The sequence below is a fragment of the Paenibacillus oryziterrae genome, from assembly GCF_042610485.1.
Lineage (GTDB): Bacteria > Bacillota > Bacilli > Paenibacillales > Paenibacillaceae > Paenibacillus_AQ.
In genome coordinates, this window is record NZ_JBGJZO010000007.1 from 57672 (window position 1) to 173014 (window position 115343).

Below are 115343 nucleotides of genomic sequence, written 5' to 3' on the forward strand. Positions count from 1 at the left end.
CGTCCTCACGCCCAAAAGAGCACGTTGACATCCCGCTTCGCATCTGTCATAATTCGTATGATAAATGAATAGCGCCTTTAATTCAGTCCCGTGAGGCTGGCAAGGTAACGTGAATCGAGGTTCGCGACTCTAAGAAGGGTATCCGTATGTGTACGGATGATCTTTTTATGCGCGCGCACGCCTCTGTGAACTAAGTGATTTCACTCCTTGCCTGTTTCGGGCAAGGAGTTTTTTGTTATCCGGGAACTGGTAGGCGAACAAGCTGGAGGCTGACGGGAATATGGAGACAGACAAGAACCTTTTAGAGAAAACAATCATTATGGATGAAACGGCGATTCGCCGGGCGCTCTCACGGATTGCACATGAGATTCTGGAGAAAAACAAAGGAATTGAGAACTGCCTGCTCGTTGGCATCCGCACAAGAGGCGTATATCTGGCCCAAAGAATTGCCGAACGTATTAAGGAGATTGAAGGCGTCGAAATTCCTTACGGCGAGCTTGACATCACGCATTACCGGGACGACCGCGAGGGAGGCGGTAGTGGAGATGAAGCAGTAGTCAAGAGCAATCTTACCATCACTTCAGGCGCAAGCGGCATTCATGACAAGAAAGTGATTTTGTTCGATGATGTGCTGTACACCGGACGCACGATCCGGGCGGCAATGGATGCGCTGATGGATTGTGGCCGGCCGCGAATGATCCAGCTGGCTGTTCTGGCGGATCGCGGACACCGCGAGCTTCCGATCCGGCCGGATTATATCGGCAAGAACGTCCCAACCTCCAAACATGAAGAAATTGAAGTATCACTTACGGAATATGACGGCAAGGATGAAGTGTACATTATTTCGAACCGGGAGGAACGATAACAATGACAATAGCAACCAAGGTGAGAAGACGCAGTCTGCTGGGAATCAAGGAACTGAGCGGAACGGAGATTGCGGAGCTGCTGGAGAGAACGGCCTACTGGGACAAGCAGCCGCAGAAGCTGACTCCGGTGCTGGAATCAAAGTTCGTGTCGAATATGTTCTTTGAGAACAGCACGCGCACCCGGTTCTCGTTTGAAATGGCGGAGAAACGCCTTGGTGCACAGGTGCTGAATTTCACATCGGCCGCCTCCAGTGTGGAGAAAGGGGAGTCCATCTACGACACCGTCCGCACCTTGGAATCTATGGGGATTGATGCTGGAGTGATCCGGCTGAAGCCTGCAGGCGTGCTGCAGCAGCTGGCCGAGAAGGTATCGGTACCGCTCATCAATGCAGGCGACGGAAATAATGAGCACCCGACACAGGCGCTGCTGGATCTGTACACGATGATTCAAACCTTCGGAAGCTTGAAGGATCTGACCGTGTCGATTACCGGAGACATTATGCACAGCCGCGTAGCCCGCTCGAATCTGTGGGCTTTGACCAAGATGGGGGCGAAAGTGCAGTTCTGCGCACCGGAGAATATGAAGGCTCCTGAACTGATGGAGTACGCTCCATATGTTTCTATAGAAGAAGCAATGAAGGCTGATGTTGTGATGATGCTCCGAGTACAGCTCGAGCGGCATGCGGTGGGAATGCTGCAATCGGCAGAGGAATATAGACGGCAGTTCGGGCTTACGGAAGAACGTGCTTCGAAGCTTGCTCCCGGCACGATCATTATGCATCCTGCACCGGTTAACCGGAATGTTGAAATCGATGACTGTGTGGTGGAAAGTGCCAAGTCGAGAATTTTTCCTCAGATGTCGAACGGGGTTCCGGTACGGATGGCAGTCATCGAAAGAGCCTTATTATAAACGAAGTATACAAAATACATTAATAAATATACACAAACATGAATTTTTATTATATAATAACGACAGAGCCTGCTTGAGATTGCGCGGGCAAAAGGAGAAATCATGACGGTGATTATTAAGAATGCCAGCATTATTAATAAAGAAGGCGCCCTGGAGCTGAAGACAGTAGTGCTCAAGGACGGAATGATTTCTGCAATAATAGACGGTCCGGAAGAGTCCGGCACAGCGGAAGAGATCATTGATGCTGAAGGCAAGCTGCTGATTCCTGGACTGATTGATATGCATGTGCATCTGCGCGAGCCGGGTTTCGAGCATAAAGAGACGGTAGAAACCGGAAGCCGCTCGGCGGCAAAAGGCGGGTTCACCACGATTGCCTGTATGCCGAACACACGGCCAGTAACGGATTCGCCCGAGGTTGTGCAATTCGTGAAAGATAAAGCCCGGGAAGCCGGACTGGTCAAGGTTCTGCCTTATGCAGCCATCACGAAAGGTGAGCTCGGACGCGAACTTACAGATTTCAATGCTTTGAAAGAAGCGGGTGCGATTGGATTTACGGATGACGGAGTCGGCGTACAAAGCGCACAGATGATGAAGGATGCGATGAACATTGCGGCACAGCTGGATATGCCGGTCATTGCACACTGTGAGGATAACTCGCTGGTCGAGGGCGCTTGCGTAGCTGAAGGAACATTTGCTGCCAAGCATGGCCTGAAGGGGATTCCGAATGAATCGGAAGCCATCCATGTCGGACGGGATATTCTGCTCGCGGAAGCGACAGGCGTTCATTACCATGTATGCCATGTGAGCACAGAGCAATCGGTGAGGTTGATCCGCCAAGCGAAAGCAATCGGCATTAAGGTGACCGCAGAGGTATGCCCGCATCATCTGCTGCTGTCGGAAGAAGATATTCCGGGACTCGATGCCAATTGGAAAATGAACCCGCCGCTGCGTTCGCGCCGCGACGTGGAAGCTTGTATTGAAGCTCTGTTGGACGGCACGCTCGATATGATCGTGACGGACCACGCACCACACAGCGAAGAAGAGAAAGCCAAAGGAATGCAGCTCGCACCTTTTGGCATCGTCGGTTTTGAAACGGCCTTCCCGCTGCTGTATACGGCTTTTGTTGCAACCGGCAAATGGGACTTAGCCCTGCTGGTGCAGCGGATGACCGCTGATCCGGCCCGGGTATTCCGCTTGAATACCGGAGTTTTGGAAGCAGGTGCTCCTGCGGATTTAACGCTGATTGATCTGGATTCGGAGAAAGAAGTAGACCCTGCCACATTTGCCAGCAAGGGGCATAACACACCATTTACCGGATGGAAGCTGAAAGGCTGGCCGGTAAAGACTTGGGTGGACGGTAAGATCGTATGGAATGAACAATAATGGCGGACTGCTGAAACAGACGCTTTAGACTACAGAAACAAGAAGGAGTGGAAGGGAATGCAGGCGAGATTGCTGCTACAGGACGGAACGCTGTTTACAGGTACCGCATTTGGCGCGGAGGGTGAAAAGACGGGCGAGGTTGTATTTAATACAGGGATCACTGGATATCAGGAGGTGCTGTCGGACCCTTCTTACTGCGGACAAATCGTTACTATGACTTACCCGCTGATCGGTAACTACGGCATTACCCGGGATGATTTCGAGTCGGTACGTCCTTTCGTGCATGGCTTTGTTGTCCGCCGCCATGAGACAGTGCCCAGCAACTGGCGCGCTGAATACAGTGTAGACGATCTGCTGAAGGAATACGGAATTCCTGGTATCAGCGAGATTGATACGCGGATGCTGACCCGCATTATCCGCCACTACGGCACAATGAAAGCCATCCTGACCACTTCGAACAAACGTGTGGAAGAGCTTATGGAAATGATGGGCGACACGACGATTGAAGAGCTGCGCAATCAGGTGGCACGTACTTCGACTGCCAGCTCGTACAGCAGTCCCGGCAGCAAGGAACGGATTGTGCTTGTGGATTACGGCGCTAAAACCGGTATCCTGCGCGAACTGAACAGCCGCGGCTGTGATGTGGTTGTTGTACCGCATGATGTGACTGCTGATGAAATCCGCCGTCTGAACCCGGATGGAATCCAGCTTTCAAACGGTCCTGGGGACCCTAAAGATGTACCATACGCTGTGAAGACGATCTCCGAGCTGCTCGGTGAATATCCGATCTTCGGAATCTGCCTGGGCCACCAGTTGTTTGCACTGGCGTGCGGTGCGGATACGGAGAAGCTCAAGTTCGGTCACAGAGGGGGCAACCATCCCGTGAAGGAACTGGAAAGTGGACGCTGCTTCATTACCTCTCAGAACCATGGTTACACGGTGAATGAGGAATCCGTAGTGAACACAGAGCTTGAAGTAACGCATATTAACAATAATGACAAGACCGTTGAAGGTCTGAAACATACACGCTATCCGGCATTTTCCGTACAATACCATCCGGAAGCGGCACCGGGGCCGCATGACAGCAGCTACCTGTTTGACCGCTTCCTGCAAATGATCAAGGATCATAAAGCCAAGACTCCCGCAGGTTCGCGCCAGGCGCAGCTTGCGGCTAACGCCAGAATCACGGCGCCCAAATCCGCACCTCAGCTTGAAGCCGTGAAAGGAGCTCTATAACATGCCTAAGAATAATAAAATGAAAAAAATTCTGGTGATCGGCTCCGGGCCGATCGTCATCGGTCAGGCTGCCGAGTTCGACTATGCCGGAACCCAGGCCTGCCAGGCCTTGAAAGAAGAAGGCGTTGAGGTTGTGCTGATTAACAGCAACCCTGCGACCATTATGACCGATACCAATATGGCCGACAAAGTCTACATCGAGCCAATTACACTTGAATTTGTTACCGCGATTATCCGCCAGGAGCGTCCAGACGGCTTGCTGCCGACACTGGGGGGACAGACAGGACTTAATATGGCGGTTGAACTGGCCCGGGCAGGTGTACTGGAGAAAGAGAACGTTAAGCTTCTCGGTACGCAGCTGGAATCCATCGAGAAAGCCGAGGACCGTGACCTCTTCCGCGAGCTGATGCGTGAGCTGGAGCAGCCGGTGCCGGAGAGTATTATTATTACGACCATAGAAGATGCGGTCACTTTTGCCAGAGAAATCGGATATCCTCTGATCGTACGTCCTGCCTATACCCTGGGTGGTACAGGCGGCGGAATCTGCGACAATGAGGAAGAACTGCGTGAAACGGTGAAAGCCGGTATCCGCTACAGCCCGATCGGCCAATGTCTGGTAGAGAAGAGCATCGCCGGCATGAAGGAAGTCGAATACGAGGTTATGCGTGACGCGAATGACAACTGTATCGTAGTCTGCAACATGGAGAACTTTGATCCAGTCGGCGTACATACCGGGGATAGTATTGTTGTGGCTCCGAGCCAGACACTGTCCGACCGTGAGTACCAGATGCTGCGCAGCGCTTCCCTGAAAATCATCCGTGCACTTAATATCGAAGGCGGCTGCAACGTGCAATTCGCGCTCGATCCGCAAAGCTACCAATATTATGTGATTGAGGTTAACCCGCGTGTTAGCCGTTCCTCGGCTCTTGCTTCCAAGGCTACCGGTTATCCGATTGCGAAAATGGCTGCGAAGATCGCCCTAGGCTATACGCTGGACGAGATCGTTAATCCGGTTACCGGACAGACCTATGCTTGCTTCGAGCCTACACTGGACTATATTGTTAGCAAAATCCCGCGCTGGCCTTTTGATAAATTCACTCAGGCGAACCGCAAGCTGGGCACGCAGATGAAGGCGACTGGAGAGGTAATGGCTATCGGCCGTACCTTCGAGGAATCGATCCATAAAGCGGTTCGTTCCCTGGAAATCGGTGTACACCGCTTCCGTCTTCCGGGTGCAGAGTTATTGGAGGACAGCGTGCTTCGCTACCGTCTGGCTAAAGCTGATGACGAGCGCCTGTTCCTGATCGCTGAAGCTTTCCGCCGTGGCTATGAACTGCAGGAAATTCAGGATATCACGAATGTGGACTGGTGGTTCCTGTCCAAGATCGAAGGACTGGTAAGCTTCGAGAATGTGATCCGTGGAGAAGAAACCCTGTCTTACGAGACGCTGTATCAAGCGAAACGCAAAGGCTTCACCGACCGTGCAATTGCAGAGATTCGTGCCGAAGGCAATGCTGCGGCTGCGCTAACAACTGAAGCTGAGGTTCGGGCCTTCCGTCTACAGCAGGGCTTGACCCCTGTCTTCAAAATGGTTGATACCTGCGCCGCTGAATTTGAGGCTTCGACCCCATATTACTACTCGACTTATGAGACGGAGAATGAGGTTATCCACTCCGATAAGCAGAAAGTCATCGTGCTTGGTTCCGGTCCGATCCGTATCGGCCAGGGTATTGAGTTCGACTACTCTACAGTGCATGCCGTATGGGCCATCCAAAAGGCCGGATATGAAGCGGTTATTATCAACAACAATCCGGAGACCGTATCAACGGATTTCAATACATCGGACCGTCTGTACTTTGAACCGCTGTTCTTCGAGGATGTCATGAATGTCATCGCCCAGGAGAACCCGATCGGAGTTATCGTACAGTTTGGCGGACAGACAGCTATTAACCTTGCGGCACCACTGAGCGCTGCAGGTGTCAATATCCTTGGTACCAGCTTGGAAAGTATTGACGAAGCCGAGAACCGCAAGAAATTTGAAGCTCTGCTAAGCCGTCTGAATGTGGCACAGCCTAAGGGCAAGACGGTTACAACGGTTGATGCCGCAGTGGAAACTGCACAGTCACTAGGATATCCGGTGCTTGTACGTCCTTCCTATGTCCTTGGCGGACGCGCAATGGAGATTGTATACAATGACGCGGAGCTGCTCAGCTACATGGTGGAAGCGGTCAAAGTGAACCCGGAACATCCGGTGCTGATCGACCGTTACATGCTGGGTAAAGAGGTTGAGGTGGATGCGATTTGTGACGGGGATACCGTTGTGATTCCAGGCATCATGGAGCACGTTGAACGCGCAGGTGTTCACTCCGGCGACTCCATCGCCGTATACCCGCCGCAATATCTGGATGAAGGCCTGAAACAGAAAATTTCGGAAATTACGATCAAGATCGCCAAGGAACTGAAGACGATCGGGCTCGTGAACATCCAGTTTGTCATTTATCAGAATGAAGTGTACGTCATTGAAGTGAATCCGCGCTCCTCGCGTACGGTTCCTTTCCTGAGCAAGGTGACTGGCATTCCAATGGCACATCTGGCGACCAAGATCATTCTTGGCAGTAAGCTTGCAGATGACGGTTATCAGGAAGGACTGTGGCCGGAAAGCGATCAGGTATCTGTAAAAGTACCGGTATTCTCTTTTGCCAAACTGCGCAGAGTAGAGCCGACACTGGGACCTGAAATGAAGTCTACCGGTGAAGTGATGGGACGCGATAAACTGTACGCCAAAGCGCTGTATAAAGGTCTTATCGGAGCGGGAATGAAGATTCCGGCAACCGGAGCCATTATCGTAACGGTCGCTGACAAGGACAAAGCAGAGGCTGTGGAGCTGATGAAAGGCTTCCATGCTATGGGCTACAAAATTATCGCTACAGGCGGTACGGCTACTGCGCTTGAGGCAGCCGGCTTGAACGTAATGAATGTTAACAAGCTTGACGAAGGAGAGCCAACCATCCTGGATCTAATCCGCAGCGGACAGGCGAACTTTGTCTTCAATACACTGACTAAAGGTAAAACACCGGAGCGAGACGGATTCCGCATCCGCCGTGAAGCGGTAGAGAATGGTGTGGTCTGCATGACCTCGCTCGATACGGTAACGGCGCTGCTGAGAATGCTGCAGACCATTAACTTCTCATCACAAGCGATGCCGGCTTTCGTCGGACAATAAAGCCTGCTTGCAGTCTGTATGGAGCAAGAGGCACAGGAACGGTTTGCGGCTATCCGCAGACCGTTCCGCTGCGCCCGGGGTCAAAAAATAAAAGTGCGGTTCGCTGCACGGGTAGGAGCAACGGTAATGTTAAATGCTGAGGGAATGCAAAAGGAGCAGGGATCAGGCCTTTCGGCAGAGTACGCTGAAATGGCACAACGGCTAATGGTGGCTTTGGATTATCCGGATGCTGCAGGGGCAAAACTTCTGATTGAGAAGCTCGAAGGAATTCCGTGTTATATGAAAGTCGGCATGCAGCTCTTTTACACGGCAGGACCGGAGTTTATCAAAGAGCTGAAAGCGCATGGATACTCTGTTTTCCTAGATGTCAAAATGCATGATATTCCGAACACCGTAAAGGGCGGGGCGGCGAGCCTTACAGCGCTTGGAGTGGACATGTTCAATGTCCATGCGGCAGGTGGGACCGCAATGATGCGTGCGGCACGGGAGGGGGCACTCTCAGCGGTTCAGGCCAACCCAGCAATTACCAAGCCGCTGATTATTGCAGTTACCCAGTTAACCAGCACCAGCCTTGAAGTCATGAATGGTGAGATTGGAATTGCGGGAAGTGTCGCAGATACCGTTGTACGTTATGCCAAGCTTGCTGCTGAAGCGGAACTTGACGGAGTTGTAGCATCCCCACAGGAATCAGCGCTGATATCCGCAGCTTGCGGTGCGGCATTCCGTACCGTTACTCCAGGCATCCGGCCGGCGGGTTCTTCGCAGGATGACCAGTCACGGGTGATGACTCCAGGACAGGCCATCACACAAGGCAGCCACTACCTGGTAGTGGGACGTCCGATTACTGCAGCAGCTGATCCGCGTCAGGCAGTACTAAACATACTTAAGGAGATGATTCAGGCATGAGCGTATTATTGAACAAGAGTGAACAAATAGCAGCCTATTTATTGAATATTGGTGCAGTGGCACTTCGTCCGCAGGAGCCTTTTACATGGACTTCAGGTATAAAGTCTCCGATCTATTGCGATAATCGCCTTACCTTGTCTTATCCGGAGGTCCGTAACTATATTGCCGATGCGTTTGCCGAGCTGATTAAGAGCCAGTACCCGGATGCTGAAGTTATTGCTGGAACGGCTACAGCGGGAATCCCACATGCGGCGTGGGTTGCTGACAAGCTGAATCTGCCTATGGCATACATACGTGACAAGGCTAAGGGACATGGCAAACAGAATCAGATCGAAGGACTTATCGCACCAGGCCAAAAAACAATCGTCATTGAAGATTTAATCTCGACCGGAGGCAGCTCGATCAAAGCGGCCCAAGCCGTGAAAGAAGCGGGCGGTGAGCCGCTGGCTGTTCTGGCGATTTTCAACTACGAGCTCGATCGTGCCACTGGGGCTTTCGATGAAGCAGGGGTTCCGCTGTACAGCTTGTCCAATTACAGCACGCTTATCGATGTAGCATTGAGCCAAGGCAAGATTGCCTCCGGTGATGTTGAACTGCTTCAGTCCTGGCGTAAAAACCCGGCAGCTTTTGGAATTTAGGTTACCCGAAGCATATGCAGCCAATTGACGGTTATTAATAGTTAAGTCCCCTTGCAATAAAGTGCAGGGGGCTTTTTTGCGTCTATAGGGTTATTTCGCTGTTCTTCTTTTTTTATAAATAGTCAATTCTTCAGTTAATTAATGGGAATTCCATGAAGAAATCGTAGTTTAACTTTAAACGCCCTGTAACTTACCCTCGCCGGAAAACGTTTATAATACAAATAAAGGAATTTTCTTTGCTATTTTCAAGGCTATGAACCTAATATAATCGGGAGGGTACATCTATGATTCCAAAATCCAACAAGCGCAATCTGCGGCGGTGGCTGAGTCTGGGGATAAGTATTGCAATATTGCTTCCGCTTGCCTCTGAAGGCTGGAATACAGCTTGGGCTGAACCCGCAACCACACCGGAGCAGAGAGTGCTTCGTATCGGCACCTTGTGGAGCGGAGAGGACGATACGTATTTTCGCCAGCAGTTTACAGATCTGTATGAGCTGAAGCATCCTGAGATCAAGCTGGAGATCATCCCGGCGATTGATCAGAATCAGACCCGGTTCAGCAGCAATCCCGGACAATATCCTGCAGTCACTCCAGACTATGTGGAGAGCATTCGCGGACTTATGAGTGGTAATAAGCCGGTCGATGTCATTGTTGGAGACAACACGCTTATCAAGAGCCTTATCGGACGCAATTTATTGAAGCCGCTGCAGCCCCTCATTGACCGCGATCATTATGATATCAGCACACTCGCGCCAACCATGCTGGATGGTGTCCGTGAGCTTGGTGGCGGCAGTCTGTTTGCTCTGGCGCCCACCTTTTCATCCACAGCACTCTATTATAACAAAGGAATTTTTGATGCTGCTGGTGTAACGTATCCGAAGGATGGAATGACATGGGATGAGATGTTTGCCCTTGCCGCCAAGGTCACGAAAGTATCCAAGAAGAAGGAAAGCCGTGTATACGGTTTTTCAATGAGCCGCTATTATGGTGATTCGTTCTGGGATATGCAATCCTACATCACCCCGCTTCAGTTAACCATGTACGATAATAAAGGCAATGCAATGACTGTGAACAACTCAGCGTGGAACAAGGTCTGGACGACCTACAGCAATCTGGTTAAAAAACAGACCATTCCGGGACTGGATGGCTCCGAATTCATGTGGACAGAGGATACGCCATACAGTCCGATTCAGGGAGATCTGTTCCTTAACGGCAAAGCTGCTATGGTAGTTGCGGAATATGGATACATCAATGAACTGGTTACCGTCCGGGACAATGCTGCTAAGATCAAGAATTATAAGCCTGTGGAATGGGGCGTTGTTACCGTTCCTTCTCATGTTGAAAAACCGGGGGTTGCAACGGGAACTTGGCTTGGTAATATGATGGCGATCAGCAATACAGCGGTCAATTCTGAAGATGCCTGGGATCTTATCAAGTTCGTCAACAGCAATGAAGTAGCTAAGATCAAGGCCCATAACAGTTATGAGCTTACTTCGCGTAAAGACTATCTGGTCTCAAAAGCGCCAAGTGTGAACCTGGCTCCTTTCTATACCATGAAGCCGTTGCCTGCCAGTGATCCGCAAATGGACCGTCTTATTGGTCAGAAACCAGGAATCGTTCAAATCAGTGATGCCGGACGCCAGCTGTTCGTGGAAGTAGTTAAAGGCAGGATGACTGTTTCCGCTGCTCTTAAAGCATGGGAACAGAAAGGCAATACAATGCTGGCAAAGCTGCGTAAAGATCCAGCGGCATATTTTAATTTAGAGGATGGCTGGATTAAGAAAAGCGCTGTGAAAAACTAAATCGACTTATCGTTAAATGAATAGTGGCATGAAGATGCGGGATTTCACATAAACTTGGAGATATCAGGTTTTTAGTGGAGTCCCGCATATTTTATGGTGTTCTATGGGCATGCTATATCCAGAACAGATTTGATCCATGCGACTAAAGGAGAAGACATCATGAACTGGATATATTTCGCGAAACTGTTCAGAACAAAATTTCAGGCCGGATGTCTGGCCAAACGACTCGAGCAGGACGGATGGATTTACGGTTATCAGGATCCTCGTTTTGTGGAGATTTACCGCTCACGCAAAGGACGGTATGGTGTGCGTTTTCTCCCCTGATAATTTTTTTACTAATCCTTCCTTGACTTTATGGCCTTATGTAATGTATATTATTTATTGTCGCTGTTTGAATATGATTACTGACGCGGGGTGGAGCAGCCCGGTAGCTCGTCGGGCTCATAACCCGAAGGCCGCAGGTTCAAATCCTGCCCCCGCAACCAATTTATTCACAAACAGCCATCATAAATAACGGATACTTTACATCCGGGCCCTTAGCTCAGTTGGTTAGAGCGGTCGGCTCATAACCGATTGGTCGGGGGTTCGAGTCCCTCAGGGCCCACTTATTAAAAACCCTTACCCTGTAAGGGTTTTTNATTCACAAACAGCCATCATAAATAACGGATACTTTACATCCGGGCCCTTAGCTCAGTTGGTTAGAGCGGTCGGCTCATAACCGATTGGTCGGGGGTTCGAGTCCCTCAGGGCCCACTTATTAAAAACCCTTACCCTGTAAGGGTTTTTTGCTGTCTTGGGGCTTGCTGAAGCGATCAGAAGAGAGTGGGGAAAGGTCGTTTTTTTCTTCTTGCTAACGGATTTGCTAACGGAGGCTTTTATTTTATAGGTTCAAGCTGCTTTACTGCGAATTTATTGAGTTCATTTTCAATTCTGTCAACGGCTTCTTCCTGCATAATTGGAAGAAGGTGAGAGTATCTCTCATTGAACATTAACGGAGTCATTCCCAGTCGTTAGGCTGCTAACTTCAGATTATTCCAATGCCAGTAAGAATGAAGTATGTGTATGTCGCTGAACATGGAATCGGATCTTCCTAACACCAGCTTTGCGAATAAGCACTATATCTTTCCTGTAGATCATCAATCACCGTTCTGGATTACGTTTAATTCTCTATTGTCAAAGTCGATATCTTTCCAGAACTGCATTTCTTTCTGCTCGTTTGCACTTACCTTGCTCCGCATAGATACTTTACTCATGATATCTTCAGCAAGTAACCCCTATTCAGTATATGCAAGCCGGAGGGCACGTTTCAGCAGACTGTGAATGTTCTTCACGTAATCCTTGGAATACTTTTTACGGAGTTCAGCATAGAAGCTCTTGATCGTCCTCGGAGTAAGCGCCTGCAATTTTACTTTGCCTAGCGCTGAGCTAGGGGGTTATTTGTCGTGAACATTGAAAAAATATAAATTCGAAAGTGATTTTTTTGTCGTTTATTGTATTTATTTGTCTTAATGGTGTGGTACAATTGAACTAATTTATATTAATAAACAACAAAAATAAGGACAAAAGGAGGATTGAAATAGTATTAATCGACATTTTTTTCAATTAGAATGTGTCTTGAGAAAAAATGATTGGAGCATCAAGCATGATTCAAAGACGGTACGTAATAAGCGATGAAGAGTGGGATCAAAAGGGCATATTTCTACCCTATAAAACAGGTCAAAATTAAGTGAAAGAACCATGTTTAACTTGAGCATTGATTCTACATCGGTCAAAGCCCATCAACATAGTGCCGGCGCTAAAAAACGTTGAAGGACACGAAATGAATCAGCACATCGGCGTCAGTCGTGGCGGAAAAACAACCAAACTTCATACCGTCGTCGTTAGATTAGAAAATCCGCTCGTTTTTCTTTCTGACGGGTGGTCAAGTCTACGATTCCGTTCCAGCGATCGATTACTTCATAAGCTTGGTATTACAGGAAGTCATAATCAGAACAAAGAGCGACACTTAGTGGAGTGCTTTTTCAATAAAATCAAACATTTTCGCCACGTGACCACTGTTTCGACAAGTTGGCTAAGTCATTTTTGGCGTTTGTATACGTAGCTGCCATTTTCAAATTACTCAATGAAAAGTTTTCAGACACGCCCTAATTTAATGTGATTATAGATTATTTTTATACTCCTAAGGAGACAGATGCCAAATGGGAAATGAATTCTACAACCTATTGCGAAATATGAGCCGTGAAGAAGAGAGTAGATCGAAAGTTCTTATTCATGGAATAAGACAAATACTCGATGATAGGAAAGAAGAACACTGGTTGAGAGCATTCTTTCGAAAGAAGAAACATATAGAACCGAAAACCTGGAATTTACCAAAGTGAAACTTTCTCTTGTCTATGTGTTTTCAATAAACAAAGTCAAAAGGTGAGTGCGTAATGAACAAAATATTTATGAAGGAAGAATTTATTAGCGACAGGCTGGATATGAGGTCATTCTCTTCAACCCGTTGCAGGCCCAGCGAGCAAGAAGAACCGAATTACGTAAAGTCAAAACGGACGCATCAGATGCCTGGTATTTAGCAGATCTATACTGCCAGGAAGAGAACTGGTCTGTCCATCCTGGACGAAAACAAGTTATGAGGGCGTATTCATAGATTTATATTCCAAAACGTCCTTGAATTTGCTAGAAGATTGGCTACACATGGTGAAAGCGGCCACCCAGGCTTCAAAAAACTGGTGGTATACGCCGGAATTGATCCAAGTGTCTTCAGTTCAGGAAAGTTTGTGGCCACTCATAACAAGATCACGAAACGAGGATCCAAACCACTAGGATGAGCGATGTATTTAGCGGTAACATGCGGCTAGCGAGGAGAATTATACCCTCGACTCAGGAGTATTACGACAGAAAAAAGAGTGAAGGAAAGCCTCATAAAATAGCTGTGATCGCTTGCGCCAACAAGTTACTCCATCACGTATACGCTATGCTTAAGAAAGGGCAACCCTACACTTTTTAGTTTTAAATGGGAAGGAGTGAAAATCAAAAGTATTGAGGTTTGTAAATGCCCCCCCCTGTTATGAGTGGCGGGGCAATTTATATGTATCGATATAACGCTATTATTCGAATAGACTTAAAAGATAGAAAAAAAGAACCACTACAATAACAAGAACTATTAAGATAATAACACCGCATCCTCTGAACCCCAAACCGCTTGTTAACATGTGTTCTGCCTTATCTTGCCCGTGTTTATCTCCTGTCCCCTTAGATATAAAGTAAACAGCTATCCACCCTACAATTAATATAATAAATATAGCCACGACAATCCTCCAAAAGTTTTATTGTTATTATATCTAGCAATAGCAATAATCTATTTGGGAGTATCAAAATTCATAGTAAGAAGTGGAATCATATCTACAGCAATCCGAAAATATGGGTAAAAACCCTGCTAATTAACTGCTTACAAGTGCCACATGATGGTTAGAGAGGTCGGTGCATAACCGATTGGTCGGGGGGTACGTCTATCTGTAATTAACGATTGCAGGATGTTTCTCTAAAAAAATTTGAATGGACTGTATTAACTTCAAATAGTATCCTTCAGAATCCGGGCTTGTCTCCAAGTCTTCGATGTCATCTAAAAAACATCCCGGCGTTTGCTTTTACAAGAAATAAGTATTTATCTCTTTTTAGCTCTTTTAGATATTTTTCAAGTTTAGTATCCTTGGGGGCAGATATATAAGGAAGATCAGTTGCGATTTTTTCGATTTTTTTAGCTGTAGCCAAGCCTTCATTTAGATCGGCAGACCGCTCCATCTCAAGCATTGCAGTCCGAAGCTCATCGATTGAGCTCCTTACGGCCGCAAGAGCAGTGATTTCACTTTTAGTTGTTGTTAACTTCTGGCGTACCTGAGGATCTTCCACTAGTTGGAGTGACTTTTCATAAACGGCTTCTGCACTTTTCAAATCGCCATTGTTGTAATGCTGATCGGCCTGGATTTTTAATTCGGACGCCTGTGTCTCTTTGGAAGGACTGCAAGCACTCAGTAAATTTACAACGAACAGAAAGATAAAGAATTTTTTCATAATAGACTCCATCTTGATTCCTCATCGGTTGAGGGTTTTGCTATGAAGGTTATAAACGTTAAAAAAATACCGCAGAAGCCATTTCACAAACTTTTGCGGTACTCTCGAATATCAACGATTAAGTTAAGTATTGAATAATCCCCAGGACTACCATAATTCCGAATAAAACAAACGTCGCGTAGTTGCTGATTTCGATAAAGAGCAGCGTTTTACGCGGAAGCTTCTGGCGAACTTCGGGTCTTCTTATATGGCGATGTCTTTTAATTGAAACGTATAGCAAAAACACTAGAAATACAATAATGACTACGGTTTGCATTCTGTTCCCCCATCAATTTTTAATTTGATTCTACTAAATGAGCGGAATGAACACAATGTTATTATTCATGCTTCAGCGCACGGGGTGCTTCTCGTTCTGAGACTCCATGACAGCCAGTAGCTGCCCTTGGAAGATACGCCGCTGAATTTGGTCGACCCGCTGCACTGCGAGCTCAGTAGGTACCCGAAATTCGCTGGAGAGGAAGGCTGCTGCTTCGCCTCGAAGCTCCGGCAGGTTTCTTGATGATATCATGGAGTAAGGCATGGTCGCATAGAGGATGAACCGGTCGGCTTCATCTTCTTCGGCTTGGCTGTATTGTGCCGGCATCAGATGATTTGGACCTGCGTGCCGCAGCAAGTGGCAAAGCTCATGCAGAAACTCCAGACGCTGCATTTCAGGTGGAAGCCGCTTGTCCAGAAACATGCTGTACCTGCCAGCCGAAGCCTCGATTCCTTTGGTTCCTGTATCCAAATAATGAAGCTCGATATTCATGGCATCCGCTAGATAACCAATGGATATTTGAGACGGTTCAGCAACACCAATTCTAGAAAAAAGGTCTTCGGTCCATTTCTCCAAGGTCGTCATTTGATAATATGATTTCATCCAATCACCTCATTATCCCGAACAAATGTTCTTGTTATATAAGGATAATGCAATTCAAGTCGAATATCAAGTGTTGCTTCTATTCTTTGCCATTCTGCCCATACGGCATAGACTATCGTCACATATTCTGTGCTGTAGTCATTACTAAAGGGGAGGTTTATTATTATGGTGAATGAAAGCTACGGTGGAAATATGGGTCCTGCCAACATGGGTCCTGCTTATATGGGTCCGAATATGGGTCCTGCTAATGTGGGTCCAGCTTATATGGCTCCCAATATGGGCCCTACTAACGTGGGTCCTGCCCATGATTGTCCAGTAGCACCGGTGGTTAATCCTTGGGCAACTTCCACAAATGCGATTCTGGTACTCTTCATCCTGCTGGTCATTATCTTAAAAGCCTGTATATTCTAAAAAAAGCGTAAAGCGGCTCCTGCCGGGCACTAACCGGACAGGAGCCGCTTATATGTATGGACTCATTTGAACAAAAACTCTACGCGTGTGCCGTCCGGAAGGTCCTCCAGCTGATTGCCGATCCAGCTTCCTGCCCCCCGGTTGTCACTTGGACGCACGTATGCGATATCTGCTCCTTCGCCGCCCTCCTGACACATCGCCATAGGCCACTCATCGCGGTCATAGCCTTTTTTGGTAGGGATACCCTTTAGGGATAGGCTGCGGTTCTCCTCCGCACCGTCGCGGTCGATCGTACATATTGCTGCTTCTCCATTATTGATGGCATCCTGGATATGTTCTGCTGTCTTTGGATAACGGTCCTGCGGGAAGACAAGCTGTACAACCTCTGAATCGGCAGGGGATAGATCATTTGAGACCGGAGTATCATCTTTGAACCAATACGTGAATGCGGCGAGCAGCAGAAGGATAATGAGGCTTCCTAGTAATTTACGTGCTTTCAATGTATGCTTCCTCCTTAATATGCTAGAATCAGTATAGCTTATATAGAGCGGCTCTGCATGGGCTGTTGCTGAATTTGCTCTCCTGAAAAGATACATCAAAGTTAAGACACAAATGAGATAGTCTACATAAAAGTAAAGGTGGCTGTAAGGATGTCTGAACAGGAAACGCCTTATATTCACAGGATGATTTCACAAGGGAACAAATTGTTGCCTGGCTTGCCAAAATTGGAGTGCCCAGCGAAGAACGTGCGGATTTCATGATTATTACTAAAGAAACGGGTGAGTTTGCCGGAGAGGTTGTACTTAACGACGTAGACCTTATAAATCGCAGCGCCAATACCCGTATTGCGCTAGACGGGGCTCGTTTTACAGGTAAAGGCTATGGTTCGGAGGCAATGCTACATATGCTCAGGTACGGTTTTAATACCATGCACCTGCACCGGATTCACCTGGGGGTCTGTGCTTTTAATCCGCGGGCTATTCATGTATATAAGAAATTGGGCTTCCGTCAGGAGGGAATCGAGCGGGATGCCCTGTATCAGGATGGGGAATTCCACGACATGATTACGATGTCCATGCTGGAAGATGAATTTCGTGCGTTGTACGAGAGCGTGTAGAACCTATAAAGCGTGTAGTGAATGCGATCCGGATAGAAAAAAACCAGTCGGTCCAATAAGCCCCGGCTGGTTTTTGCACTGGAATAAACCATTTATGTATGACTCTAGATCTGTTCGCGATAACTGAGTTTATTGGCTGTTTTCTCGTCTCGGATTGCTGTTCGAAGCACATCTTTAACGGTTTGGGGATCACGGATCTTGCGGAAGTTCAGCTGTGGTGATGAAGTGTCTTCGGAAAAAACAGTCAATGTTCCGATCCGGAGAATCCGGTCCATAACGCTCTGCTGTACTGCCAGATCACGGACCCGCAGAAGCTCCACCTCTTCGAATTTCTTGGCAATAAGACCTGTCTTTACTCTGATTCTCTGGCTGGTTATTGTGTAGGTAGTCGTATTCAGGCCAATAATTCCTTTAAGCCGGTCAGATATTCCTGCAGGCTTGCCTTCCCATAAGACCACTTCATGGCTGGGAGATTCATGGACAGCAGACAGATGTGACGCTTGAGGAGCAGCATGATCGGTCGGTGCTCCGCACTCTCCGCAGAATTTAGCATCCTGCTCGTACTTAGCGCCGCAGCTTGTGCAATAAGACATGAGGCATCTTCCTTTCCAGTAACAGATGAATTCATTATAATATAACAGGCACAGGCAGTCATTACCTGAACTCTCAAAAAATTTACAATTATTTCATTTGCACTTTACAATAATCGACATTATGCTTTAGTAGGAGGGATAGAGATGAAAAAGTTGTTAATGGCAGGCCTGATTCTGACAGTGGCCCTGCTTGGCGCGTGCAGTAATAATGAACCGAAACTAGAAACAAAAGAAGATATCAAGGCGTATGTGCAGGATTTCTATAATCAATTCTCTGATATTGAGCAGGAAAGTGATTCTTCCAAGGAAGATTTCGATGCAGCAATGACTTCCTTCTCGTCCGGTGATGTTTCAGACAAAGAGTTCTCGAAGGCTGTTGATGCTTTTCAGGACACTGCAGATAAATTGGCGGACAAGGTTGAAGATGTGAAGATCTCTTCGAAGCTCCCTGACGATATTCAGAAGCTGTTGGAGGATTCCAAGGTTGCTTTTCTAAGTGCATACCAATTAAAGGAACAAGCATCCCAAAGCGCCGTTTCAGCAGAAGTGACAGCAGACCAGTTCAAAGCAATGACTGATAATGCTGATCTTGCCATGCTGTTCGGGATTTCCAAGCTGAATGAAGCCAGAGTTGCGACAGGGCTCATCGATGCCGATGCGGCAGTAGATATTAGTGAATTAACGAAACAATAATAAACGTGTTTAGGCAAAATAGACTTTAGGACAAAGGCTCCACATTGTGGGGCTATTTGTTTGTCATTTTTTCCTGGTTGATAATTTATGGGGAATCTAAGTATAATACGTACATATGTTCTTGTTTATTTGGAGAGTATTCATAAGTGAGGAGGAAATATTATGGGCAAGAAGCTGGAAGGGAACGGACTATGGGAGAGCTGCCGGATGATGCTTCCGGAGCATAAGAACCGGATCATATTTGAGGAGAGGGAAACTCTGCGCCGCGAGAAGCCGGTACTGGATGAGCAGGAGAGAGAGGAGATGGAGCGGACGCTCGTCTTGTCGCTGCGCAATCATGTCCGGGTGAGTGTAGTCTTGTTTGATCCTTTTGAGGATGTGGTTCTGAGCGGATTTATCACCTCCATCCATGCCCACTCCCGGGAGATTAAGCTGCAGTGGGCGGAGGAATGGAAGTGGATTAATCTCGACAGTATCAGCAGGGTATATACCTGCTAATGATGGGCCGCAGCGGGGGCCAAGGAGACCTCAGCTATTCAGTGGAGTCTGCTCCGGTACTTTTCTCGTATGCGATTAAGGTTAAGGAGTTATTTCCGGTCAGCCGGGCAATAGCTGCTTCGGCATCGCGGATAATCTCAACAGCTTCATTCTTGCCGTTAAGCGGTGCGATGGTGTAGCTGTCACTATGAACATCCATGGAGTTATCCCACCTTTCCCTGGTATTATCCGCATTCTATGATCGCCACATGCATCCAAAATATGGTATGGTGTGGTAAAGGCGACAAGGAGATGGATGTTCATGTACGGTGATGAATTCAGACGCAATCTGAGCGGTACGGATGTAGACGCGGCAAAGGCTAGGCTTGAAGCGGAGCAGCAAAGATTGCAGTCGGGCAATCGGCTGGGATTCCTCAGCGAGTCCATTGATTTGCTCATTGCCGTAGGTGCGGTGGGAATAATTGTATTCCTGTTAACCTGGCTGTAGACAGTTCGTTTAAGATTAAATGAGGAATGTGTAAGCCATGCTTGTAGAAGTATGGCTTTTTTGTTGTTCACAAAGAAGCTACCCCAAGTGCACAGGCAGGCTAAGTCTAATTTAGTCGGCTGCCGGATGACCGGAGTACAAGCAAAGCCGCAAAGGATAGCATTGGCTATACCAGGGGGTGATTTCATGCTGACATTGGAACAGGTCATAGGGAAATCGGCAGCGAAACTGAAGAAACTGCATCCTGCCGTATTGGCTGGTGCTCAAGCCTTGATCCGGCAGAGTCATGCTAAGGGGGTACCGATTGCCATCACTCAGGGCATGCGGACCATTGTTGAACAGAATGCCTTGTACGCGCAGGGAAGAAGTAAACCGGGAACAATCATTACGAATGCCCGCGGCGGTGCCAGTTATCATAATTATGGATTGGCAATAGATTTTGCGCTTCTGCTGCCCGGAGGTGAAACTTATTCGTGGGATACGAGCCGGGATGGAGATAAGGATAAATTGAAGGATTGGCAAGAGGTAGTGAAGCTGGCCAAACCTCTTGGATTTGAGTGGGGCGGGGATTGGACATCCTTCAAAGATTTTTCCCATTTACAGATGAGTTTTGGACTGACGACATCACAGCTTAAAGGAGGCGCCCGTCCATCGGCACAGCAGGTGAAGGAAGCATTAAGCCGGATCAACGGAGGTGACGATGAGGTGAATAAGGAAGTTAAGGTTGCCATCACTTTAAACGGTAAAAAGCTTACTGAAGGCATTCTGGATGACGGCACGACCTATGTCCCGGTAAGAGTTCTTGCAGAGGCACTCGGAGCCAAGGTTACGTATGATCCAGGCAGTAAAACAGTGGATATCGAGATTCTGCATAAATGAGTAGCAGGCAGGGGAAATTATCAGCGATAACATCAAAAGGAGGCATAACCACTTGAATAAGCTGATAACAAGCCTTGCTTGCACTACTGTTTTGTCCATGAGTTTAATGGGGGTAGGCTTCGCATCCAATGCATCCGGAACTGCAGGAATGGGCGGAACCACTCAAGGAAGAACAGGAACGATGGATGGATCCGTCACCAATTATGGTACAGGGAACTATTCAAATCGTGACGGCAATTTGCTGAACCGCGCTGAGGATACCGTGAACCGCGGTGTAGGCACCATGGAACGGGGCGTTAACCGGATGACCGGTACTGGAACCACTGGAACCACCGGAACTAATGGCAACGCCAGCATCATGAACGACAAGTACCGCTCATACAACAACGGTGCAACCTCTCCAATCTCTAACGACAGAGTAACGGGCAGATACCGTGCAACCAGCACCACCACAAATGCAACCAACGATAACGACAACAACTCCAACTGGGGCTGGTTAGGTTTGGTTGGGCTGCTGGGTCTTGCTGGCATGAGAAGCAGAAGCAATGCTGGCGATCGCCGTTAATCTGCACAAGACGAGCAACCCGCTAAGGCTTCGGCTAATGCGGGTTTCTTTTTTGATGAGAACGCATCAAATATGTGAAAAAGAAGGATTGCACATTTTAAGAACACGTGATATGATATTACTTGTCGCGTTATTACTTATAACGCCGCAACTTATAACATGCCGGGGTGGCGGAACAGGCAGACGCACAGGACTTAAAATCCTGCGAAGGGTGACCTTCGTACGGGTTCGACCCCCGTCCTCGGCATACCAGAAGAAAGAGCACATCTTAAACGATGTGCTCTTTCTTTGTATCAACCAAAGGGCAAGCCAGAGCGAAGACGAATTAGTCAAGCGAATGATGTGCATTGATTGACCATATGCGATAAGAAACGATATAATTTCTTTAGTGTGCAAAAAAATTTCGCAAAGATTGGAGGGAGCGCAAATTAAGCTAAAAGAAATTGCAAAAAAGGCAAACGTGTCAATTAGTACGGTGTCTAGGATCATCAATAATCAGGGCAATTTTAGTGAAGAAACCCGCAGAAAAGTATTGGAAATTGCCAATGAACATTTGAAACCGGGTGTCGCCCCTCCAAAGTTCGCAGGCATAACCCATAATATCGTTATAGTCGTTCCGGGCAATAATGACTTCTTCGATAATGACCCGTCTACCTCAGCTGACTTGAATCATCTAAAGGACGAATTTGAAGCCCATGGTCATCAGGTTCATATTGCGAAACATGGTGCGGACGCGCATTCCTCTCCGGTATATAAGCTTTTGGATGAGGAAAAGGTGGATGCGGCCATCATATTTGACCCCTTTGTCAATGAGCAATTGTTTGAGGAGTTTGAGAGACTGGGAATCCCGTACTTGCTTACGAATGGTAGAACCTATAAGGCCAATTACAACTATATTGACTACGATAACCGTAAAGGCGCTTATGAGGTGATCCGGTATCTCCATGAATTGGGACATCAGAAAATCGGAATTCTTGCAGGGCCCAAAAATCATCTGGTCAATTTAAACCGGCTGGACGGATGCAAGGACGCTTTTCGTGATTTCAAAATGCCATGGTCTGACGCGAATGTCCTCATGGGTGCATTTGATCCTGCCCATGGATATGAGGCAGTGAAGCAGCTACTCCGTATAGAGCCGAGTATAACGGCAATTTTCACGTTCAACGACATTATTGCCTTTGGAGCCATGAAGGGTTTAGCAGAGATGAACATCCGTATCCCGCAGGATATTTCCTTGATTGGGTTTGATGATTTAAAGCTATCGGAGTTTATGGTTCCACCCTTAACTACCGTCCGGAGATTCAGATATGATATCAGCTCTATTATTGTAAAAGTATTGACGGAATTGATTACCAACAAGAATATTGCAGAGGTTCACATCAGCCTAAAAACAGAGCTAATCGAGCGGGAATCATGCGCAAGACTGGTAAATACGAAGTAGAGACACGTTGCGATCGATCCCTAATAGCCATCCTTTGACTCCAATCAGAGGATGGCTTTTTGGCGTTTCAAACTATAATCGGATTGTTATTAAAGAGGTGTTATCAGAACATTGGGTTGACGACGCGAAGGGAAGTAGAATATACTGAAGGCGCAAATATTTGCGCAAATATTTGTGTAAACATTTTATTCATATGGGAGGGATGATTGTTGAAAGTTGATTTTACCAAGCCATTATTGAAAGCGTTTACCACAATGTTGTCATTTGCCTTGCTGACAGGTGGTTCATTGGCGGTGTCTATGCCTCATGAAGCATCAGCGGCTGTCGGTCCGGTCACCGTGAATCTGACGGAAACGCAGGAGGCCTTTAAGAACCCCTTAAAGGGATTCAGGCCTACACGGTTCATGAATGATGCCGGGTTCTCGAACCAGGAATACGGGACTGTGTTCAAGCACTATATCAAATATACGGATTTGGAGAATGCGGCGTCGGATTCCGTTCAGAAGATCAAGGATTGGAGTAATACAGCCTGGGCAGGGATTGAAAGCCAGAATAAAAAGGTGATTCCTCGTGTGTTCATCGTGTATCCGAACGGAGGAGAGTATTGGCCTGAAGGCGTTCCCCATGGAGATGTGACGACGCAATGGACGTCGGATATATTAAAAAATCGGCTGACAGCTTTCATCCAGAAGCTTGGCCAAGCTTGGGATAATGATCCAAGAGTAGCTTATGTAGAGCTCGGACTTTGGGGCAATTGGGGAGAGCATCATGTATGGCCGGATAAGCTTGCTGACGGGACGGACCGGATGCCGCTCAGCTTCCAGACAGCGTTAGGGAACGCAGCGGCGCAAGCTTTTCAAAACAAGAAGGTTCAAGTCCGGTATCCCGATACATTCCAGAATTACAAATTTGGATTCCTGTGGGATTCCTTTGCATTAATTGATGATCTGGCCGGAGGAGAAGGCATAGTTGCAAGAAATTCATGGAGAACACAAGTCAACGGCGGCGAAGTAGCGTATGACTGGGGACAGAAGGCGATCCAGCCCGGTGATTCGCCGGACGACACCTTAAGCGATCCGAACCATCGGAACTACGTCATCGATTGGATTAAAAAGACGCATACAACCAGCCTCGGTTGGATTGATCTGTACGATGCCGGGAATTCTACCGTTTCGCAGGGTGCCGCGCTCATGCAAAAGGAATTCGGATACCGGTTCGTCATCAATCAGGCGACTTTCTCCGGCAGTGTACAGCCCGGCGGGTCTATGAACGTAGCCTTTCAAGTCGTGAACAAAGGGTCGGCGCCATTCTATTATAATTGGCCTGTGGAAGCCAGCTTGCTGAGAAGCGACCGTACCGTGGCCTGGAAGGGTATTTTTAGCGGTGTAGACATTCGCAATTGGATGCCGGGTGACGATTGGAACAGCCAGACACGCCAATACAATCAAGCGCCGGCTGTTCAACAAGTTTCCGGCACATTCACTGTTCCCTCCAATTTGACAGCGGGAACCTACACTTTGGCACTTTCCATTCTTGATCCATACGGTTATAAGCCAAGCGCCAGATTTGCCAACACCAACTATTATGCCGGTGGCAGAACACCCCTCGGCAAAGTGGGGATCGGTATGGACCCTGCCAATCAGACTATCTCGCCTTTCGACAGTCTGAAGCCGGACAATACGCTGTCCTACAGTCTGACCCAAACGCCGTATGACGGCGGGTACAGCGGCGGAGGAAGCGCGGATACCCAGGCGCCGAGCGTTCCGGGGAATCTGGCTGTAAGCGGAAAGACTTCGAGCAGCGTCAGTCTGACATGGTTGGCTTCTACCGACAACGTGGGTGTGACCGGTTATGATATTTACCGCGGCAGCACTCTGGCAGGCTCAGTGGCCGCCACTTCCTTTACGGATACGGGATTAAGTGCGAATACGAGCTACAGCTACACGGTCAAAGCGAAGGATGCATCCGGGAATGTATCGGCCTCTAGCAGCTCCGTTAGTGCGACCACCAACGCTTCCGGAGGCGGTACTTTGACGTCATACGAAGCGGAGGCAACAAACAACACGCTGACCGGAGCAGCCGCAGTTTCCGCAAGTGCTTCATCTTCGGGCGGTGCGAAGGTAGGGTATGTAGGGAACAATGACGGCACCTTGCAATTCAACGGAATCAATGTATCTGCAGCGGGAACTTATTCAATGACAATATCCTACCTCAGCGGTGAAGCTCGCTCCGCACAGGTGCGTGTCAACGGAGGATCGCCTTCCACGATCAGTCTGCCAAGTACAGGAGGCTGGACAACGGTAGGCACCGTACAGACTCAGGTCCAGCTGAATGCGGGCAATAACACGATCCATTTCTCGAATCCGACGGGATGGGCGCCGGATTTCGACCGTATCCAGATTAGCGGAGGTAGTGCCGGGGATACGCAAGCGCCGACTGCTCCAGCGAATTTGAGCGTATCCGGCAAAACATCAAGCAGCATAAGCCTGACATGGAGCGCTGCAAGTGACAATGTCGGTGTTACGCAGTATGTGGTCTACAGAAACGGGAATGAAGCGGGCACGACTGCTGCGACCAGCTTTACGGATAGCGGCTTAAGCGCAAGCACGGCCTACACGTATACCGTCAAGGCAAGGGATGCGGCGGGCAACCTGTCGGCAGCCAGCGCAGCGGCTAGTGCAACGACCAATGCCGGAAGCGGAACTAGCAGCCTGCTTCTGGATAACTTCGACAACTCGCCGGCCTGGCCGGGAACGAACGATCTGGGGCTTTGGGCAGGCGCCAACAGTTTTGTAAACAATGCAGGTGTCATTGAGTCCGGCGCTATTAAACTTCAGTACAACAACAACGGATGGTTTGGCTCTATGGTTAGCCAGAACATCGGGAGTTACTCGAAGCTGGTGATTCGTCTCAAAGGCGCAAGCGGAGGCGAACAGAATCATATCCAGCTTACGATCGGCGGAGTGACTCAAACACTCGCGGCCTTCAGCGGAGATACGATAACAACCGGCTACAAGGATATTGCCATTGATCTTGTGGCAAAAGGGGTGAACCGCACCAGCCCCGGACAGCTGGAAATGTCATTCTGGCATGGAGGCAACAGTTCCGTCTGGATCGATGAGATTCGTTTCGAATAATCCAGTTTTATAACGTCGGGCATCGACTCTCTGTTATAGAGGGTCGATGCCCGGCTTTTTGGGTTTATGGAAGCAGGAGTGGTTCGACACGCCCATTCTAGCAAGGGTGTTCTTGTTTTTCGGAGACTCATGCGGAGCGTCCGCTAAAGCATAACAAAAAAAGAAGCTGCCCCAAAGCCTCATGGCTAGGGACAGCTTCTCCATATATCTGGATGTTTAATGATGTGTTGCCGCAAAGGATTCCCGGAAAAGTTTCATATCCACAACGGCACCTTCTTTAAGTCTGGATTCCTCGGCGGCGAAAGCCATGAGGTGACTTTCCAGAGAGGCTTCTGCTGAAGTCAGGGTATCCGCAAATCGTTCATTTCGGAGGTCGGACAGGAATTGCCGCATGATCCCATCGTCGCCTCCTTGATGCCCGCCATTACCATCGGGGGTATGGAAGATGGTCTGTGCGCCTGAAGAAAATTCGAACAGGTCGATAGTGCCACTTAGCAAATCACCGCGAATCTCCCCTTGGGTCCCCATGATCTGGACGGTACGATTGATGTCGCGCGTGAACCCGCACATGCTGAACATAACGGTAACCCCATTTACAAATTCCATATTTACCGTTTGATGGTCCACAACATTATTATCCGTCCGGTAGACACATTTGCCGTAGGGGCCATCGGTTATAGCTTTCATTCGATTTTTTTCCGTAGGAGGATCTGTTATGAGTGCGGCAAAGTGATTTAATTCAGGGTCCTGCATATAGAAGCGCAAAGCTGAATAGGGACAAGTATGTTCCACCTCACATCCGTCCGTACACCGGGCGGTTGAACCAGCAGGTGCATTATCTAGGCGAAAGTGGCTTAAAGAACCAAAGGAACTAACCTTACTGCAATCTGCATCGACCATCCAGCGGATGAGGTCCATGTCGTGACAGGATTTGGCCAATATCATGGGACTTGAAAGCACATCATTCCGCCAATTACCTCTGACAAAGCTGTGCGCATAATGGAGGTAACCAACGTTTTCGTTATGCTGAATGGACATAACCTTTCCGATCCAACCATCGTTAAGGAGCTGCTTCATTTTTTGCCAAAAAGGGGCGTATCTCGAGACATGACAGATGGAGAGTAGGCGCCCTTCTTCGCGTGCGACTTTTTCCATTTCAATGCATTCCATCGGGTTGTTGGACATTGGTTTCTCAAGGAGTACATGATACCCCTTCTTAAGAGCGGCAATCGTAGGCTCATAATGCATCTGATCTTGTGTACAGATGAGAAGTGCATCACATAGCTTAGGCCCATTCAGTAGATCTTCCCATGTTGTGTAGATTTGCCCCGGGGACAGGTTCAATGCTTCCGCAAATCTCGTTCTTCTCTCTTCATTCGGTTCGGCAACCGCCACCACCTCTGCCTCATGCGGGAACTTCTGAACATAAGGCATATAGGATAAGAAACCTCTCGCGCCTGCTCCTATTACAGCTAACTTAATTGTTTTCATACAATGATCTCCTTGAGGTATGGATTCAGATTTTTCTATACCATGGCAACCGGGAAAGAGGCGTTTGAACTTCGACCTGGAGGGGTCCTTCGACAACACTTCCGTCATCCCCCAACCATCGGCCTGCTGGAAACTGTATCGTTCGCGTCACTTGTCCCTTATTCAGGACAGGGGCTACCAGAATGGATTCACCAACCATGAATTGATCCTGAACCGCATGATAGCCTTGGCGAGGGTACACGAATTCCAGACTGCGCAGGATTGGGAGTCCATTCTCCGCAGCTTGGCTGGCGAGATCAGAGAGCAGAGGGCCTAACTCACGCCGTATCTGCACAGCGTCCATACACCAGGACAATTCATCCCCATTCAGAACCCGCCATGGCGCCATGGAGAATTGCATCACGGGAAATAAAGCCGAGCATTGAACATAGCGGACAAACAGTTCAGAATCAAAGCGGAAATCCGGTGAATTAATGTCGCCATCCATCCCTCCGCCAACCATATCCGGACAGTTAAAGGCATACCCCATTAGGCCCTGAGCGATAGCGTTCGGGATCAGTCCTCCCAGTCCAGTCGCAGCATCCCAGGAGTGCGTTTTATCGCGCTGCCGCTGGATGAGACCCTGTCCCCCGAGTTTCCAGCACATGCGGAGTTCGCTTAAACCGTATCCGATTCCGAGCCGGGCATAGGATTCACAATCTTCCATAGGACGGACAGGACGTGACCATGCAACTTCTTGTGTAATGTCATTCATCAGCTCCGGCAAAAGCGGTTCTCCGGCATCAAGCTTAAATCCGTCAACCCCGTAATCTTCAATCAGCCGGTCTAATTGTTGCTTGAACCATTCCGATCCTTCCGTGCTTGTATAGTCAACAACCGCACTATACCCGTTCCACCATCTTCTTAGGACAGGAGTTCCATCAGCGTGCTTCATTAAGATCCCGTGGTCACGTAATTTCCGGAAAGTGATGCTGTCGGGACTTACATACGGGCATACCCAAAGCATAATTTTAAATCCTAGTTCGTGTAAGGAATGTATCATTCCGGCGGGATCAGGGAATCTATGCTTATCAAAATCCCAGGTTCCATAGTCCTGCATCCAATTATCGTCAATGATTAACACACCCGGGGGCATCCCATTCGCAAGAATGGATCTCGCGTAATTGAGGAGCTTCTCCTGTGTCGGTTCGTAAAACATTTCAACCCAAGTACAGTATTGCGGTGCCGTAAAAGCTAGTTTATCGGGCATAACGCCAGAGGGAGGGAAATGGGTGTTACACGCATGCCGGTAAGCACCTTGAAGGGTTTCGTATCCTTCTTCAATCTTTATGATCTGTTTGTGATCGATGGTAAGGTCACTCTCATTAAATGAAAAGGTGAACGGCTCTTCACTCCAAATATACCTTCCCAGATTAGAAAGTAATAAGGGGGAGGCTTGATTATCATCCGTCAAACGTAAATCGCGAGTATGTGGATGATCGCCAAACGGCATTAAATGCCCCTCGTTTATAACACCACCCCACCAGAACTCCTCAGGTTTTTTGTGCAATACAGTGATCGTCATCGCAGACACTCCTAATCCAAATAATGAAATAATTTGCGCAATTATTTACTAATATTATGGGGTAATCCATACCCCAATGCAAACCTTTTTTATCTTAATAATTAGGCATGTGATCTTTAAAATGAGGCATTTAAAGGGATTATAGAATTGGATTACAATGAAAATGTAAAGAGGCAAGGTGTTTCGTAATCAACATTTACGCAAATATTTTGCCTAAACAATTCATTAGGGGGATGTCAAATGAAGAATAGAAACAAATTTTCATTCTTGTTTGTAGTTGTTCTCATGGTTTTTGCTCTTGTGTCATCTGCATGCAGCAACAACTCTAACAACGCAAACAACGCAGCAGACAAGAGTCCGGACAGCAATGCCGGAGCAGCAACTGAGAAGCCCCAAAAGGACGTAACGCTTACTTATTCCATATGGGATAAAATTCAGCAGCCGGCGATGGAAGCTATTGCGAAGGAGTTCACGGCAGAGAATCCGCATATCAAGGTTAAGGTCGAAGTTATTCCATGGGGTGATTATTGGACTAAGATGTCCGCTGCTGCCCCGGCAGGAACGCTGCCTGATGTATTCTGGATGCACGGAGGTCAATTTGTTAAATACGCAACAGGTAAATTTATTGAACCGATCACAAGCAAAGTACAGGCTGGAGAGATCGATCTGAATAATTATGCCGCAGACCTCGCTTCTATATATACGCTGAACGGAGAGAACTACGGTATACCTAAGGATTTCGATACGATCGGTTTGGCGTACAATAAGGAGCTGTTCGATCAAGCCGGTATACCGTATCCGGATGATACTTGGGATTATGCCAAGCTTGCTGAGGTTGCCAAACAATTGAGCCAGCCTGACAAAGGCATTTATGGCTTCGGGGCGAAGATGGATACGCAAACCGGATATTGGAATGATATTTTGGCTAATGGCGGATCTATCCTGTCCGCTGATATGAGTAAATCGGGATATGATGATCCGGCTTCGATTGAAGCGCTGAAAGCCCGTTATCAAATGACTCTTGATGGCGCTTCTCCGACGCATCAACAAATGACAGATACCGAAGCCACCGAGATGTTCAAGTCCGGAAGATTAGCGATGATCTTCGATGGCTCTTGGCGGATTAGCGATATTGACAGCAGCGAAATTATTAAGGGGAAATGGGATTGGGCCATGCTGCCGAAGGGCAAGGTGAAAAGAGCCAATATCATCAATGGACTCGGCAACGTCATGTCTGCAAGCGGTAAGAACAAAGATGAGGCTTGGCTATTCCTGAAGTTCCTTGGATCTAAGAGAGCGGCGGAAATTACAGCAGAAATGGGTGCGGCAATACCGGCATTTAACGGAACCCAGGATGCTTGGTTGTCTTCGAGAACGTATTTGAATCTTCATATCTTCACGGATCAAGTAAAGGATGCGATTCCGTATCCTAGCGGTTCGCTCGCATATCCGGTGTGGTTCGCGAAAGAGCCTGAGATTATGTCGCAAGCGTGGGGCGGAGCGATCTCCGTTGAGGAAGCAGCGAAGAAGGTTGCTGAGATGATGAATCAAGCCATAGCAGAAACGAAATAAATCTATTGTACAGATTGTAGTAATTCAGGGAACGTTCCTGACGATCAGGAACGTTCCCAATATGTAAGGAGTGATCTCTTTGAATTCCAGGAGCAGATATGTGTGGGCCTATTTCATGATCGCGCCGACTCTCCTAGGCACATTGATTTTCTGGGGTTGGCCGGTTCTCCAATCGATTTTACTAGGGTTCCAGCAATCGGAGAATTTCGGGCTTGTCAATCATTGGGTTGGATTTGATAACTATGTGAAGTTATTCAATGACGAAGAGTTCTGGCAGAATCTGCGCAACACCCTTTATTATGTGGTACTGTTTGTGCCGATTACACTTGCCCTTTCTACTTTTTTTGCTGTGCTGCTGAATTCGAAGATCAAGGGGCTATCCGTGTACCGTGTTATCTTTTTCTTGCCTCAGGTCACGATGCCTGCAGCGGCAGCGATGGTGTGGGTCGTATTGTTCGCTCAAGACTTCGGACTTATCAACAATATCCTGGGAACCCGCATAGCGTGGTTGTCGAATCCCCATTATGCCATGTTCGTGCTCGTGATCGTGGGCGTGTGGGGGGCCATCGGCTTAAATATGCTGCTGATCCTCGCAGGTCTGCAAGGGATACCTAAATCACTTTATGAAGCTGCAGATATTGACGGTGCCAAGAGATTTGGCAAGTTTCGATATATTACCATTCCGATGCTGACGCCGACACTTTTCTTCACGAGTATCATCCTTTTGATTGGAGCCACGCAAATATTCGACTCCATCTATCTGATCATCGGGAAGACCAATGTGGCGCTGCCATCAGTTCGCTCACTCGTTTATGCCTATTACCAGAATACCTTCGTATATTTCAATCCGAATTATGGTGCAGCCATTATCAATGTATTATTGCTGATTAACATCATACTGACAGGAATCCAGTTTGCTCTGCAAAAAAAATGGGTCGTCTACGACTGAGAAGGGAGGATGACAGAAGTGCACATCGCATCGGCGAGGAAAATCAACTCGATTGTTCATATCATTCTAATTATCAGCGCAATAGCTATGCTCATTCCATTTATATGGATGGTGCTGACTTCGCTGAAGACAACGACGGAAGCCACGCAAATTCCAATCCGTTATTTTCCGGAGGCTCCGAGCTTAAGAGGATTTACGGAAGCGATCAAGCAATCGGCCTTCTCACATTACTACATAAATACCATTTTCACAGCGTTCATGAAAACAGTGTTTCCAGTGATATTTAGCTCGATGGCAGCCTATGCCTTTGCGCGGATCCGTTTTCCGGGAAGTACCCTTCTTTTTGCATTGATTATCTCGGTCATGATGGTACCTAATCCTGTATTTTATACGCCGCAATATATGATGATGAGTGACTTGGGATTGGTGAATACAGTTACAGCGCTTTGGATTACCTCGCTCATCAGTCCTTTCGCAACTTTTCTTTTAAGACAATTCTTCCTGACCATATCTAAAGAATTGGAGGAAGCGGCTGTACTGGATGGCTGCAATCCATTTCAAATTTATTGGCATATCATGCTTCCTTTGGTCAAGTCGGCTTTAGTCGCTATTGTAATTATTCAATTACAGTGGTCGTGGAATGAACTGCAATGGCCGCTCATTATTAACAGCTCACCTGAGAAGATGACCTTGTCATCAGGTATTGCGACGCTAGTCTCCATGTTCGGAACGGATTACCCTGTGTTAATGGCAGGTGCCTTCATGGCGGTAGTTCCAATGATCGTCCTCTTTTTTATCTTTCAAAAGCAGTTTATCGAAGGTATAGCATTCAGTGCGCATAAAGGGTAAATCAGATATTTCCATTGTTTCTTCTAAGCTTCACCGGTTATGAAATCAACTCTTCTCAGGTATCCGGACTTATGTAAGTCCGGATAGGCCTGTTGCTGACCTGTCGTTATGATATCGTTCTCACCGATTGATAACAGCGTTAATGAGGAGGCATTCGATGAATCCATTATCCGTGTACAGCTTTAGGAAGGCATCATTCAAAGTGATGCTTATTGTAATCATGTTACTGAGTACGTTCTTGGGGAGTGTTGCAGGCAGAGTGCATGCAGACCCGGAATCTTCGCGCGTGCCCGCTAATCCGTATTTGAGCCCGGCAGTGGATAGTACATTAACCAAGCATGATTTAACCTATGCACCAAGTCCGCTCGACAATCCGCTTAAAGGGTTTGCGCCATTCTATCCCTGGGAGACGGAGACTTCATTCCCCCACAGCTTGGAGTGGGTATATGTCCCGCTGAAAGCGGTGATGAATGGCTCTGATACCTATACTTTTGATGCTGGATTAGAGCCGGCATTGGATGCAATTGCGGCAAGAGGGAATCAGGCGGCGCTTCGAGTATATCTGGAATATCCGGGTAAAGAGGATGCAATACCTGATTTTATTCATCAAAGCGGTGTTGCCATGCGTCATAACGAGACATTTAACCAGGATGAGCCTGACTATGATGATCCGTTAATGGTAACGTATTTGACGAACTTTATTAAAGCTTTCGGTGCCAAATATGATGGAGATCCGCGCATCGGATTTATTCATATGGGCCTCGTTGGATTATGGGGGGAATGGCATACTTACCCTTATGATGAGGATACTGCAGACGGTTTGCCGAACTACATGCCTAATGCTGAAACCATCGGAGATATTTTTACCGCATATGATACCGCTTTTAATCAAACCAAGCTTGAGGTCCGGTATCCCGGCCTGCCAGGCGTTTCGGGATTTAATATTGGATACCATGATGACTCCTTTGGGTACAAGGAAGGCGACCCGCTCCAGAGTGTAACACAACCAGAGAGTATGGGCGGAGCCTATTACTCGTTCCTGACCAAAATGCTGGAAGCGGGTTCAGAGAATAAATGGATAACGCAATCTGTAGGCGGAGAAGTGCGTCCGGAAATTCAGAGCAGCTTCTTCAGCGGTGGTGCTAATGTTGACAGTGCGATGGATGATATTGAACTGACTCATGCCACGTGGATGATTAATCAAGGCGGGATCAGCAACTATGATGCTAACGATGAAACCGTTGCTGCTGGCGTGAGAAAGATGGGCTACGACTTAAATGTGAAGAGTGCTTATTATAATGATGTTGCTCAAGGTGACCCGCTAAAGGTCGGAGTAACCATTCAGAATAATGGTGTTGCTCCCTTCGCATACCCTTGGAAGGTTGAACTGGGAGTTAAGAATTTATCAGGGAAGCTTATTAAAGAGTGGGATACGGCGTGGGATATGACAAAGGTTATGCCATTACAGATCAGGACGTATCCTGAGTGGAATCTCTCCGGAGCTCCACAGTACGTCCCATTTGGCGAACCCTATTATTTTGATACCTCCATTGCTGCTCCGGGCTTGAATGATGGTTATTATTATTTGGTTATGAAGGTCGTTAATCCGTTAGAGGCCATGAGCAATAAAGCGAAAAAGGTAAGATTTGCGAATACGGACCAAGACAGCGAAGGCTGGCTCAATTTAGGGCCCGTGCTGGTAGGGGAGAGTAATTCTACACCACCACCAACTTCACCGCCGCTGCCGCCCAAACGTCTGCTTGTGGATAATTATGATGGTACGCCAGCATGGTCTGGAAGCACTCAAAATGATCTGAATCAATGGACCGGTTCAAGCGGATTTGCAAACGGAGCCGGCGCTGGGGTTACTCAGGACGGCGCACTAGTTCTGCAATATAAGAATATGTCGCGCCTGGAAACAAACGTTGGCCGAAATCTATCAGATACCGGGAAGCTGGTCATTCGGGTCAAAGGAGCCGCTGGCGGAGAAGAGAATCAGATTAGTGTCAGTATTGGCGGCGTAACGAAAACAATCGCTCAGTTCAGTGGTGATACGATAACAACCAGCTACAAAGACTTGGTTATAGATCTGCCTACTAAAGGGGTGGATTTGTCGCAAACGATCTGGAGTGTGGCGATCTCACAAGCTGTCTGGGATACTACGGGCACTATCTATATTGATGAAATTTATTTTACCGACAAGGTTGAATCAGATAGTGATCCCGGCACCGGACCTGGAACTGACCCTGGTTCTGGTTCAGAAATACCGGGGCTCATTGAGGATTTCGAATCCTATGCCAATGATACTGCTCTAGGGCAAGCGTGGACTGAAGCGTGGTCTGATAAGCCCGGATCTGTTACAAGAGCACTGGGCCAATCGAGCGGAAGCAAAGGCCTCAAGCTTTCGGTTGCAACAGCCGATTCGGAGTGGTCGAACATCATCCATTCCATCCCCTCGGCTGCAAAAGATTGGTCACGTTTCGACGGTTTAAGCTTCTGGGTGGACAATACAACAACTGACAATAAGGATTTCAGCCTAAATGTTGCGCTGCAGACGCCTGTTGCCAAAGGCGAGTTCAGTTTAAAAGAAGGAGGGTTAGCACTAACGATTGCTCCTGACGGCAGCTGGCATCCTGCGGCATTCAATGGAAGCTCACTGAATGTTCCTGCTGGATTTAAAGGTGTTGTAAGAATCCCTTGGGATCAATTTGTTCAATCCGCATGGCAGTTTGACGGTGCTCAGCCTGACAGCCCTGCCGCGCTGGATCCAAGCGAAGTAACCGGGCTTCAGTTCGGATACCCGCCCAAAGGGTATATCCATAACGTCATCACGATTGATGACATCATGCTCTATCGCGCAGATAAAATACTCGATGATTTCGAATCCTATACAGATGATGCCGCTTTGCAGAACATCTGGAGAATCGATTGGGAATCCGGAGAACCCTCTGCACGCCGCACGATTGACAATGTGAACTATTCAAATGGCAGTCAAGCGATGAAGTTCTCAGTTTCTCCTCCTGCGGGCAAATCTGCGTCTGACTGGGTCAATATTAAACGTGCAGCGTTTACAGGAACAGATTCGGATTGGTCGGCATTTGACGGACTCACCTTCTGGGTCAATCATACATCTCCAAGCAATAAAAATATGGATCTGAATATAGCGCTTGTTACCGATGCGCCAAAAGGCGAGTTCTCATTAAAACAGGGGGGCGTTGTGAAGTTCTACAATGCAGTTGACGGTTGGAAGACTACCAATCTCGGAGGAGGTTCCCTTTCGATTGCTCCGGGCTACAAAGGAATGGTCCGGATTCCCTGGAGCGCATTTGCCCAATCTGCTTGGCAAGGCTGCGGCGCTTGCGATGCTGCATTCGATAAGAGCAAAGTCCTTCAAATTCAATTCGGCTTTGGCCCTAAAAATCAGACTGACAATGTTCTTAGCATAGACCAGGTTGGAGTGTATGCGTTAGCGGGCAGAACAAGCGGAGGTGGAGCCGGCACGACGACACCTCCTGTTGACCATCCGAGTCCGCCGGCTTGGGCTACAGCGGCTGGAACACATGCTTTGGAGTATCAACAAGCACCGGTGGATAATCCGTTAAAGGGCTTCCTTCCTTTCTATGATGCCTCTGAAGAAGCTTACTTCAAAGCCGGCGACGATTGGCGAGACCGTCCAACCCAGTTGCCATACAGCTTGGAATTCTTCTACTTGCCGCTAAATAAGCTGATGAACAATATGGATGACTTTAATTGGTCTGAACTGGATAAACGGCTTGCTGCAGTAGCAGCAAGAGGTAACCAGGCCGTGTTCAGGGTGTATCTGGATTATCCGAACAAACCTTCAGGAATACCGCAATTCCTGCTGGATGAAGGGCTGACGACTTACAATTATACGGAATACGACAATGGCAAGGATGCCACGAGTGTAGCGCCTGACTATAATGATGAGCGTTTATTGGATGCTTTGGATAATTTCATCAGCGCGCTTGGAACTCGTTATGACGGCGACCCTCGCGTCGGCTCCATCATGATCGGATTAATCGGGTTCTGGGGAGAATGGCATACGTATCCCTATGACGGAAATCTGAAATCGCCGAATCTGATGCCAACCGATGCTAACCTGAAGCGGGTACTTACCTCAATGGACAATGCCTTTAACCAAACGCAGCTTGTATTGAGATATCCAATGGATAACAGTACGCTCAAAACCAAAAACTTCGATGTCGGCTATCATGATGATTCATTTGCGTTCCAGACGCTCCCCCCAAGCCTCGGAGGTCAAGGCTGGCATTTCTGGGGTAGAGTCAATGACGCAGGAGTCACTGAATTCTGGAAAAATAATAGTATGGGCGGAGAGATGAGACCGGAAATTCAAGTGAAGATGTGGAACAATGACCCGCCTAAATACAATGAACCATCGGCGCCGATCGAGGGGGCGCAAGGAGAAGATTACTACACAAGTCTGGAATTAACCCATGCCTCCTGGCTGATTGCTCAGGGAATCTTCCAAACTCCACTGGATGCTGCGCCTTTGGCAAGAGCTACCGAGGGGTCACGCCGGATGGGTTATGAATATTATGTCCCCACCGCCTACCTGGACGCAGCGGACGGTAACCTGAAAGTAGGAGTAGAGCTTGAGAACAAAGGCGTAGCGCCTTTCTACGATAGCTGGAAGGTAGAACTTGCTGCCAAATCAGGAAATGACATGATTAAGATATGGAATCCGGAGTGGGATCTGAAAGACATTCTCCCGAATACGAATGGATTTGATCACAATAAGCTGTTTGAATCTCTAAATAATCCGGAATTAAGTAATGGAAGCTATCAAATATTGATGCGTTATGTCAATCCGCTAGAACAAATTAATGCAGACGCCAAGAAGTTCAGCTTCGCAAATACCGGGCAGAATGGTAGCGGCTGGCTGAATCTGGGTAGCGTGGACGTGTCGAACAGTGCTGCCGAGGCCGCGGTAAGGGTTACGGGTTTAACCGCAAATACGCCCGGACAGGTACAGCTCGCTCCAGGCGCAAGCAAACAGCTTGACGTCACGGTAGCTCCGGCAGATGCCGGCAATAAAAGAGTGGTATGGTCATCTGCAGACCATAAAGTTGCCTATGTTTCTGCCACAGGGTTGGTCACGGCAGTAGGTGCAGGCCAAACCGTTATTACTGCTAAATCTTCTGACGGCAATCTGGAAAAGCAATTTAATGTGACGGTTACATCCAGTTCGAACCCGCCTTCTCCTTCAGGGGGGACATCCACACAACCCGCAACCCCAGCGCTTGATAGCACGGATAACGGAATCAAGCTGGGACAAGATGCGGTGACAAATGTTCAAACTACCAATGAGAATGGTGTAATCGAAACGGCAGCAACTATTGATCCGAAGAAGCTGCAAGATGCTTTCCATGCCCTTCAAACCAATCCAAATGCCCTTAATTCAAATTCGGTTACGATCGAATTGAACAACAACGGCGGTAGCGTAAAGGTCGATATTCCATCCTCTGCTTTTGCAGATGTAGTAAATGGGCTGCCGGAAGCCTCAGTAATTGTGCAGACGGATTTCGGAAGCTACAAGGTTCCTGTCAAAACTTTAGGACTGGCCACGTTAGCGGAACAACTTGGCGTGAGTCCTGAAAATATGACCATAAGTATAAGTGTTGACAGAGTTGCAGGGAGTATGGCAAATCAATTATCTGAACAGGCAAGCCAAGAGGGATTGACAATGCTTACACCTGCATTGGATTACACAATCTCGGCGGGTGCTAACGGACGGTCGATTGAGCTGACGAACTTCGGAAGCACCTATCTCGAAAGAACGGTACTTCTGCCGGGAACCGTTGATCCGGCGAATACTACTGCACTCGTATTTGACCCGAACACAAAGACATTTAGTTTTGTGCCGGCAATACTTGTACGTCATGGTGAAAATACAGAAGCTGTAATCAAGCGGAACGGGAACAGTATTTATACTGTAGTTTCGGGCACGAAGACGTTCTCTGATCTTCAAGGCCATTGGGCCAAACCAGAAGTCGAGCTGCTCGCCTCCAAGCGGATTATTAACGGGGTTTCGCTTAACAGCTTCTCACCAGACCAACCGGTAACCCGCGCAGAGTTCGCGGCGATACTCGTTCGTTCCCTTGGGTTGAGTTCACTGGGTAAAGATGCAGCTTTTAGTGACGTTGCCAAAGGTGACTGGTTCGCAGATGTCATTGCAACCTCGGCTCGTGCGGGACTCGTTACAGGCTACAGTGATGGTTCATTTAAACCAAATGAAGTGATCACCCGCGAGCAAATGGCTGTGATGCTATCCAGAGCTCTGGATTATGTGAACCCATCTGACCAGGTTAAGGATGCAAATGAACAAATCCTCGGGAAATATACGGATAACGGTTCCATTGCTTCTTGGGCCAAACACTCAGTAGCTGAACTACTCGCCGCTCAAATCATCCAGGGCAAATCAGCAACGACAATCGATCCCTTAGCCCATGCGAGCCGGGCAGAAGCTGCTGTAATGCTCAAACGGCTATTGCAGTATGTAGAATTTATTAACTAGGTAGTTGCCACTTTGCGGATCAAAATATGTACCGGCTTAAGAAAAAAGAAACTGACAGGCAAAAAGCAACGAAAGGGAATTTTTGAACTGGAGGAGCGAGAGCGTCCGCCCGAAAGCTTTCTGTAGGAAAGCTCGCATCGTAAGCATAGGCTGTCTCCGGATTTCAACCGCGAACAGCGGTTATAATCAAGAAATCTGGAGACAACAGCGGCCGTAAGTCAAAACATTCACTGTAGTTGCCACATTGCCGATCCAGTATTTCTATTCTTTAGCTGCAGGAGCACATGACGTCACAATTCATGTGCTCCTGTTCTATGTCGGATTGTATTCGCTTTGATAGATTTAGTGTAGACTAGCATTGAGGTTCTTTGGTGAAGGAGGTTGTGCTTTTGATGAAACGTGCTGCCGGTGTGATGGTTGCGTTACTTTTCGTGACTATCATGTACATCATGTACAGCAAATATATCAGTCCTGAAATATCCGGTTCACCGGAATTCCACAATGCCAATGAAGCGAATAAACCAGTGGAGGACGAGCCGGAATCACTGGTAACATTGAAGGTGATTATGCCTGGCGATCTGTCTGCGCGTATGGGGGATTTCGTTGAGAATGAATTAAATGACCGATTAAAGAAAGATCTACATATGAAGCTTGAATTGACATATATTCCATGGTCTAATTATCAGCAAAAGTTGGAGCTGGCCTTATCCACCGGAGAAAATTATGATTTGTTCTGGTATGGCGCACCATTCGTCTCTGTGTACTACACGAAGAATTATATTCAGCCTTTAGATGACCTTCTGAACCAATACGGGCAGGATCTTATCAAACATATTCCCGCAGAGAATTTCGAGCAGAACCGGATCGATGGAAAGCTTTGGGCGATACCGTCTCAGGCTTTTACATCCGCAGGGAAATTCTCGTCCGTGATGGTCCGCCAGGATTTGCTGGAGAAGGTCGGCATGTCAGAAGTTAAGACGATCGCTGATATTGAATTATTTTACGAAAAAATGCACGCTATAGATCCGAGTTATTATGGTTATTTGGAGACGGACCGAGGGCATGAAATGCTGTGGCGCGAATTGACAGACCGAAACTACTCTTCACTGGACGAACGGCTGTTATTTATGGTGGACGAGGATTCCGGGGAGATGCTGAGTTATGTAGAGTCTGATTTGTACAAAAAAGTAGCTCAATTACGCGAGTCATGGGTGGAAAGAGGGATTATTGATAAAAATCTGGTGGGCAATCCGGCAGCGAAAATCGATCAGGAGAATGCAGGGAAACTTCTTTTTCGAGTGGGAGCGGTCTCGAGGGCGATGGAGAACCTGCAGACGGCACGGAATGCCGATCCGGACGCCAGGCTGCGCGAGTATTATTTTGCAAAAGACAAACCTAAGTTTATTACTACCCCAAGCAACGAAGCATTTATGATAGCCGCTGCATCCAAAAATCCTGAACGCGCCATGATGTTTATGAACTGGATTCTGCATAGCAAAGAGAACTACAACTTTATCATCTATGGGGTAGAGGGAAAAGACTATCAACTTGAGAACGGTAAAATTAAGCTATTAACCAATGACCAGCTGATGTATGAGTGGATGTGGCGGAACAAGGATTATTTTATCGCACCTGCCAGTGTAGAGGACGACATCATTAAAGACATGCTTGCGAACGACGAGAACTCCCGTATTTCCAAGCTGTTCGGGTTTCATTTCAACGAGACACCCGTCAAACATGAGATGGCGCAGGTTATGGCGGTTTATAAGGAGAAGTTCGAACCTATCAATTTTGGATTGGCCGGTTATGATGAATATTATGATGATGCTATTACGGCGCTCAAGAAGGCAGGTTATGACATTGTTTTTGCTGAATTGAAAAAGCAGTTCGCTGAATTCAAACTCCAAAAGTCAGAAGCTATGTCTAAAATGGAGAGGGATCGATCATGAGCAGATTCAGCATATTCACAAAACTGATAGCCACTTTATTGATCTTGCTGATCCCGATTCTTTTTCTGTTTGGGGTGTCGAACCGGACAAGTACACGTGTACTGACTGACGAAATCATTAAAGTGAAGCAATATCAGATAGAAACGTTAGCCAATCAATTGGATCAGTTGTTTTTCCGGCTGGATACTTATAAAAAAATGCTCTACGAGAGCACGGATGTACGTAATTTAGCTTATCCTGATTTGCTTGACGACGTCTTGGATAAATATAGAGTTAATCGAACGGTCGCTGAAGAAATTAATCGACTGGCCGGTTATGGGGATTGGAAGGCAGTGATCGCAGTTCTCTACCCCCGCACTGGAATTGTCATCAAAAGCAACTCCAGTTTGAATGCGCTTCCGAAGGAGCTTCCTGCACAGGATACATTCTGGCAATACTATTCCGATCCCAATGAGGATTATTTCATGGAAATATTGTCTTATCCCGAAAATTCAGTGGAGCCAGGCGAGGCGCATATGAGAATTGTGCTTAAATTTGGTTTATCCGCTTTGCGGAGTGCCTTGTCTGAATTTAAAGCGAAGGGTTCGGGAGATCCGTTTCTGTATCATCCGGGAGCGGACCCTATTTATAATTATTCCGTAAATGTTGATCAAATGAACGAAATACTGCCCCGGCTTAGCGGGATAGACAGCTCGATGGAAAGCGGCTATATGCTGATTGAATCTGACAAAACGAGATTTCAAGTACACTATCAGAAGCTGGAATCCCTAGGCTGGTATCTTGTGGATTATGTACCCATCAGTCATATTATGGCGCCCATCAGTCGAAACCAGAACATGTTTTATATGATCAGCGGGATGCTTTTGTTTATGGGGGCTTATCTTGCTTTTGTGATGTATCGAAATATTCAGATTCCATTCCGGAAACTGATCAAGAATATGAATTTGATTGAAAAAGGGATTTATTCTGTGCGAATGACAGACAAGCCCAAAGGCGAGTACCGGTTTATTTATGACAGATTTAACTCTATGGCGTCCCAAATCGAGGAATTGATCGAGGATGTGTATAAAGAACAGCTCCGGTCGAAGGATGCAACGCTGAAGCAGCTCCAGTCGCAGATTAATCCGCATTTTCTGTACAACACGCTTGCTTATATCAAAAGTATGATTGAGCTGAAAGAAGATAAAGCCGCTATTTCGATGACCATGAATTTAAGCAAATATTATCGTTACACGACCAAAACGGGGAGTAAGATGGTACGTCTGAAAGAAGAACTGGATTTGATCCATTTCTATCTGGAGATCCATTGCATGCTGAGAGACGATTTCGAATTTCATATCGAGGTTGATCCGCAGATGGAAGATTTGGAGGTTCCGCGGTTAATCGTTCAGCCGCTTGTCGAGAATGTCATTCTTCATTCGTTTAGCAATCATTCGGATTATGGAGTGATTCGGATTAGATGCTGGAGGGAAGAAGGCATGAACCATGTAGCGGTTGAGGATACAGGCACAGGAATTGATTATTTAGTCATGGAGTCTATTCGAGTGAAGATCTATTCCAATAACGAGGAGTTAGAATCCGGGCTGAAAAATGTCCATCAGCGTCTGCGGTTGATGTACGGCGGCGACTCAGGGTTGCTGATCAGTCAATCGGAATTAGGCGGGCTATGCGTAGAATTGTGTTGGAGCAACCGGGAAGTTGTATCTTGATCTAGGGGGTATAGGGATGTACGAAGTATTGATTGTGGATGATCACACACATTTGGTTGACAGTCTGGCGATTGGACTTCCCTGGGAGCAGATGGGGATCAGCAATGTCTATAAGGCATATTCCGGCGAGGAAGCCCTGGAGCTGCTGAATTACCGTTCCGTTGATATTGTTGTAACGGATATCCAGATGAACGGCATGACCGGACTTGAATTGATCGCCAGAATCAATCAGAAATGGAAAAACACGAAAGCGGTTATTATCACCGGATTTGATGAATTTCAATATGCACAGGAAGCCATTCAACAGCAAGTATGCGATTATCTCTTGAAGCCGGTATCGAACGAGGAATTGGAGCAAACCCTTCGAAATATTATTGATAAGATTACTATAGAAGGTAATGAGCTGCTGGGTCAGCAGAAATTTGTGTACCGTTTCCGGGAGAGCTTACCTAAATTAAGAGAGTTGTTTCTGTTTGATTTAATATCCGGCAAAAATCACCCCATATCTGATCTGAAGGATAAGATTCATCTGTATGGGCTTCCCTTTTCTTTTGAAAATGAGGTCATTCTCTTATGTATGAGAGTGGAGGAGGATTATTCGAATACGGATCTTTATAGTCTCTCATTGATCGAATATGCCATGATTAACATCGTAGAAGAAGTTTTTTCGAATCAATTTAATGTGATGCAATGTAAGGATTCTCATGATTATTTGATCTTTCTGGTTCAAGCCAAACAAGTTGAAGAATCCGGCACAGACAGCTCCGCAATCATAGAGGATTTGGCCAGGCTCTCCCAGCATCAAATTAAATTATATTTGAAATCGAAGGTTTCTATTGTGCTAAGCAATTGGGGAGGTTTCCCGAAAGACATATCGTCCATGTACTACTCTGCTTTATCGGTATATACCGATTATATAGGCTATCAGACAGAAAGTTTTTTTCATGTGAGACAGAAGAAGGAAGCTTTCGAAATTCAGCCGCTTGCCGAGCTATATCGTTCCCAGACTTTAATGGAGTTAATTGATATCGAGCAGTGGGCAGCCTTTGAGGAGAAGCTGATCCGCATATTCGACGAGTTAGAAGGAGCAGGCAGCGGAGCCCGTGAGTACGGTGTTGAAATCTATGTCACGTTGCTGCAAGCCTACTCCTATTACTTGCATAAAAAAGGAAAGCGGATCTTTGAAGTATTTGGAAGGGACATCGAGAAAATGCTGAAAATTGATGCCAGTTGGAGCCTGGAGCCGTTAAAAGATTGGGCATTCAGCAGCTTTGTCCAAATCAAAGCTTACAGTGACAGCCGATTGGACAATATACGGTCTAACTTGATGGAACGGATCCGCCGGTTTATACAAGACAATATCAACGTTATTACACTTCAAGCGGTTGCCGATCATGTGAATTTGCATCCTGTATATATATCCAACTTATTTAAACAGGAAACGGGAGAGAATTTCTCGAACTTTGTGCTTCGCCTGCGAATGGAGAAGGCGGTTCAGCTGTTGAAGCACAAAGATTTGAAGATAAGCCAAGTTGCACATGAAATCGGTTATCAGAAACCGCAGTATTTTATTAAACTGTTTAAAACCCAGTACGGGATGACGCCGCAAGAGTTTAAGAACAGTTTATAAGGCCTTATCATGAGTGAGGCTGTATCTATTTTTGTTGAAAAAGTCCCCTTTTCACTGCGTAGGAGCAGATGAATAGGGGATTTTTTGGGTCTGCACAATTATCTCCGGAGTTAATTACAGTTCCACCCAAGCTACCAGTCCATCCGGCTCGTCCGGATTGATGTTCAGGCGCTCCGCCTGATGGATAGCCACGATCTGCGGAATGAAGATAAAAGGAATGCCCAATGCCGCTGCATCAAGCGGATGTTCTGAAACGATGGCGAGATCAACAATTCCGGTCAATTCACTGGATTCGTGGTCCGCTAGTGCAATGATGGTTGCTCCTCTATCTTTTATATCCTGCAAGAGATTCAACTGGTATTTGGTATCATCTCCGGTGATTGCAGCGATAACAAGTGTGTCGGAACCCACAGTCACCATTGGACCATGACGGACATCAAGAAGGTGGAAGGCATGAGCCTGAACCTTGGCAATCTCGGTCAACGCTATAGCACCTTCAGATGCAAGACCGTACAGTTCTCCATCTGCCAGCAGAATAACTTTATTCCAGTCACCATCGGCAGCCTTGCGGATTTCGCTTTCTGTTGCAGCCATGTAGGCTTCACCCTGAAGAATGGCATTTTTAATTTCCGCAATCACCCGCTCATCATTTCCCAGGAAGGCTGTGAGCATCAGGTTAGCAATATAAAGATTGGTCACGGTACGGGTCTGGCACACACTGTGGTCAAAAGCCCAAGGCAGCTCCAGAGCAAAGTCGGACTTCCTCGAAAGCGGAGAATCCGTTACACAGGAAATAGCCAATACGGGCACATCATGTTCTGCCTTGATCCGTCGAACAGCTTCAACAACTTCGCTGGTACTGCCTGAGCGTGAGGGGGCAATCAGCAGCGTGTTCCGCAGTATAGGCGAATATTGCCGGAAATTCAGCATCAAGTCACCGCCTGCGAGTACACTGGACGGCAAGCCAGCACGCACAACCGCAGAGAATGCAGCTGATTCACTCAAACAATAACTTGAACCACAGCCCACGAATGTAACGGAGTTTATTGAGCATGAATGCACAAATTGTACGATCTCTTCTTTTTTGGCCAGCATATAGTCAAAAGTTAGCTGCAGAGCAGTATATTGCTGCCGGATTTCTTTATAAGTTAAACTCATTGACTGTACAACCTCCCGGAAATAGACGAATTGTTTTCGATATAATCAAATAGTAAATCAAGTAAATGATTTATTCAATCAATATTTTTATATAAAAGATCATTTTTATTGCATTAAATGATTGATTAAATCATATATTGCGATTATCATTAGTATATAAATGATCTATTCAATCATAATCTAATATGAGGAAAGGTGATCCAAGGACGAAATGATTGAAATCTATCACGCACGCATTCTGACACCGGACGGCTGGATTGAAGACGGTAGTCTATTCATTGAGAAGGGTAAAATCAGTGAAATTAGCAGTGAGCCGAGAATACAGAGGCGGGATGGGTCAGAGTGGCACACGATAAATGCCGGAGGAAAAATGCTGCTCCCCGGATTTATCGATATTCACGTTCATGGCGGCGGCGGGTACGATGCTATGCGGGGTAACGTGGATGAGCTGTTTGGGATGTGCCGGTTTCATGCATCTAAGGGAACCACTTCTCTGCTCGCAACGACACTTACCGCGTCGCAAGATGAAATCCTGCAGGCGCTGCAGGCTGTGTCTGCGGCGATGAAGCTGGAGCGGAAGCGAGATGGCGCTAATTTGCTTGGTGTTCATTTGGAGGGTCCCTTTCTGAATGCCGAGAAATGCGGCGCGCAGAATCCTGCGGATCTTCGTGAACCCAGCATGGAAGAGTTCAAGGCGTTCTGGCTGGCATCAGGTGGAGAAATTAAGGTAGTCACCATTGCCCCGGAGCTTGAGCACGCTGAGGCCATGATCAAATATGCGGCAGGGCAAGGCGTGACGGTCTCACTAGGTCACACCAATGCAGATTATGAAACGATGACCCGTGCGGTGGAATGGGGAGCAACCCAGGTAACCCATGTATTCAATGGGATGCGCGGATTCCATCACCGGGAGCCGGGTGCTGCAGGAGCAGCGCTGATGCTTGACCAGCTGGCAGTAGAAGTGATCTGCGATGGTGAACACATCCATCCTGATTTAATCAAGTGGATATTCGCTGTAAAGCCCGCCGGTAAGGTGATTATGATCACGGATAGTATGTGTGCTGCCGGATGTGCGGACGGCGATTATCTATTAGGTAAGCTGCCCGTTGTTATGCACGAAGGAACGGTACACCTCAAGCGAGAAGATGGCGGGATTGGAAGCCTCGCGGGCAGTTCACTGACAATGATTGACGCTCTGAAGAAAGCTTCTGTATTTACGGGAATGGCTATCGCCGATATTGTTCCTGCAATGACCATTCACCCGGCTATTCAAATCGGCTTAGGCTCCAGCAAAGGAACGATTGAGCTTGGGAAGGATGCGGATGTGATTCTGATTGACGAACAATTCCGGGTATGCCAGACCTATGTGCTGGGCGAATTGGTTTATGACGGTGAATAGCAATAACGCCAGGTGAGAGGAGACGGCCAAATCAGTGATTTATACAGCCGGTGTAGACGTAGGGGGCACCAATATTGTATGCGGCCTGATAAATGCTGCCGGGGAAGTCGTAATCAAAGCGAAAGATCCTACTTCCGCCGACAAAGGTCCGCAGGCCATTATCCAAGGCATAGCGGAGAGGATTAGACACTTATGTGCAGAGACAGGTATTGGTACAGATCAGCTAACAGTCATTGGCATGGGGATACCCGGACTGGTAGATCCCGTTCAGGGCATTAGTCTGCGGGCGGTGAATCTACAGTGGACCCATGTTCCCGTAGCAGAAGCTTTAAGGCGAATTCTCGGCATACCGGTTTATATAGACAACGATGTGCGCATGTATGTGTACGGAGAGGCGGCCTGTGGCGCGGGCCGCGGGTTCAATCACGTGTTCGGAATTACCATCGGAACGGGTCTGGCTTCAGCATTTGTAAATCACGGGCAGATGTATCACGGACACCGGTTTATCGCCGGAGAGATTGGGCATGCGCCTATGGATGAGATCGATTCTGTGTGTAATTGCGGGAATACCGGCTGCCTGGAGACCGTTGTCTCTGCTACGGGAATTGCTCGGCAAGCTAGACAGCGGATCTTAAACGGAGAGAGCAGCCTGCTGCGTAATTGGATTCCTGATACTAATCAAATAAACGCAGGCGATGTCTCAAGAGCATGTGAATCAGGAGACAGGATGTCACGCGACATCCTCTCACATACTGGACGAATTCTGGGCAGAGCCTTGTCATGGGTAGTACCGGTCTTATCGCCGGATGTCATTATTATCGGCGGAGGCGGAGCTTTGGCCGGTGATGCGCTTGTAGGCCCTATGCAGCAAGAACTGAACAGACGTCTGCTGCGGGACTACCTTGGCCACTTCACCGTGAAATACGCAGAGCTAAACGATGATGCTGGAATCATTGGCAGCGGCATTTGGGCCTTGCGCCAATTTAATGAACGCAGGGGTCAATAAAATTGTTTTAATTGCACATTTGGGTCAAATGCAAAATCAGAGGTTGATTTACGTGCGGACAGAGCGGAGGGTCGGAGGGATTCTGGAGAAACGGCAGTGGTCGCCTTTAAAGTCCAATTTCAACCTATAAGATCTCTTACAATCAGGAAATGGGACTTTAACAGCGATCGTAAGAACCCTCCGAACCGTAGCGGCCTCATTCACCAAAGGTCAGATGTTGATCAAAATTTATTACTTGGGAGGAATTATTTATGCCGCTTATTTCATCAACTGCCATGCTTCGGCAGGCAAGAGCCAATCATTACGCGATTCCAGCGTTTAACGTGCATACACTTGAAATGCTTCAGGCAGTTGTAGAAGCTGCCTTGGAAGCCCGTTCGCCACTTATTATCCAAACGACCATGGGGACGGTCAAGCATTTGGGTCCGAAGTATCTGGTGTCCGCCGCCAGTGTTGCTGCTGATCAGTCTGGGCTGCCGATCGCGTTGCATCTGGATCACTGTACAGATTTTTCGTTGCTGGTGCAGTGCATTTATGCAGGCTATACCTCCGTTATGATCGATGCTTCCATGCATTCTTTTGAGGAAAATGTAAAGCGCACCTCCAAGGTTATGGAGATTGCAGCGGCAGCGGGAGTCAACGTAGAAGCGGAATTAGGCAAGGTCGGCGGAGTCGAGGATGAGATTGTTGTCGAGGAGCGTGACGCGCTTTTGGCAGATCCTGAGGAATGTAAGCTTTTCGTTGAGAGAACAGGTGTATTCACTTTGGCACCGGCGATTGGAACAGCTCATGGTATTTATAAAGGCGAGCCCAATATTGATTTTGCGAGAATTGAAAGAATCGCAGCTTTGGTTGAGACACCGCTTGTGCTGCATGGCGGTTCAGGCATCCCGGGTGAGCAGGTGAAGCGGGCGGTGCAGCTGGGTATGGCTAAAGTGAATGTAGCTACTGAACTCCGGATTGAGTTCTCCAATGCGATCAAGACAGTATTTAATGATAATACGGAGGAGAATGATCCCCGGAAATATATGATCCCGGCCAAAGATGCGGTTAAGCGTCTGGCTTTGGAGAAGATGGAGCTGTGCGGAAGCTTCGGCAAGGCCGATCAATTAAAATGATTACGACCGTTACACTGAATGCCGCCGTTGATAAGACGTACTATGTGGACAAAATGGTTGCCGGTAAGGTGCACCGCGTCTCCAGAGTGATCAGTGAACCTGGGGGCAAAGGCAATAACGTGGCTAAAGTTGTAAAGCTATTGGGCGGGGAGGTTACAGCCTCAGGGTTTGTTGCCGGCAGCAACGGAGCATTTATTGACCATCGTTTGCAAGAATACGGCATTCTGACTTCATTTGTTTCTGCAAAAGGTGAATCCCGTACTTGCCTTAATATAATTGACGTAAGCAGCAACAGTTCAACGGAATTATTGGAGCAGGGGCCGGAAATCGACCCTATCCATTTAGACAGATTCAAAAAAAGATTGGTTGAGCTCTCCTTGACTTCGAAATATGTTGTGCTCTCCGGGAGCTTGCCTTTGGGCGTTCCGGCCACTACTTATTCAGAACTTATTCATATAGTACAATCTACAAATGCCCGGGTATATCTGGATACCAGCGGGCCGGCGCTTGGCGAAGGATTGCAGGCAAAGCCGCATTTTGTGAAGCCGAATGAGGAAGAACTCGCACAGTGGTCTGGTAAAGAGAAAATGAGCGACGAACAAATCGTTGATGCAGCAGCCAAGCTTGCAGGAAAAGGGATTCGCCAGGTATGTGTTACGTTAGGTGCGCGGGGTACCATAGCTTTTATCGATGGGATCGGCTATCGGGCTATTCCTCCATATGTCGAAGCGGTTAACACAGTCGGATGCGGAGATTCTTTTGTTGCGGGAATGGTATTTGCCGAGGAGCAGGGAGAATCTGCTGCGCAAAGGCTCCGGGTGGCGACTGCTGCCGCTTGTTCAAACGCCTTGTCCAGCAAGGCGGGCCATTTTAACAACGATGTCTATCAGATGTATCTTCATCAAGTGAAGATTGAAGTCCTATGATCTCTTTGATTCTTGCAAAGTTGTCCGGTTTCCTCCAATATTAGTTATTAGGATTAAAGGATAAAGGTTCCCCGGAGGAGAGAGTTATGGATCATTCAAAGACCGGATTACGCAGAACGAAAATCATAGAGTATATAAAGGTGCACGGTAAAATTACGGTTCAGGAGCTCATCCAAGAGTTTGGCTGCTCCGAGGCTACGGCGAGAAGGGATTTGGACTGGCTGGACAAGTCGGGAAAAGTCATCCGCACAATCGGAGGAGCCGTATACGAAGGTAACCTTCGTCAGGAACCCTCAGAGGTATCCTTTAGCGATAAGCAATTCTCTCTGAAAGAAGAAAAAGAGAAAATTGCCCGAATCGCTGCTTCTTTGGTCAAAGAAGGTGATGTGGTATGCCTCACAGGAGGAACAACAACGTATTTTATTGCCAAAGCACTAAAAAAACACCAGCACATTACGATAGTTACGAATGCAGTTAATATTGCCGCCGAGCTTGCTGAAGCGGAGGGAGTTAGGGTAGTCGTTATTGGAGGGGTCATGCGCGCGGGTAGCTACGAATTGATTGGGCCTCTTGCGGAGAGTGTAGTGAAGCAAGTAAATGTGACCAAAATGTTCCTTGGTGTAGATGGGGTGTCCCAGGAGCATGGCTTCACGATGCATTCTGAGCTGGAAGCAAGTATTGCTCAGCAGCTCATCATGCGTTCCAGTGAGGTTTATCCGGTATTCGATGACAGCAAATTGGAAAAATCCGCGTTGTTTACGATTATTCCCTTGGGCAAGGCTACGGGTATTATTACGAATAAACAGCCCGAGTCTTGGCTGGAATCGGCGTGTATCGAGCAGCAAGTCAAGATATACATAGAAGAATGAGACTGGGAATTAATCAAAATTGATAAAACTGTTCTTGTTGCATCAGCAGGTTTTGTGTTGCTTTCCAAAGTTCTTTCTGCATCGCGGAATCTCCCCCAGGAGCTACCGGTTCGATGCTTTTTCCTGTTCCCACGTTGAAGTATCCTCCCGTAACCTCGTGATACTTAGGCTCCACGATTAACCGGGTAATAATATCCGTTCCTCTTCGCGGATCTCCAAGATGCAGTAATTTCAAAATACGTTCGATAACAGAGGCAAATCGGAGTTCGCGTCCGAGTCCGGTCACATTAAATCCGGGATTTAATGCATTCACGCTGACTCCGGTGCCGGCCCATTGCCGGGCTAGTTCGGCGGTGAACATGATATTTAATAATTTGGTTTTGCCATAGATCGGCGATGAGCCGCGGGCAGTAAAGGGCGTGGTGTCAGTTAAATCTCCGGGGAGTCTAAGTACGCCATGGTTACGCGAAGCCTCAGAGGCAACATTGACTACTCTTGCCGCACCTGCGTTCTCCAGAGAAGGCCGCAATGTATGTGTCAGCAGCCACGGTGCCAGATAGTTAACTGCGATCATCTCCGGAAATCCCTCGGAAGTTACTCTTGGTTCGAAGGCATGGATTCCTGCATTGTTCAAAAGAACGTCGATTTTAGGATATGCGGCTGCTATTTCTTGGCCTACGCGCTTAACATCTTTCATTAAGGATAAATCTCCGAAAAAAAAGTCAACTTTCGCTGAAGGACTGCTGTTTTTAATCATTTTTCGAGTGGCATCGGCCCGTTCTCTGCTTCTGGCTGTCAGTACAAGATCAAAACTGCGTTGTGCTAATTCAATGGCAACGAGTTGCCCAAGACCACTCGTTGCACCGGTAATAACAACAATGGGATTAGTAGTCATGATCATTCTCCTTTATGTGATACAATATTTTGTGATATCATCAACATGATTGATATATGTCCACTATATTGATTTAATTGATATATGTCAACTAATTATCTCTTTTGATTAAAGGACAGGTGAAAGTGAATGAATGACAAGAACTACAGCAATGACTCGAGAGAACAATTGGAGATCGCCCTTGGCGAACAGCTTAATGCGCTCATCAGCGCTTCACATGCATTAAATGTCAGAGCTGCAGCGAGGTTTGATTCCTCCTTGCAGCCTGCTGCCTTCCATATTATCCGCTGGCTCTATTCCTATGGGCCGACAAGCGCAGCTGCTCTGGCGGAATCAACCGCAATGGACCGGAGCTCGGTCAGTCGCCTTGTTAAGCAGTTGGAAGCATTGGGGTATGTACGTAGAGATGCATCTCCACTTGATGGCAGGGGTATTCTGCTATCTCTGACGGAGCTTGGCCAACAGAAGATAATTAGTGCTCTACAGGAGAAAGAGTCCGCTTTTTATGAACGGATTGCACATTGGAATGATACCGAGCTTCTCGATTTCATCCATATGCTGAAGCACTTTAATGGGAAAATAATTGACAAATAAACAAATCAAATATATTGTAGATACATTAAGTCTGTGATCAGAAGATACCGTAATCCAGTTCGGTATGCTTAACTAAACGGGAGAGGTGAATTTTTTTAGTTTAATCACGGATATAATATATCTTTAATGTATTTGTAATTTTGCTAGATGAGAGGAGAATCGGTGGAACATCATTTACGAAAAAAACCTGGGGTCATCGTTGCCTCCCTGGTGATCGCCAATTTTCTGGCACAGCTAATGCAGACAATGCTGAATACGGCGCTGCCGCGGATGATGAGTGATCTGGAAATTCAGGAAAACGAGGGACAATGGCTGATCACCATTTATTTTCTTATTACAGGGATAGTGGTGCCTGTTGCAGGTTTCTTGATCGGGAAATTCTCAACGAGGGCATTATTCTTCGCTTCAGGGGGGGCTTTCATTACTGGAACGCTGATCGCTGCCGTTTCTTCTGACTTCGCTATGGTTTTGGCCGGACGTTTGGTTCAGGGGATGGGGGCAGGCTTATTGATGCCGCTGTTCCAGACTACGATTCTGAGAGTGTTCCCGAAGGAGAAGATGGGTACGGCGATGGGGCTGGTAGGTCTGGTGATGGGGCTTGCGCCTGCACTCGGTCCGACGCTGTCGGGATTTGTAGTGGAGCATCAGTCCTGGCGGCTGCTGTTCTACGGGGTTCTACCCGTTGCGCTTGCCAACCTGTTACTAGCTTATATCAGTCTACGGAATGTGGGAGAAAAGAATACTGCGAAGCTGGATCTCAGATCTGTTCTTTATTCATCACTTGGGTTCGCAGGCCTGCTGTACGGATTAAGTCTAGCAGGAGATCAAGGGAAATCCGCTGTGCTCGCAGGGGTGGTCATTTTCGCCGGAGCTGGAATGATAGTCTTGCTCATAAGGCGGCAGCTTAAGCTGGCTGAACCTCTGCTGGATTTCAATTTGTTCCGTTCACGGATGTTCACCTATTCTTCAGTGATTGGGGTGATTCTGTTCTTCGTCGTGATCGGGCTGGAGTTGTTCCTTCCGTTGTATGCCCAGAAGGTACGGGGGCTGACACCGCGGGAATCAGGTCTTATGCTGCTTCCCGGGGCGCTGCTCATGGGTGGTTCCGGTTTGATTTCGGGAAGACTGTATGACCGATTTGGAGTCAGAATGCTAACCCGGGTTTCCTTTTTAAGCATGACGGCTACATTGCTTGTTCTGGCTATCCTGCTAACGCTGCATACTCCGTTTTTGCTGCTTATCCTAATCTTTGCACTATTTATGACTGAGGTCGGATTTATAATGGCCCCGATTACGGCATTTACGATGAGTAGTGTACCTGCGTCCAGACTCGCTCATGCATCACCGATGACGATTACGATCCGATCCTTGGGTGGCTCGACAAGCGGGGCAGTGCTCGTGGCCGTTATGACATCTGTATCTGGATATAGCGGATTAGATTTTCCCGGGAATATGCTGCAGGGAATACGGGTTGTCTTTTGGATACTCGCTGCAATGGCCGGACTGGGATTGGTACTTACCTTTTATCTCAAGGAGCATGCGAAGCTTGACGTCGCCCGAAGATAAAAGCTATCATGGATGAATAAAGTCTTTGATTGGATTGGGGTGAAGTATGTAGCATGAAGTATTCCAAAGCGACGAATTATGCCCTGCATACGATGCTGTTTCTGGTGGCCGCAGCGAAAGATAAGCCTATCGGGGTGCAGCAGCTGGCAGAACGTCAGGATGTATCCCCCACGTATCTGTCTAAAATATTGACCAAGCTGGTGAAGGCGGGACTCATTGAGTCTGCATCCGGTGCGAACGGTGGGTATCGGCTGAAGCAGAGCAAGGAAGATATTTCGTTCCTCGATATTATCCATGCCATTGAAGGCACGGCCTCTTTGTTCGATTGTGCCCTGAACCATCCCAGCGAGTGCCTGATCCAGCGGGAAATGGTAGAAGCGGAGCAGCGGATGGAAGAGTATCTTCGCAGCAAAAAGATCGCTGAGCTTGCTGCCAAAATAACGGAGCGTTAATGAAGTGCCGTTATTTTTACGGTTAATTATAGATATAATAAGTCTTTGAACTCTTTGAATATTTCAACTAAACAGTATGAAAGGGATGAACGAAATGATAAATGAATTATTTAACGAACAGGTATGGGAGAAGGCGTGGAAGGAGGACCCGCTGTCTATGGGCAACAAAATGAAGCGGGCAGGCGTCGATTTCACCCGCAGCTTCGATCATAAGGCTAAAACCTTTAATGAAGAGGTCTTCAGTGATGCCGGGAGACGCCGGAGCGAGCGAATTATCGGCTGGATCGAAGGCCAGGGAGTGGAATTTGACGGCCTCTCCGTGCTGGACGTCGGGGCGGCTTCGGGGGGATTCTCCGTTCCTTTTGCCGAGCGTGGAGCAAGAGTGACAGCCGTGGAACCCAACCTTCCTCTGTTGGAATTGCTTAAAGCCAATACAGAGGCTCTTAACCGGGAGCAGGTACAAGTTGAGATTGTCCCGCAGGCCTTTGAGGACATTGACGTGGCGGGAAAAGGGTGGGAGCAAGCCTTCGATTTGGTCTTTGTGTCCATGTGTCCGACGATTGTGGATTGGGACAGTGTGGAGAGTGTCATTAGCTGCGCGCGTCAATTCTGCTATATCAGTCTTCCGGCAGGAATGGGACAGCACAGCCTGCTGAACGAGGTAATGCCTCTGCTGTCTGAACAGAGAAGCAGTGCTGGAGTTTCGGATATGGCCTATCTGCTGCATTTGCTCTACCTGAAAGGATATGCCTACGAATCCATTGTTACCTTGGAGACGAAGACTACCGAACTCAGCCCGGAAGCTGCTATTGAAGAGGTCATGGGGCAACTGAAGCATCACCATACCGTTGCTGACGAATCTGCCCGGAAGATCGTTACGGAGTATGTGCAGCGCACCTACGGTGACGGACCGGTAACGGTAAGCCAGGGCGGACGTTTTGGTAAAGTGCTGATCCGGCTGAAGGAACAGAATATGTACAGCAGAAAATGATCATTTCGCCTATCGTATCACCGTAATTCAGAAGGCGTGCGGTTCCTCACCTGCTTAAACACCCGATTGAATGTTCTAACGTTCGTAAATCCGCATTCCAAGGCGATGTCTATCATCGTCTTGTTTGTGCTGAGGATCAAAGCTTCTGCATGGTTTACTCTGAGGTTATTCAAATATAGTGTGAAGTTCATCCCTGACATCTCTTTGAAATAACGGGAGAAGTGGAACAGGCTCATGTTCGCATGATTCGCGGCGTCTTCCAGGGTAACGTCGTTCATGAAATTCGCGTCCAGGTAATCAAGAACGTTCTGCAGAATATTCATCCGGATCAACCGGCGTTTGTCCTTTCGGTGGTTAGCCGGTTCGCAGCGGGAATGCCTCAGGATCAGGCCGCTCAACTCAAACAGCTTGCCGGTAAGCAGCATCTCGTAATAGGCGGGTTTTTGCTCCACCTCCGGCAGAAGAGCATTAAGAATAGCGGTGATTTGGCCGAAGTTTTCTTGAGTCATGCTGCTGTCACCGGCTTCATACCCGGCAAGAAAAGGCGAGGTAAGCCGGACATCCTTAGGCCAGCCGCCGGGGCAGCCGATAAGTTGGGGATTAAATATAACCAGCAGAATCGTGGATTCATGCTCTCTGCTGTCATAATAGTGGATGTCGCCGCTGGCGCATACGGCCAGGTCACCCTTTTCCAGAACCCGCGATTCCGAATTAATTCCCATGCGAATGCTTCCATCCAGCACAAAAGCCAGCTCTACATCATTGTGCCAGTGCGCCAGGAAACTGATATTGTGAGCGGTGCCAATTTGAACGGGAAGGTTCAGCCCATACATGCGGTTTTCGTGAAATGCCCTCATTGTTAGAAATATCCTCCTGTCCAAACATTGCTTACAATCTAGCAAAAAATGTCCATAAAAGCAATGGGAATGACGCGCCTTGAAAGCTGCTTTGAACTACAATCAAATCGAGGCACACAAGAATCGGGTGTTGACCCGGAAGTTAAAGGAGAACTGGAAATGGCTAAGAAGGCATTGATCGTATATGGCGGTTGGGATGGGCATCAGCCGAAGGAAGTATCGGAGATATTTGCCGGATTACTGCGGAATGAAGATTTTGAAGTGGAGATTTCGGATACGCTGGACTCTTTTAAAGATGAAGAGAAGTTACTGGAGTTGGATCTCATTATTCCCGTGTGGACCATGGGAGAGATTACCGCAGAACAATTGGCTCCCGTACTCAAAGCTGTCAGCTCCGGAGTGGGGCTTGCCGGCTGTCACGGTGGAATGTGCGATTCGTTCCGAACCAGTGTGGATTGGCAATTTATGACCGGGTCGCAGTGGGTGGCCCACCCCTTTAACGATGGCGTGGAGTATGAGGTGAATATCACTGCTTCCGCCTCTAGCCCGATCACAGAAGGAATCCGGGATTTCAAAGTGAAGTCGGAGCAATATTATCTGCATGTAGATCCAGCTGTCAATGTGCTCGCTACAACTACCTTTTCAATAAGTGAAGGACCTCACTCTGCTAATGGCATTATCACCATGCCGGTGGTTTATACCAAACGGTGGGGCAGCGGCAGAGTGTTTTATAATTCGCTGGGGCATCAGGCCAATATTTTTGATATCCCGGAAGCCTTGGAACTCATGCGCAGAGGTTTTCTCTGGGCGGCTAAATAACAAACGGAGGTCATTCAGATGAGCAAAGTTAAAGTAGGCATTGTCGGCTGCGGGAATATCAGCGGTATTTATATGGAGAATTTGAGCGGTATGTTTAGTGGCACGGAGGTGGTTGCCTGTGCCGATCTGAATGAGGAGCGGGCACGCGAGGCGGCAGACAAGTATGGAATTCCCCATGTGTTGACTACTAGTGAGCTGCTGGCCTCGGATGAAATTGAAATCGTTGTGAATTTGACCACTCCCAAGACCCACTATGAGGTGTGCCGCCAGGCGCTTGAAGCGGGCAAACATGTATACGTGGAGAAACCTTTATCCCTTTCACTGGAGGATGGGGCAACGCTTGTGGCTTTGGCCCGGGAGAAGGGACTATTCATCGGCTGCGCGCCGGATACATTCCTTGGAGCGGGGTTGCAAACCTGCCGTAAGTTGATTGACGACGGATTTATCGGTAAGCCTGTTGCCGCTACAGCTTTTATGGTCTGCCATGGCCACGAAAGCTGGCATCCCGATCCGGAATTCTATTATCAGGCGGGCGGCGGACCGATGTTCGATATGGGTCCATATTATCTGACGGCGCTCGTATCGCTTCTTGGTCCAGCTAAAACAGTATGCGGAATGACGCAAGTGACCTTTCCGCAGCGGACGATTACCAGCGAGAAGAAATTCGGCAACGTCATCGATGTTGAAGTGCCTACACATGTTGCCGGAACCGTACAATTCGAGAGCGGAGCGATTGCCTCAGTCATTACCAGCTTTGATGTCTGGAGCAGCCAACTGCCGCGGATTGAAATTTATGGTTCACAGGGTACTTTGATAGTCCCTGATCCTAATACCTTCGGCGGCAAGGTGCTCCTGCGGCCGGCAGCGGGTGAAGAGTTTATGGAGATTCCTCTGGTGTACAATTATGCCGAGAATAGCCGTGGAATCGGTGTAGCTGATATGGCGGAATGTATCCGTACCGGAGATAAACCGAGAGCAAACGGTGAGCTGGCAAATCATGTGCTGGAGATCATGCACGCATTCCACACCAGCTCGGATACGGGTCGTTACGTAGAGCTTGCGACACTCTGCGAGCAGCCAAGACCGCTGCCTATGGGTTTGATTAAGGGTGAAGTGAAGTAGCGGTATTGCGAAGATAACACATGCTTCTATAAAGGGGATGTTCCATGTGAGCATCTCCTTTTTATTGTTTCAATGAACGCCTTTTACCGATCCGGGGATTTTATAATTGAACAGTTACATCTCTCTATGATAGTCTCAATAAATGGGAAGTGTGGGCATAAATAGCGTATTCTTTTAAACAGAGCTTTGCAACGATGTAATTTCATTTAACCTAAGGGGGGAGTCCGATTAAACATTTTTTGAACAAAATAATACATATGTTTCTGCTAGTAATCCTGACAGGGTCTGTGATTCAGACTGCTGCGCCTTCCGCGAATGCATCCGGTTCACAGACAGTATATTCTTCATTTAATATCAGTATCGATGATCGAAACGTGAATGAACTTGGATACTTCATTACCGATTTTGCAAAAAAGAGGGCTCTGACCGTTACTTATGTGCCCTTAAAAGCCATAGCTGAGGAACTTGGTGCAGCGGTACGCTACACGTCAGCCAAAGCTCCGATAATCGTCACTTATGACGGTCCTGCAGATCACAGAATGACTTTCACGGTTAACAGCAGCAGGGTAACGCTGGATGGAATTACAACAGTGATGGAAGATATGGTTCGGTTCAAAGATGGAGTCGTTCTGGTCCCTCTTAACTTTCTAAAGGAAGGAATAGCTTTTAAGATTGAGAATCCGGGAGAAGCCAATAAGAATGAACCATTGCGACTGAAATCTATGATGGAAGAAGTTGAACAAGATCAGAGTGCACATCACTCATCTATAGAGGAAAAGAAACCCAATAAGGACTGGAAGCCTTTTGGCAGTCGATCGTATTCGGTAAAGCGGTTCTAAGCGGTTTGAAATGGTTCCCATTAACTCACACTCTGATTTTAAATGTACCCTCGACGGTAACTTTTGAAGGCAAAGTCTACAAGGTGCAAATTGCTTTTGGAGAAGGAATGGCAAGACCTGTTGAGATTACTACAGGCAAAGAAATTGTCCTTTCCAATTTATCCGATGATTTTCAACTACAAATAACTATGAAGAATGAGAAGGATAAAGGCATAGATTGGTACACATTGAAAACGGAGTATTTCAGGTATCGGAATATCGACAAGTCACGCGGTTTGACAGGGCAGTTACTGGTCACTGATTATTACGGCGAGCTAACGGATCTGGAGACTGTTTTGAGACAGTTAGGCATCGGGAAGTAATAAACTTGTTCAAGGTCTGTAACCATGGCGAGGAGGGTATTCTTGCCTTATTTCTCATTCTTATTGTTCCTCATGCGGTGTCTTGAGCATGTCGTAATCAAGCGGTGACCGGCAGCACCACCGTGAACGCCGAGCCCACTCCCGGCGTGCTTTCCACGGAGATGCTTCCGCCGCACAGATCAAGAATGCGCCGGACCAGCGGCAAGCCCAGCCCGTTGCCTTCTGCCGAACGGGAACGGTCGCCCTGGTAGAACTTCTCGAAGATATGCTTCTGCACCTCCTCGGACATTCCGGTTCCGGTATCGGCGATCCGTACGGTAACGCCATCGGTGGTTGGCCTTAGCGTGACGGTGATTTCACCGCCGGGATCGGTGAACTTAAAGGCGTTCCCAAGCAGATTGAGCCAGATCTGCATCAGCAGCTCCTCGCTGCCGTGATAGCGGACAGGCGCAAGGTCGATGTCCAGCTCCAGATTCTTTTCACTCCACTTCGGCTCCAGGAACAGCAGGGCGTGGCGGAGCTGCTCGTCGAGGTCAAACTGACTCTGCTCGAGCACAAACTCCTGATTCTCCAGCTTTGAAAGCTTCAGGATGTTGCTGGAGAGCGAGGACAGCTGCTTCGTGCTCTCCATAATCAGGCGGCTGTATTCCCGCCGTTCCTCAAGCGTCAGGTCCTCGCTCTGCATCAGTGCGGCGTATCCTTCAATCGCCGCAATCGGCGTCTTGAATTCATGCGAGACATTCACCACAAAGTCATTCCGCAGTGTCTCAATCCCGCTCAGTTCCTGGGTCATTTTATTGAAATTGGCGGCCATTTCCCCCAGCTCCCGCACCCGGTGGTCTTCATAGCTCAGCTCCACACTGAAGTTACCTTTGGCGACCTCCTTGGCCGCTTCGCTGAGGCTGGTAATAGGAGCCAGTATTTTGCGTCCCGCAAGCGCAGTAATTGCCGTTCCGATTAGGATACTGGTCAGAATAGAAAGTATGAAGATCCAGGGGATGCGGGGATGCTTCATGCCCACAAGGTCCAGCTTCACGACGATGAAGGCCATCAGGGACATCAGTGTAGCTGAGGACAGCATAATCATGAACACCAACATGACCAGCGTGCCCCACAGGTTCCGCGGCTTGCGTCGTTCGCTCACAGGTTCTTCACCGCCTTGTAGCCCAGTCCCCGCACAGTGACGATATCAAAATCAGTGCAATCTTTGAATCGTTCGCGCAGCCGGTTGATATGAACGTCCACTGTGCGCAAATCCGTCTCCGAATCCATACCCCAGATTTCATCCATAAGCTGCTGGCGCGTAAAAATTTTATTCGGATAGGAGAGAAGCTTGTACAGCAGATAGAATTCCTTCTGGGGAAGCTGGGCACTCTCATCACCCTTGAATACCGTAATCGAATCATAATCCAGCGTAAGACTGCCAATCAGCAGCTTCCGCTCCGTGGCAATCTTGGAGCGTCGCAGGAGAGCGCCGACCCGCAGAATCATTTCATTCACGTCGATCGGCTTCACCATATAATCATCAGTTCCGGCCAGGTAGCCCTTTTGTTTGTCGTTGAAGCTTTCCTTCGCCGTTACCATCAGGATTGGCTTGTTATATCCCGTCTCCCGGACTCTCCGGGTGAGCTCATAACCGTCCACGTTCGGCATCATAATGTCCGAGATGATCAGGTCGATGTACTGCGAATCCAGTATATCCAGCGCTTGCTGGCCGTCTTCGGCCATAATTGCGTTGTAGCCGTGTTTGGTGAGGACGGTACACATCAACTGCCGTAATTTATCATTGTCTTCCGCAACAAGTATATTGAACATGAGTTCCCCTCAATCCCTGCATTTTTTCGTCAAACATCCGGCATGATATGATCTCCGGAGATTACTTTCATCCATTATATATCATTAATATAAATTCATTATGAACAGAATCCTAACCCTTCAGCATCTTCGCAGCTGTTGATGTTTAGTTCATATTGCTGTGGTACCATTTGCTTAAATCGTTAGTTTGCTAAGTTTGTTACAGAGATGAGAGGATGAGATTAACCCATGCTGCAATTGAACAATATTACCAAAAGCTACACCACGGGCACCTTCACCCAGACGGCGCTGAACGGCGTCAGCCTGAATTTCAGGGAGAGCGAGTTCGTGGCCATTCTTGGGCCGAGCGGCTCCGGCAAAACGACCTGCCTTAACCTGATTGGCGGGCTCGATCAATACGACAGCGGAGACCTGATCATAAACGGAACTTCCACGAAGAACTTCAAGGACAGCGACTGGGATGCGTACCGCAACAACAGCGTGGGATTTATTTTTCAGAGCTATAACCTGATTTCGCACCTCAGCATTACCGACAATGTCGAAATGGGGATGACCCTCAGCGGAGTATCCGCAGCCGTCAAACGCAAGAAAGCGGTAGAAGTGCTGGAAAAGGTCGGGCTGAAGGAGCATATCCATAAGAAACCGGGCCAGCTGTCCGGAGGACAAATGCAGCGGGTAGCCATCGCACGGGCGCTCGCCAATGATCCCGATATTATTCTAGCCGATGAGCCGACAGGTGCGCTCGATACAGTGACCAGCGGACAGATTATGGAGCTAATCAAGGAGATCGCAAAAGACAAGCTGGTCGTTATGGTCACCCATAATCCGGAGCTGGCGGAAGCGTATGCGGACCGGGTCGTGCAGTTCCGGGACGGGGAGATTATCTCGGACAGCAATCCTCCGGCGGAAGTGCAGAAGACTACTAACTATAAGCTGAAAAAGACAGCGATGAGCTATCTTACCGCTCTTAAACTGTCCGGCCGCAACATCGCCACCAAAAAGTGGAGAACGGCCTTGACTGCTTTTGCCTCCAGTATCGGGATTATCGGCATTGCACTGATCCTGTCGCTCTCGAACGGGTTCGACAAGCAGATCAGCAACTATGAATCTGGTGCATTATCGAACTTCCCGGTGACAATCAATCAGACGGCAGCGAATATTGATTTGTCCAACCGCCCTTCGAACAACGAGGAGAATGGTACTGACAAGCTGACTGAATTCACAAGCGCCGGAGAAATTTATCCTTATGATCCTATGGCAAATACGGTCCTGCATACCAATGTGCTGACCGATGAGTATCTGGACTATCTGAAAGGCATAGATCCGGCTCTGCTGGACGGAACCGCATACAGCCGCAAGGTTAGCATGAATATTCTTAGATCCGATGGGGATACCGCGGTTGCTTTAAACACGAAGAACAGCGGGTTCACTTCTTATCCAAGCCGTCCGGACGGCAGTATGGATAGCTATCTTAAAGATTACTACGATCTGCTTGCCGGAAGCTTTCCTTCGGAGCCGACGGATCTGATCATGGTTGTCGATGAATATAACCGGCTCAGCTTGACGGCGCTTGAGGCGCTGGGCCTGGATTATAAGGCAAAGAGCATCAGCTTCGATGATATTGTCGGCAAAGAGTTCAAGCTGATTCATAACAACGATTTCTATGTGAAGTCAGGAGAGCAGTTCCGCGTGAACGGTGACCCTGCCGACCTCAGCAGTCTGTATGACAACAGCAATGCGGTAACTCTGAAGATTGCCGGAATCATCCGCAAGCAGCAGGATTCCCCGATGTCGACGATGGATGCGGGAATCGCGTATTCCGATACACTGGCTACTGATTTTATCAAGAATGCCAAAGATTCAGAGATTGTCAAGGCACAAGAGAGCAATGACCATGTGAATGTCATCAGTGGTAAAGTGTTCGCCGAGGTGAACGAGACGGCTATGAGAGGCGGCATGGGTCTAGGCATGGGTCTTGGTGCAGTTTCTGCGGCAGATCCGGGCAGTGCAGCCTCCAAAGAAGATACGCTGGCTGCGCTCGGTTCAGTGGGCATTCCCGCTTCCATCTCTCTGTATCCGAAGGACTTTGAATCAAAGGAAGCTATCACCGCATACCTGGATAAGTGGAATGAAGGCCGTCAGGATAAGGATATGATTGTCTACACCGATATGGCGGAGATGGTAACCAACCTGTCGAGTGGGATTATGGACGGAATCACAATCGTGCTAATCGCCTTTGCTTCCATTTCACTTGTGGTTTCCCTAATCATGATCGGAATCATCACATACATCTCGGTGCTTGAAAGAACGAAGGAAATCGGTGTTCTCCGGGCACTGGGTGCACGCAAAAAAGACATTACTCGGGTGTTCAACGCAGAAACCGCCATTATCGGGACGATCTCCGGTCTGCTCGGTATCGGTATCGCCTATCTGCTGACCATTCCTGTGAATATCATCCTGAAAAATATTACAGACCTGTCCAATGTCGCACAGCTCAATCCCCTCCATGCATTCCTGCTCGTGTTAATCAGCGTCCTGCTGACGATGCTTGGCGGCTTCATTCCCGCTAAATTCGCAGCGAAGAAGGACCCGGTGGTCGCTCTGCGGAGCGAGTAACGATATGGCTGGGTGTAAGATTATCTGATAGCTGCATCACAAAAACTCCGGTTCCCGCAATGACTTGCGGAGACCGGAGTTTTGTTGTAGAGGGGCTTCTAAAGAGCCGGAGAATAGACAAGCAAGACCTGATACTTCCCGAGGAATGAGATTCACTCGTCGGTGGGTTCCTTGTCGGTAACGATATCATCCACCTTCCGGACTAGGTGGCATCCTGCTGTTCCAGCCATCTCAAAATCGCTTGGTTTGTTTCTTGCGGCTTTTCTTGCTGGATCCAATGACCGGAATCCAGATTGACCACTTCTACATTGTGCACGAACTTTGTCAGGTTTTCAGACTTTGAAATCGCATCCCGGTCGCCGTAGATCATGAGGGTCGGCTGTTGGATTATTGGGTTCACCTCCGCCAATAAGCGCCAGTTGCGGTCAAGGTTCCTGTACCAATTTATGCTGCCCGTGAACCCTGATGTTTCAAAAGCGGAGACGAAAACGGCCAGCTCGCTGTCGCTCATCAAGGACTCACCGAGCGGTGTTTCTGTTTTGGCGAGATTGATAAACGCCATACCAGGCTGAGGCTCTGTGGGGGGCTCGTTCTTCCGGTACATGTTGCGAAGGAACTGGAACGTATTGTCTTCGAATACGGCGTCTGCGACGCCTGGCTGTCGATTGAAGTGGACGAAATAGAAGTCACCGCCAAGTATTTCTTCCATGAACTCGATCCAGGGTTTTTCTCCGCGCTCTTGGTAAGGCAAGCTCAGATTTATCACTTTGTTTACACGGTTTGGATGCAATAAGGTCAGTCCCCAAACGACCATTGCCCCCCAATCATGACCGACAAAGGTGGCATCTTCGTATCCGTAGTGATCGAGGAGTGCGATGAGATCACCTGATAAGTGTTCAATATCATAGTCTGTTACTTCGGTCGGACGGGATGAGTTGCCGTAACCCCGCTGGTTTGGGACGATGACATGGTAGCCCGCTGCGGCAAGGGCGGCCATCTGATGGCGCCAAGAGAAAGCATGCTCTGGCCAGCCGTGACAGAGGACAATGGGTTTTCCGGCATTTTGTCGGCCTGCTTCGAAGACTTCGAGTTCCACGCCGTTGACTGAAATAAGGGTGGGCTTGGGAAAATCGGTTGGATTAAACATTGAAATCAAAACCTCCTTCTTGTGATACATGAAGTATAATGGAGAAAAGGTGACACCTTAATGTCACCGTTCTGAAATCATGCAGAAAAAAGAGGGCATTATGGACAAAGTGGAGAGACTTATTTCGATTATCATGATATTGCTGAAAAAAGAGGTTGTTTCTACAAAGGAATTCTCACAACTATTCAATGTTTCTAAAAGAACGATCCTTCGCGATATGGAAACCTTGAGCTTATCGAACATCCCGATCTACTCTGTCAATGGGGTTAAAGGCGGCTACGGCATATTGGATGAATACAAGGTAGATAAACGCCTTTTAAGCAGCACCGATTTACAAAATATTTTAACTGCGCTCAGTGGGTTGGAACAAATCCTCCTCACTGAAGAAGTTGAAAGAACGATAAAAAAAATAGAGGCAATGGTTAGTCCATTGTCTCTGAATCGTACCATTCAACTGTCGTTTTATGATTGGGCAGGTCGGTCTGAGATTCTTGAAACCTTAAAGATATGTCAAGAATCCATTTTAAAGAAAAGGCTGGTTTCGTTTGGTTATACAGATAAAGACGGAGCTGTAACGAATAGAAGGGTCGAGCCCTATGAGCTGCATTTTAGCGAATCGAGTTGGTACTTGAAAGGATTCTGTCTACACCGACAGGGATATCGAACATTCAAGTTATCTCGGACCGATCGTATTACTATGGAGGAACGCGCGTTTCATCCTAGAGACGATTGGTCAGAGCAAGGACACGAAGCAAGTTATGCACCGCAATTCGTCACGATTAAGGCCTGGATATCGCCTAGCATAAAAGATCAAATCATCGAAAGGTATGGTCGAGGAAGTATTGAAGACCATAGTTCTGGAAGTTTAATAGCAACCCTTTATGTCCCTCAAAATAGTATGGGGTTTCAATTATTAGCAAGCTTCGGCACGCATCTAAAAGTTGTAGAGCCCAAAACCTATGTTGAAGACTTTCGGAATTATTTATATCAAATGATGGAGAACTATTCCTGATAATGACACAAGATCAGTTCACCATACCATAAGCAAAAAAGGGTGTTTGGGAAGGTCCTGCACGGCCTCCCGGAACACCCATTGTTGTTTCAGTATACGTTAGACTTCAATAATAATCGGCAGAATCATCGGCCGCCGTTTTGTTTTTTCATAGAGGAACTTTCCAAGTGAATTTTTCAGGGTCTGCTTCATAATATTCCACTGGCCCAGATCCGCCTTACTCAATTTGTCCAGCGTTTCCAAGACATACTGATTGATCTCTTCCATAAGCTTGTCAGAATTGCGGATATATACAAACCCCCGGGATATGGTGTCAGGAGTGCCTAGTATACGCCCATCACTCTGGCTTAGAGTGATTACGGTGATCAGAATGCCATCTGCAGAGAGCTGACGGCGGTCACGGAGCACCACATTTCCGATATCGCCGATCCCAAGGCCGTCTACCAGAGTCTGCCCGGCAGGTATCCGGCCCGACTGGCGGACAACTCCCCCGGAAGATTCCACAACCTCCCCGTTCTTCAGGATAAAGATATTCTCTTCCTTAACTCCAACAGCCTCTGCCATGATGCTGTGATGATGAAGCATGCGGTATTCCCCGTGAATAGGGATGAAATATTCCGGTTTCATCAGCGTCAGCATGAGCTTCAACTCCTCCTGACTGCCATGTCCCGATACATGCAGCTCACTGCGTGATCCGTAGATAACCTTGGCACCAAGAATGTACAGATTGTCCACGATCCGTGCAACATTACGCTCATTACCCGGAATCGGATTGGCTGCAATCAGGACGGTATCCCCGGCTCCGATCTCCAGCATGCGATGGCTCGAATTCGCCAAACGGGATAAGGCGGCCATCGGCTCACCCTGACTACCGGTACACAGGATAGCCACGTTCTCCGGTGGAAGCTTAGCGGCATCTGCAGGCTCAATAAGCATACCCTCCGGAATCTGCAAGTATCCCAATTCCTGTGCCACCCCAACCACATTGACCATGCTTCGGCCGAGAAGAGCAAGCTTGCGATGAGTTAGCTCAGCGGCATCAACAATCTGCTGCAGACGATGAACATTGGAAGCGAAGGTGGATACGAATATTCTCCGATCGGCCTTCTGGAAGGCTTCCACCATATGAGCACCAACAACTCTTTCGGAAGGGGTGAAGCCGGAGCGCTCAGCATTCGTGCTCTCCGAGAGCAGAAATTTCACACCTTTTTTGCCGATATCGGCCATTTTGTGAATATCCGGATACTGTCTGTTGACCGGAGTCATATCAAACTTGAAATCACCTGTGTGGACGACTACTCCCTCTGGTGTATCGAATACAATTCCGAGGCAATCAGGGATGCTGTGGTTCGTATTGAAGAAGGTAGTCGTAACAGCCCCCAGTTGCAAAGTCGAATTTGCATCAATGCAGTGCAGGCTAGTCTGCCGCAAAAGTCCGTGCTCTCTTAGCTTGATTTCAATTAATCCCAGCGTCAGCTTGGTGGCATAGACAGGTACATTCAACTGCTTCAGGAAATAGGGGATACCCCCGATGTGATCCTCGTGTCCGTGGGTTACCACCAGCGCGCGCACCTTATCTATATTATTCAATAAATAACTGACATCCGGAATGATCAGGTCGATGCCCAGCAGACTCTCATCTGGAAATTTGGAACCGCAATCAATGGCAATGATATCATCAGCATACTGCAGAATATACATGTTTTTGCCGATTTCATTCACACCGCCGAGAGCGGCAATCCACAGCCTGTCCCCCGTCATGTTCATGGAAATACCCCCTTGTAGAATATCCCCTATATTATGCATACAATCGTAGGTGACTATCCCAATCAGGAGGATGGCAAGACAATTAAACCCCACTCAAGCGAGTGGGGCTGACGTTTAGGCAGTAACAGTTTCCGGTCTCTTGATTTGAAGCGGGGGAGGAATAAGCCAGCCCTTTTTCTTGTTCATGTGAAGAATTTTAAGCCCGATCGCTGCTTTGGTTACATGGTACTTGCCAAAGAGAGCACCGATATCCTCACGGATACATTGAGCCATTACCTGGCTGCATGCGACTAAACCAACTGCGTTGTCTGCGGCAATTTTAGCTGCGATTTCAGGATCGGTGAACCTTGCTCCCGCTGGAATTTCTTCCAGTTTAGCCCCAGGTTTGTTGGGGTAGGCCGCAGCGGATGCTATCCCGTTGTCCTCCAGTAGCTTGTCACATTCACTGATTTCGAGCTTCGCCTGATCGATGAGTGCATCCAGCATTTTTTTTAAGTCGTGGTCGCCGGCATGGTTTGAATAAACCTGATAACAGGCTACCAGACCTTTTGCAGCCATCGAAGTAGACCACACACTAAAGATTTCTCCGTAATGCATCGGTTCGTCTTTTGGGTTCCCACCTAGAATTCCAGTCATTATTGTATGCTCCTTTTGGATTTGTTTTTACCGGATTTAGTATGTCCGGGTAGCGGAGAATCCATGTAGAGCTAACGACAAGAGACCTCACTTTAACTGAAGTGAAGTCTCCCTGATAAACATCCGGCACGGCTATGAAGCATTCAACTCTTCTTAAGCTGGAACTTTGTACCTTCCCGTGGGAAGTGTGAAACGGAGCCGTCGTAACTTTTCAGGCGGACATATTCCTCGGAATACTGTTCCACCCGCCCGACACCTACCTGGGAATACATACCGTCCGCTTCAAGCTGCAAGGCGGATACGAATGACTGTGACAGCGCGGCTGTTAAGAAATCGGCATTTTTTAGTAAGGGATGCGGCAAGTAGGTTCCTCCGTTCTCATTGTCGGAATCATCTGAAAATCTTATGCAATATTCTATCATGTTTTGATGAAATAGAAAGAGGGGCACAAGAAAAACGCTTTGCATAATGGAGGGGGAATATGGCAAAATCAGGGGAGCGGACAGGTTCAAGCACAGATAAGCGTATTGTTCATGAAACAGCGAGGTGAAACCCCATGGAGCAGTCCATGTCTCAAGCCAGGGAATTATTTACGGCCTATAACGGCAATCTTCTTGATATGCACCGGGCAGGCAAAATAAACGAATATAAAAGTTATGAAGTATCCAAAGAAACAGAGAACGAGTGGTTTGCGGAGATGGTTGCGAAGTATACCATGGATTTGTCGATCCGAGATTGGGATGCGGTGACCTCTCTCCGTCTAATATCGCGGAACTACCAATCCTCTGAAATCGTGGAGAAGCTGGCAGCCTTCGCAGCGCGAAATCTGATGAGCGCAGACAGCATTGTCAGATGTATTTATGCAGACCAAATGGTGGAGATCATCAAGCTGCATAAGGAGGCCATTACCCGAGAGCTGCTGTTACGTGCCTGCAAAGGTGCAATTGAAATATTCGAAAGTCTGAGTTCACAGCCGCTTGTAATAGATCCCGGACATGAACTGGGTCAATTGAAGCTTAAGGATAAAAGAGCTTTAAACCAAAGGGTGAAGAGCAGCATTGAAGAAGTCCTTGGAATTCTAAATCAATAATTTAGAAGTGGGAGGAACTACCTTGAGGATTCTCATATCGCAGCCCTGCCACGAAGCCGGGTTAATTCAGTTAAGGGAAGAAATGAAGAGGACGGATTTATTTGATGCTGTGCTGTACCCTGAAGGATATGTACAGGATGAACATGCAGTGCATGAGCTGAGCGGATTGGCCCGGCAGTTCAGGAAGCTGATTATTACAGGTTACAAAGATGTACATAACAAAGACCGGGCACTCATCATTAACGCTAACGGAGAGATCATTCTCGAGCGTACGAAGTCGCCTATGCAGGGGGAACTTTATCGTCCCTCAACAGTGGTGACGGAGGATTTATCGATCGGTTATTTGCTCTGCGTGGAGCTGCTTCAAGGTCTTGCCGGGCTGGAAGGACAAGCGGAAAGATTTGATTTCATCGCACATCCCATCGGGGTAGGTATGTTTAGTGATGAGCAGTTCGCTCTTTGGATCAATGAAGCCGCAAGCATTGCCGTGAAGTATAACACGTTCGTGATCGGGACAAGCCATGCGGATGGTTCCTATAGAAACTGCGGCATTTCGATTCCAATCTCCTACTGCATTGATGCGACGGGAGCTCCAGTCTATGTTTCCCGGAATGATATCAGAAGCCGCGTGCTGGACCTTAACTCCCGAGAGGTTGAACTATGGGATGCCATCCCTAAGATGACATAGGGTTGTCCGGTTTAGTATGTTACGATGTTCAGGCAAATCGATATAAGGAGACTTAATCCATGGCAGAACCATTAAAAGCAATGTATAACAAGGAGTTTCTCCGCGGATTCGGAGAGAAGGTGAGATCCGCACACCAGTCATTTGATGTGGATCGCTTCATAGATACGGCAGTGGATGAATCATGGGAAGAGCTGGAGCTTAAAGGCCGGATGCGCAAAATAACGTTGGCACTTGGCGCACATTTACCGCCGCAATATGAAGCGGCGATGGAGGTGCTCTACGCTATAGACCATGAGTGCTCCGGGTTTCCTTATTTGTTTTTCCCTGATTTTGTAGAAGTGTTCGGGCAGGAAGAGAAACATTGGCAGCTTTCTATACAGGCTCTGGAGAGATTCACTTCCAGATCATCCGCGGAATTTGCTGTGCGGCCGTTTCTGCTGTGTGCGCCGGAGCGGATGATGGCGCAGATGCTAATCTGGGCCGGGAGCCCGGACGAGCATGTCCGGCGGCTTGCGAGTGAAGGCTGCCGTCCGCGTCTGCCGTGGGGGCAGGCGCTTCCCATGTTCAAAGCAGATCCGTCACCGGTTCTGCCTGTTCTGAAGATGCTGAAGGCTGACCCTTCATTGTATGTGCGCAAGAGTGTCGCCAATAACCTGAATGACATCGCCAAGGACCACCCGGAGGTTGTCCTGCAGACGGCAAGCCGCTGGAAGGGAGAACACCCCTTTACGGATTGGATTATACGTCATGGGTGCCGGACTCTGATCCGTAAAGCTGAACCCGGCATTATGGCCTTATTTGGTTATGCGGTATCGGAGGAAGAGGCACCGCTAGTTACCTCGGCATCCATATCGGCAGAACCTTCCATTCTTGGCATAGGCGGGAGCTGTGAGCTGCAATATGCCTTGCGCATCCGTGAAGGTGAGCCGGTGCATATCCGCGTTGAATACGGAATTGATTTCGTCAAGGCGGGAGGTAAAACCTCACGTAAATTATTTCTCCTCTCGGATAAAACTGTACCCGGAGATTCGGTCCTGCGAGGGACACGCAACCACCGCTGGGCGGATTTAACTACCCGGCGCCACTATCCGGGGAATCACGTGATCGCTTTGGTCGTCAACGGGCAGGAGATCGCTGTTACCAATCTTGAATTGCAACCATAAGTATAGACAAACAACCGCCATCCGTGATGACGATGCTGCCCCTTAAGGCAGCTCGACATGCAGATGACGGTTGTTTTTGTTACCCCGTTCAGCCATTCGCTCCACATAACTTTTAAGTCCGCTTGCGGGCGAGTCCTTCCACAACCGGTACCCTTCCGAGGCTAATACGGCTGCATTATCCGTGTTCTCACTTCCTGCGAAGTAGTTCTCGTTCAGTCTCATGACGACCTCTGCCATTGCCTGCAGTTGTTCCTCTGAATAACCGGAATACGACATATCTTCGCTTAAGTGTTGATAGCTTCGCTCAAAGGAAGCTTCTCCGAAGGTTTCTTCGCTGTACGCATTAAAGTTTAACAGATGGGGATCTTTATTACCGGATGTCTTGGCCCATTGCTCCACATTCAGCCGGGCGGTACTGTAATCCATGGTATGGTTGAATTTAGAATAGTTTAGTATGCCGAATTGATGAGGAAAGACAGATAACGCGCTGCTCGCGATATCATAAATACGCCCGGTTTCCTTTTGCACATATGCGATATCCTGGATATGAATATGACCGCTAAATACCGTATGGACCCCATTTCGCATAAGCACATCGGCGACCGCCTGACTGTTATTTATGGTGAACCCCTCTTGAATAAGTTCACTGTGGTCAGTCAGATTATGGTGCATTACGGCTACAAGCTCCGCACCGTTCTGCCTGGCCCGCTCTCCGCATTCATCAATCCACCGCAACGTCTCCGGGTATAGTCTTCCATCCAGCTGCGGATGGCCAAGCTCCCCGTTATAGCTGTATTGACTGGTATCCAGCATCAGAAGCCATAATTCTTCAGAAGGAGCGGCCAGGTAGCTTAAGGACTGGGAGTCTCTTGACAGGGCTTCGGCATAGCCGAAGGCGGAGTATATTTTTTTGAAATCCTTGGGTGTGACTGTATCCGTAATATATTGACGTTCCCCTTTGAACCTTCTGGCCCAGGGATTGGAGATATCATGATTGCCCGGAATGACGTACACGCGTGTGCCGCTGTTCTTCTCGATGTCTTTTAGATGATCCGCCATGTCCAGATGACTTTGCTTCTCCCCGTTATTCGTTAAATCTCCACTAATGATCGTAATATCCGGTTTCTGCAGTGACACATCAAGCTCCAGAGCGCTCATCAGTTCATCACTGTAGGATCGCTGCTTGCTGTCTCCGCCAGAGGAGAATTTCTGAAATGCAGGCCCGCCGTCATTCAGGCTCTTGGCCAAATAATGTGTATCAGATGTAACCAGAAGCTTCAGTTCTTTCCCGCTTTGGATCTGGAATTCGGGGCTCGTGGACTGCGCATTGGTACAGCCGGTAACGATCATCAGAAGGAGCAGGCCTGAGATCACATGTCTGGAAGCTGTCATTGTTGTCCTCTTTTCTAAAAAAACTACAAACCGCAAAAAGGTGTTCCTAGGTCTTATCGACTTCAGAACACCTTTTATGAAGTGTGTTTATTTCTGAACCTCGGTAACTCCGGTTACTTTACCTTGATCGGATGCGCTGTACGAGGCTTGATATTCATCCTTCGCGAAGTATACATTGCCCTGTACCGTGGCATTCACAACTTGAAAACCGTTGGCTTCCACGTATACATCACCTACGAAGGTACCCCCTTGTATACGGGCATTTTCACTTCGTACTGTAAGCTTCGGAGCGGTAAGTTTGAAGGAGGCTGTAATGTTATGTTCTGCATCTTGTGTGTAAAGAGCAATTTTACGTGCTGGGGCATCTTTGTGGATGAATTGGCCTTCCAGGACAAGATCCTCAGTAAAAGTAAGATCCTTCAGTGTTGCTGCGATCCAGGTTCCTTCCTTGCTGATTGCTTTCTTGAAGTTTTCCTCGTTGTCGACTACAGAAGCCGAGGTGACGGCATCGGTCGGCTGGTCTGCATTTCCGTTGGCATTGGAATCCACATTGGTACCTGCGGTTGCCTCCGGATTTGCTGCATTATTCGTAGCGGCGTTGTTATCCTTATTACCGCAACCTACCAGAAGCACAAACATTAAAACGGCTGCCATTGCTGCAAGCTTTCTCATCTTAAACCCTCCTGAATGTTTTGTTAAATGCTTTAAAATTAATATAGAACGATCGGTGCAGAATGTATGTGATATACTTCACATAACCTATATAATCTTTACCATTCGTTCTACAAATGTTAAAATTAATGATAGAAAGGGGGATAATTATGGCTCGAAGCAAAGAGTTTGATGTTGATACTGTACTGGGCAAAGCCATGGAAGTATTTTGGCGTCAAGGCTACGAGAAGACCTCCATGCAGGATCTGGTACACCATATGGGAATTCATAAAAGAAGCATGTATGATACCTTCGGCGACAAGCACAAGTTATATATGCAGGTGATGGACCGATACAAGGAAACGATGCAGCATGTAATGGAGCATCGTACTCAGAACCAGTCCTCCGCGAAGTCTGCCATCCGGCAACTGTTTGAAGTTACGATCCATAAGGCCGAAAGTGAGCCCAAGGGTTGCCTGATTGTCAATACGGCTGTAGAGTTGTCCCAACATGACCCGGAAGCAGCTGATAAAGTGGCTGACAGTCTGCTCGATACAGAGAATCTCTTGCGGATACTTATCCGGAAGGGACAGGAATCGGGAGAATTTTCGCAAGATCTGGATGAAGCCCTAGTGTCTGAGTATTTAAATAATGCACTTGTCGGATTGCGTGTAATGGTGAAGACTACCCGCGATACCTCAAAGCTGAATCGGATTATGGAGACAACACTGTCAATTCTGGACTGAATATAGAGGTAGTATGGATGAAATGTTGATCAATTATCCGGCAAATTTCAAGCAGCAGGGAGCTGTAATCGTGGCTAAGCAAAAGTATTATGTGGTATGGGAAGGGAAGCAGCCGGGTGTGTATGGCAGTTGGGCGGAATGTCAGGCACAGACAGACCATTACACCGGAGCTAAATACAAATCTTACGAGTCCAGGGCGGCGGCTGATGAAGCGTTCAAGGCGGGCTGGAAGGGGAATTGGGGCACAGGTGCTGCAGGAAAGGGAGCAGCGGGAAGTCCAAAGTCCAGTTCTTATAAACGCACAGCAATGCCGGAGACCTCTGAGGAGATTGATTACTTTAGTATCTCGGTGGACGTAGGAACCCGGGGAAATCCGGGGCCTGTAGAATATAAGGGGGTAGACACAGGGACAGGCGAGGTGATTTTTTCATGCGGACCTATCTCCAAAGGAACTAATAACCTCGGTGAATTCCTTGCCATCGTTCATGCCTTGGCTCTTTTAAAGAAAGAGGGCAGCCCCAAGACTGTATACAGCGACTCGGTCAATGCCATCAAATGGGTGAAGCAGAAGAATGTGGCGACTACTTTGCCGCGGGACGCGTCCACCGCAGAAATATGGAACCTTGTTGACCGCGCGGTGCATTGGCTTCAGACCAACAATTATGACAACAAACTGCTGAAGTGGCAGACGAAGCAGTGGGGAGAGATTAAGGCCGACTACGGTCGGAAGTAGAACCAGCGATCACGACCATGGTCTCTCATGTATTCCGGGCTTATAAATTGGTTAATAAGAGGTATAGAATGAACACAATGGGGATTACAGGAGGATCAGTGATTATGTTTGGCAATGATTGGGACGAGGTATTGGCGGAAGAAATACAGAAGCCTTATTTTAAGGAGTTGCACACTGCATTGGCACAAGAATATGAGCAGTATATGGTGTATCCTCCCATGGATCTGCTCTTCTCGGCGCTAAAGCTAACTCCGTACCATAAGACACGGGCTGTGATTCTGGGTCAGGACCCTTACCATGGCGCTGGTCAGGCCGAGGGGCTGAGCTTCTCCGTGAAGCCTGGTGTTCCTATTCCACCGTCACTGCGCAACATTTATAAGGAATTAAGTGAGGATATCGGGGCGCCGATTCCGGGTCATGGCTCACTGGTACATTGGGCGGAGCAGGGTGTTCTTCTCCTTAATGCAGTTTTAACAGTTCGCGAGGGACAACCCAATTCTCATAAAGATTTAGGCTGGCAGACCTTTACGGATGCCGTTATGGAGAAGCTTAATAAGCGGAGCGAACCGATAGTTTTTATTCTATGGGGAAGCCATGCGCAGAAGAAAGGCTCATTTCTCGATCATAATCATCATATGGTGATACAGTCACCGCACCCAAGTCCGCTATCGGCTCACCGGGGGTTCTTAGGGAGCCGGCCGTTTACCAGAGCCAATGCATTTTTGGAGTCACGGGGGCTTAAAGGCATAGATTGGTCCATTCAATAAGCACGTAGATTTGAGCAACGGAAGAAGGTGAAGCAATGAAGCATTGGGTGGGCAGACCGGTTATTCTGTATTGCGGTGAACCGCCGTACAGGACGATGAAGGGTGTTCTGCGCAAATGGGACACCGTGCTTGGACGGGCTGTAATTGGACATCAGGAGATTGCCGTGCCGTTTCGCGACATTGCTCTGATTAAGGCATTGACCCCCAAGGAAAGGGCATTCCCCCCTGTCCTTCATTCCGTAGGTTATATAATGAGGGAGCGCAGGCAGTTTGATAATGCGATATACTTCAAATCAGCCGTCACTGTCTGGAGAGGTGAGAAGCTGATTGCGCTCCATACGACAATAATCGCCCATACTAAAGGAGCAGTTACGCTGGCAGACGGGCAGAATCTCCAGAAGGGTAATCACATCTTTGTGGTTCGCTCCCTCCGGGGGTAACTTGTGGATAGGAATAATTATCACCTGAAAAAAGAGGCTGATCCAAAAACCATGAAATGGTTACTTGGGTCAGCCTTTATGGTGTGAGCCGAATAAGTGTCTACGTTTCCGTATGAATCTCGGGGTCTTCCACTTCCCGTTCAGCAACAATAATCTCGTAGATGCGCAGAAAAATAATCTTGATGGTCATATATACCGGCAGCGCAATCAATACTCCGATAATTCCATAGAAATCTCCCCCGATCAGGACGAGCAGAACCGTAGTCAACGGATGAACATCCAGCGATTTGCCGTAAATAATTGGAGACAGTACGTTGTCCTGAATCTGCTGGGCGAACACGATAATTACAAGTGCCCAGAGCGCCATGGTAGGCGAGTCGATAAACCCTACAATAACTACCGGTATCGCAGCAAGCAGCGATCCGACATAAGGGATGAAATTAAGAGGTATGGAGATCAGGGCCAGCAGCAGCGAGTAGGGAAGGCCGATGAACAGGAAGCCGATATAGAGCATAACTCCCAAGATCACATTTAATAGAACGCGGGTCACGATGAAGCCGCTTAATGCACTATCGATATCCTTGAGCATTTCCTGGCCTTCCTTCCGGTATTTCCGCGGGATCAAACTCTGTATTATCGGGGAGAGCTTGTGGCCATCTTTCAGCATATAGTACAAAATAATCGGAAGTGTGGCGATAACCAGAACAATACTGGAAACAATACTGAACAGATTCGACATGGAATCGGTTACCCATGATATCGTATTGTTCAGATATTCCGACAACCGGGCCATCATGTCCGAATCCCCTTTAATGAAACGTGACAGGAAGGGATTACTTTGCAACTGGTTGAACTGGTCCTGAATACCCTGCACGAGATAAGGGGTATTATTGATGAAATTCTCGATTTGATCTCTGAGGGTTGGCCAGATCAAGGCCCAAAACAGGATAAAAAGCCCTATAAATACGAGATAGATGAGGAGGATTGCCAGTGATCTCTTCCATTTCTTTTTCTCCAGATAATCCACAAGCGGCCGCAGCAAATAATACATAAACCCTGACAGCATCATGGGTACAAGCAGCAGATTGATGATGGCCAGCAGCGGCATGAACAGAAACATAACCTTGGAGCCGAGATACAGAATGAGCAGAAACGTTATAATGGCGAAGCTTGTCCTAAAATACTTATGTTGCAGCAACTAGAGCACCCCCTCCGACTATAGGTATGCTATCTTTATAACCTTATTGTGGATGCTTGATTCATGTACAACGACTTTAGGTCAACTGCAGTTCATTCTGGGGACACAGCGGTTAATACCGCAGTATACAAGAGGAAAGCACAGTGACTAGATTGGCAGTCGGGATCTTCGGACATCCTGCAGACGCGGCCCTGGCGATTGAGGCTCTGAAGGACAGCGGGATATATGGCACAGCCAGGGGAATTGGCGTCGGGCTCGGTATGTTGCCGGATACTGCCGTTACAGCGGGTCCTGCAGCACACAAGCTTGCGGGAGCCGCGCTGGGTAAGGAGGACTCCGCAGCAGACGGCTGGTTATCAGTCTAATCGGGTTCGTTTATAAAGTATATATGAGTAGAAGCAGGCATTAGTGTCTGCTTTTTTTGTTCGAACGGAGGAAGACGACCGGATTCATGCCGCCACCTGCTTCTCCACCTGTTGTCTTAGTAACTTCTCTTGCTTTGACGAGCGACAAAAATGCAAATAAATCACCCAAAGCGGTAAGACCGGCGGCAATGATGGCATAATCCTCTGCGCTTAGCTCCTCTGTTTCCACAGGATTGCCATTCGGGGAATTTCCGTTTTTGGAATTTCCGTTTTTTTGGTTGGTCATCCATCCATCACCCACTTTTCAATCATCTTGTATTAAATTATGTGTGAAGGGATGCCGGGGCTATAGGCAATTGAGACAGAATTTCGAGCTTAATTGGGCAGGTAATTTTTTTTGTTAAAATCGCTTTACAGAGAATGAAAACGCTGTTAATATCATAAATGAGCACAAATGATCATCTTTGATCATAAATAAGCAAGATAATGATCACGAAATGATCAAGTTAGCATAGATAAGAGTAACGGGTTCAGAGAACCGGCCGCGATTTGAATTTTAGGAGTGGGTCCAGTGCTGTTTGAAGAAGAAAGAAAGAGAAGCATCGTAGAGTTTTTGGAGAAACACTCCAGGGGATCGGTGCAGGAGCTGAGTCAGGAGCTGGGTGTATCGGAGTCAACGATACGCAGAGACTTGAAGGAACTGGAGGAAGCCAGACTGTTGAAGCGCACGCATGGCGGTGCTGTGTCACTTCAGAGCGTGAACTTCGAGGCAGCGATCTCGGAGAAGGAGGACCGGTTCCTCGATGAGAAGTTGCGCATTGCCCGCAAAGCCGTGGAAATGATTCAGCCGGGTGATGCTATTCTTCTGGATGGGGGAACAACCACTCTGCAAATTGCCAAGGAGTTGAAGTCGTTCTCTGACATCAAGGTAATCACAAATTCCATCATGGTACTTAATGAGCTGAAGGACTGCCGAAATTTGGAGGTTTCCATTACAGGCGGAATGCTGCGCCCAGACACGATGGCGTTTGTTGGTCCGATGACCGAACGCTGCCTGGAAATGGTAAGAGTAGACAAAGCGTTCCTTGGAACCAACGGCATGGACTTACAGGAAGGGATTACAACGCCTAATATGCTTGAGGCTGCCACAAAGCGCAAGATGATCCGGGTGGCGAAGCAGGTTATTCTGCTTGCGGACCACAGCAAGATCGGTCAAATCTCCTATAGCAAGGTGGCTGACTTGGATGAGATGGATCACTGCATCTTCGATGCAGAGACTCCGGAGGATTTTGTACAAGGGATAATACAAATGGGCGTTTCTGTAACGCTGGCCTAAGGTGGGAGAGTAAGCATGAACCAATTAGTCATCACAGTCACACTGAATCCGGCTTTGGACAAAACAGTTACCGTTAACGGACTGGAGGTCGGAGGCCTCAACCGTGTGGATGATATCCGCATCGATGCAGGAGGCAAGGGAATTAATGTTGCTAAAGTACTAAAGGGCTTCCATGAGAATGTAATCGCTACCGGATTCATCGGCGGTCACAATGGAAGTTTGATTCTGCAAGGGCTGGAGCGTGAAGAAATACGACATTCGTTTACCGTGACGGCAGCAGAGACACGGATGAATCTGAAGGTCGTGGACAGCTCAGCCCAGGTAACCACCGAGATCAATGAACGCGGGGGAGTCGTCTCCCGTGAGGAACGGACACTCTTCAACAAGGCATTAGAGAAGCAGCTGGAGGAAGCATCCATACTGGTTCTGGGCGGGAGTGTACCTCCGGGAATCGAGCACGGTGAGTATGCCCTGTTGATTAAGGCGGCGAAGAGCAAAGGGGTAAAGACCATTCTGGATGCGGATGGAGATGCGCTCCGATATGGCCTGATTGCTTGTCCGGATGTCATCAAGCCCAATATCCATGAATTGGAGCAACTGCTTGGAACTACGCTTAACACAGTTGAAGAAATCGTGCTGGCAGCCAGAGAATTGATATACCAGGGGATTGAATGGGTGATTGTCTCCATGGGCGGGGAAGGAAGTATAGCTGTCAGCAAGGATAAGGCACTTCGGGCTCGTCCATTTCGGATCACTCCGGAAAGCACGGTTGGTGCCGGAGATTCCATGGTTGCTGCCATTGCGTCCAGCCTGATGCGCGGGCGCGGACTTGAGGAGACGCTTCGCTGGGCTACGGCTGCGGGAAGTGTAACCGCATCCAAGCCCGGGACACAAGTATGCCGGCCGGAAGAGGTTGAAGAGCGTTTGCAAGACGTGGGAATCACAAGAATTGAAGCATAAAGCATGATTCGACATTTACAGGAGGAATAGAAGATGAAGAAATTATTAGCGGTAACAGCCTGTCCTACGGGTATTGCTCATACGTATATGGCAGCTGAATCCCTGCAAAAGGCCGCTGGCGAGAAAAACATTCCAATGAAAGTCGAGACGCGCGGTGCGGTAGGTATAGAGAATGAGCTGACAGCTGCAGAAATTGCTGAAGCCCATGCCATTATTATCGCAGCTGATACGGATGTAGATGAGGATCGCTTCGCGGGCAAACCGGTAGTCCGTGTTGCCGTTGCCCAAGGGATCAAAGCGCCGGGACAGCTGATTGACCAGGCATTGGCTCTGCAGGCATCCGCACCATCTTCGGCAGCGCCAAAAGGCGCCCCAGCTGGCGGCGACGGCAAGCGCCAACAGAATACCTTCTATAGAAACCTGATGAACGGCGTTTCACACATGCTTCCGCTTGTTGTAGCCGGCGGTTTGCTGATCGCTCTGTCTTTCTTTAAGCTGAACCCGGAGGAAGGGACATTCCTGGCCAATCTCCTGAAAATCGGGGGTGCCGCCATGGGACTTATGGTGCCGATTCTCGCAGGCTTCATAGCATTCGCTATTGCCGGCAAGCCTGGTCTTGCACCGGGTCTGGTTGGCGGTATGTTGTCCAAAGATCTTGGTGCCGGGTTCCTCGGCGGTATCCTTGCCGGGTTCCTCGCCGGTTATGTTGCTAAATATTTAATTAAGTACATCAAGCTTCCGCGTTCTATGGAAGGGTTGAAGCCGCTGCTGATCGTACCCTTTCTATCTGTTGCAATTGTAGGACTTATGATGGTTTATGTGATCGGAACCCCAATTAAAGAACTCATGGATGCTATGACAGTGTGGCTGCAAAATATCGGTTCTGGCAATAAGATTTTGCTTGGTGCAATTCTGGGTGGTATGATGGCTCTTGATATGGGTGGACCCTTCAATAAAACAGCGTATACTTTCGCTGTAGGCCTTCTGGCGAACGATGTGTTCGGTCCGATGGCTGCTGTTATGGCAGCAGGTATGACACCTCCACTAGGCATCTGGCTGGCGACCGTTCTTGCTCCGAAGAAATTCACGCAGGAAGAACGTGAAGCTGGTAAAGCTGCATCCGTACTCGGTCTTTCCTTCATCACAGAAGGAGCGATTCCGTTCGGGGCTGCGGATCCGCTGCGGATTATTCCGGCCTTTGTTCTCGGTTCAGGATTAACCGGTGCCCTGTCGATGGTGTTCGATGCTACACTTCGCGCTCCGCATGGCGGGATCTTCGTTCTGGCGATTCCTAATGCTATCGGCCAGCCGCTGATGTATATGCTAGCGATTGTGGTAGGAACAGTCGTAACTGCCCTGCTCGTCAACCTCTTCAAGAAAAACAAAACTGTGATTGGAGCTGAAGGAAAGTGAACATCCATGAATTGCTGACAGAAGACACGGTCTTCCTGCCCCTTGAAGTTGGAAGTAAAGAAGAGATTATTGCCCAAATGGCGGAAGGACTGAAGATGTCCGGTTCGGTAACGGATACCGCAAAGTACGTGTTAGATGTTCTTACCCGTGAGGGCACCGGTTCCACCGGAATCGGCTTCGGTGTAGCCATCCCCCACGGCAAATCCGCCGGTGTAGCCAAACCGGGTCTGGCGGTTGCCCGTCTGGATGGACCCGCAGACTGGGATTCTCTTGACGGTACTCCGGTATCGATCGTCTTTCTGATCGCTGTTCCCAAAGAAAATGTCGGCAATGAGCATTTGCAGATTCTGGTTGCCCTCTCACGTAAGCTGATCCATGAAGATTTCCGTAATTCTCTTCTGCAAGCTGGAAGCAAACAGGAGATTATCGATATTCTCAAAAATATGTAACCAATGGATACCAGAAAGCTGCATGACTCCCGGGCCACCGGCTCCGGAGTCATGCAGCTTTTTCTTCGTATATCTGCCAATATCAGTCTGATGTTGACATGCTGTTGACGGATTTTACAGAAGAACTCCACTTTAGTGGTTTATTTCGGTATACTTTGTAATATAAATATTTCACATGGGCAAAGGAGAAGGCGCAATGAACCTGCATAAGGGAGAGGTCTTGTTCAGACAAGGAGATGAATGCCGGTACCTGTATCAGGTCAAGAGCGGCTTGTTCAAGGTAACAAGACTTCATGAGAATGGGAACATTGTTCTGTTCAATATTCTGTATCCCGGTGAGACCGTTCCCCACCATTCACTGATTTCCCCCAAGGAAGCTCATGGAACAGCTGTTGCACTGATGAAAAGTGAGGTGGAAATAATTCCTGCTGCGGAATGGTACCGTCAGTTGCGCGAGGAGCCGGGTAAGGCACTTGAAATCGCCATGCTGCTTCAGGAAAAGGTGCGATTTATGCAGATGCGTCTGGATCACCTGACTGTCGGCACACCGGGAGAACGGCTGGAGCTGTTGACGAAATGGTTGAATGATTACTCCCTTGGTGCGACACTGACGGATCTTTTAACCCAGGAAGAGATCGGTCAATTAATAGGTGTCCGGCGAGAGACGGTCAACCGTTTGCTGCGCAATTCCGGGTGATTATTCTCTTTTTACACAAAAGTGTATAAGAAGAGTCATTGTTAGTGGTATAATGGAATCTGAACAAATAAATTAGAGAAAGGATCAGGATACCATGTGTCCCCGAAGGACGATTCCCCAAAGGACGATTTGGAAACGTTATGATCTGTCTTATACTTAGCTTCCCTGTAGAAGGTGCGAACGTTAATTGACGAAACCGCCTCTGCGAGGGAAGGAGTATTGTATGCGAAGGAGCAACTCCTCTGGTACAACCCGTCGTAGAGTTTGGTGGAACGTCTAGCCGCCATATACGATAAGGGGAGACCTGTATGAGGAAAAACAACAACGGAGCCGATTTTCTGCTTCGACTAACCGTCATTTTGTCTGGAACATTGCTGCTTGCATTTACTTATTACCACATTAATTATCAAAACCATTTGACCGAGGGCGGGTTCGTAGGACTGTCGCTGCTTGGCAAATATGTACTTGGGATTTCTCCATCCTTGTCTATTCTAATTCTAGATATCCCCGTACTCCTGATCGCCTGGATTTATAAAGGAAAAGCATTCATCTGCAACACATTCATTTCAGTGGGGGCTTTTACCCTCTTTTATGGACTGATGGAACGTTACTCTGGATGGGTTATTCCACTTCAGGATAATTTGCCGTTAGCGGCATTGTTATCCGGTATACTTACAGGACTTGGAGCAGGCATGGTACTCCGTAGCGGCGGGGCGAGCGGTGGTGACGATATTTTGTCGCTGCTGATCAGTGAATGGAAAGGAATCAAGGTAGGCACTGTATTTATAATGATGGATGTCATCGTTCTGGCATTGTCACTTTTCTATATGCCTCTGAAAGAGACGCTGTACACCGGTATGGCGGTCGTGGTTGCCGGATACGTAATCACGTTTACGACCTCACTTGGAAGACCGAAGCTGCGCAAAGTGCCGAAGATTCAATCTGCACTAGTCAAGCCGCAGGATAGCACAGTAATGTGAACCAATTCAGCAAATCGCCCCTAAATGGGGATGTTCAGTATTAAGGCCAGCCGGAAGTTCAGGTTGGCCTTTTTACGTACTTACGCTAAACACCGGTCATGTAACAACTGCGAGTGCGGATTAAAAAGGCTTTCTTACATATCTCTCAATAGATTTTCAAAGTACTTGAAACCAGAACTATTAGTGCCCGTATATTTAAAAAGTTGAATGATTTATGAACAGGAGGATGTTTAAATGAGCGCTCACGAGATTGATTATGTGATAATGGGTGAAGAAATTCAATGTGTGGAGGTACAGCTGGATCCCGGTGAGAGTGTAATTGCCGAAGCAGGCAGCTTTATGATGATGGACCCTGAAATTACGATGGAGACCATCTTCGGTGACGGCAGCGGCAGCTCACGCGGAGACGGACTTATGGGCAAGTTGATGGGTGCGGGCAAAAGGCTCCTGACCGGAGAAAGCCTGTTCATGACCCTGTTCACGCATAGCGGTTCCTACGGACGCCGGAGCGTAACTTTTGCAGCTCCGTATCCCGGCAAAATCATTCCGCTCGATCTGCAGCAATACGGCGGCAAAGTCATCTGTCAAAAGGATTCGTTCCTCTGCGCTGCAAAAGGTGTATCCGTAGGCATCGAATTCCAGCGCAAGCTCGGGGCCGGACTATTCGGTGGAGAAGGCTTCATCATGCAAAAGCTGGAGGGTGACGGCTTGTCCTTCGTCCATTCCGGCGGGTATGTCATGGAAAGAACCTTGCAGCCTGGTGAAGTCATCAAGCTTGATACAGGATGTCTTGTTGCCATGACCTCGTCAGTTCAATATGATATTGAAATGGTCAAAGGGATTAAAACGGCTGTGTTTGGCGGCGAAGGCTTGTTCTTTGCTACGCTTCGCGGGCCAGGCAAGGTGTGGGTCCAATCGCTGCCTTTCAGCCGGATGGCCGGACGGATTCTATCTGCAGCCGGAAGCACCGGACGCAAAGAAGAAGGCAGCATTCTTGGCGGTCTCGGAAATCTGCTGGACGGAAGATAGGCTGACCGGGTGAAGGACTGGGTGAAGGACTGGGGGCGATCAACAGCTCCTCCCAGTCCGTCGCTCAGTTTTTTTGCGTGTCTAATCATGTAAGGGGATGAAAGTCTCAGTAATAGCAAATGGAGTTTACAATATAGATAATAAACAGACTCTATGGGGGGATGGCATGGAACTGCTGACGATTATCAAAGCAATCCTGCTCGGAATTGTTGAAGGTCTTACTGAATTTGCTCCGGTGTCTTCCACGGGTCACATGATTATTGTGGACGATATGTGGTTGAAGTCCCAGGAGTTCCTGGGAAAATACGCCGCCAACACGTTCAAGGTGGTCATACAGCTGGGCTCGATACTTGCGGTCGTTATTATTTTCCGGAAAAGGTTTATTGATCTGCTCGGGCTGAAGAGGTTCAGCCGCAGAGAATTAGAAGCTGTACCGGAAGGTCAGCTTAAAGTTGAAACGGACGGGCGACTTAAGCTGGCACAGGTAATCGTGGGCCTCATTCCCGCCGCTGTGCTGGGGCTTGTGCTCGAGGATTACATTGATGAGTACTTATTCTCCACATCAACGGTACTCGTCGGACTAGTTATCGGCGCAATATTCATGCTTGCTGCTGACCGGTTCGCACCCAAGAAGGTCAAGGCAGAGAGTGTCGATCAGATTACATACCGGCAGGCGCTGGGTATCGGACTCATTCAGTGCTTGTCGCTGTGGCCGGGATTCTCAAGATCAGGCTCCACCATCTCTGGAGGGGTTCTGCTGGGTATGAGCCACCGGGCGGCATCGGATTTCACTTTCATCATGGCCGTGCCGATCATGGCCGGCGCCAGCCTGATCTCACTGGTCAAGAACTGGCAGTACTTTACGCTTGATGCGTTACCCTTCTTTATCGCAGGCTTTATCAGCGCGTTCCTGTTCGCTTTACTTTCGATGCGCTTCTTCTTGAAGCTGATCAACAAGATCAAACTGCTGCCTTTTGCCCTGTACCGGATTGTTCTGGCTGGTGTCGTGTATATTATTTTCTTCTAACTGGCTATCAGGTTTTGGTATAACCCAAAGACCCGGCAATCTATTGTAGATTGCCGGGTCTTGCCGTAAGATGAAACGTATAAACTTTAAGTATTAACCTAATTCAATAACGGAAACAGGTGCCTGCCGAAAGCTGCCTTAAGCTTCGGGGGTTAAAAGGGAAGATCGGTATGATGCCGACGCGGTCCCGCCACTGTAACGGATGAGTTCCCCGCAAGAAGAGTCACTGGCAGCATGAAGCTGTCGGGAAGACTGCCGGGAACGTGGACGCCGTAGCCAGGAGACCTGCCTGTTTCAACAGCACTGCAATACCTACGGGAGATAGGGAGGTGTTAGACGTTAGCCGTTCAAATGGACAGGCGTCTTTCCCCATGACTTTTTTCGGGAAAGACGCCTTTTTGCTGTACAGGGACATATTTCATTTTTAACAAAAATAGTATCAGAAGAGGAGAGATTCAGATGGCACAGGAGCTGAAAGTCAGTAATCTCGGATATCCGAGAATTGGCAGGAACCGTGAATGGAAAAAAACACTTGAGGCCTTCTGGACCGGGAGTCTGGACGAAGAAGGTTTCTTTGCAGAGATGGCTGCCATACAGCTTCAGACCTTACGTATTCAGCAGGAAGCCGGCATTGATCTGATTCCGGTGAATGACTTTACCTTTTACGACCACATGCTGGATATGGCAGTAATGCTCGGAATTATTCCGGAACGATACGGATATACCGGTGGTGAGGTGAGCCTTGAGCTGTATTTTTCCATGGCCCGGGGAAGTAAAGAAGCAGCCGCTTGTGAGATGACGAAGTGGTTCAATACCAACTATCATTATATCGTTCCTGAGCTTGGCAGCCTTCAGCCGCAATTGACTGTGAATAAACCGCTGGATGCTTACCGGTTCGCTAAAACGCAGGCGGGAATTGAAGGTAAGCCTGTAATCGTTGGACTGTTCACTTTCTTGAAGCTCTCCAAAGGATATGCACCAACTGATATCGGGAAGATCTGCAGAAGATTTCTTCCGGTATATGTGCAGCTGCTGCAGGAACTTGAGCAGGAAGGTGTAACGTGGGTACAAGTGGATGAGCCAGCGATAGTTACCGGACTAAACTCGGAGGATCTTGAACTGCTGCAGACGATTTACACAGAGATATCACACTCGGTTCCAGGGCTAAACCTTATGCTGCAGACTTATTTTGAATCTGCAGAACCACTGGAAGAACTGCTGAAGCTTCCGGTGCAGGGGATCGGGCTTGACTTTGTACATGACGGTGGTGCTAATCTTGAGGCCCTGTTGAGAATCAGTTGGCCGGAAGACAAATGGCTGGGGGCTGGCATTATCGATGGGCGCAGCATCTGGCGGTCTGATCTGGATGCCAAGCTGCTGCTGGTAGAGAAGCTGGCGAGTGTTGTCGATCCACAGCGACTGATTCTACAGCCTTCGTGCAGTCTGTTGCATGTGCCGGTAACGGTGAAGGGTGAGACCAAGCTGAAGCAGGTTCTGCGGGGTGCACTGGCCTTTGCCGAAGAGAAGCTGGCTGAACTTACACTTGTGGCTACAGCATTCGGATCTGAACCCGGGATTTATGCCGCTTCATTTCAGGATAGCCGGGATGCATTGGCTGTCTTCCGCGCCCTGCCCGAACGGGCCAACGCGGAGGTGGCGAAAGAGGTGCGAAGCCTGGAGAATCTCCCGGACGGCCGAAGCCTGCCTTATGCTGAACGGCTGATGGTCCAGAAGGAGAAATGGAAGCTCCCGCTGCTTCCAACGACAACCATAGGAAGCTTCCCACAGACACCGGAGGTCCGGCAGGCTCGCCTGAAATGGCGGAAAGGTATCTGGAACCAGCAGCGGTATGATGGATTTATCCGCCAGCAGATCGCAGACGCTATTGCCCTGCAGGAAAAGCTTGGGCTGGATGTCCTGGTGCATGGGGAATTTGAACGGACGGATATGGTTGAATTTTTCGGGGAACAGCTCGGCGGTTATCTTTTTACTCAAGGCGGCTGGGTGCAGTCCTACGGCTCACGCTGCGTGAAGCCTCCCGTTATTTACGGTGATATTACCTTCACTAAGCCCATGACGGTAAATGAAAGTGTCTACGCCCAATCACTGACCACACTACCCGTGAAGGGTATGCTCACCGGACCGGTTACAATCCTTAATTGGTCCTTTGTGCGGGATGATCTGAGCCGGGAGGAAGTAGCTAACCAGATTGCGCTTGCACTGCGTCGGGAGGTGCAGGCTCTGGAGGATGCCGGTATATTGATGATCCAAGTGGATGAACCGGCGTTAAGAGAAGGTCTGCCGCTGAAAGCACGATATCACGCACATTATCTCAACTGGGCAGTGAGATCTTTCCGGATTGCAACCAATTCAGTCAAAGCGACGACACAGATTCATACACATATGTGCTATAGCGAATTTAACGAGATGATCGGCCCGATTTCGGACATGGATGCCGATGTCATCTCGATTGAGACTTCACGCAGCCATGGTGAATTAATCGCCGGATTTGAAGAACAGGGATATGACAAGGGCATTGGCCTTGGCGTATATGATATTCACAGCCCACGTGTTCCGGAAGCCGAGGAGATGGCGGCGAATATTGAGCGGGCGCTGCGGGTGCTGAGACCGGAGCAGTTCTGGATCAATCCGGATTGCGGCCTGAAGACAAGGGGCTGGAAAGAGACGGAGGCGGCACTGCGGAATATGGTGCAGGCTGCGGTCATCGCCAGAGAGAAAGTTGCGGCAGTAAGTAATTAATCCTTGATAATCATTCTCACTGTTGATAAAATGAGGATAAGAAAAGAAGGAACCGTGGAGGGTCCCTTCCCATCTATTTCTTATTTACTCGCTTCAAGTGCGCTGTGAAAAGCGACTAAGATGGAATCGGCGCTGCATCTGTTCTCTTCAGCCCAGTGTGAACAAGAGCTTACTTCGCATACTACGTCTTTTGCCATTAGGGTTCACCTCCCTTATTCAGTTGGCGGCATAAATAGCGTTGGACAAGGTGGAGCTTGTCCAACAATGATGTACCCTCATTTCTTCGGAAATGAGGGTATTTCTATGCAACCATCTATTTCCAATTAAATTAAATGAAGCGTTTTCAATCAATTGAGTTCATCTGATAATTAGAGAAATTTTGGATTCCCTAGCGCAACCTTCCAGCAGCTGGAAACGTCTAAATATCAAATGCCGGGCGCTCATACAAAGATAGAAGACTCCGGCAGAGGTTTCATACGCTCTTATTATTTAATGACGGCTGAGATGGTTAAAATCAGGGGAGGTCAAGAAATGAGAAGATGGGGTCTGTATGGATTAAGTGTGCTGGTATTGGCTATGATTCTGCTGTCGGGTTGCGGTAGCGGGGACGATAATAACGCAGATGCGAATTATGCTGCAAGCAACGGCGCTGACTTTGGTGCAGCGGAAAAAGCGATGGCGAATACCACGGATATGATGGTTTCAGGAGGAGTAGTGGAAACAACTTCAGCGCAAGAGGCTCCCGCAGCACAGGCCGATGGTAAAAGTAAAGGCGGAGGTCAGGATGCCACAGCCGTTGATGCGGCAACGAATAATAATAACATCGGTGCCGGATTTACCGGAAGCGACGTGGTGGCGGGACTAAACAAGAAGCTGATCTACAAAGCCAATCTGAACATGGAAGTTGAAGAGTATGGGAAGGCCCAGACTGAAGTGCGTAATCTGGTAACGTTGGCCGGGGGCTATATTATTGAATTTACCGAGAATATGTCTGAATACGAGCAGGGAGGCACGTTTATCCTGAAGGTTCCGGCTTCCGGATTCTCTCCGTTCCTGAATAACCTGGAGAAGGTGAAGCATGAATCGCTGCAGCGCAGCATCCAGGGACAGGATGTATCGGAGGAATATGTGGATCTGGAATCGCGCCTCAAAGCTAAAGTGCTTATGGAAATCCAATATACCGAATTTATGAAAAAAGCAACCAAATCGAGCGATCTTGTCGCGTTTGCGAATGAGCTCGGCACCATTCAGGAGTCCATTGAGCAGATCAAGGGCAGAATGCGTTATATTGACCAGAATGTCTCCTTCTCTACGGTGGAGCTTCGTTTATACCAGACCGATGAAAGTGTGAGAGCGGAGAAAAAGATAGAGCAGGGGCCACTCATGGAGCGGGCGTCTGATGCGCTAAATGGAAGCTTAAATGTGTTATCCACACTGTTTCAGTGGCTGGTTGTAATTCTGGCTGCAGCACTGCCTGTATTGATCGGGGCTGCAATGATCTTCGCAATCGTGCTCTTAGTCCGGAAAAATACACGCACCCGCAGAGGACACCGGGATGAGCACTCGCGTCAAATCCGGCAGGCCAACCGTAATCAGGATGTAACGAATGTGGAAGCGGATGAAGAAGACTCAGGAGAAAAATAAACCGCAGGCATACAATAATGCGGAAGTTGCTTCATAGTATGTTGAATATGAACTAAAACAATCGCCCTTTGGAATGGATGGCCTCAGCCTCCATTATTCAAAGGGCGATTGTTGATTTGACGAGACTTGAAGTGATAACCTGCTAAGTGCTAAGTAATGAGGTGTTCACCAGGAGAGTCTTCCAGTTCAAGCTCTTCTCACGAGCGGAGGCAGCGAACTCTGTTTAAGCATGCTGGAAGAGCACGCGGTATTCCCCGTAGCCTTCTTTCTCGAGGTCTTCCCTAGGAACAAACCGCAGAGCGGCAGAATTAATGCAGTACCTTAGCCCGTTCGGTCCCGGGCCGTCATTGAAGACATGGCCGAGATGGGAGTCCGCCTCTTTGCTCCGCACCTCAGTGCGCACCATTAGGTGGCTGAGGTCCGTTTTTTCCTTCACGGCATAATCCCTGATCGGACGGGTGAAGCTGGGCCAGCCGCAGCCGGAATCGTATTTATCCTGTGAGCTGAACAGGGGTTCACCGGACACAATATCCACGTAAATTCCTTCTCCATGATGGTCCCAGAAGTCATTGCGGAACGGAGATTCCGTGGCATTGTTCTGGGTGACCTCGTATTGAAGGGGAGTCAATCGTTCCTTCAGGCTTTGTTTATTCTCTTTGTGTGACCAGTGATTCTCAATAAAAGCATCCCGTCCTGATCCCTTGCGGTACCGTTTATAATGCGCCGGATTCTTGTGATGATAACCCTGGTGATACTCCTCCGCGCGGTAAAATGGTTTCGCCGGGAGAATGGGTGTCACGATCGGCTTATTGAACCGTCCGCTCGCTTCCAGAGCAGCCTTGGATGCCTCGGCTTGCTCGCGCTGCTCATCGGAGTGTGTGAAAATTGCAGTCCCATAGGAGGTTCCGCGGTCATAGAACTGGCCGCCGGCATCTGTCGGATCAATCTGCTGCCAGAATAGTTCCAGCAGCTTATTGTATGGAAATATATCCGGATTGAAGGTAATCTGTACAGCTTCTACATGTCCTGTGGTTTCGGAACATACCTCTTCATAGGTAGGATTAACGGTATGTCCGCCCGTATATCCGGACACCACCTCGATAATGCCCGGCAGCTCCTCAAAGGGGGAGACCATGCACCAGAAACATCCGCCTGCAAAAGTTGCTTGTTCGGTCCGCACCGCAGAATTACTTGCAGTATTGTCGCTCACTGATATCCCTCCGCTTTAAAATTAATTAATCACAATTTAATTATATAAGATGAACCTGAGAATGAAAAGCTAACGAACATTCTCAGGTTCACGTTCTGCGCGCCGCTTCATTCGACGGGTTTCGGTGATGTTTTGCGGACGGCCAGCCAGGCCAGTCCCAGCACTATCAGGTAGAGCACAATGGCAGCGGCAGATTTACCCGGATGCTGAAGCAGATTATCTCCAAGGAATGCGAACAAGGCGATGCCCGGAATTTTTCCGAGCGCTGTAGCGAGAAGAAAGCTCATGAAAGGCAAGCCCGCAGCTCCCGCATATGCGTTAACCGCAGCTTGAGGAATAACAGGGATCAGCCTCGCCACAACGATGGATATAAAAGGACGCTTCTCCACGGCATAGGTGAATTTGGCGAGGGCCGGCAGCTGTTCCAGATATCTTCTGGCTTTGTCCTGAAACAAATATTTGAAGCTGCCGAACATCAGCACAGCCGCCAGCGTGGTAGCCATCCAACAGATCAGCGTCCCTCCCAGGCTGCCATATACATATCCGAACAGACCTATAACTGCCTTATAGGGAACTACTGGAAACATGGCCAGCAGCGTAGCTGCGGCGAACGAAAGAACAAAGTTGTTGCCATGCCTCATCCAGTCGAGCAGAGTATATCTGTAGATAAACGCGGCGGCCATTCCCGAAACATAAAGTGCCACCAGCAGCCATTTTCTCATTTTAATATGCCCCTTTAATCCATTTCACCCATCATACTGAAAAAAAGATCATAATTGAAGCAAAGATCATTTCTCACCGGGCAGTGTCAGGTTATAATAGCATGATATACGGGTCTTGAGGGGTTGAAAACATTGAAGGATATAAAGCGAAAAAGAATCGCTATGGTCGGACTTGGCGATATTGCCCGCAAGGTATACTTGCCGCTGCTCTCGCGACACGATGATGCAGAGGTAGTCGGTGTCCTTAGCAGCTCTTCGTCCACTGTACAGGGAGCAGTGAGCTCTTACCGGTTCCCCAAGGGAACGACTGACCTGAACGAGCTGTTGTCCTGGGATTTGGACGCAGTATTTGTACACAGTCCAACCCCGACTCACTATGATATTGTTACGAAATGCCTGGAGGGCGGAGTCGCGGTATATGTAGACAAGCCCCTCTCCTATAATCTAGAGGAGTCCCGGCGTTTAGCGGAGCTTGCGCTGGAGAAGAACCTGCTCCTTGCTGTCGGCTTTAACCGCCGGTTTGCCCCGCTGTACACTGCGGCCAAGGTATGGCTGGAGAAAGCCGGAGGCATCAGCTGGTGCGGAGCGATCAAACATCGTACCAAGCTGCAAAAAGGCACCAGCCGTGAAACTGTGCACGATGACCTCATTCATATGCTTGATCTGCTGCTCTGGTTATGCGGTGGCGACTATGAACTGCTTCGTGGCAGTCTCCGCAGTAATGATGAAGGCCATCTGCTTCAGGCATCAGGCATGCTGGGCTGGCCAAGCGGCGCTTCCGGCATGTATAGCATGGTCCGAGATGCTGGTGCGGATCTGGAGAAGCTGGAGCTCCACGGCAGCGGCAGATCTGTTGAGGTAACTGATATGGAGAGGGCTGTACTCTATGAGCAAGGCGCATTACCGCGAACCCAAGGCTTCGGCAGTTGGGATACGGTACTGGAACGCAGGGGCTTCAGCGGTGTGGTGAACCATTTTCTTAAAACATTGGATACACCCGATGCCTGCTCCATTTCGGCGGCAGCCGTATTGCCGAGCCATGTGCTTGCTTCAGCGCTGACCGATTAATTCAGAGGGAGGAAACATCATGGATGATTACGAATACCGTAAATCGGTAGAAGAGCAGATTGTCGAAAGCTACAAGCGTGATGAAGAGATGATGATTCTGGTATTTGCGCAATGGTGCGTGAACAATGCTCTGGATCCTGAAACTTTATATTTGCAGGCTTATCCGCAGCAGGCAGGCAATGAAGCGCTGCGCAAAGCACTTGAGCTGACCGTATCTCCGGAAGAATCGGGCTTTATCTCGAATGATACGGTATTAGGCGTTCTCTCTCTGTACAATAATGATGATTTGGCTTTTGTAGTTACCGAAGCGATTGATCATAAATCGCGCAGTGAAAAATGAGATTGACAGCATGGATATAATAGAAATGGCTGATGAAACTTTTTTTACAATTACCAATGTTCATCAGGGATAAAGTGTGCTAAAATTATATATACTAACTAAATGTAAGTTTTGCTTAGTGAGAGGTGAGAAAAATGGAAGAACATCAGATTACGATGTGTCCCCGGTTCGAATCGGCCTTCTCCTTTTTAGGTAAACGATGGAACGGCCTTATTATTCAGACCTTGATGAGCGGACCAAAGCGATTCAAAGACATCTCCGGTTTAATTCCCTCGATGAGTGATAAGATGCTGTCTGAGCGGATGAAGGATTTGGAAGTAGAAGGTATTCTGGTTCGACACGTATATCCGGAAACACCGGTACGCATTGAATATGATTTGACAGACAAAGGCCGTGCGCTGGAGCCTGTGATGCAGCAGATTCAGTCTTGGGCTGAAAGCTGGGTCAAATAATTCGCCGGAGTAACTCCTCCGAGCAGGGGCCGCCCCACAACTAGAAATGGTTGCTGGGGTGGTCTTTTTATTTTTTATAGCAGGTAAACTGGATGATCGACATTCTTAATATATCATGATATATTATTATGTGTAATCCCGATATTTGATAGTCAGGAGATAATGATCGTCATGAGCGAACCGACCTCTTCCAAGCCAATGTACGAGAAGATATTTGATGAAGTGAAGGAGAGCATTCTTACTCAAGCCTACAAGCTTGGGGAACGGGTCCCTTCCGAGAAGGAATTGGCTGAAACCTATAATGTAAGCCGTATTACCAGCAAGAAGGCGCTGGAGCTTCTCGCTGCGGAGCGCTTGATTATCCGGAAGCCGGGCAGAGGTTCCTTTGTAGCCGATCCGGCACACGAGCCCGCGGATTCACCGTCAGGAGCATCATCTTCGTTCGCATCGATCAATGCAGAAGAGAAGACGATAGGACTTATTATTACGGACTTTGGCAACAGCTACGGAACCGGTTTGATCTACGGGATGGAGCAGGCTTCACGCGATAATGACTGCTTTCTGGTGCTGCGGAGAACCTTTGGCATACCGGAGAATGAGGAACAATCCATTCAGAAGCTGCTAAACCTGGGAGTGGACGGATTGATTGTGTTCCCGGCTCAGGGTGAATATTTTAACGCGGAAATTCTGAAGCTTGTCATTGGCCGATTCCCGCTTGTACTGGTGGACCGGCATCTAAAAGGTGTGGCAGCAGCATCGATTAGTTCGAATAACCTGCAGGCTGCACTTGAAGCAACAGAATATCTGTTTGATCTGGGGCATACCCATATTTCGTTTCTTTCGCCTCCCCCTACGGATACGACCGCGGTGGAAGACCGTATCGAAGGTTTCATTGAAGCACATGCCCGCAGAGGCATTATGGTTGATAAGGGACTTTGGGTAAGCGATCTGACTTCTACACTCCCTAAGCTGTTTAACGCGGATAATATTGAGCGCGACATCTCACGGCTGATTTCTCATCTGGAGAGTCATCCTTCGATTACAGCGCTGTTTGCGATTGAATATAACATTGCACTGCTGGCTAAGACGGCGGTAGAGCGACTAGGACTGAGGATACCCGAAGATATATCGATTATATGCTTCGACAGTCCGCCGACTCATCTTGGAGGAGGCTATTCCTTTACTCATATGCGTCAGAATGAGGAGGAAATGGGACGTATCGCAGTCGAGAATGTGCTTAGAATTATGGATGGACAGTCTGTCCCCAATAAGGTAATGCTGGAAGCCGAGCTTATTCCCGGGAACTCTACAGGGCCCGCCAATTCATCCAGACGGCTCTAACACGAGAACCCATTCGGTAGGATGGGTTTTTTGCTGTTCTATTGTAGAGCAAAAAACTGAGATGACGCGTAGAAAATGATATATTATTATTTGTAATTTACATATTGACATATTAATTGCATACCAATATACTAAGTTCATGAAAGCGCTTTATATAAAACGTGGAAAGGGAGGTTACTCCTACTGAAAGCCATGAAGAGAATACCTGATTCCATGCAGCAACTGTCAGCGCATTTAAGAGTGAGGCTTGGGGATCGGTCGAAGCTTGCGGACATGTTTGAACAGTGTATGCTGAATACCTGGAATACCACGATTCATCAGAGCCTGGACGGAACGACTTTTGTGATTACCGGAGATATTCCGGCCATGTGGCTGCGGGACTCTGCCGCTCAGGTCCGGCCGTTCCTGACGCTCGCCGGAGATGACGAAGAAATTGCCGGCATGATCGAAGGATTGATAGCACGCCAATTTGCTTATATTGACCATGATGCATACGCGAATGCTTTTAACGAAGAGGAGAATGGACAGGGCCATCAGAATGATCTGACTGCAATGAGTCCCTGGATATGGGAACGGAAATATGAAATTGATTCCTTGTGTTATCCCATCCAGCTTAGCTATCTGCTCTGGAAGAATACCGGCCGAACTTCTCAGTTTAATCAGACATTTATAGCTGGGGTTAAGCGGATAATCGAATTATGGACCCTTGAACAAAACCACGAAAGCGACTCCGGATATCGATTTCAGCGGCTGGACGGTGCGCTTACGGATACATTGCCAAGGGATGGGAAAGGAAGTCTTACCTCGTATACAGGAATGACCTGGTCCGGGTTCCGTCCAAGCGATGACGCCTGCAAATACGGATATCTGATCCCTGCAAATATGTTCGCCGTGGTTGTTCTGCGGTATGTCTGCGAAATTGCCCGCGATGTACTGGGTGATTCTGAAATGGAGAAATCAGCGCAGGTTCTTGCCGGGCAGATCGATGAAGGAATCCGGCGGTATGGTATCGTGCAGCATCCAGAGTTTGGAGCTGTGTATGCCTATGAGGTTGATGGCCTCGGGGGCGTTAACCTGATGGATGATGCTAATGTCCCCAGCCTGCTCTCCATTCCATATCTGGGGTATGTGTCTGCAGAGGATGTGGTGTACCAGAATACAAGGAGGCTTATCCTGAGCCAGGCCAATCCCTACTACTACACGGGCAAGGCAGCTGCAGGCATCGGAAGTCCCCACACGCCGGACCATTACATCTGGCCCATCGCCTTGGCGGTCCAGGGAATGACCTCACTTGATGAGAAGGAGCAGGAAGCTCTGATTGAACTTCTGGAGAAGACCGATGCCGGAACAGGCTTTATGCATGAAGGCTTTCATGCAGATGAACCCGGTGAGTATACGCGCCCGTGGTTCTCCTGGGCCAATATGATGTTCTGCGAGCTTTTGCTTATGCACTGTGGAATTAGAGTGAAGACAAACTGATCCTTACCTGAAATACCAAACAAACCATTAGATTTAGGGGGATGAAGCAATGAGAAAATGGTTGGTCACGACACTGGCAATGGTGATGATTGCCGTTCTGGCAGCAGGCTGCAGCGGGAATTCAGGGAATTCAGGAGATGCCGGTAATGCGGGGAACAGTGATACTGCGAATAGTGGAGAAACCAAGGAGAGCAACGGCAAGAAGACGGAGCTCACCTTCTGGGGAGACTGGGGTGGCGAAGGCCAGAAGCAATTCGAAACGATGGTTGATGCTTTTAACAAATCACAGGATAAAATCCATGTTAAATATGTGCTGCAGCAGGATATGATCACGAAATTCCTGACCGCTGCAACCAATGGCGGCGCTCCTGACATCCTGTTCTGGGACCGCTGGCGGACTTCGCTGTATGCGCCGAAGAATGTGCTGCATCCAGTGGACGAATATTTAACCCGTGACGGAATATCCAAAGATGATTTTTACAGCGAATCACTTACAGAGCTATCCTATGACAATAAATTATACGGACTTCCGCTTACAGTAGATGCACGCGCACTCTTTTACAATAAGAAACTGCTGGCCGATGCCGGACTTCAGCCTCCGACAACGTGGGATGAGCTGGAGGCAGCTGCCGCTAAATTGACAAAATGGAACGGGAATAAACTGGAGGTTGCAGGCTTCTCCATGGCTGACTTGGGCCTCTTTAATATGTATCTCCAGCAGGCCGGAGGCACAATGCTCACTGAAGACGGGAAGACCAACTTTAATAATGAACAGGGCAAGCAGGTTCTGGAGTTCTGGGACCGCCTGATGAATAAAGACAAAGTATACAAGGTTGGTTTTGAACAAGGGCTTGGTGAAGGACAGGATGCTTTTGTAACCGGTAAGGTAGCCATGCTCTATTCCGGACCGTGGATGCTCAGCACCTACAATAAATACGGCAAAGATCTGGATTATGGCATCGTTCCTCCTCCATCGGGTCCGAGCGGCGACAAAGGCAGCGTAATGGGCGGCTTTGGTCTGGTCATTCCGGAAGGCTCGAAGCATCATGACGAGGCCTGGGAATTCATTAAATGGTGGACAGCCAACAAAGATAACGCACTCCTCTGGGCGAAGACCAGCTTAAATCTTCCAGGCTTCAAGCCGTCCATGGAAGATCCGTTCTTCCAGGATGACCCGCAGTGGAAGCCTTTCCTGGATACCCTGGAATTCGCCAAGATCCGTCCTGCGCACCCCGGCTATTCCGTGATGGAGACAGACGCGCTGGCACCGAATCTCCAGCTTAACCAGCAGAACAAGCAGAGTATTGAGGATACGTTGAAAAAAGCGCAGGAGCAAGGGGATAAGATGCTGAAGGATAATGAAATTGTGAAGTAGGTTCACATTGAGCGACAGGGAGGCCCCGCCTCCCCGTTGCCATGAATACGTGCGGGGAGAATGAGGGGGAGTTCTGATGGCTTCCGTTAGAAGAGTGGCAAAGCACGAGGCGCGGACGGCTTATATGTTCATTACGCCCACGGTGCTGCTGTTTGCAGTGTTTACAGTTATTCCGGTAGTAATGGCCTTGTATCTGAGCTTTACCAATTATGATGTCCTCAGCAGAAATGACTGGATCGGATTTGATAACTACCGCCGTTTGATTGAGGATGACCTTCTGTGGAAAACATTCCGCAACGTGTTCTTGTATGCGGTGATTTTTGTACCGTTGAATATTCTGATCTCCCTGCTGCTTGCAGTGCTGTTAAGCCGGGCATGGCGCGGGGTGAAATGGTTCCGTACATTCTATTATCTGCCGACGCTTACCTCTGCCGTTGCAGCGGCAACTGTATGGATTTGGCTGCTGCATCCGGAATTCGGGCTGGTGAACGGCCTGCTGTCCTATGTTGGAATTACCGGTCCGGCCTGGCTGTCCCAGACGAACACGGCGATGCTGTCTATCGTAATGCTTACCTTATGGCAGTCAGTCGGCTCCAATATGATTATATATCTGGCGGGTCTGCAGGGAGTTCCGGATTATCTGTATGAATCGGCACGGCTGGATGGCGCGAACAAGCTGGATTGCTTCCGGTTTATTACATGGCCGCAGCTTCGTCCGACCACATTCCTGGTTAGTACGATGGCGATCATCGGTGCGCTGCAACTGTTCGACCAGGCTTTTGTGCTGACTCAGGGTGGTCCGGCCAATGTGACCAAGACACCCGTCTATCTGATCTACCAGCAGGGCTTTAACCAGCTGCAGATGGGCTACGCCTCGGCGCAGGCTTTTGTGCTGGCCATGGCGATACTGATCTTCTCGCTGATTAATATGCGGGTTTCTAAGGCCGAGGAGTCAATCGTATAAAGGATATTGCCCTGGAAAAGGAGGCTCACAGGAATGGGTGTTAATGGCGGTTCCGTTTGGAAGAGAGGCTTGAATAAAGCAGTTTTTTATATCGTGTGCATTATTATTGCCGTTGTAATGTTTCTGCCGTTCTACTGGAGCGTACTCACTTCGCTGAAACCGGATGACGAGATTTTCGCCATGCCGATCCGGTGGTTCCCTGATCATATTACCTTTGAACACTATCACAAGGCGTTTACGACCGTACCGTTCGGCTTGTTCTTCTGGAATTCGCTGGTACTTGCCATGGCGGGAGTGCTTGCTAATTTATTTTTCGGCTCGCTCAGCGGCTATGCCTTTGCGAAGCTCAGATTCAGGCTGAACAAACCGATCTTCCGCGTGCTGCTGGCTGCGATGATGATTCCCGGGATTGTCACGATGATTCCGACAGTATACGTGCTTCGGCATATTCCGTTTGCGGGAGGCAACGACCTGCTCGGGAGCGGGGGCAATGGTCTGATGAATTCCTTCTGGGGCATTATTCTCCCGGGAGCTTCGGGGACTTTCGCCGTGTTCTTCATGCGGCAGTTCTTCCTTACGCTGCCCAGCGACATGATGGAGATGGCCCGGATTGAAGGCTGCGGGGAGTTCAAAATCTTCTGGCGTATCTATCTGCCGCTCACCAAACCGGCACTTGCGACGTTAAGCATCTTCACCTTTCAGGCCGGATGGAACGGTTTCTTATGGCCGATGATCGTGCTGAATGATCCGGATAAGGCAACGATCCAGATGGGGCTTCAGGCGTTCTCGTATAATTTTCAAACCGATTACGGTCCGATGATGGCAGGAGCACTGGTGGCTATTCTGCCGATTCTGGTGTTATTCCTGGCGCTACAGCGTTATTTTGTACAGGGGATTGCGTTTAGCGGCATTAAAAATTAAACAGCCGAGAGAAACGGCAGATCAGATAAGGGAGAGACGCCATATGAAGCCATTGGAGCTGGATACATGGGAGGAGCGGGCGAAGCGGGTGCAGGATACGCTGGATGTTCTATTCTGGAATGAACCGCTCGGCATGTATAACATTGAATACCCTTGTCCCGGCGGGGAGTGCAACACGATTTTTCATTATTGGTGGATGGCTCATGCGGTTGATGTATTGGTGGACGGTCTGCTGCGGAGCAGAGAAGGCCACTATACGGAACGCCTTGCCGCTATTCATGAAGGTCTGCTTCGCCGCAATAGCGGAGTGTGGCCGAATGAGCTGTATGACGATATGGAGTGGATGGCTCTGGCCTGGCTTCGCGCGTACCACGCTACCGGCAGGGAACTGTACAAGGAGACGGCATTCACCCTCTGGGAGGACATTAAAACCGGCTGGAATAGTCAAATGGGCGGAGGCATTGCCTGGCAGAAGTCACAACTGGACTATAAGAATACACCGGCTAATGCTCCTGCTGTGATTCTGGCATCACGCTTGTATCAGTCATTTGGCGATGAAGAGGACCTGAAATGGGCCCATAAGCTGTTCAATTGGCAGAAAGAGCATCTTGTTGATCCGGTGACCGGATTTGTGTGGGACGGTATGAACCGTGCCGGTGACGGATTGATCGACAAGGACTGGAAGTATACGTATAACCAAGGTGTTTATATCGGAGCTGCTGTGGAGATGTACCGGATAACCAAGGATCTCAACTATCTGGAGGATGCACGGAGAACTTTCGCAGCGGCGGTCCGGGAGCTTACAGCTCATCACCTTGGTATTCTGCCGGATGAAGGCACCGGGGACGGCGGTCTATTCAAAGGAATTCTGGTCCGCTATGCGGCTGAACTGGTGAAAGCCGATCCGGCTGCAGCGGAGTCGGAGGCTTTTCTGCGCCGGAATGCCGAAAGGCTATGGGAGAGCGGCAGGCTTGCGGAGGACGTCTTATTCGGAACGGATTGGACTATACCTCCTTCCGCTCCCGTGCAGCTCAGTTCCCAGCTCAGCGGGATGATGCTGCTTGAGCAGATGGCAGAACGAAGCCGTATGCAATCAACCCATGCCGCCCCGGAACGTAAGGGGTAATCTTATGGACAATAATCTCATCAGAACCCTTCCTGCAGGTGATTGGAGTTCCCGTGCTGACTGGATGCAGGAGAAGCTTTGGCAGAACTATTTTAACGAAGAGACCGGCATTATGAATCAATGGTTCCCCCGCGAATTCGTTAGGGAGGGCGATAACTTCTATTACTGGTGGCAGGCCCATGTCCTTGATGTTCTAATTGATGCTTATGAACGAACGCGGAACCCTGAATATGCTCTCCGCATCCTGAACCTGAGCCGCAGCCTGCACAGCTTCAATGGAGGAACCTTCTCCCATAATTACTATGACGATATGGAATGGACGGCACTTGCGCTGCTGCGGGCTTACCGGGCGACCGGAGAAGAAGAATACCTGAGCGCGGTGCTGGGGTTGTGGGCCGACATCAAGACTGCCTGGAATCACCATCTGGGCGGCGGAATGGCATGGAAGAAGGACCAGTTAGATTACAAGAACACTCCTGCCAATGCACCTGCAGCTATACTGGCCGCCCGGTTATACGGGATGTTTCAGAAGCAGGACGATCTGGATTGGGCTATGCGTATTTACGATTGGAATAAAACTAATCTGGTGGACCCCGAAACAGGTTTTGTATGGGACGGAAAGAACAGGCTTGGCGATGGCAGAATTGATTATGATTGGGAGTTCACCTACTGCCAGGGCGTATTTCTGGGTGCAGGTCTTGAATTGTACCGGGTAACAAAGGTAGAGAGTTATGCGGAAGATGCACTTCGGACGGCTGAAGCCTGCATCGATCGTCTATGTCATCCAAGTACTTTGCTGCTCCCTGATGAGGGAATTGATGACACGGGTTTATTTAAAGGTATCCTTATTCGTTACTTCGTATTGTTACTTCAGCATTTCCCCGGAAATATCCGGGTTCGCGAGGTCATTCTGTCCAATGTGGACGCCTTGTGGGACCGGGGGGTGAAAGAGCAGCAAGGGCTATGCGGCCCATCATGGGACCGAAAGCCGGAAATTCCGGTCCAGCTTAGTGTCCAGCTCAGCGGGTTGATGCTGCTTGAGGGTGCCGCGGCTCTTTAGACTAAATCGGATCATCTGAATATAACCCAATGAAGGCATGAAAGGGGACATCAACATGATTCCATGGAAAAAAATAGGATTATCGGCATTAGGCTGCCTGCTTGCCGTCACTTTATTATCGCCAGGTCCGGGGAGAAAGGCTGAGGCCTTCACCAGTTCCAATGCGGATGCAGCGATGACAGCGCTGGTCAATGTGTTCTATGATGCGTCAGCGAAATATTTTTATGTGAACAGCGATCATCTCATCCATTCCGAACATGCCTTTGGACCAAACGGAGGTTTATACACCGATTTCTGGTGGGAAGCGCAGCTGTGGGAGACTGTGATGGATGCTTATGAGCGCACGAACAGCACCACATACCGGACGATGATTGATGATATCTATGCGGGCTTTAATGCCAAATATCCGGACATGATGGCTAATCCGTTCAATGACGATTTAGGCTGGTGGGCGCTCGCCTGCTTAAGGGCGTACGAACTGACGGGTACCGTTGAATATCTGAACCGCGGTTCCTTCCTGTTCGATCAGATTTATGCGGAATGGGATACCAGCGCATATGGCGGAGGCATCTGGTGGAGAAGGGATGCGCATACGCCGGGTCAGGCGAATGCCCAGAAGAATATGGCGACAAATGCTCCGATGGTCATGACGGCGATCAAGCTAAAGAATGCGTACAACAATAATGCGTACTTGACCAAAGCAACCCAAATCTACAACTGGATTAAACCCAATCTGGTGAACGGCAGTAAGGTCAATGACCATATTGAAGGCACCGGAAGCGGAACGGTGAAGGATTGGGACTTCACGTACAATTACGGTACGTTCCTGGGTGCTGCAGTATCGCTGTATCAGGCCACCGGCACCGCGTCCTATCTCACGGATGCCAATAACGCAGCGCAGTATGTTGTGAACAAAATGGTCTCGGCACAGACGCTGATGTACGAGGGCGTCAATGATGCGCCAGGCTTTAAAATGGTCTTCGTCCGCAACCTGAACCGCCTGCGGGTGCAGGGCGGTCAATCGCAATATTTAAGCTTTCTCCAGCAGAATGCGACGCAGGCCTGGAACCACCGCCGGACTTCCGATCAAATCATCGGCAGCGACTGGCTCCGCCCGACGGGAGCAGCCTACGTCCAAAGCCTCACCGCAGCAGCAGGGGCTTCCATTCTGCAGCTTGTACCGGCTGACGGTTATACCGGTTATATTGCCGGGAACGGGGCGTATGAAGCAGAAAATGCCCAGCGGACGCTGGTCTCTGGAGGCGGTATGATCAATGAGAGCACGAATGCCGGTTATACCGGACGCGGTTATGTGGGCGGGTGGAACACGAGCGGAACCTCCATTGATTTCTATGTCAATCAGAATACGGCAGGTTCCAAGGCCATCACTATCCGTTATGCGGCAGGAGCCGGTAATGCATCCAGATATGTCAAAGTCAACGGGGTAACGATAGCTTCCAATCTCTTGTTCAATTCAACATCGGGCTGGAGTTCCTATGGAACAGTTACTGTAACGGTACCGCTGAATGCAGGTTCTAATACGATCCAGCTTGGTTTGGACAGCAGTCTGGGGAACAATAACTATCTCAACGTTGATTTGCTTAGCGGCTTGTAAATCTTCCTATCAACAGCCAGTCTCCGATATACAGAGACTGGCTGTTTTTCTTATAATTATTCAAAAAGACTTGCACTAACTCAGAACCTAATGTGTATAATAGAAAAAACAATTGTTCAAATTATGATGGAAACGTTTACCATGTGCATGTGGCCTGACAAAATAGTTCAGGAGGCGAGGGAAATGAAGACTACTCTATTTTCCAGGGAGATTACTTACGGGAAACAGGACGTTGCCGAATTGGAGCTCGCATCAGTGAAAGTTCAATACATCTACGATAAGACACTGCATATGCTGCATAACCACCTCCCGGAATTCCTGTGGGATGCCTGGATTGGTGTTCCTTACAGCATTATTTCCTCTCTATATAAAGGGGAGAATGACAGTGGAACCGTGTTTCAAAAATGGATTCAGGGACCGTCCGGCTGGAAATGCATTGGCTGTGAACGGCACTGCCTGGAATCCACTGATTTCCACGAAGGTGAAGGGAAGCAGCGTTCCTTCCGGTTCCATAACGGGAGAAGACAAAGCATGATGCTGCAGGCGGTGATTTGGTCCCTCTTCGAGAAGACGTTGCTGTTCCATCCGTTTCTGGGTGAAGAGCCGCTGTTTGATGGGGAGGAAATGGAGACAATCGCTAAGTATTTCGTGCCGACCTATATTACCGAGCATCGTTTCAGCGAACTCGCGAAGCCCTGTAAGGAATATAACGGCAGTAATGTGCGTGTTTATCAGGAGTGGGTATCTGCACCGGATCTTGTTCTTCAGTGGGAAGGCGGCTTGACGGAAGGAAGATGGATGACTGGCGTATATGTGAATGAAGCGCGTTTCTCCGGACTGGGCCCTTATCTGAAGGATGCTGAAGGCAAACGGACGTATATGCAGGCTTATGTTCAATAAAGAGATTTATTCTCAGTGATTAAAATCACTAGGCGGTCCTTCCGGCAGGGGTAAGGTGGAGGAGAAGAAGAAATTTGAACCCACCACCCAAGGAGGAACCAACATGGCCACGAAACAACCCATTTTTCATAGTGAAGCATTGGTAAGAGATATTGTGCTGCAATTCCCTAAATCCGCAGATTATTTCAAAGCGAATAAAATCGATTTCTGCTGCGGCGGAGCTAAACCGCTTGGTGAAGCTATCATTGAACGGGGGCTGGAGCAGGATGCAGTTCTGAGTGATCTGTATAAACTGCTTGAAGAGTATCCTGTTCTGGAGGAGGAAATGGTTTGGAATTCCGCGCCCTCCGCAGAGCTGATTAACCATATTGTTAACAAGCACCACCGCTATTTGCGTGAAGAGCTGCCGCTTATTGGCCAAAATGTAACCAAGGTCTTCCGTGTACATGGAGAAGATTCCCCGCATCTGGCAGAGCTGTACAAGCTGTTCCATCTTCTGAAAGAAGAGCTTCTGGAGCATACAGCCAAGGAAGAAGAAACGGAGTTTCCGAAGATTCTGAACTATATGGCCAGTCCAAGCGAAGAAGCACTCGCAGATCTGCGTGCAGGCCTGACCGATCTGGAAGGAGAGCATGATGCCGCCGGAGATATTTTGAAACAAATCCGCAAGATTACGGACGATTTCACTCCTCCAGCCCACGCTTGCACCACGTATCGCCTGACCTATGCGCGCCTTGAAGAGCTGGAAGGCATGACCTTTGAGCACGTGCATCTGGAGAATAACATTCTGTTCCCAAGATACCAGTAATTCACTGCTCTTGGATATAGAGCCCTATGGGGGCTCTTTTTTTCATGGGAATGGCTGAAGAATATTTGAGCATTAGGTCCTGCTTGGGGTATTCTAATAGTAGTGAATATTGGATACTACATAGGCCATGGGGATGGATTCTCTGCGGTTATAAATAAGGCGGTGCCGGAATGTCCACCAAGCTTTTGTGGCGGGGAATAGTAGGATTATTTATCATCATAGCAGTAAGCGGCTGTTCAGCCCGAACGGATTCCAATACTGTGGGGAACGCAGCGGCAGCTTCCGGAGGACCGTTTCTGTCATTTTATGTTGGAGACACCGAGTTTACCGGAGGGGCAGATAAGCTTCTAAGCGGAGCCTACAGAACAGGCATCACTTTACGTGATTTGCTGAGCAGCAGCGGGCTTGTTGAATTTGCCCAGGACGATAAGAGCATAGTCTCTGTTAACGGGGTGTCCTTTATGCAGGATATGGACTGGGAGCTTCAATTGGACGGAAAAAAACTGGAGCACGACGCATGGGATCATGTGGTAGATCCGGAGGATCACATCGGGCTGGTCGCATGGCCTTACGACAGCTCCAAGAACATACAATCGGTCATCTTATATGTGAACGGAGGAACAGAGCAACCGGAGATCAGTCACTCGTACATTATGCCTTTTACTGCGGATTCGTCAGTACGAAGCTTACTAGAAGAGTGTGGTTTCGTGAAGATATCCGAGGATAACAATAATGTGATAGAGGTTAAGGATTACGTCCTGCTTACGGATGAACAGTGGCGTGTGAAGGTTAACAAGAAGCTGCTCATGGAGAATGGAATGGATATGAAGCTTCGTCCCCAGGATGAAGTGGAGCTTGCTTTGACACTAAGATGAATAGTTACTCCATTGCCGGAATTTCCTCAGCAGCCCGCTGCGGGAATTCCGGCTTTTTGCTGCTTAGTGAAAGGTTTCACATTTATTGTGATTGCAATCACAAATGCAGTTCAAAATTGAAACGTATACTTTTCATAGATAAACAAGAAGAGATTCAATGAGCAGCAGTCCTAAGGAGGCACTTTAACCATGACATCGAATAAGGAAAAGCTAGTATTAATCGGCAACGGAATGGCAGGCGTAGGCACGATTGAACAGATTCTGAAGCTTGGTGGTTTATATGATATTACCGTGATCGGAAGCGAGCCTCACCCTAACTACAACCGGATTATGTTGTCTTATGTTCTTGAAGGCAGCAAAACTATGGAAGATATTGTTCTGAACAGCTTGAGTTGGTATGAGGACAATCACATTACTCTGCATCTCAATACGACAGTAACGCGAATCGATAGTGAGTCACAGCAAGTGATTACTGCGAACGGCCTCTCGATTCCATACGATAAAGTGATCATTGCCACCGGCTCCAATTCTTTTATCCTGCCTATACCAGGCAGCGACAAGGATGGTGTGGTAGGTTTCCGTGACATTGCGGATTGTGAGTCTATGCTGTCAGCGGCACAGCAGTATAAGAAGGCAGCTGTAATCGGCGGTGGGCTGCTGGGTCTGGAGGCTGCAAAAGGACTCGTGAATCTTGGAATGGACGTTACGGTAGTCCATCTGATGGAGGATTTGATGGAGCGGCAGCTGGACCGCAGCGCCTCCTCCATGCTTCAAGCTGAGCTTGAACGTCAAGGTGTGAAATTCGCTATGGGTAAGCAAACCGTGGAATTAACAGGTTCGCACCGGGTAGAAGGCTTGCGTTTCAGCGATGACAGCAGCCTGGAAGCCGAGTTCGTTGTGATGGCAGTGGGGATTAAGCCGAATGTGGCAGTAGCCAAAGACAGCGGCATCGAAGTGAACCGTGGAATCGTGGTCAATGATTACCTGCAGACCTCCATGGACAATGTGTATTCCGTAGGCGAATGCACCGAACACCGGGGAGTATGTTACGGCTTGGTAGCACCGCTGTTCGAGCAGGGAATGGTTCTGGCGAAACATCTGTGCGGAGTAGATTCGAATCCTTATGAAGGTTCTGTAGTTTCTACGAAGCTGAAGATTTCCGGAGTGGATGTATTCTCTGCCGGAGAATTCATTGAATCCTTTGAACATACTGTCATTTCCGCCAAAGATGAATGGAAGAGAACCTACAAGAAGATTTTGCTTAAAAACAACGTTATTGTCGGTGCGGTTCTCTTCGGGGACGTAACGGAATCGGCTAGCCTTCAAAAGCTGGTGAAGCAAGGGGCCGAAATGACGGACGAAATCTATGCAGAGGTTATGGGAACCGGCTGCTGCGGCAGCGGAGAGAAGAAGGGAATGTCTGTTGAAGCGATGGCGGACGAAGAGATCGTCTGCGGTTGCAACGGTGTAACTAAGAAGGCGATTGTGGATGCCGTTACTGAGAATGGCTTCACTACGGTAGATGAAATCAAAGCCTGCACAGGGGCTACCCGTTCCTGCGGCGGCTGTAAACCGGTGGTCGAGCAGATTCTGCAGTTTGTCCTCGGTGACAGCTTCCAGCAAAGTGAGAAACAGGGCATCTGCGGATGCACCTCGCTCAGCCGCGATGAGATCGTAGCCGAGATTGAAGCGAAGGGACTGTCAACGACTAAGGAAGTGATGAACGTCCTCGGTTGGAAGCAGGAAGAGGGCTGCTCCAAATGCCGTCCGGCAATCAATTACTATCTCGGCATGCTTCACCCGGATACCCATGAAGACGAGAAGGAATCCCGTTTCGTCAATGAAAGAATGGGCGCGAATATCCAGAAGGACGGAACCTATACGGTCATCCCGCGCATGTATGGCGGTGTAACGACTCCGGAGGATTTGAAGAAAATCGCTGATGTCTCGCTTAAATATGATGTGAAAGTCGTTAAAGTTACCGGCGGTCAGCGTCTGGATCTTATCGGCGTGAAGAAGGAAGACCTCCCTAAGGTGTGGGAAGAGCTGGATATGCCGTCCGGTTACGGTTATGCGAAATCGCTTCGCACGGTGAAGACTTGTGTCGGTTCGCAGTTCTGCCGCTTCGGTACACAGGATTCGATGGGCTTGGGAGCACTCATGGAGCGCAAATATGAACGCCTTGATTTCCCGGCCAAGTTCAAAATGGCGGTTAACGGTTGTCCGCGCAACTGTGCGGAATCCTGCACGAAGGATATTGGCATTGTAGGCAACGACGGAGGATGGGAAGTGTTCATCGGTGGAAATGGCGGAATTAAGCCGCGCATTGCTGACTCCTTCTGCAAAGTGAAAACGGACGAGGAATTAATCGAGGTATGCTCCGCTGTTATGCAGTATTACCGTGAAACCGGCATTTATCTGGAAAGAACTTCGGAATGGGTGGAACGTATGGGTCTTGAGAATATCCAGAACGTTATTCTAGGCGATGAAGCATTCCGTAAGGAACTGGCGGCACGGATTGATTTTGCCCTGACCCAGGTAACCGATCCTTGGAAAAAAATGCTGAATGACAACGACACCCGCACGGCCTTGTTTGAAGAAACACGCGTTTTTTAGTTAGATGAATCCAAAAGGAGAGAGGATCATGGGATTAACGAAACAAGAGTATGCAGTGGGTTCAGTGCAGGACTTCCTGCCGCGAATTGGCCGTGTGGTCAATGCGGGGGATATGGAAATGGCGGTATTCCGCACTTCTGGCGGAGCATTCTACGCTGTGGCGAACAGTAACCCTCACCCCAAAGGGGGGCCGCTTGCGGAGGGCATAGTTTCCGGATTTTACTTATACGACCCGCTATATGATTGGAAAATCGACCTCCGCACTGGTGAAGTGCAAGCACCGGACCGGGGTCAAGTTACTACATTTCCTGTCACCATTGACGGAGACACAGTAAAAGTTAGTTTATAAATCGCGGTTATGAACTTGATAAGAAAAGGTGGAGTTATATGTTCACGCAGAACGTAGAAGCAATTGTAGAAACAGCTGTAGGCAAACGCGATAAAATGAACGAAAGTCTCTCCCGGTATTTCCTCGCGGCGCTGCTCGCAGGGGCGTACGTGGGTATCGGTATCATCCTTATCTTCTCACTCGGTGCTCCACTGGCAGCAGCCAAATCTCCGTTCCAGCCGCTTGTTATGGGAACATCCTTTGGTATCGCTCTGACGCTGGTGGTATTTGCAGGCTCGGAGCTGTTCACAGGCAATAATATGTTCTTCACCGTAAGTACTCTTGCCGGAAGAACGTCGGTTTGGGATACGCTGAAGAACTGGATTCTTGTCTTTGTCGGTAATGTCGTCGGAGCAGTAATTCTGGCGCTGCTGATCCGCGGAACCGGATTATTCAGTGCCGCACCACCTGAGCATCTGATCTTTGCAGCAGCGGCCAAAAAAATGAGTCTCCCGTACTCCGAGCTGTTCTTCCGCGGTATCCTCTGTAACTGGCTGGTCTGCCTGGCGCTATGGATGTCCTCCCGCGCCAAGAGTGAAACGGCTAAGCTGGTGTTGATCTGGTGGTGTCTGTTCGCCTTTATCGCCAGCGGCTATGAGCATAGTGTTGCGAATATGACGCTGCTAAGCGTAGCTGTTCTGCTGCCGAACCATCCGGAAACAATCACGATTGCAGGCTGGCTGCATAACATGATTCCGGTCACTTTAGGCAATATCGTTGGCGGCAGTATCTTCGTCGGAATGGCATATTGGCTGATTTCTCCGGTACGGGGGAAGAAGCAGTAACAAGAAGGGACAACATGTAATATTACCTATTCCCGGGTACACAAGATCCCATCTGGATAAGCTGGGACTTCAGATGCAACCAAGTAGATCAACACGCTCATTCCGGTTACAATCCGGACTGGGCGTGTTTTTTTGTATGCATAAGATCGTTCATTCTTACATGAAATCGTTGATTAGTGCAATTGTAATGATTTGGGTATAGAGGTAGCATTTAAAATGTAAACGCTTCTATTAGTGGAATTCATTTGAAGAGGTGATCACAACAGGATCCTAGGACAGGCTACCCCAATTTTATTAATAATAAGGAGGATTAGTACTACAATGAAATGGCAATTCAAGAGCCAAAGACCACAACGAACGCGAATTCTGGCATTTTCACTGGTTGTATTCATGCTGCTGGGTCTGGTGCCTTTAGCCCCGGCCCCAGCCCATGCAGCTACTTCTTATCTTCTCTCCCTGGACCGGCCCGCTTATGCTTCGGGGACAGAAGGCAATAACACGCCCGATCTGGCCTTTGACGGCAATACGGCAACCCGCTGGAGCAGTGCATGGGGAGCGGATCCTAACTGGGTTTACGTCGATTTAGGTGCCAACGCCACGGTAGACCGGGTAGTCCTCCGCTGGGAAGGCGCTTATGGTAAAGCGTATAAGATCCAGACATCTAACGATGAATTAGTCTGGAATGATATCTACTCCACCACAACAGGTGATGGTGGAGTAGATGACATCACGCTTAGCGGAACCGGACGGTATATCCGTCTACATGCTACCCAACGTTCACTTGCCGCATATGGCATTTCTCTCTTTGAGTTCGAAGTATACGGAACAGGCGGTGTGAATACACCTCCTCCGGTGCTTGGCCCGAACGTTGCACTGAACAAACAAGCCACGGCTTCTTCCTACCAGGTTGCGGATTATCTGCCGCCGAATTCCACGCTGCCGTCTCTTGCTTTTGACGGCAACACCACGACGCGGTGGTCGTCCAATGCGACCGACAACGAATGGATTTATGTGGATTTAGGCAGTATCCGTACCCTCGGCAGAATCATCCTCATGTGGGAAGCGGCTGCCGGAAGAACATATGATATTCAAGTGTCCAATGATAGCACCAACTGGACGACAGTGTATCGTGAAATGCATGGCGATGGCGGCACGCTGAATCTCCCGATTTATGCCAGCGGCCGTTATGTACGGATGAAGGGGATTAGCAGAGCCACATCCTTCGGCTATTCACTTTTCGAATTCCAGGTCTATGATTATGTGACAGGGGATGCGAAACCTACGTACACCATTCCTGCTCTGCCGGTTCTTTCAACGGTAGCCGTTGGACAAGGCAGCTATGCTGTGAACGATATGTCCATCCCGCAACCTAAATATCCTGCCTACAAGTCTGACAGCCTGACGACGCCGCTGCCTTCCAATGACTGGTGGCAGTCCATTATGATCAACAAGCTTGGCAACGGAATCATTACTCTTCCGCTGAAATCCAAGTATACGAAGCAAGGGCTTAGTGTGCTGAATCCTGGTGCCGGATCTGTGAGCACTAATGGGCAGACACAATCAGCGGCTGGACCGGCTGATCTGTATTTGACAGCGAACAATATTAACACTGCTTCCATGTCGAACCGCATCACTGGTTATGGCGACTGGTCTGCTGATGTTGTGCTGAGTGACGGCGCCACGGAGAAGATGAAGACGACCTTCATTAAAGGGTCTCCGTATCTGTTCTCCACGTTCAGCGATCCTACAAGCCCGGAGCTGTATCTGCCTGCAACCACAAGATTTTTTGATGATAACAACAACACGATTCTGACCACGGACGGCGCCACGCTGACAGCGGATCATATCGGTATTGAAATCACAAATCTGGACGGCTCTGCGACTCCGGTAACTGTGAAACGCATCTATGGTGTGTTCGCACCGTCGGGCTCTACCTTCAAGAAAGTTGGCGCTAAAGTAAAAATCACGCTGGGCGGAGGACAGAACTACCTGTCGCTTGCAGCAATGCCGGGCGTTTCAAACCTGAACTACTTCTATCAGCACGGTTATGCATTCGTAACCGGCACAGCAGTAACCTATTCTTTTAATGAAGCAACCTCGGATATTACGAGTACTTTTAATGCAACTACTACTGTTAAGCGATCCGGCTTCTCAGGTACAACGCTGATGGCACAGCTTCCGCATCAATGGAAGGTGACGACTTCCCCGCTGACGGCGATTACGTACCCATCCATCCGCGGCACGATGAAGGTTACTGAAGCCAATTCCTTCACGACTGTCGATAAATTCTACGGCATTGTGCCGCAGTTCACCGAGCCGGGAGATTCCACTTATTCCCGTGCGACACTGCGCCAATACCTGGCCATTCTGGATACCGATACTTCGACTGACTTGATGAAAGCCGATGCCTATTGGCAGGGCAAGAAGCTGCATCCTCTTGCGATGGGTGTGCTGATTGCCGATCAAATTGGAGACACGGCGTACAAGAATCTGTTCCTGTCCCGTATGAAAACCATTCTGTCCGACTGGTACACCTATACCTCTGGTGAATCTGATTATTATTTTGACTATAATACCGATTGGGGCACATTGATCTACAAGAACAGTGAGTTCGGCGCTAACGCCGGCATTACGGATCATCACTTTACTTACGGGTATTACGTGTTCGCTTCCGCAGTTCTTGCAACCTATGATCAGGATTTCCGCAACAAATACAGCGGCATGATTGACCATTTGGTACGCGATTATGCGAATCCGTCCAAAACCGATCCGCTGTATCCGTTCCTGCGCAACTTTGACGTCTATGAAGGACATTCATGGGCCGGCGGTTATGCGGATAACGACGACGGCAACAACCAGGAAGCTGCCGGTGAATCGCTGTTCGGCTGGGTTGGCCAATTCATGTGGGCGAAACTAAGCGGCAATACATCGTTCCGCGATACAGCCATCATGGGCTTCACGACTGAACTTAAGGCTGTAGAGCAATACTGGTTCAACTATGATCAGGATAACTGGCTGCCTGCTTATTTCCACAAGTCGGTAGGTCAAGTCTATGGAAGCTCAAACTTCTTCGGCACCTTCTTTAACGGTAATCCGGTCTATGTCTATGGCATTCACTGGCTGCCAACAGCTGAATATTTAACAAGCTATGGCTTTGACAAGGCCAAGGCTGCTACTCTGTACAACGGCTTCGTAAGTGATAATGCCGGTCCTGAAACCGACTGGTATCATATCGTCTGGCCGATTCAGGCGCTCAGCGACTCTCAGGCTGTACTAAATAAATGGAATGCATCACTTCCGCAGCAAAATGAGCTGTTCAATACCTATTGGTTCGTGCACAGCTTAGCTGATCTGGGTGGCCGCACTAAAGAAATTTGGGCTACCGGAGGCGCTACGGCAACCGTCTACAAAAAAGGAACGGTCTACCGTGCGCTGGTCTGGAACCCGACTGACGCTCCGGTTACTGTAACTTTCCGTAACGCAGGCGGTACAACAGGTTCTGTTCTTGTACCTGCTAAAGCCCTGGTTAAGGCTGACCCAACGAAGGTAAACGTCATTATTGGCGGCGGTACCACTCCTCCGGAGACCGGTACGAACCTGGCGCTGAACAAGTCGGTTACGGCATCGGCCAACCCGATCACCCCGGCTGCACTAGCGGTGGACGGAGATGCAGGCACACGCTGGGAATCACAACAGAAGGTGGATCCGCAATTTATTCAAGTCGATCTTGGATCAGCACAAACCGTGAACCGCGTCGTACTGAAATGGGAAGGCGCATATGCGAAGTCTTATACAGTCGAAGTATCGGCGAACGGTACAAGCTGGAATACAGTGTACTCTACGACCACAGGTGATGGCGGCGATGATGAAATCACATTCACCTCTGCAAGCGCAAGATATGTCAAAGTGAATGGCACTGAGCGTGGAACACCTTACGGATATTCGCTCTGGGAGTTCAGTGTTTATGGCGACGGAACGGCCCCACTAACAGCACCTGCACTTACGGCTGACACCACTCAGAACAATGTAGGCCAGCCGATCGATATTACATTTACCGACAATACTGCCTGGAGAGGCGCAGTTAATGCGGTAAAAGTGGATGGAACCGCTGTTGCTGCGGCTCAATATTCGTTGACCGCAGGTAAGATCACCTTGAACGCATCTGCGTTCCCTACCTCCAAGACCTATACCGTTACGATCTCGGCAACAGGCTATTCGGATGCTTCGGTGCAGCAGGTTGTCGGCGCAGGGACTACCGTTAATCTTGCGCTGAACAAGTCGGTAACAGCATCGGCTAATCCAATTACGCCGGCTGCACTTGCGGTAGACGGTGACCCTGGCACACGATGGGAAACTGTGCATGCCGTTGACCCGCAATGGATTCAGGTGGATCTGGGCTCGGCTCAAACCATCAGCCGCGTCGTTTTGAACTGGGAGGGTGCCTACGCCAAGTCTTACACTGTTGAAATCTCAGCCAACGGCACGAACTGGCAAAGTGTATATTCGACAACCACCGGAGACGGCGGAAATGACGAAGTTACCTTTGCAGCAACCAGCGCGAGATATGTCAAGGTTACGGGTACAGTTCGCGGCACCCAATACGGTTATTCGCTTTGGGAGCTTTCGGTTTACTAAGTAAATGGGTATTCAAAGAGGCTGTCCGCAGGTTTTGCGGGCAGTTTCTTTTTGTACTGTTCTATTGATTTCCCGTTGATATAGTAAAGTAATCGTTAATCGCTCTTGTAGAAGCAATCTCCTATCAAATGTAAAATTAAGACATCAAATATATGAAATGGTGATGCTATGGATCAAAGAAAAATGTCGCAGCTTGTGAACACCCCTACAATGCTGACGGAACAGCCGAAGGTCAAAAGCAACGGGTTGTGGAGCAGATTCGCAAGGCAATGGGATTATCAATTAATGATCCTACCTTCACTGCTTTTTCTGCTGATATTCAGTTATATTCCGATGTGGGGCGTAGTCTTGTCCTTCAAAGAGTACAATCTGTTTACGGGTTTTATGGACAGTCCGTGGGTAGGAACAATGCATTTCCGCATGCTGTTCGAGTCTCCCGAGTTTTGGAGTATTATCCGAAATACATTCTGCATCAGCCTGCTGAAACTGGCGATCGGCTTCCCGGCGCCCATTATACTGGCGCTCCTGCTGAATGAAGTCAAGAATATCGCATTCAAACGGGTGGTGCAGACCGTTACTTACATTCCGCACTTTCTGTCGTGGGTGGTCGTCTCCGGATTGGTCTTCTCCATGCTGGCGGTTGACAATGGTGCGGTAAATGAGCTGCTGATGAAGATGTCATTGATTGATGAGCCGATCAACTGGCTCTCCACACCAAGTTATTTCTGGGGCATTCTGGTATCGGTCGGAGTCTGGAAAGAGATTGGGTTTGGTTCAATCGTCTATCTGGCAGCGATTGCCGGGATTGATCCTGCACTCTACGAAGCCGCTTCTATCGACGGTGCCAGCAAGTTCAAACAGATCTTCAAGATTACGCTGCCGAGTATTTCACCTGTCATTATCATCTTCCTGATCCTGGGTGTAGGCAATATCCTGAATGCGGGGTTTGAAGATATTTTGCTTCTGACCAAAAACTTAAGCAACGGTATCCTGATGCCCTACGCTCAAACCCTTGATACCTATGTGTACCAGACAGGGATCTTGAATCAGCGGTATTCCTACGCAACCGCAACAGGCCTGCTTAAATCAGTGCTGAGTGTACTGCTGCTGTACATCGCGAAC

101 protein-coding genes, 4 tRNA genes, 3 pseudogenes and 1 riboswitch (1 of these 109 only partly in view) are annotated in these 115343 nt (G+C 48.5%); of the genes and pseudogenes, 83 read left to right on the forward strand and 25 right to left on the reverse strand.

From position 1 onward, the window contains the following. Nucleotides 1-280 precede the first annotated feature (280 nt). The 14 genes and pseudogenes from pyrR to ACAN55_RS10190 form a co-directional block, all read left to right on the forward strand. Nucleotides 281-865, forward strand: a complete 585-nt coding sequence (pyrR, locus tag ACAN55_RS10125; protein WP_379131606.1) for a bifunctional pyr operon transcriptional regulator/uracil phosphoribosyltransferase PyrR — start codon at nucleotides 281-283, stop codon at nucleotides 863-865. 2 nt (nucleotides 866-867) lie between these two features. After that, complete coding sequence (locus ACAN55_RS10130; protein ID WP_379131609.1) at nucleotides 868-1776, forward strand: aspartate carbamoyltransferase catalytic subunit; 909 nt, start codon at nucleotides 868-870, stop codon at nucleotides 1774-1776. A 102-nt stretch (nucleotides 1777-1878) separates the two neighbouring features. Beyond that, on the forward strand, nucleotides 1879-3159 hold the full coding sequence (gene pyrC / locus ACAN55_RS10135) for a dihydroorotase (RefSeq protein WP_379131612.1): 1281 nt from the start codon (nucleotides 1879-1881) through the stop codon (nucleotides 3157-3159). Between the two features lie 57 nt (nucleotides 3160-3216). Next, the gene (gene carA, locus ACAN55_RS10140; protein ID WP_379131615.1) at nucleotides 3217-4395 is read left to right on the forward strand and encodes a glutamine-hydrolyzing carbamoyl-phosphate synthase small subunit; all 1179 of its coding nucleotides are present in this window, start codon (nucleotides 3217-3219) and stop codon (nucleotides 4393-4395) included. A 1-nt stretch (nucleotide 4396) separates the two neighbouring features. Next, on the forward strand, nucleotides 4397-7618 hold the full coding sequence (gene carB / locus ACAN55_RS10145) for a carbamoyl-phosphate synthase large subunit (protein ID WP_379131617.1): 3222 nt from the start codon (nucleotides 4397-4399) through the stop codon (nucleotides 7616-7618). A gap of 144 nt (nucleotides 7619-7762) precedes the next feature. Continuing rightward, nucleotides 7763-8524 carry an orotidine-5'-phosphate decarboxylase gene (gene pyrF, locus ACAN55_RS10150; RefSeq protein ID WP_379131950.1) on the forward strand — a complete coding sequence of 254 codons (762 nt, stop codon included), beginning with the start codon at nucleotides 7763-7765 and terminating at the stop codon, nucleotides 8522-8524. Beyond that, entirely contained in the window at nucleotides 8521-9162 is a 642-nt protein-coding gene (pyrE, locus tag ACAN55_RS10155; RefSeq protein ID WP_379131620.1) for an orotate phosphoribosyltransferase, read from the forward strand. Before pyrF ends, pyrE begins: the two co-directional genes overlap by 4 nt. A gap of 284 nt (nucleotides 9163-9446) precedes the next feature. Continuing rightward, entirely contained in the window at nucleotides 9447-10964 is a 1518-nt protein-coding gene (locus ACAN55_RS10160) for an ABC transporter substrate-binding protein (RefSeq protein WP_379131623.1), read from the forward strand. Nucleotides 10965-11123: 159 nt separating this feature from the next. Continuing rightward, the gene (locus tag ACAN55_RS10165) at nucleotides 11124-11288 is read left to right on the forward strand and encodes a hypothetical protein (protein WP_379131626.1); all 165 of its coding nucleotides are present in this window, start codon (nucleotides 11124-11126) and stop codon (nucleotides 11286-11288) included. Between the two features lie 84 nt (nucleotides 11289-11372). Continuing rightward, nucleotides 11373-11449, forward strand: a tRNA-Met gene (locus ACAN55_RS10170). Between the two features lie 45 nt (nucleotides 11450-11494). Then, a tRNA-Ile gene (locus tag ACAN55_RS10175) sits at nucleotides 11495-11568 on the forward strand. A 75-nt stretch (nucleotides 11569-11643) separates the two neighbouring features. After that, a tRNA-Ile gene (locus ACAN55_RS10180) sits at nucleotides 11644-11717 on the forward strand. 1726 nt (nucleotides 11718-13443) lie between these two features. Beyond that, nucleotides 13444-13614, forward strand: a pseudogene (locus ACAN55_RS10185) (IS110 family transposase); the annotation flags it as partial. A gap of 73 nt (nucleotides 13615-13687) precedes the next feature. After that, nucleotides 13688-13974 (forward strand): annotated as a pseudogene (locus tag ACAN55_RS10190) (transposase); the annotation flags it as partial. A gap of 100 nt (nucleotides 13975-14074) precedes the next feature. Here the strand turns inward: ACAN55_RS10190 and ACAN55_RS10195 are convergent. The 4 genes from ACAN55_RS10195 to ACAN55_RS10210 form a co-directional block, all read right to left on the reverse strand. Beyond that, nucleotides 14075-14275, reverse strand: a complete 201-nt coding sequence (locus tag ACAN55_RS10195; protein ID WP_379131628.1) for a hypothetical protein — start codon at nucleotides 14273-14275, stop codon at nucleotides 14075-14077. A 310-nt stretch (nucleotides 14276-14585) separates the two neighbouring features. After that, on the reverse strand, nucleotides 14586-15050 hold the full coding sequence (locus tag ACAN55_RS10200) for a hypothetical protein (protein WP_379131630.1): 465 nt from the start codon (nucleotides 15048-15050) through the stop codon (nucleotides 14586-14588). Between the two features lie 106 nt (nucleotides 15051-15156). After that, a complete protein-coding gene (locus tag ACAN55_RS10205) occupies nucleotides 15157-15354 on the reverse strand; it encodes a hypothetical protein (protein ID WP_379131633.1) in 198 nt (65 codons plus the stop codon). Nucleotides 15355-15426: 72 nt separating this feature from the next. Continuing rightward, nucleotides 15427-15957 carry an ImmA/IrrE family metallo-endopeptidase gene (locus tag ACAN55_RS10210; RefSeq protein WP_379131636.1) on the reverse strand — a complete coding sequence of 177 codons (531 nt, stop codon included), beginning with the start codon at nucleotides 15955-15957 and terminating at the stop codon, nucleotides 15427-15429. Between the two features lie 165 nt (nucleotides 15958-16122). On the opposite strand from ACAN55_RS10210, the gene ACAN55_RS10215 reads away from it, so the two are divergent. Further along, entirely contained in the window at nucleotides 16123-16368 is a 246-nt protein-coding gene (locus tag ACAN55_RS10215; protein WP_379131638.1) for a hypothetical protein, read from the forward strand. A 62-nt stretch (nucleotides 16369-16430) separates the two neighbouring features. Here the strand turns inward: ACAN55_RS10215 and ACAN55_RS10220 are convergent, their stop codons facing one another. After that, a complete protein-coding gene (locus ACAN55_RS10220; protein ID WP_379131641.1) occupies nucleotides 16431-16868 on the reverse strand; it encodes a NucA/NucB deoxyribonuclease domain-containing protein in 438 nt (145 codons plus the stop codon). Between the two features lie 194 nt (nucleotides 16869-17062). On the opposite strand from ACAN55_RS10220, the pseudogene ACAN55_RS10225 reads away from it, so the two are divergent. After that, nucleotides 17063-17485, forward strand: a pseudogene (locus tag ACAN55_RS10225) (GNAT family N-acetyltransferase); the annotation flags it as partial. Between the two features lie 104 nt (nucleotides 17486-17589). On the opposite strand, the gene ACAN55_RS10230 reads toward ACAN55_RS10225, so the two are convergent. Next, the gene (locus ACAN55_RS10230; RefSeq protein WP_379131643.1) at nucleotides 17590-18078 is read right to left on the reverse strand and encodes a PH domain-containing protein; all 489 of its coding nucleotides are present in this window, start codon (nucleotides 18076-18078) and stop codon (nucleotides 17590-17592) included. 144 nt (nucleotides 18079-18222) lie between these two features. Between ACAN55_RS10230 and ACAN55_RS10235 the strand changes: the two genes are divergently transcribed. Then, nucleotides 18223-18771, forward strand: coding sequence for a hypothetical protein (locus tag ACAN55_RS10235; RefSeq protein ID WP_379131645.1), 549 nt, complete (start codon nucleotides 18223-18225; stop codon nucleotides 18769-18771). A gap of 162 nt (nucleotides 18772-18933) precedes the next feature. Beyond that, a complete protein-coding gene (locus ACAN55_RS10240; protein ID WP_379131648.1) occupies nucleotides 18934-19269 on the forward strand; it encodes a YolD-like family protein in 336 nt (111 codons plus the stop codon). 34 nt (nucleotides 19270-19303) lie between these two features. Here ACAN55_RS10240 and ACAN55_RS10245 read toward each other — a convergent pair whose 3' ends face one another. Then, nucleotides 19304-19468, reverse strand: a complete 165-nt coding sequence (locus tag ACAN55_RS10245) for a hypothetical protein (protein ID WP_379131650.1) — start codon at nucleotides 19466-19468, stop codon at nucleotides 19304-19306. A gap of 102 nt (nucleotides 19469-19570) precedes the next feature. On the opposite strand from ACAN55_RS10245, the gene ACAN55_RS10250 reads away from it, so the two are divergent. The 6 genes from ACAN55_RS10250 (at nucleotide 19571) to ACAN55_RS10275 (ending at nucleotide 25778) form a co-directional block, all read left to right on the forward strand. Further along, nucleotides 19571-19756, forward strand: a complete 186-nt coding sequence (locus ACAN55_RS10250) for a hypothetical protein (RefSeq protein WP_379131653.1) — start codon at nucleotides 19571-19573, stop codon at nucleotides 19754-19756. Between the two features lie 186 nt (nucleotides 19757-19942). Then, entirely contained in the window at nucleotides 19943-20635 is a 693-nt protein-coding gene (locus tag ACAN55_RS10255) for a M15 family metallopeptidase (RefSeq protein WP_379131655.1), read from the forward strand. 52 nt (nucleotides 20636-20687) lie between these two features. Beyond that, nucleotides 20688-21200, forward strand: a complete 513-nt coding sequence (locus ACAN55_RS10260) for a WGxxGxxG family protein (protein ID WP_379131658.1) — start codon at nucleotides 20688-20690, stop codon at nucleotides 21198-21200. A gap of 161 nt (nucleotides 21201-21361) precedes the next feature. Then, nucleotides 21362-21447: transfer RNA gene (locus ACAN55_RS10265), tRNA-Leu, on the forward strand. 141 nt (nucleotides 21448-21588) lie between these two features. Next, nucleotides 21589-22641, forward strand: coding sequence for a LacI family DNA-binding transcriptional regulator (locus ACAN55_RS10270; protein WP_379131661.1), 1053 nt, complete (start codon nucleotides 21589-21591; stop codon nucleotides 22639-22641). A gap of 209 nt (nucleotides 22642-22850) precedes the next feature. Further along, on the forward strand, nucleotides 22851-25778 hold the full coding sequence (locus ACAN55_RS10275) for a fibronectin type III domain-containing protein (protein ID WP_379131664.1): 2928 nt from the start codon (nucleotides 22851-22853) through the stop codon (nucleotides 25776-25778). A gap of 216 nt (nucleotides 25779-25994) precedes the next feature. On the opposite strand, the gene ACAN55_RS10280 is transcribed toward ACAN55_RS10275, so the two are convergent. Next, nucleotides 25995-27269, reverse strand: a complete 1275-nt coding sequence (locus ACAN55_RS10280) for a Gfo/Idh/MocA family protein (protein ID WP_379131667.1) — start codon at nucleotides 27267-27269, stop codon at nucleotides 25995-25997. Nucleotides 27270-27294: 25 nt separating this feature from the next. After that, nucleotides 27295-28833, reverse strand: coding sequence for a glycoside hydrolase family 31 protein (locus tag ACAN55_RS10285; RefSeq protein WP_379131669.1), 1539 nt, complete (start codon nucleotides 28831-28833; stop codon nucleotides 27295-27297). A gap of 240 nt (nucleotides 28834-29073) precedes the next feature. On the opposite strand from ACAN55_RS10285, the gene ACAN55_RS10290 reads away from it, so the two are divergent. The 7 genes from ACAN55_RS10290 (at nucleotide 29074) to ACAN55_RS10320 (ending at nucleotide 44047) form a co-directional block, all read left to right on the forward strand. Continuing rightward, the gene (locus tag ACAN55_RS10290) at nucleotides 29074-30405 is read left to right on the forward strand and encodes an ABC transporter substrate-binding protein (RefSeq protein ID WP_379131672.1); all 1332 of its coding nucleotides are present in this window, start codon (nucleotides 29074-29076) and stop codon (nucleotides 30403-30405) included. A gap of 70 nt (nucleotides 30406-30475) precedes the next feature. Further along, the gene (locus ACAN55_RS10295; RefSeq protein ID WP_379131674.1) at nucleotides 30476-31354 is read left to right on the forward strand and encodes a carbohydrate ABC transporter permease; all 879 of its coding nucleotides are present in this window, start codon (nucleotides 30476-30478) and stop codon (nucleotides 31352-31354) included. A gap of 9 nt (nucleotides 31355-31363) precedes the next feature. Continuing rightward, a complete protein-coding gene (locus tag ACAN55_RS10300) occupies nucleotides 31364-32203 on the forward strand; it encodes a carbohydrate ABC transporter permease (protein ID WP_379131677.1) in 840 nt (279 codons plus the stop codon). A 157-nt stretch (nucleotides 32204-32360) separates the two neighbouring features. Beyond that, nucleotides 32361-38759 (forward strand): S-layer homology domain-containing protein, encoded by a 6399-nt coding sequence (locus tag ACAN55_RS10305; RefSeq protein WP_379131680.1) that lies wholly within the window; start codon nucleotides 32361-32363, stop codon nucleotides 38757-38759. A 392-nt stretch (nucleotides 38760-39151) separates the two neighbouring features. After that, the gene (locus tag ACAN55_RS10310) at nucleotides 39152-40708 is read left to right on the forward strand and encodes an extracellular solute-binding protein (protein WP_379131957.1); all 1557 of its coding nucleotides are present in this window, start codon (nucleotides 39152-39154) and stop codon (nucleotides 40706-40708) included. Beyond that, nucleotides 40705-42417, forward strand: coding sequence for a sensor histidine kinase (locus ACAN55_RS10315; protein ID WP_379131684.1), 1713 nt, complete (start codon nucleotides 40705-40707; stop codon nucleotides 42415-42417). The genes ACAN55_RS10310 and ACAN55_RS10315 overlap by 4 nt, the downstream gene beginning before the upstream one ends. 16 nt (nucleotides 42418-42433) lie before the next feature. Next, on the forward strand, nucleotides 42434-44047 hold the full coding sequence (locus tag ACAN55_RS10320) for a response regulator transcription factor (RefSeq protein ID WP_379131688.1): 1614 nt from the start codon (nucleotides 42434-42436) through the stop codon (nucleotides 44045-44047). Nucleotides 44048-44161: 114 nt separating this feature from the next. On the opposite strand, the gene ACAN55_RS10325 is transcribed toward ACAN55_RS10320, so the two are convergent. Further along, nucleotides 44162-45205 (reverse strand): SIS domain-containing protein, encoded by a 1044-nt coding sequence (locus tag ACAN55_RS10325; protein ID WP_379131691.1) that lies wholly within the window; start codon nucleotides 45203-45205, stop codon nucleotides 44162-44164. A 211-nt stretch (nucleotides 45206-45416) separates the two neighbouring features. Here ACAN55_RS10325 and nagA point away from each other — a divergent pair, with 211 nt between their 5' ends. The 5 genes from nagA (at nucleotide 45417) to ACAN55_RS10350 (ending at nucleotide 50523) form a co-directional block, all read left to right on the forward strand. Next, the gene (gene nagA / locus ACAN55_RS10330) at nucleotides 45417-46604 is read left to right on the forward strand and encodes an N-acetylglucosamine-6-phosphate deacetylase (RefSeq protein WP_379131694.1); all 1188 of its coding nucleotides are present in this window, start codon (nucleotides 45417-45419) and stop codon (nucleotides 46602-46604) included. Between the two features lie 34 nt (nucleotides 46605-46638). Continuing rightward, complete coding sequence (locus tag ACAN55_RS10335) at nucleotides 46639-47610, forward strand: ROK family protein (protein ID WP_379131697.1); 972 nt, start codon at nucleotides 46639-46641, stop codon at nucleotides 47608-47610. Between the two features lie 251 nt (nucleotides 47611-47861). Next, complete coding sequence (gene fba / locus ACAN55_RS10340) at nucleotides 47862-48728, forward strand: class II fructose-1,6-bisphosphate aldolase (RefSeq protein ID WP_379131700.1); 867 nt, start codon at nucleotides 47862-47864, stop codon at nucleotides 48726-48728. Then, nucleotides 48725-49654, forward strand: a complete 930-nt coding sequence (pfkB, locus tag ACAN55_RS10345; RefSeq protein ID WP_379131703.1) for a 1-phosphofructokinase — start codon at nucleotides 48725-48727, stop codon at nucleotides 49652-49654. Before fba ends, pfkB (ACAN55_RS10345) begins: the two co-directional genes overlap by 4 nt. 86 nt (nucleotides 49655-49740) lie before the next feature. Then, complete coding sequence (locus tag ACAN55_RS10350; RefSeq protein WP_379131706.1) at nucleotides 49741-50523, forward strand: DeoR/GlpR family DNA-binding transcription regulator; 783 nt, start codon at nucleotides 49741-49743, stop codon at nucleotides 50521-50523. Between the two features lie 13 nt (nucleotides 50524-50536). On the opposite strand, the gene ACAN55_RS10355 is transcribed toward ACAN55_RS10350, so the two are convergent. Next, nucleotides 50537-51418 (reverse strand): SDR family NAD(P)-dependent oxidoreductase, encoded by an 882-nt coding sequence (locus tag ACAN55_RS10355; RefSeq protein WP_379131708.1) that lies wholly within the window; start codon nucleotides 51416-51418, stop codon nucleotides 50537-50539. Nucleotides 51419-51547: 129 nt separating this feature from the next. Here ACAN55_RS10355 and ACAN55_RS10360 point away from each other — a divergent pair, with 129 nt between their 5' ends. The 4 genes from ACAN55_RS10360 (at nucleotide 51548) to ACAN55_RS10375 (ending at nucleotide 55021) form a co-directional block, all read left to right on the forward strand. Then, nucleotides 51548-52012, forward strand: a complete 465-nt coding sequence (locus tag ACAN55_RS10360; protein ID WP_379131711.1) for a MarR family winged helix-turn-helix transcriptional regulator — start codon at nucleotides 51548-51550, stop codon at nucleotides 52010-52012. A gap of 162 nt (nucleotides 52013-52174) precedes the next feature. Beyond that, on the forward strand, nucleotides 52175-53578 hold the full coding sequence (locus tag ACAN55_RS10365) for a DHA2 family efflux MFS transporter permease subunit (protein WP_379131714.1): 1404 nt from the start codon (nucleotides 52175-52177) through the stop codon (nucleotides 53576-53578). Nucleotides 53579-53631: 53 nt separating this feature from the next. After that, nucleotides 53632-54030, forward strand: coding sequence for an RrF2 family transcriptional regulator (locus tag ACAN55_RS10370; RefSeq protein ID WP_379131717.1), 399 nt, complete (start codon nucleotides 53632-53634; stop codon nucleotides 54028-54030). A 94-nt stretch (nucleotides 54031-54124) separates the two neighbouring features. Beyond that, the gene (locus tag ACAN55_RS10375; RefSeq protein ID WP_379131719.1) at nucleotides 54125-55021 is read left to right on the forward strand and encodes a methyltransferase domain-containing protein; all 897 of its coding nucleotides are present in this window, start codon (nucleotides 54125-54127) and stop codon (nucleotides 55019-55021) included. 17 nt (nucleotides 55022-55038) lie between these two features. On the opposite strand, the gene ACAN55_RS10380 is transcribed toward ACAN55_RS10375, so the two are convergent. Further along, a complete protein-coding gene (locus ACAN55_RS10380; RefSeq protein WP_379131722.1) occupies nucleotides 55039-55878 on the reverse strand; it encodes a helix-turn-helix transcriptional regulator in 840 nt (279 codons plus the stop codon). Between the two features lie 159 nt (nucleotides 55879-56037). On the opposite strand from ACAN55_RS10380, the gene ACAN55_RS10385 reads away from it, so the two are divergent. The 4 genes from ACAN55_RS10385 to ACAN55_RS10400 all read left to right on the forward strand — a co-directional run bounded on the left by ACAN55_RS10385 (nucleotide 56038) and on the right by ACAN55_RS10400 (nucleotide 59020). Then, entirely contained in the window at nucleotides 56038-56697 is a 660-nt protein-coding gene (locus tag ACAN55_RS10385; RefSeq protein WP_379131725.1) for a ThuA domain-containing protein, read from the forward strand. A gap of 18 nt (nucleotides 56698-56715) precedes the next feature. Continuing rightward, a complete protein-coding gene (locus ACAN55_RS10390; protein WP_379131728.1) occupies nucleotides 56716-57819 on the forward strand; it encodes a Gfo/Idh/MocA family protein in 1104 nt (367 codons plus the stop codon). 257 nt (nucleotides 57820-58076) lie between these two features. Continuing rightward, complete coding sequence (locus ACAN55_RS10395) at nucleotides 58077-58658, forward strand: copper amine oxidase N-terminal domain-containing protein (protein ID WP_379131731.1); 582 nt, start codon at nucleotides 58077-58079, stop codon at nucleotides 58656-58658. 107 nt (nucleotides 58659-58765) lie between these two features. Further along, the gene (locus ACAN55_RS10400) at nucleotides 58766-59020 is read left to right on the forward strand and encodes a hypothetical protein (protein ID WP_379131734.1); all 255 of its coding nucleotides are present in this window, start codon (nucleotides 58766-58768) and stop codon (nucleotides 59018-59020) included. A 97-nt stretch (nucleotides 59021-59117) separates the two neighbouring features. On the opposite strand, the gene ACAN55_RS10405 is transcribed toward ACAN55_RS10400, so the two are convergent. Together ACAN55_RS10405 and ACAN55_RS10410 are read right to left on the reverse strand one after the other, a co-directional pair. Continuing rightward, nucleotides 59118-60164, reverse strand: coding sequence for a HAMP domain-containing sensor histidine kinase (locus ACAN55_RS10405; protein WP_379131737.1), 1047 nt, complete (start codon nucleotides 60162-60164; stop codon nucleotides 59118-59120). After that, nucleotides 60161-60835 carry a response regulator transcription factor gene (locus ACAN55_RS10410; RefSeq protein WP_379131740.1) on the reverse strand — a complete coding sequence of 225 codons (675 nt, stop codon included), beginning with the start codon at nucleotides 60833-60835 and terminating at the stop codon, nucleotides 60161-60163. Before ACAN55_RS10410 ends, ACAN55_RS10405 begins: the two co-directional genes overlap by 4 nt. A 228-nt stretch (nucleotides 60836-61063) precedes the next feature. Between ACAN55_RS10410 and ACAN55_RS10415 the strand changes: the two genes are divergently transcribed. Further along, on the forward strand, nucleotides 61064-63451 hold the full coding sequence (locus ACAN55_RS10415) for an ABC transporter ATP-binding protein/permease (RefSeq protein WP_379131743.1): 2388 nt from the start codon (nucleotides 61064-61066) through the stop codon (nucleotides 63449-63451). Nucleotides 63452-63653: 202 nt separating this feature from the next. On the opposite strand, the gene ACAN55_RS10420 is transcribed toward ACAN55_RS10415, so the two are convergent. Further along, entirely contained in the window at nucleotides 63654-64598 is a 945-nt protein-coding gene (locus tag ACAN55_RS10420) for an alpha/beta fold hydrolase (protein WP_379131746.1), read from the reverse strand. A gap of 100 nt (nucleotides 64599-64698) precedes the next feature. Here ACAN55_RS10420 and ACAN55_RS10425 point away from each other — a divergent pair, with 100 nt between their 5' ends. After that, nucleotides 64699-65610: a helix-turn-helix transcriptional regulator gene (locus ACAN55_RS10425; RefSeq protein WP_379131960.1), complete on the forward strand. Its 912-nt coding sequence runs from the start codon at nucleotides 64699-64701 to the stop codon at nucleotides 65608-65610. Nucleotides 65611-65709: 99 nt separating this feature from the next. On the opposite strand, the gene ACAN55_RS10430 is transcribed toward ACAN55_RS10425, so the two are convergent. The 3 genes from ACAN55_RS10430 to ACAN55_RS10440 all read right to left on the reverse strand — a co-directional run bounded on the left by ACAN55_RS10430 (nucleotide 65710) and on the right by ACAN55_RS10440 (nucleotide 68375). Beyond that, nucleotides 65710-67377, reverse strand: coding sequence for a ribonuclease J (locus tag ACAN55_RS10430; protein ID WP_379131749.1), 1668 nt, complete (start codon nucleotides 67375-67377; stop codon nucleotides 65710-65712). Between the two features lie 114 nt (nucleotides 67378-67491). Next, the gene (locus ACAN55_RS10435) at nucleotides 67492-68013 is read right to left on the reverse strand and encodes a DUF3231 family protein (protein WP_379131752.1); all 522 of its coding nucleotides are present in this window, start codon (nucleotides 68011-68013) and stop codon (nucleotides 67492-67494) included. A gap of 143 nt (nucleotides 68014-68156) precedes the next feature. Next, nucleotides 68157-68375 carry a hypothetical protein gene (locus tag ACAN55_RS10440; RefSeq protein ID WP_379131754.1) on the reverse strand — a complete coding sequence of 73 codons (219 nt, stop codon included), beginning with the start codon at nucleotides 68373-68375 and terminating at the stop codon, nucleotides 68157-68159. Between the two features lie 194 nt (nucleotides 68376-68569). On the opposite strand from ACAN55_RS10440, the gene ACAN55_RS10445 reads away from it, so the two are divergent. The 3 genes from ACAN55_RS10445 to ACAN55_RS10455 are packed head-to-tail and all read left to right on the forward strand — an operon-like array spanning nucleotide 68570 to nucleotide 70954. Continuing rightward, nucleotides 68570-69103, forward strand: coding sequence for a hypothetical protein (locus ACAN55_RS10445; RefSeq protein ID WP_379131757.1), 534 nt, complete (start codon nucleotides 68570-68572; stop codon nucleotides 69101-69103). 22 nt (nucleotides 69104-69125) lie between these two features. Then, on the forward strand, nucleotides 69126-69791 hold the full coding sequence (locus ACAN55_RS10450; RefSeq protein ID WP_379131760.1) for a hypothetical protein: 666 nt from the start codon (nucleotides 69126-69128) through the stop codon (nucleotides 69789-69791). Between the two features lie 59 nt (nucleotides 69792-69850). Continuing rightward, on the forward strand, nucleotides 69851-70954 hold the full coding sequence (locus ACAN55_RS10455) for a DNA alkylation repair protein (protein WP_379131763.1): 1104 nt from the start codon (nucleotides 69851-69853) through the stop codon (nucleotides 70952-70954). A 42-nt stretch (nucleotides 70955-70996) separates the two neighbouring features. Here ACAN55_RS10455 and ACAN55_RS10460 read toward each other — a convergent pair whose 3' ends face one another. Beyond that, complete coding sequence (locus tag ACAN55_RS10460; RefSeq protein ID WP_379131765.1) at nucleotides 70997-72346, reverse strand: metallophosphoesterase; 1350 nt, start codon at nucleotides 72344-72346, stop codon at nucleotides 70997-70999. An 87-nt stretch (nucleotides 72347-72433) separates the two neighbouring features. Next, nucleotides 72434-73018 carry a hypothetical protein gene (locus ACAN55_RS10465; RefSeq protein ID WP_379131768.1) on the reverse strand — a complete coding sequence of 195 codons (585 nt, stop codon included), beginning with the start codon at nucleotides 73016-73018 and terminating at the stop codon, nucleotides 72434-72436. Between the two features lie 149 nt (nucleotides 73019-73167). On the opposite strand from ACAN55_RS10465, the gene ACAN55_RS10470 reads away from it, so the two are divergent. From ACAN55_RS10470 to ACAN55_RS10485, 4 genes are all read left to right on the forward strand, one after another. Continuing rightward, a complete protein-coding gene (locus ACAN55_RS10470; RefSeq protein ID WP_379131771.1) occupies nucleotides 73168-73743 on the forward strand; it encodes a TetR/AcrR family transcriptional regulator in 576 nt (191 codons plus the stop codon). Between the two features lie 70 nt (nucleotides 73744-73813). Then, nucleotides 73814-74476, forward strand: coding sequence for a ribonuclease H (gene rnhA, locus ACAN55_RS10475; RefSeq protein ID WP_379131962.1), 663 nt, complete (start codon nucleotides 73814-73816; stop codon nucleotides 74474-74476). A gap of 104 nt (nucleotides 74477-74580) precedes the next feature. Continuing rightward, nucleotides 74581-75243 carry a uracil-DNA glycosylase gene (gene ung, locus ACAN55_RS10480; protein WP_379131965.1) on the forward strand — a complete coding sequence of 221 codons (663 nt, stop codon included), beginning with the start codon at nucleotides 74581-74583 and terminating at the stop codon, nucleotides 75241-75243. A gap of 35 nt (nucleotides 75244-75278) precedes the next feature. Beyond that, complete coding sequence (locus ACAN55_RS10485) at nucleotides 75279-75683, forward strand: hypothetical protein (protein ID WP_379131773.1); 405 nt, start codon at nucleotides 75279-75281, stop codon at nucleotides 75681-75683. 100 nt (nucleotides 75684-75783) lie between these two features. Here ACAN55_RS10485 and ACAN55_RS10490 read toward each other — a convergent pair whose 3' ends face one another. Further along, complete coding sequence (locus tag ACAN55_RS10490) at nucleotides 75784-76881, reverse strand: AI-2E family transporter (protein WP_379131775.1); 1098 nt, start codon at nucleotides 76879-76881, stop codon at nucleotides 75784-75786. Nucleotides 76882-77024: 143 nt separating this feature from the next. On the opposite strand from ACAN55_RS10490, the gene ACAN55_RS10495 reads away from it, so the two are divergent. Then, nucleotides 77025-77246 (forward strand): hypothetical protein, encoded by a 222-nt coding sequence (locus tag ACAN55_RS10495; protein WP_379131777.1) that lies wholly within the window; start codon nucleotides 77025-77027, stop codon nucleotides 77244-77246. Between the two features lie 40 nt (nucleotides 77247-77286). On the opposite strand, the gene ACAN55_RS10500 is transcribed toward ACAN55_RS10495, so the two are convergent. Continuing rightward, the gene (locus ACAN55_RS10500) at nucleotides 77287-77532 is read right to left on the reverse strand and encodes a hypothetical protein (protein ID WP_379131779.1); all 246 of its coding nucleotides are present in this window, start codon (nucleotides 77530-77532) and stop codon (nucleotides 77287-77289) included. Nucleotides 77533-77817: 285 nt separating this feature from the next. Here ACAN55_RS10500 and ACAN55_RS10505 point away from each other — a divergent pair, with 285 nt between their 5' ends. From ACAN55_RS10505 to metE, 9 genes are all read left to right on the forward strand, one after another. Further along, nucleotides 77818-78582 (forward strand): DeoR/GlpR family DNA-binding transcription regulator, encoded by a 765-nt coding sequence (locus tag ACAN55_RS10505; protein WP_379131782.1) that lies wholly within the window; start codon nucleotides 77818-77820, stop codon nucleotides 78580-78582. A 15-nt stretch (nucleotides 78583-78597) separates the two neighbouring features. Then, nucleotides 78598-79542, forward strand: coding sequence for a 1-phosphofructokinase (pfkB, locus tag ACAN55_RS10510; RefSeq protein ID WP_379131785.1), 945 nt, complete (start codon nucleotides 78598-78600; stop codon nucleotides 79540-79542). 33 nt (nucleotides 79543-79575) lie between these two features. After that, nucleotides 79576-80955, forward strand: a complete 1380-nt coding sequence (locus ACAN55_RS10515) for a PTS fructose transporter subunit IIC (protein ID WP_379131788.1) — start codon at nucleotides 79576-79578, stop codon at nucleotides 80953-80955. After that, nucleotides 80952-81404 carry a PTS sugar transporter subunit IIA gene (locus tag ACAN55_RS10520; RefSeq protein ID WP_379131791.1) on the forward strand — a complete coding sequence of 151 codons (453 nt, stop codon included), beginning with the start codon at nucleotides 80952-80954 and terminating at the stop codon, nucleotides 81402-81404. The genes ACAN55_RS10515 and ACAN55_RS10520 overlap by 4 nt, the downstream gene beginning before the upstream one ends. 196 nt (nucleotides 81405-81600) lie before the next feature. Next, on the forward strand, nucleotides 81601-82101 hold the full coding sequence (locus ACAN55_RS10525; RefSeq protein ID WP_379131793.1) for a Crp/Fnr family transcriptional regulator: 501 nt from the start codon (nucleotides 81601-81603) through the stop codon (nucleotides 82099-82101). A 308-nt stretch (nucleotides 82102-82409) separates the two neighbouring features. Then, nucleotides 82410-83081, forward strand: coding sequence for a YitT family protein (locus tag ACAN55_RS10530; protein WP_379131796.1), 672 nt, complete (start codon nucleotides 82410-82412; stop codon nucleotides 83079-83081). Nucleotides 83082-83315: 234 nt separating this feature from the next. Continuing rightward, nucleotides 83316-84110, forward strand: a complete 795-nt coding sequence (locus ACAN55_RS10535; RefSeq protein WP_379131799.1) for an AIM24 family protein — start codon at nucleotides 83316-83318, stop codon at nucleotides 84108-84110. Between the two features lie 166 nt (nucleotides 84111-84276). Continuing rightward, nucleotides 84277-85137, forward strand: a complete 861-nt coding sequence (locus ACAN55_RS10540) for an undecaprenyl-diphosphate phosphatase (protein ID WP_379131802.1) — start codon at nucleotides 84277-84279, stop codon at nucleotides 85135-85137. A 100-nt stretch (nucleotides 85138-85237) separates the two neighbouring features. Further along, a riboswitch (cobalamin riboswitch) is annotated at nucleotides 85238-85444 on the forward strand. Nucleotides 85445-85596: 152 nt separating this feature from the next. After that, nucleotides 85597-87897, forward strand: a complete 2301-nt coding sequence (metE, locus tag ACAN55_RS10545; protein WP_379131805.1) for a 5-methyltetrahydropteroyltriglutamate--homocysteine S-methyltransferase — start codon at nucleotides 85597-85599, stop codon at nucleotides 87895-87897. Nucleotides 87898-87977: 80 nt separating this feature from the next. Here the strand turns inward: metE and ACAN55_RS10550 are convergent, their stop codons facing one another. Beyond that, nucleotides 87978-88094: a DUF1540 domain-containing protein gene (locus tag ACAN55_RS10550; protein WP_379131808.1), complete on the reverse strand. Its 117-nt coding sequence runs from the start codon at nucleotides 88092-88094 to the stop codon at nucleotides 87978-87980. Nucleotides 88095-88428: 334 nt separating this feature from the next. Here ACAN55_RS10550 and ACAN55_RS10555 point away from each other — a divergent pair, with 334 nt between their 5' ends. Next, complete coding sequence (locus ACAN55_RS10555; RefSeq protein ID WP_379131810.1) at nucleotides 88429-89541, forward strand: DUF4349 domain-containing protein; 1113 nt, start codon at nucleotides 88429-88431, stop codon at nucleotides 89539-89541. Between the two features lie 223 nt (nucleotides 89542-89764). Here ACAN55_RS10555 and msrA read toward each other — a convergent pair whose 3' ends face one another. Both msrA and ACAN55_RS10565 read right to left on the reverse strand, forming a co-directional pair. Beyond that, nucleotides 89765-90751 carry a peptide-methionine (S)-S-oxide reductase MsrA gene (msrA, locus tag ACAN55_RS10560; protein ID WP_379131813.1) on the reverse strand — a complete coding sequence of 329 codons (987 nt, stop codon included), beginning with the start codon at nucleotides 90749-90751 and terminating at the stop codon, nucleotides 89765-89767. A gap of 107 nt (nucleotides 90752-90858) precedes the next feature. Beyond that, entirely contained in the window at nucleotides 90859-91473 is a 615-nt protein-coding gene (locus tag ACAN55_RS10565) for a TVP38/TMEM64 family protein (protein ID WP_379131815.1), read from the reverse strand. A 162-nt stretch (nucleotides 91474-91635) separates the two neighbouring features. Between ACAN55_RS10565 and ACAN55_RS10570 the strand changes: the two genes are divergently transcribed. The 19 genes from ACAN55_RS10570 to ACAN55_RS10660 all read left to right on the forward strand — a co-directional run. Further along, nucleotides 91636-92541: a Gfo/Idh/MocA family protein gene (locus ACAN55_RS10570; protein WP_379131968.1), complete on the forward strand. Its 906-nt coding sequence runs from the start codon at nucleotides 91636-91638 to the stop codon at nucleotides 92539-92541. Between the two features lie 19 nt (nucleotides 92542-92560). After that, nucleotides 92561-92881 (forward strand): hypothetical protein, encoded by a 321-nt coding sequence (locus ACAN55_RS10575; protein WP_379131818.1) that lies wholly within the window; start codon nucleotides 92561-92563, stop codon nucleotides 92879-92881. A gap of 134 nt (nucleotides 92882-93015) precedes the next feature. Then, the gene (locus ACAN55_RS10580; protein WP_379131821.1) at nucleotides 93016-93333 is read left to right on the forward strand and encodes a winged helix-turn-helix transcriptional regulator; all 318 of its coding nucleotides are present in this window, start codon (nucleotides 93016-93018) and stop codon (nucleotides 93331-93333) included. 171 nt (nucleotides 93334-93504) lie between these two features. Continuing rightward, complete coding sequence (locus ACAN55_RS10585; RefSeq protein ID WP_379131824.1) at nucleotides 93505-94674, forward strand: GntR family transcriptional regulator; 1170 nt, start codon at nucleotides 93505-93507, stop codon at nucleotides 94672-94674. Nucleotides 94675-94866: 192 nt separating this feature from the next. Further along, nucleotides 94867-96153: a glycoside hydrolase family 125 protein gene (locus ACAN55_RS10590; RefSeq protein WP_379131827.1), complete on the forward strand. Its 1287-nt coding sequence runs from the start codon at nucleotides 94867-94869 to the stop codon at nucleotides 96151-96153. 49 nt (nucleotides 96154-96202) lie between these two features. Then, on the forward strand, nucleotides 96203-97528 hold the full coding sequence (locus tag ACAN55_RS10595; RefSeq protein ID WP_379131830.1) for an extracellular solute-binding protein: 1326 nt from the start codon (nucleotides 96203-96205) through the stop codon (nucleotides 97526-97528). Nucleotides 97529-97604: 76 nt separating this feature from the next. Continuing rightward, on the forward strand, nucleotides 97605-98492 hold the full coding sequence (locus ACAN55_RS10600; RefSeq protein ID WP_379131832.1) for a carbohydrate ABC transporter permease: 888 nt from the start codon (nucleotides 97605-97607) through the stop codon (nucleotides 98490-98492). Nucleotides 98493-98525: 33 nt separating this feature from the next. Next, nucleotides 98526-99413 carry a carbohydrate ABC transporter permease gene (locus ACAN55_RS10605; protein WP_379131834.1) on the forward strand — a complete coding sequence of 296 codons (888 nt, stop codon included), beginning with the start codon at nucleotides 98526-98528 and terminating at the stop codon, nucleotides 99411-99413. A 43-nt stretch (nucleotides 99414-99456) separates the two neighbouring features. Then, nucleotides 99457-100539: a glycoside hydrolase family 76 protein gene (locus tag ACAN55_RS10610; RefSeq protein WP_379131837.1), complete on the forward strand. Its 1083-nt coding sequence runs from the start codon at nucleotides 99457-99459 to the stop codon at nucleotides 100537-100539. A gap of 4 nt (nucleotides 100540-100543) precedes the next feature. Beyond that, on the forward strand, nucleotides 100544-101599 hold the full coding sequence (locus tag ACAN55_RS10615) for a glycoside hydrolase family 76 protein (protein ID WP_379131840.1): 1056 nt from the start codon (nucleotides 100544-100546) through the stop codon (nucleotides 101597-101599). A gap of 55 nt (nucleotides 101600-101654) precedes the next feature. Further along, the gene (locus ACAN55_RS10620; RefSeq protein WP_379131843.1) at nucleotides 101655-103214 is read left to right on the forward strand and encodes a glycoside hydrolase family 76 protein; all 1560 of its coding nucleotides are present in this window, start codon (nucleotides 101655-101657) and stop codon (nucleotides 103212-103214) included. Between the two features lie 183 nt (nucleotides 103215-103397). Beyond that, the gene (locus ACAN55_RS10625) at nucleotides 103398-104114 is read left to right on the forward strand and encodes a hypothetical protein (protein WP_379131845.1); all 717 of its coding nucleotides are present in this window, start codon (nucleotides 103398-103400) and stop codon (nucleotides 104112-104114) included. A 103-nt stretch (nucleotides 104115-104217) separates the two neighbouring features. Then, a complete protein-coding gene (ric, locus tag ACAN55_RS10630; RefSeq protein WP_379131847.1) occupies nucleotides 104218-104922 on the forward strand; it encodes an iron-sulfur cluster repair di-iron protein in 705 nt (234 codons plus the stop codon). 170 nt (nucleotides 104923-105092) lie between these two features. After that, the gene (locus ACAN55_RS10635) at nucleotides 105093-105797 is read left to right on the forward strand and encodes a hypothetical protein (protein ID WP_379131849.1); all 705 of its coding nucleotides are present in this window, start codon (nucleotides 105093-105095) and stop codon (nucleotides 105795-105797) included. 189 nt (nucleotides 105798-105986) lie between these two features. Beyond that, nucleotides 105987-108413 (forward strand): nitrite reductase large subunit NirB, encoded by a 2427-nt coding sequence (gene nirB, locus ACAN55_RS10640; RefSeq protein ID WP_379131852.1) that lies wholly within the window; start codon nucleotides 105987-105989, stop codon nucleotides 108411-108413. A 28-nt stretch (nucleotides 108414-108441) separates the two neighbouring features. Next, complete coding sequence (gene nirD / locus ACAN55_RS10645) at nucleotides 108442-108762, forward strand: nitrite reductase small subunit NirD (protein WP_379131854.1); 321 nt, start codon at nucleotides 108442-108444, stop codon at nucleotides 108760-108762. 38 nt (nucleotides 108763-108800) lie between these two features. Then, complete coding sequence (locus tag ACAN55_RS10650; RefSeq protein ID WP_379131857.1) at nucleotides 108801-109586, forward strand: formate/nitrite transporter family protein; 786 nt, start codon at nucleotides 108801-108803, stop codon at nucleotides 109584-109586. Between the two features lie 321 nt (nucleotides 109587-109907). Further along, nucleotides 109908-114221 (forward strand): discoidin domain-containing protein, encoded by a 4314-nt coding sequence (locus ACAN55_RS10655; protein WP_379131860.1) that lies wholly within the window; start codon nucleotides 109908-109910, stop codon nucleotides 114219-114221. Nucleotides 114222-114431: 210 nt separating this feature from the next. Next, nucleotides 114432-115343, forward strand: partial view of an ABC transporter permease gene (locus tag ACAN55_RS10660; RefSeq protein WP_379131970.1) — the 5' portion only. 39 nt of this gene lie beyond the right edge of the window; 912 of the gene's 951 nt are visible here — the first part of the coding sequence; its start codon is at nucleotides 114432-114434; its stop codon lies beyond the right edge, outside the window.

Excerpts from the sequence above, each read along its gene's own strand:
- ACAN55_RS10310 (WP_379131957.1), top strand. The coding sequence starts at position 39,152 with ATGAAACGTGCTGCCGGTGTGATGGTTGCGTTACTTTTCGTGACTATC.
- ACAN55_RS10160 (WP_379131623.1), top strand. The coding sequence starts at position 9,447 with ATGATTCCAAAATCCAACAAGCGCAATCTGCGGCGGTGGCTGAGTCTG.
- ACAN55_RS10555 (WP_379131810.1), top strand. The coding sequence starts at position 88,429 with ATGAGAAGATGGGGTCTGTATGGATTAAGTGTGCTGGTATTGGCTATG.
- ACAN55_RS10325 (WP_379131691.1), bottom strand. The coding sequence starts at position 45,205 with ATGAGTTTAACTTATAAAGAAATCCGGCAGCAATATACTGCTCTGCAG.
- ACAN55_RS10200 (WP_379131630.1), bottom strand. The coding sequence starts at position 15,050 with ATGGAGTCTATTATGAAAAAATTCTTTATCTTTCTGTTCGTTGTAAAT.
- ACAN55_RS10235 (WP_379131645.1), top strand. The coding sequence starts at position 18,223 with ATGAAAAAGTTGTTAATGGCAGGCCTGATTCTGACAGTGGCCCTGCTT.
- ACAN55_RS10605 (WP_379131834.1), top strand. The coding sequence starts at position 98,526 with ATGGGTGTTAATGGCGGTTCCGTTTGGAAGAGAGGCTTGAATAAAGCA.
- carA (WP_379131615.1), top strand. The coding sequence starts at position 3,217 with ATGCAGGCGAGATTGCTGCTACAGGACGGAACGCTGTTTACAGGTACC.
- ACAN55_RS10535 (WP_379131799.1), top strand. The coding sequence starts at position 83,316 with ATGAGCGCTCACGAGATTGATTATGTGATAATGGGTGAAGAAATTCAA.
- ACAN55_RS10595 (WP_379131830.1), top strand. The coding sequence starts at position 96,203 with ATGAGAAAATGGTTGGTCACGACACTGGCAATGGTGATGATTGCCGTT.
- fba (WP_379131700.1), top strand. The coding sequence starts at position 47,862 with ATGCCGCTTATTTCATCAACTGCCATGCTTCGGCAGGCAAGAGCCAAT.
- ACAN55_RS10250 (WP_379131653.1), top strand. The coding sequence starts at position 19,571 with ATGTACGGTGATGAATTCAGACGCAATCTGAGCGGTACGGATGTAGAC.
- ACAN55_RS10210 (WP_379131636.1), bottom strand. The coding sequence starts at position 15,957 with ATGAAATCATATTATCAAATGACGACCTTGGAGAAATGGACCGAAGAC.
- ACAN55_RS10620 (WP_379131843.1), top strand. The coding sequence starts at position 101,655 with ATGATTCCATGGAAAAAAATAGGATTATCGGCATTAGGCTGCCTGCTT.
- ACAN55_RS10470 (WP_379131771.1), top strand. The coding sequence starts at position 73,168 with ATGGCTCGAAGCAAAGAGTTTGATGTTGATACTGTACTGGGCAAAGCC.
- ACAN55_RS10585 (WP_379131824.1), top strand. The coding sequence starts at position 93,505 with ATGAGCGAACCGACCTCTTCCAAGCCAATGTACGAGAAGATATTTGAT.
- ACAN55_RS10410 (WP_379131740.1), bottom strand. The coding sequence starts at position 60,835 with ATGTTCAATATACTTGTTGCGGAAGACAATGATAAATTACGGCAGTTG.
- ACAN55_RS10375 (WP_379131719.1), top strand. The coding sequence starts at position 54,125 with ATGATAAATGAATTATTTAACGAACAGGTATGGGAGAAGGCGTGGAAG.
- pfkB (WP_379131785.1), top strand. The coding sequence starts at position 78,598 with ATGAACCAATTAGTCATCACAGTCACACTGAATCCGGCTTTGGACAAA.
- ACAN55_RS10215 (WP_379131638.1), top strand. The coding sequence starts at position 16,123 with ATGGTGAATGAAAGCTACGGTGGAAATATGGGTCCTGCCAACATGGGT.
- ACAN55_RS10315 (WP_379131684.1), top strand. The coding sequence starts at position 40,705 with ATGAGCAGATTCAGCATATTCACAAAACTGATAGCCACTTTATTGATC.
- ACAN55_RS10580 (WP_379131821.1), top strand. The coding sequence starts at position 93,016 with ATGGAAGAACATCAGATTACGATGTGTCCCCGGTTCGAATCGGCCTTC.
- ACAN55_RS10610 (WP_379131837.1), top strand. The coding sequence starts at position 99,457 with ATGAAGCCATTGGAGCTGGATACATGGGAGGAGCGGGCGAAGCGGGTG.
- ACAN55_RS10370 (WP_379131717.1), top strand. The coding sequence starts at position 53,632 with ATGAAGTATTCCAAAGCGACGAATTATGCCCTGCATACGATGCTGTTT.
- ACAN55_RS10395 (WP_379131731.1), top strand. The coding sequence starts at position 58,077 with ATGTTTCTGCTAGTAATCCTGACAGGGTCTGTGATTCAGACTGCTGCG.
- ACAN55_RS10360 (WP_379131711.1), top strand. The coding sequence starts at position 51,548 with ATGAATGACAAGAACTACAGCAATGACTCGAGAGAACAATTGGAGATC.
- ACAN55_RS10230 (WP_379131643.1), bottom strand. The coding sequence starts at position 18,078 with ATGTCTTATTGCACAAGCTGCGGCGCTAAGTACGAGCAGGATGCTAAA.
- ACAN55_RS10445 (WP_379131757.1), top strand. The coding sequence starts at position 68,570 with ATGGAGCAGTCCATGTCTCAAGCCAGGGAATTATTTACGGCCTATAAC.
- pfkB (WP_379131703.1), top strand. The coding sequence starts at position 48,725 with ATGATTACGACCGTTACACTGAATGCCGCCGTTGATAAGACGTACTAT.
- ACAN55_RS10615 (WP_379131840.1), top strand. The coding sequence starts at position 100,544 with ATGGACAATAATCTCATCAGAACCCTTCCTGCAGGTGATTGGAGTTCC.
- nagA (WP_379131694.1), top strand. The coding sequence starts at position 45,417 with ATGATTGAAATCTATCACGCACGCATTCTGACACCGGACGGCTGGATT.
- ACAN55_RS10500 (WP_379131779.1), bottom strand. The coding sequence starts at position 77,532 with ATGACCAACCAAAAAAACGGAAATTCCAAAAACGGAAATTCCCCGAAT.
- ACAN55_RS10400 (WP_379131734.1), top strand. The coding sequence starts at position 58,766 with ATGGCAAGACCTGTTGAGATTACTACAGGCAAAGAAATTGTCCTTTCC.
- ACAN55_RS10320 (WP_379131688.1), top strand. The coding sequence starts at position 42,434 with ATGTACGAAGTATTGATTGTGGATGATCACACACATTTGGTTGACAGT.
- ACAN55_RS10455 (WP_379131763.1), top strand. The coding sequence starts at position 69,851 with ATGGCAGAACCATTAAAAGCAATGTATAACAAGGAGTTTCTCCGCGGA.
- ACAN55_RS10465 (WP_379131768.1), bottom strand. The coding sequence starts at position 73,018 with ATGAGAAAGCTTGCAGCAATGGCAGCCGTTTTAATGTTTGTGCTTCTG.
- ACAN55_RS10350 (WP_379131706.1), top strand. The coding sequence starts at position 49,741 with ATGGATCATTCAAAGACCGGATTACGCAGAACGAAAATCATAGAGTAT.
- ACAN55_RS10650 (WP_379131857.1), top strand. The coding sequence starts at position 108,801 with ATGTTCACGCAGAACGTAGAAGCAATTGTAGAAACAGCTGTAGGCAAA.
- ACAN55_RS10280 (WP_379131667.1), bottom strand. The coding sequence starts at position 27,269 with ATGAAAACAATTAAGTTAGCTGTAATAGGAGCAGGCGCGAGAGGTTTC.
- metE (WP_379131805.1), top strand. The coding sequence starts at position 85,597 with ATGGCACAGGAGCTGAAAGTCAGTAATCTCGGATATCCGAGAATTGGC.
- ACAN55_RS10425 (WP_379131960.1), top strand. The coding sequence starts at position 64,699 with ATGGACAAAGTGGAGAGACTTATTTCGATTATCATGATATTGCTGAAA.
- ACAN55_RS10430 (WP_379131749.1), bottom strand. The coding sequence starts at position 67,377 with ATGAACATGACGGGGGACAGGCTGTGGATTGCCGCTCTCGGCGGTGTG.
- ACAN55_RS10635 (WP_379131849.1), top strand. The coding sequence starts at position 105,093 with ATGTCCACCAAGCTTTTGTGGCGGGGAATAGTAGGATTATTTATCATC.
- ACAN55_RS10485 (WP_379131773.1), top strand. The coding sequence starts at position 75,279 with ATGAAGCATTGGGTGGGCAGACCGGTTATTCTGTATTGCGGTGAACCG.
- ACAN55_RS10165 (WP_379131626.1), top strand. The coding sequence starts at position 11,124 with ATGAACTGGATATATTTCGCGAAACTGTTCAGAACAAAATTTCAGGCC.
- pyrR (WP_379131606.1), top strand. The coding sequence starts at position 281 with ATGGAGACAGACAAGAACCTTTTAGAGAAAACAATCATTATGGATGAA.
- ACAN55_RS10570 (WP_379131968.1), top strand. The coding sequence starts at position 91,636 with ATGGTCGGACTTGGCGATATTGCCCGCAAGGTATACTTGCCGCTGCTC.
- ACAN55_RS10245 (WP_379131650.1), bottom strand. The coding sequence starts at position 19,468 with ATGGATGTTCATAGTGACAGCTACACCATCGCACCGCTTAACGGCAAG.
- ACAN55_RS10130 (WP_379131609.1), top strand. The coding sequence starts at position 868 with ATGACAATAGCAACCAAGGTGAGAAGACGCAGTCTGCTGGGAATCAAG.
- ACAN55_RS10255 (WP_379131655.1), top strand. The coding sequence starts at position 19,943 with ATGCTGACATTGGAACAGGTCATAGGGAAATCGGCAGCGAAACTGAAG.
- ACAN55_RS10435 (WP_379131752.1), bottom strand. The coding sequence starts at position 68,013 with ATGACTGGAATTCTAGGTGGGAACCCAAAAGACGAACCGATGCATTAC.
- ACAN55_RS10625 (WP_379131845.1), top strand. The coding sequence starts at position 103,398 with ATGAAGACTACTCTATTTTCCAGGGAGATTACTTACGGGAAACAGGAC.
- ACAN55_RS10540 (WP_379131802.1), top strand. The coding sequence starts at position 84,277 with ATGGAACTGCTGACGATTATCAAAGCAATCCTGCTCGGAATTGTTGAA.
- ACAN55_RS10655 (WP_379131860.1), top strand. The coding sequence starts at position 109,908 with ATGAAATGGCAATTCAAGAGCCAAAGACCACAACGAACGCGAATTCTG.
- ACAN55_RS10575 (WP_379131818.1), top strand. The coding sequence starts at position 92,561 with ATGGATGATTACGAATACCGTAAATCGGTAGAAGAGCAGATTGTCGAA.
- ACAN55_RS10530 (WP_379131796.1), top strand. The coding sequence starts at position 82,410 with ATGAGGAAAAACAACAACGGAGCCGATTTTCTGCTTCGACTAACCGTC.
- ACAN55_RS10390 (WP_379131728.1), top strand. The coding sequence starts at position 56,716 with ATGAGCAAAGTTAAAGTAGGCATTGTCGGCTGCGGGAATATCAGCGGT.
- ACAN55_RS10590 (WP_379131827.1), top strand. The coding sequence starts at position 94,867 with ATGAAGAGAATACCTGATTCCATGCAGCAACTGTCAGCGCATTTAAGA.
- ACAN55_RS10385 (WP_379131725.1), top strand. The coding sequence starts at position 56,038 with ATGGCTAAGAAGGCATTGATCGTATATGGCGGTTGGGATGGGCATCAG.
- pyrF (WP_379131950.1), top strand. The coding sequence starts at position 7,763 with ATGCAAAAGGAGCAGGGATCAGGCCTTTCGGCAGAGTACGCTGAAATG.
- ACAN55_RS10205 (WP_379131633.1), bottom strand. The coding sequence starts at position 15,354 with ATGCAAACCGTAGTCATTATTGTATTTCTAGTGTTTTTGCTATACGTT.
- ACAN55_RS10550 (WP_379131808.1), bottom strand. The coding sequence starts at position 88,094 with ATGGCAAAAGACGTAGTATGCGAAGTAAGCTCTTGTTCACACTGGGCT.
- ACAN55_RS10420 (WP_379131746.1), bottom strand. The coding sequence starts at position 64,598 with ATGTTTAATCCAACCGATTTTCCCAAGCCCACCCTTATTTCAGTCAAC.
- ACAN55_RS10460 (WP_379131765.1), bottom strand. The coding sequence starts at position 72,346 with ATGACAGCTTCCAGACATGTGATCTCAGGCCTGCTCCTTCTGATGATC.
- ACAN55_RS10290 (WP_379131672.1), top strand. The coding sequence starts at position 29,074 with ATGAAGAATAGAAACAAATTTTCATTCTTGTTTGTAGTTGTTCTCATG.
- ACAN55_RS10515 (WP_379131788.1), top strand. The coding sequence starts at position 79,576 with ATGAAGAAATTATTAGCGGTAACAGCCTGTCCTACGGGTATTGCTCAT.
- ACAN55_RS10355 (WP_379131708.1), bottom strand. The coding sequence starts at position 51,418 with ATGACTACTAATCCCATTGTTGTTATTACCGGTGCAACGAGTGGTCTT.
- ACAN55_RS10415 (WP_379131743.1), top strand. The coding sequence starts at position 61,064 with ATGCTGCAATTGAACAATATTACCAAAAGCTACACCACGGGCACCTTC.
- ACAN55_RS10380 (WP_379131722.1), bottom strand. The coding sequence starts at position 55,878 with ATGAGGGCATTTCACGAAAACCGCATGTATGGGCTGAACCTTCCCGTT.
- ACAN55_RS10285 (WP_379131669.1), bottom strand. The coding sequence starts at position 28,833 with ATGACGATCACTGTATTGCACAAAAAACCTGAGGAGTTCTGGTGGGGT.
- nirB (WP_379131852.1), top strand. The coding sequence starts at position 105,987 with ATGACATCGAATAAGGAAAAGCTAGTATTAATCGGCAACGGAATGGCA.
- nirD (WP_379131854.1), top strand. The coding sequence starts at position 108,442 with ATGGGATTAACGAAACAAGAGTATGCAGTGGGTTCAGTGCAGGACTTC.
- ung (WP_379131965.1), top strand. The coding sequence starts at position 74,581 with ATGTTTGGCAATGATTGGGACGAGGTATTGGCGGAAGAAATACAGAAG.
- ACAN55_RS10240 (WP_379131648.1), top strand. The coding sequence starts at position 18,934 with ATGGGCAAGAAGCTGGAAGGGAACGGACTATGGGAGAGCTGCCGGATG.
- ACAN55_RS10565 (WP_379131815.1), bottom strand. The coding sequence starts at position 91,473 with ATGAGAAAATGGCTGCTGGTGGCACTTTATGTTTCGGGAATGGCCGCC.
- ACAN55_RS10600 (WP_379131832.1), top strand. The coding sequence starts at position 97,605 with ATGGCTTCCGTTAGAAGAGTGGCAAAGCACGAGGCGCGGACGGCTTAT.
- pyrC (WP_379131612.1), top strand. The coding sequence starts at position 1,879 with ATGACGGTGATTATTAAGAATGCCAGCATTATTAATAAAGAAGGCGCC.
- pyrE (WP_379131620.1), top strand. The coding sequence starts at position 8,521 with ATGAGCGTATTATTGAACAAGAGTGAACAAATAGCAGCCTATTTATTG.
- ACAN55_RS10300 (WP_379131677.1), top strand. The coding sequence starts at position 31,364 with ATGACAGAAGTGCACATCGCATCGGCGAGGAAAATCAACTCGATTGTT.
- ric (WP_379131847.1), top strand. The coding sequence starts at position 104,218 with ATGGCCACGAAACAACCCATTTTTCATAGTGAAGCATTGGTAAGAGAT.
- ACAN55_RS10525 (WP_379131793.1), top strand. The coding sequence starts at position 81,601 with ATGAACCTGCATAAGGGAGAGGTCTTGTTCAGACAAGGAGATGAATGC.
- ACAN55_RS10305 (WP_379131680.1), top strand. The coding sequence starts at position 32,361 with ATGAATCCATTATCCGTGTACAGCTTTAGGAAGGCATCATTCAAAGTG.
- carB (WP_379131617.1), top strand. The coding sequence starts at position 4,397 with ATGCCTAAGAATAATAAAATGAAAAAAATTCTGGTGATCGGCTCCGGG.